104 protein-coding genes and 1 pseudogene (1 of these 105 cut by a window edge) are annotated in these 114432 nt (G+C 60.3%); 55 read left to right on the top strand and 50 right to left on the bottom strand.

The window, feature by feature from the left end; translation table 11 throughout:
- Positions 1-860: the 3' portion of a catalase gene (locus tag A7J50_RS26105; RefSeq protein ID WP_064454354.1), read on the top strand. Its footprint begins 589 nt before the window's first position; only the last 860 of its 1449 coding nucleotides appear in the window; its start codon lies beyond the left edge, outside the window; the stop codon is at positions 858-860.
- 155 nt (positions 861-1015) lie between these two features.
- Positions 1016-1480, top strand: coding sequence for a bacterioferritin (bfr, locus tag A7J50_RS26100; protein WP_015886133.1), 465 nt, complete (start codon positions 1016-1018; stop codon positions 1478-1480).
- Between the two features lie 65 nt (positions 1481-1545).
- Here the strand turns inward: bfr and uvrA are convergent, their stop codons facing one another.
- The gene (gene uvrA, locus A7J50_RS26095) at positions 1546-4380 is read right to left on the bottom strand and encodes an excinuclease ABC subunit UvrA (RefSeq protein WP_064454353.1); all 2835 of its coding nucleotides are present in this window, start codon (positions 4378-4380) and stop codon (positions 1546-1548) included.
- A 178-nt stretch (positions 4381-4558) separates the two neighbouring features.
- On the opposite strand from uvrA, the gene A7J50_RS26090 reads away from it, so the two are divergent.
- Both A7J50_RS26090 and A7J50_RS26085 read left to right on the top strand, forming a co-directional pair.
- On the top strand, positions 4559-5953 hold the full coding sequence (locus A7J50_RS26090; RefSeq protein WP_064454352.1) for an MFS transporter: 1395 nt from the start codon (positions 4559-4561) through the stop codon (positions 5951-5953).
- A 9-nt stretch (positions 5954-5962) separates the two neighbouring features.
- Positions 5963-6490, top strand: coding sequence for a single-stranded DNA-binding protein (locus A7J50_RS26085; protein WP_049711300.1), 528 nt, complete (start codon positions 5963-5965; stop codon positions 6488-6490).
- Positions 6491-6556: 66 nt separating this feature from the next.
- Here the strand turns inward: A7J50_RS26085 and A7J50_RS26080 are convergent, their stop codons facing one another.
- A complete protein-coding gene (locus A7J50_RS26080; protein ID WP_064454351.1) occupies positions 6557-7465 on the bottom strand; it encodes a LysR family transcriptional regulator in 909 nt (302 codons plus the stop codon).
- Positions 7466-7566: 101 nt separating this feature from the next.
- On the opposite strand from A7J50_RS26080, the gene tam reads away from it, so the two are divergent.
- A complete protein-coding gene (gene tam, locus A7J50_RS26075) occupies positions 7567-8328 on the top strand; it encodes a trans-aconitate 2-methyltransferase (RefSeq protein WP_064454350.1) in 762 nt (253 codons plus the stop codon).
- A gap of 21 nt (positions 8329-8349) precedes the next feature.
- Here tam and A7J50_RS26070 read toward each other — a convergent pair whose 3' ends face one another.
- Positions 8350-8913 carry a cysteine hydrolase family protein gene (locus tag A7J50_RS26070; protein ID WP_064454349.1) on the bottom strand — a complete coding sequence of 188 codons (564 nt, stop codon included), beginning with the start codon at positions 8911-8913 and terminating at the stop codon, positions 8350-8352.
- Between the two features lie 238 nt (positions 8914-9151).
- On the opposite strand from A7J50_RS26070, the gene A7J50_RS26065 reads away from it, so the two are divergent.
- Together A7J50_RS26065 and A7J50_RS26060 are read left to right on the top strand one after the other, a co-directional pair.
- Positions 9152-10261, top strand: a complete 1110-nt coding sequence (locus tag A7J50_RS26065; RefSeq protein ID WP_064454348.1) for a DUF3182 family protein — start codon at positions 9152-9154, stop codon at positions 10259-10261.
- A complete protein-coding gene (locus A7J50_RS26060; RefSeq protein WP_064454347.1) occupies positions 10251-11006 on the top strand; it encodes an alpha/beta hydrolase family protein in 756 nt (251 codons plus the stop codon). The genes A7J50_RS26065 and A7J50_RS26060 overlap by 11 nt, the downstream gene beginning before the upstream one ends.
- A gap of 123 nt (positions 11007-11129) precedes the next feature.
- Here the strand turns inward: A7J50_RS26060 and A7J50_RS26055 are convergent, their stop codons facing one another.
- From A7J50_RS26055 to A7J50_RS26040, 4 genes are all read right to left on the bottom strand, one after another.
- Positions 11130-12086, bottom strand: a complete 957-nt coding sequence (locus A7J50_RS26055; RefSeq protein WP_064454346.1) for a lysylphosphatidylglycerol synthase domain-containing protein — start codon at positions 12084-12086, stop codon at positions 11130-11132.
- Positions 12076-13338 carry a cardiolipin synthase ClsB gene (gene clsB, locus A7J50_RS26050; protein WP_064454345.1) on the bottom strand — a complete coding sequence of 421 codons (1263 nt, stop codon included), beginning with the start codon at positions 13336-13338 and terminating at the stop codon, positions 12076-12078. The genes A7J50_RS26055 and clsB overlap by 11 nt, the downstream gene beginning before the upstream one ends.
- On the bottom strand, positions 13335-14114 hold the full coding sequence (locus A7J50_RS26045; RefSeq protein ID WP_064454344.1) for an endonuclease/exonuclease/phosphatase family protein: 780 nt from the start codon (positions 14112-14114) through the stop codon (positions 13335-13337). Before A7J50_RS26045 ends, clsB begins: the two co-directional genes overlap by 4 nt.
- Positions 14115-14222: 108 nt before the next feature.
- Positions 14223-15425, bottom strand: a complete 1203-nt coding sequence (locus A7J50_RS26040) for an MFS transporter (RefSeq protein WP_064454343.1) — start codon at positions 15423-15425, stop codon at positions 14223-14225.
- A 176-nt stretch (positions 15426-15601) separates the two neighbouring features.
- Between A7J50_RS26040 and A7J50_RS26035 the strand changes: the two genes are divergently transcribed.
- Positions 15602-17722, top strand: a complete 2121-nt coding sequence (locus A7J50_RS26035; protein ID WP_064454342.1) for a mechanosensitive ion channel family protein — start codon at positions 15602-15604, stop codon at positions 17720-17722.
- Between the two features lie 130 nt (positions 17723-17852).
- Here A7J50_RS26035 and A7J50_RS26030 read toward each other — a convergent pair whose 3' ends face one another.
- A complete protein-coding gene (locus A7J50_RS26030) occupies positions 17853-22106 on the bottom strand; it encodes a DEAD/DEAH box helicase (RefSeq protein ID WP_064454341.1) in 4254 nt (1417 codons plus the stop codon).
- Between the two features lie 166 nt (positions 22107-22272).
- On the opposite strand from A7J50_RS26030, the gene A7J50_RS26025 reads away from it, so the two are divergent.
- Positions 22273-23157, top strand: a complete 885-nt coding sequence (locus A7J50_RS26025; protein WP_064455017.1) for a sugar nucleotide-binding protein — start codon at positions 22273-22275, stop codon at positions 23155-23157.
- Positions 23158-23323: 166 nt separating this feature from the next.
- Here A7J50_RS26025 and A7J50_RS26020 read toward each other — a convergent pair whose 3' ends face one another.
- The 5 genes from A7J50_RS26020 to A7J50_RS26000 form a co-directional block, all read right to left on the bottom strand.
- Entirely contained in the window at positions 23324-24022 is a 699-nt protein-coding gene (locus tag A7J50_RS26020; RefSeq protein ID WP_064454340.1) for an OmpW/AlkL family protein, read from the bottom strand.
- 133 nt (positions 24023-24155) lie between these two features.
- Positions 24156-24677: a DUF3299 domain-containing protein gene (locus A7J50_RS26015; protein WP_064454339.1), complete on the bottom strand. Its 522-nt coding sequence runs from the start codon at positions 24675-24677 to the stop codon at positions 24156-24158.
- A gap of 11 nt (positions 24678-24688) precedes the next feature.
- Positions 24689-25954 carry an ABC transporter permease gene (locus A7J50_RS26010; RefSeq protein ID WP_064454338.1) on the bottom strand — a complete coding sequence of 422 codons (1266 nt, stop codon included), beginning with the start codon at positions 25952-25954 and terminating at the stop codon, positions 24689-24691.
- Between the two features lies 1 nt (position 25955).
- Positions 25956-26666, bottom strand: a complete 711-nt coding sequence (locus tag A7J50_RS26005) for an ABC transporter ATP-binding protein (protein WP_064454337.1) — start codon at positions 26664-26666, stop codon at positions 25956-25958.
- An 88-nt stretch (positions 26667-26754) separates the two neighbouring features.
- Positions 26755-27366: a DUF2796 domain-containing protein gene (locus A7J50_RS26000; RefSeq protein WP_064454336.1), complete on the bottom strand. Its 612-nt coding sequence runs from the start codon at positions 27364-27366 to the stop codon at positions 26755-26757.
- Positions 27367-27497: 131 nt separating this feature from the next.
- Between A7J50_RS26000 and A7J50_RS25995 the strand changes: the two genes are divergently transcribed.
- Entirely contained in the window at positions 27498-27839 is a 342-nt protein-coding gene (locus A7J50_RS25995) for a hypothetical protein (protein ID WP_064454335.1), read from the top strand.
- Here the strand turns inward: A7J50_RS25995 and trxA are convergent.
- The 3 genes from trxA to A7J50_RS25980 form a co-directional block, all read right to left on the bottom strand.
- The gene (gene trxA, locus A7J50_RS25990) at positions 27836-28708 is read right to left on the bottom strand and encodes a thioredoxin (RefSeq protein WP_064454334.1); all 873 of its coding nucleotides are present in this window, start codon (positions 28706-28708) and stop codon (positions 27836-27838) included. The genes A7J50_RS25995 and trxA overlap by 4 nt on opposite strands.
- 127 nt (positions 28709-28835) lie before the next feature.
- A complete protein-coding gene (locus tag A7J50_RS25985; RefSeq protein WP_064454333.1) occupies positions 28836-29492 on the bottom strand; it encodes a class I SAM-dependent methyltransferase in 657 nt (218 codons plus the stop codon).
- Positions 29489-29944: a YbaY family lipoprotein gene (locus A7J50_RS25980; protein ID WP_064454332.1), complete on the bottom strand. Its 456-nt coding sequence runs from the start codon at positions 29942-29944 to the stop codon at positions 29489-29491. The genes A7J50_RS25985 and A7J50_RS25980 overlap by 4 nt, the downstream gene beginning before the upstream one ends.
- A 139-nt stretch (positions 29945-30083) precedes the next feature.
- Here A7J50_RS25980 and nrdR point away from each other — a divergent pair, with 139 nt between their 5' ends.
- The 11 genes from nrdR (at position 30084) to A7J50_RS25925 (ending at position 38361) form a co-directional block, all read left to right on the top strand.
- Positions 30084-30554 carry a transcriptional regulator NrdR gene (gene nrdR / locus A7J50_RS25975; protein ID WP_064455016.1) on the top strand — a complete coding sequence of 157 codons (471 nt, stop codon included), beginning with the start codon at positions 30084-30086 and terminating at the stop codon, positions 30552-30554.
- Positions 30551-31687, top strand: a complete 1137-nt coding sequence (gene ribD, locus A7J50_RS25970) for a bifunctional diaminohydroxyphosphoribosylaminopyrimidine deaminase/5-amino-6-(5-phosphoribosylamino)uracil reductase RibD (protein WP_064454331.1) — start codon at positions 30551-30553, stop codon at positions 31685-31687. Before nrdR ends, ribD begins: the two co-directional genes overlap by 4 nt.
- A 47-nt stretch (positions 31688-31734) precedes the next feature.
- A complete protein-coding gene (locus A7J50_RS25965; RefSeq protein WP_064454330.1) occupies positions 31735-32412 on the top strand; it encodes a riboflavin synthase in 678 nt (225 codons plus the stop codon).
- Between the two features lie 15 nt (positions 32413-32427).
- Complete coding sequence (ribBA, locus tag A7J50_RS25960) at positions 32428-33519, top strand: bifunctional 3,4-dihydroxy-2-butanone-4-phosphate synthase/GTP cyclohydrolase II (protein ID WP_064454329.1); 1092 nt, start codon at positions 32428-32430, stop codon at positions 33517-33519.
- Positions 33520-33607: 88 nt separating this feature from the next.
- On the top strand, positions 33608-34084 hold the full coding sequence (gene ribE, locus A7J50_RS25955; protein ID WP_003194576.1) for a 6,7-dimethyl-8-ribityllumazine synthase: 477 nt from the start codon (positions 33608-33610) through the stop codon (positions 34082-34084).
- Positions 34081-34581 (top strand): transcription antitermination factor NusB, encoded by a 501-nt coding sequence (gene nusB, locus A7J50_RS25950; RefSeq protein WP_064454328.1) that lies wholly within the window; start codon positions 34081-34083, stop codon positions 34579-34581. The genes ribE and nusB overlap by 4 nt, the downstream gene beginning before the upstream one ends.
- An 18-nt stretch (positions 34582-34599) precedes the next feature.
- Complete coding sequence (gene thiL, locus A7J50_RS25945; protein WP_064454327.1) at positions 34600-35565, top strand: thiamine-phosphate kinase; 966 nt, start codon at positions 34600-34602, stop codon at positions 35563-35565.
- Between the two features lie 56 nt (positions 35566-35621).
- Positions 35622-36344: a substrate-binding periplasmic protein gene (locus A7J50_RS25940; RefSeq protein ID WP_064454326.1), complete on the top strand. Its 723-nt coding sequence runs from the start codon at positions 35622-35624 to the stop codon at positions 36342-36344.
- 129 nt (positions 36345-36473) lie between these two features.
- Complete coding sequence (gene ribA / locus A7J50_RS25935; RefSeq protein WP_064454325.1) at positions 36474-37091, top strand: GTP cyclohydrolase II; 618 nt, start codon at positions 36474-36476, stop codon at positions 37089-37091.
- Entirely contained in the window at positions 37088-37507 is a 420-nt protein-coding gene (locus A7J50_RS25930; protein ID WP_064454324.1) for a nuclear FMR1 interacting 1 family protein, read from the top strand. Before ribA ends, A7J50_RS25930 begins: the two co-directional genes overlap by 4 nt.
- Positions 37504-38361, top strand: coding sequence for a cobalamin-binding protein (locus tag A7J50_RS25925; protein WP_082895955.1), 858 nt, complete (start codon positions 37504-37506; stop codon positions 38359-38361). Before A7J50_RS25930 ends, A7J50_RS25925 begins: the two co-directional genes overlap by 4 nt.
- Here the strand turns inward: A7J50_RS25925 and A7J50_RS25920 are convergent.
- The 8 genes from A7J50_RS25920 to A7J50_RS25885 all read right to left on the bottom strand — a co-directional run bounded on the left by A7J50_RS25920 (position 38304) and on the right by A7J50_RS25885 (position 49284).
- The gene (locus A7J50_RS25920) at positions 38304-40199 is read right to left on the bottom strand and encodes a TonB-dependent receptor domain-containing protein (protein ID WP_064454323.1); all 1896 of its coding nucleotides are present in this window, start codon (positions 40197-40199) and stop codon (positions 38304-38306) included. The two genes, A7J50_RS25925 and A7J50_RS25920, sit on opposite strands and share 58 nt — an antisense overlap.
- Before the next feature lie 156 nt (positions 40200-40355).
- Positions 40356-42254 carry a 1-deoxy-D-xylulose-5-phosphate synthase gene (dxs, locus tag A7J50_RS25915; protein WP_064454322.1) on the bottom strand — a complete coding sequence of 633 codons (1899 nt, stop codon included), beginning with the start codon at positions 42252-42254 and terminating at the stop codon, positions 40356-40358.
- Positions 42255-42364: 110 nt separating this feature from the next.
- Positions 42365-43252, bottom strand: a complete 888-nt coding sequence (locus A7J50_RS25910; RefSeq protein WP_064454321.1) for a farnesyl diphosphate synthase — start codon at positions 43250-43252, stop codon at positions 42365-42367.
- Positions 43249-43491 (bottom strand): exodeoxyribonuclease VII small subunit, encoded by a 243-nt coding sequence (locus tag A7J50_RS25905; RefSeq protein ID WP_003176346.1) that lies wholly within the window; start codon positions 43489-43491, stop codon positions 43249-43251. Before A7J50_RS25905 ends, A7J50_RS25910 begins: the two co-directional genes overlap by 4 nt.
- A gap of 76 nt (positions 43492-43567) precedes the next feature.
- Complete coding sequence (locus A7J50_RS25900; RefSeq protein WP_064454320.1) at positions 43568-44707, bottom strand: Fic family protein; 1140 nt, start codon at positions 44705-44707, stop codon at positions 43568-43570.
- A gap of 126 nt (positions 44708-44833) precedes the next feature.
- The gene (locus A7J50_RS25895; protein WP_064454319.1) at positions 44834-45211 is read right to left on the bottom strand and encodes a MerR family transcriptional regulator; all 378 of its coding nucleotides are present in this window, start codon (positions 45209-45211) and stop codon (positions 44834-44836) included.
- On the bottom strand, positions 45150-45794 hold the full coding sequence (locus A7J50_RS25890; protein ID WP_064454318.1) for an NAD(P)H-dependent oxidoreductase: 645 nt from the start codon (positions 45792-45794) through the stop codon (positions 45150-45152). The genes A7J50_RS25895 and A7J50_RS25890 overlap by 62 nt, the downstream gene beginning before the upstream one ends.
- 322 nt (positions 45795-46116) lie before the next feature.
- Positions 46117-49284 (bottom strand): hypothetical protein, encoded by a 3168-nt coding sequence (locus tag A7J50_RS25885; RefSeq protein WP_064454317.1) that lies wholly within the window; start codon positions 49282-49284, stop codon positions 46117-46119.
- 606 nt (positions 49285-49890) lie between these two features.
- Here A7J50_RS25885 and A7J50_RS25880 point away from each other — a divergent pair.
- The 8 genes from A7J50_RS25880 (at position 49891) to A7J50_RS25845 (ending at position 56113) form a co-directional block, all read left to right on the top strand.
- A complete protein-coding gene (locus tag A7J50_RS25880) occupies positions 49891-50472 on the top strand; it encodes a YjfI family protein (RefSeq protein WP_094470401.1) in 582 nt (193 codons plus the stop codon).
- Between the two features lie 17 nt (positions 50473-50489).
- A complete protein-coding gene (locus A7J50_RS25875) occupies positions 50490-51188 on the top strand; it encodes a PspA/IM30 family protein (protein WP_064454315.1) in 699 nt (232 codons plus the stop codon).
- Positions 51189-51438: 250 nt separating this feature from the next.
- Positions 51439-51999 carry a rhomboid family intramembrane serine protease gene (locus A7J50_RS25870; RefSeq protein WP_064454314.1) on the top strand — a complete coding sequence of 187 codons (561 nt, stop codon included), beginning with the start codon at positions 51439-51441 and terminating at the stop codon, positions 51997-51999.
- Between the two features lie 72 nt (positions 52000-52071).
- On the top strand, positions 52072-53106 hold the full coding sequence (locus tag A7J50_RS25865) for an ion channel (RefSeq protein ID WP_064454313.1): 1035 nt from the start codon (positions 52072-52074) through the stop codon (positions 53104-53106).
- Positions 53093-53767 carry a DUF2491 family protein gene (locus A7J50_RS25860; protein ID WP_064454312.1) on the top strand — a complete coding sequence of 225 codons (675 nt, stop codon included), beginning with the start codon at positions 53093-53095 and terminating at the stop codon, positions 53765-53767. The genes A7J50_RS25865 and A7J50_RS25860 overlap by 14 nt, the downstream gene beginning before the upstream one ends.
- A 15-nt stretch (positions 53768-53782) precedes the next feature.
- Complete coding sequence (locus A7J50_RS25855; protein ID WP_064454311.1) at positions 53783-54211, top strand: DUF350 domain-containing protein; 429 nt, start codon at positions 53783-53785, stop codon at positions 54209-54211.
- An 18-nt stretch (positions 54212-54229) separates the two neighbouring features.
- Positions 54230-54943: a DUF1190 domain-containing protein gene (locus tag A7J50_RS25850; RefSeq protein WP_064454310.1), complete on the top strand. Its 714-nt coding sequence runs from the start codon at positions 54230-54232 to the stop codon at positions 54941-54943.
- Between the two features lie 12 nt (positions 54944-54955).
- Entirely contained in the window at positions 54956-56113 is a 1158-nt protein-coding gene (locus tag A7J50_RS25845; protein ID WP_064454309.1) for a glutathionylspermidine synthase family protein, read from the top strand.
- A 185-nt stretch (positions 56114-56298) separates the two neighbouring features.
- On the opposite strand, the gene ycaC is transcribed toward A7J50_RS25845, so the two are convergent.
- Positions 56299-56931 carry an isochorismate family cysteine hydrolase YcaC gene (gene ycaC / locus A7J50_RS25840; protein WP_064454308.1) on the bottom strand — a complete coding sequence of 211 codons (633 nt, stop codon included), beginning with the start codon at positions 56929-56931 and terminating at the stop codon, positions 56299-56301.
- 451 nt (positions 56932-57382) lie between these two features.
- Between ycaC and A7J50_RS25835 the strand changes: the two genes are divergently transcribed.
- Entirely contained in the window at positions 57383-57619 is a 237-nt protein-coding gene (locus A7J50_RS25835; protein ID WP_064454307.1) for a DUF6124 family protein, read from the top strand.
- 304 nt (positions 57620-57923) lie between these two features.
- On the opposite strand, the gene A7J50_RS25830 is transcribed toward A7J50_RS25835, so the two are convergent.
- The 9 genes from A7J50_RS25830 to A7J50_RS25790 form a co-directional block, all read right to left on the bottom strand.
- Entirely contained in the window at positions 57924-58694 is a 771-nt protein-coding gene (locus A7J50_RS25830) for a LexA family transcriptional regulator (protein WP_064454306.1), read from the bottom strand.
- A gap of 214 nt (positions 58695-58908) precedes the next feature.
- A complete protein-coding gene (gene ppa / locus A7J50_RS25825; RefSeq protein ID WP_003176323.1) occupies positions 58909-59436 on the bottom strand; it encodes an inorganic diphosphatase in 528 nt (175 codons plus the stop codon).
- A 93-nt stretch (positions 59437-59529) separates the two neighbouring features.
- On the bottom strand, positions 59530-60360 hold the full coding sequence (locus tag A7J50_RS25820) for a zinc-dependent peptidase (RefSeq protein WP_064454305.1): 831 nt from the start codon (positions 60358-60360) through the stop codon (positions 59530-59532).
- Positions 60361-60366: 6 nt separating this feature from the next.
- Positions 60367-61023: a DedA family protein gene (locus A7J50_RS25815; protein WP_064454304.1), complete on the bottom strand. Its 657-nt coding sequence runs from the start codon at positions 61021-61023 to the stop codon at positions 60367-60369.
- Between the two features lie 313 nt (positions 61024-61336).
- A complete protein-coding gene (locus A7J50_RS25810) occupies positions 61337-61795 on the bottom strand; it encodes a GNAT family N-acetyltransferase (RefSeq protein WP_053258200.1) in 459 nt (152 codons plus the stop codon).
- Between the two features lie 88 nt (positions 61796-61883).
- A complete protein-coding gene (gene eutC, locus A7J50_RS25805) occupies positions 61884-62720 on the bottom strand; it encodes an ethanolamine ammonia-lyase subunit EutC (RefSeq protein ID WP_064454303.1) in 837 nt (278 codons plus the stop codon).
- A complete protein-coding gene (locus A7J50_RS25800; RefSeq protein ID WP_064454302.1) occupies positions 62717-64111 on the bottom strand; it encodes an ethanolamine ammonia-lyase subunit EutB in 1395 nt (464 codons plus the stop codon). The genes eutC and A7J50_RS25800 overlap by 4 nt, the downstream gene beginning before the upstream one ends.
- A 64-nt stretch (positions 64112-64175) precedes the next feature.
- Positions 64176-65609 carry an ethanolamine permease gene (eat, locus tag A7J50_RS25795; protein ID WP_064454301.1) on the bottom strand — a complete coding sequence of 478 codons (1434 nt, stop codon included), beginning with the start codon at positions 65607-65609 and terminating at the stop codon, positions 64176-64178.
- A gap of 233 nt (positions 65610-65842) precedes the next feature.
- Complete coding sequence (locus tag A7J50_RS25790) at positions 65843-67363, bottom strand: aldehyde dehydrogenase family protein (RefSeq protein ID WP_064454300.1); 1521 nt, start codon at positions 67361-67363, stop codon at positions 65843-65845.
- 272 nt (positions 67364-67635) lie between these two features.
- Here A7J50_RS25790 and A7J50_RS25785 point away from each other — a divergent pair, with 272 nt between their 5' ends.
- From A7J50_RS25785 to A7J50_RS25775, 3 genes are all read left to right on the top strand, one after another.
- Entirely contained in the window at positions 67636-69543 is a 1908-nt protein-coding gene (locus tag A7J50_RS25785) for a sigma-54-dependent Fis family transcriptional regulator (protein WP_064454299.1), read from the top strand.
- A gap of 176 nt (positions 69544-69719) precedes the next feature.
- Positions 69720-72932: a hypothetical protein gene (locus tag A7J50_RS25780; protein ID WP_156526309.1), complete on the top strand. Its 3213-nt coding sequence runs from the start codon at positions 69720-69722 to the stop codon at positions 72930-72932.
- A 279-nt stretch (positions 72933-73211) separates the two neighbouring features.
- On the top strand, positions 73212-74162 hold the full coding sequence (locus A7J50_RS25775) for a hypothetical protein (RefSeq protein WP_064454297.1): 951 nt from the start codon (positions 73212-73214) through the stop codon (positions 74160-74162).
- Positions 74163-74544: 382 nt separating this feature from the next.
- Here A7J50_RS25775 and A7J50_RS31045 read toward each other — a convergent pair.
- A pseudogene (locus tag A7J50_RS31045) lies at positions 74545-75056 on the bottom strand (transposase); the annotation flags it as partial.
- 607 nt (positions 75057-75663) lie between these two features.
- Here A7J50_RS31045 and A7J50_RS25765 point away from each other — a divergent pair.
- The 4 genes from A7J50_RS25765 (at position 75664) to A7J50_RS25750 (ending at position 81151) form a co-directional block, all read left to right on the top strand.
- Complete coding sequence (locus A7J50_RS25765) at positions 75664-78669, top strand: hypothetical protein (RefSeq protein ID WP_156526308.1); 3006 nt, start codon at positions 75664-75666, stop codon at positions 78667-78669.
- 229 nt (positions 78670-78898) lie between these two features.
- A complete protein-coding gene (mpl, locus tag A7J50_RS25760; protein WP_064454295.1) occupies positions 78899-80248 on the top strand; it encodes a UDP-N-acetylmuramate:L-alanyl-gamma-D-glutamyl-meso-diaminopimelate ligase in 1350 nt (449 codons plus the stop codon).
- Positions 80245-80874: a flavin prenyltransferase UbiX gene (gene ubiX / locus A7J50_RS25755; RefSeq protein WP_003219402.1), complete on the top strand. Its 630-nt coding sequence runs from the start codon at positions 80245-80247 to the stop codon at positions 80872-80874. Before mpl ends, ubiX begins: the two co-directional genes overlap by 4 nt.
- Entirely contained in the window at positions 80867-81151 is a 285-nt protein-coding gene (locus tag A7J50_RS25750; RefSeq protein ID WP_064454294.1) for a YceK/YidQ family lipoprotein, read from the top strand. The genes ubiX and A7J50_RS25750 overlap by 8 nt, the downstream gene beginning before the upstream one ends.
- A 113-nt stretch (positions 81152-81264) precedes the next feature.
- Here the strand turns inward: A7J50_RS25750 and A7J50_RS25745 are convergent, their stop codons facing one another.
- The 3 genes from A7J50_RS25745 to A7J50_RS25735 form a co-directional block, all read right to left on the bottom strand.
- Positions 81265-81906: an oxidoreductase gene (locus A7J50_RS25745; RefSeq protein WP_064454293.1), complete on the bottom strand. Its 642-nt coding sequence runs from the start codon at positions 81904-81906 to the stop codon at positions 81265-81267.
- A 29-nt stretch (positions 81907-81935) separates the two neighbouring features.
- Entirely contained in the window at positions 81936-83654 is a 1719-nt protein-coding gene (locus A7J50_RS25740) for a C13 family peptidase (protein WP_064454292.1), read from the bottom strand.
- A 105-nt stretch (positions 83655-83759) separates the two neighbouring features.
- A complete protein-coding gene (locus A7J50_RS25735; RefSeq protein WP_064454291.1) occupies positions 83760-84215 on the bottom strand; it encodes a MaoC family dehydratase in 456 nt (151 codons plus the stop codon).
- A gap of 159 nt (positions 84216-84374) precedes the next feature.
- Here A7J50_RS25735 and A7J50_RS25730 point away from each other — a divergent pair, with 159 nt between their 5' ends.
- From A7J50_RS25730 to A7J50_RS25720, 3 genes are read left to right on the top strand one after another with little or no spacing between them, the layout of a single operon-like run.
- Positions 84375-84728, top strand: coding sequence for a CidA/LrgA family protein (locus tag A7J50_RS25730; RefSeq protein ID WP_064454290.1), 354 nt, complete (start codon positions 84375-84377; stop codon positions 84726-84728).
- Positions 84725-85441: an LrgB family protein gene (locus A7J50_RS25725; RefSeq protein WP_064454289.1), complete on the top strand. Its 717-nt coding sequence runs from the start codon at positions 84725-84727 to the stop codon at positions 85439-85441. Before A7J50_RS25730 ends, A7J50_RS25725 begins: the two co-directional genes overlap by 4 nt.
- Before the next feature lie 21 nt (positions 85442-85462).
- Positions 85463-86056 (top strand): LON peptidase substrate-binding domain-containing protein, encoded by a 594-nt coding sequence (locus tag A7J50_RS25720; protein WP_064454288.1) that lies wholly within the window; start codon positions 85463-85465, stop codon positions 86054-86056.
- Here A7J50_RS25720 and A7J50_RS25715 read toward each other — a convergent pair.
- Together A7J50_RS25715 and A7J50_RS25710 are read right to left on the bottom strand one after the other, a co-directional pair.
- Positions 86050-87366: a bifunctional DedA family/phosphatase PAP2 family protein gene (locus A7J50_RS25715; protein WP_064454287.1), complete on the bottom strand. Its 1317-nt coding sequence runs from the start codon at positions 87364-87366 to the stop codon at positions 86050-86052. The genes A7J50_RS25720 and A7J50_RS25715 overlap by 7 nt on opposite strands.
- Before the next feature lie 113 nt (positions 87367-87479).
- Complete coding sequence (locus A7J50_RS25710) at positions 87480-88163, bottom strand: DNA-3-methyladenine glycosylase (protein WP_064454286.1); 684 nt, start codon at positions 88161-88163, stop codon at positions 87480-87482.
- 175 nt (positions 88164-88338) lie between these two features.
- On the opposite strand from A7J50_RS25710, the gene A7J50_RS25705 reads away from it, so the two are divergent.
- From A7J50_RS25705 to A7J50_RS25645, 13 genes are all read left to right on the top strand, one after another.
- Positions 88339-89604 (top strand): glutamate-5-semialdehyde dehydrogenase, encoded by a 1266-nt coding sequence (locus tag A7J50_RS25705; protein ID WP_064454285.1) that lies wholly within the window; start codon positions 88339-88341, stop codon positions 89602-89604.
- On the top strand, positions 89604-90248 hold the full coding sequence (nadD, locus tag A7J50_RS25700) for a nicotinate-nucleotide adenylyltransferase (RefSeq protein ID WP_048724668.1): 645 nt from the start codon (positions 89604-89606) through the stop codon (positions 90246-90248). Before A7J50_RS25705 ends, nadD begins: the two co-directional genes overlap by 1 nt.
- A gap of 69 nt (positions 90249-90317) precedes the next feature.
- Positions 90318-90812, top strand: coding sequence for a ribosome silencing factor (gene rsfS, locus A7J50_RS25695; RefSeq protein ID WP_003215432.1), 495 nt, complete (start codon positions 90318-90320; stop codon positions 90810-90812).
- Between the two features lie 9 nt (positions 90813-90821).
- Positions 90822-91289 carry a 23S rRNA (pseudouridine(1915)-N(3))-methyltransferase RlmH gene (gene rlmH / locus A7J50_RS25690; protein WP_064454284.1) on the top strand — a complete coding sequence of 156 codons (468 nt, stop codon included), beginning with the start codon at positions 90822-90824 and terminating at the stop codon, positions 91287-91289.
- A gap of 15 nt (positions 91290-91304) precedes the next feature.
- On the top strand, positions 91305-93203 hold the full coding sequence (gene mrdA, locus A7J50_RS25685) for a penicillin-binding protein 2 (RefSeq protein ID WP_064454283.1): 1899 nt from the start codon (positions 91305-91307) through the stop codon (positions 93201-93203).
- A 31-nt stretch (positions 93204-93234) separates the two neighbouring features.
- On the top strand, positions 93235-94338 hold the full coding sequence (gene rodA, locus A7J50_RS25680) for a rod shape-determining protein RodA (RefSeq protein WP_057703348.1): 1104 nt from the start codon (positions 93235-93237) through the stop codon (positions 94336-94338).
- A gap of 17 nt (positions 94339-94355) precedes the next feature.
- Positions 94356-95366: a lytic murein transglycosylase B gene (mltB, locus tag A7J50_RS25675; protein WP_064454282.1), complete on the top strand. Its 1011-nt coding sequence runs from the start codon at positions 94356-94358 to the stop codon at positions 95364-95366.
- On the top strand, positions 95366-96367 hold the full coding sequence (locus tag A7J50_RS25670) for a septal ring lytic transglycosylase RlpA family protein (protein WP_064454281.1): 1002 nt from the start codon (positions 95366-95368) through the stop codon (positions 96365-96367). The genes mltB and A7J50_RS25670 overlap by 1 nt, the downstream gene beginning before the upstream one ends.
- 178 nt (positions 96368-96545) lie before the next feature.
- Positions 96546-97703, top strand: coding sequence for a D-alanyl-D-alanine carboxypeptidase family protein (locus A7J50_RS25665; RefSeq protein ID WP_064454280.1), 1158 nt, complete (start codon positions 96546-96548; stop codon positions 97701-97703).
- Positions 97704-97788: 85 nt separating this feature from the next.
- Entirely contained in the window at positions 97789-98064 is a 276-nt protein-coding gene (locus A7J50_RS25660) for a DUF493 domain-containing protein (protein WP_064454279.1), read from the top strand.
- Positions 98064-98711, top strand: a complete 648-nt coding sequence (gene lipB / locus A7J50_RS25655) for a lipoyl(octanoyl) transferase LipB (RefSeq protein ID WP_064454278.1) — start codon at positions 98064-98066, stop codon at positions 98709-98711. Before A7J50_RS25660 ends, lipB begins: the two co-directional genes overlap by 1 nt.
- A gap of 26 nt (positions 98712-98737) precedes the next feature.
- The gene (lipA, locus tag A7J50_RS25650; protein WP_167353740.1) at positions 98738-99739 is read left to right on the top strand and encodes a lipoyl synthase; all 1002 of its coding nucleotides are present in this window, start codon (positions 98738-98740) and stop codon (positions 99737-99739) included.
- 183 nt (positions 99740-99922) lie between these two features.
- On the top strand, positions 99923-100855 hold the full coding sequence (locus A7J50_RS25645; RefSeq protein WP_064454276.1) for a S66 peptidase family protein: 933 nt from the start codon (positions 99923-99925) through the stop codon (positions 100853-100855).
- Positions 100856-101233: 378 nt separating this feature from the next.
- On the opposite strand, the gene A7J50_RS25640 is transcribed toward A7J50_RS25645, so the two are convergent.
- The 5 genes from A7J50_RS25640 to leuS all read right to left on the bottom strand — a co-directional run bounded on the left by A7J50_RS25640 (position 101234) and on the right by leuS (position 107403).
- Positions 101234-102559 (bottom strand): lytic murein transglycosylase, encoded by a 1326-nt coding sequence (locus tag A7J50_RS25640; protein WP_064454275.1) that lies wholly within the window; start codon positions 102557-102559, stop codon positions 101234-101236.
- Between the two features lie 61 nt (positions 102560-102620).
- Positions 102621-102785 (bottom strand): alternative ribosome rescue factor ArfA, encoded by a 165-nt coding sequence (arfA, locus tag A7J50_RS25635; protein WP_003176285.1) that lies wholly within the window; start codon positions 102783-102785, stop codon positions 102621-102623.
- Between the two features lie 240 nt (positions 102786-103025).
- Positions 103026-104063 (bottom strand): DNA polymerase III subunit delta, encoded by a 1038-nt coding sequence (gene holA, locus A7J50_RS25630; RefSeq protein WP_064454274.1) that lies wholly within the window; start codon positions 104061-104063, stop codon positions 103026-103028.
- 39 nt (positions 104064-104102) lie between these two features.
- On the bottom strand, positions 104103-104708 hold the full coding sequence (gene lptE, locus A7J50_RS25625; protein ID WP_064454273.1) for an LPS assembly lipoprotein LptE: 606 nt from the start codon (positions 104706-104708) through the stop codon (positions 104103-104105).
- A gap of 88 nt (positions 104709-104796) precedes the next feature.
- Positions 104797-107403, bottom strand: a complete 2607-nt coding sequence (leuS, locus tag A7J50_RS25620; protein ID WP_064454272.1) for a leucine--tRNA ligase — start codon at positions 107401-107403, stop codon at positions 104797-104799.
- 262 nt (positions 107404-107665) lie between these two features.
- Between leuS and A7J50_RS25615 the strand changes: the two genes are divergently transcribed.
- The gene (locus A7J50_RS25615; protein ID WP_064454271.1) at positions 107666-107983 is read left to right on the top strand and encodes a hypothetical protein; all 318 of its coding nucleotides are present in this window, start codon (positions 107666-107668) and stop codon (positions 107981-107983) included.
- Between the two features lie 97 nt (positions 107984-108080).
- Positions 108081-108842 (top strand): YdcF family protein, encoded by a 762-nt coding sequence (locus A7J50_RS25610; RefSeq protein WP_064454270.1) that lies wholly within the window; start codon positions 108081-108083, stop codon positions 108840-108842.
- A gap of 132 nt (positions 108843-108974) precedes the next feature.
- Here A7J50_RS25610 and lnt read toward each other — a convergent pair whose 3' ends face one another.
- The 5 genes from lnt to miaB all read right to left on the bottom strand — a co-directional run bounded on the left by lnt (position 108975) and on the right by miaB (position 114397).
- Positions 108975-110498, bottom strand: coding sequence for an apolipoprotein N-acyltransferase (gene lnt, locus A7J50_RS25605; RefSeq protein ID WP_064454269.1), 1524 nt, complete (start codon positions 110496-110498; stop codon positions 108975-108977).
- Between the two features lie 8 nt (positions 110499-110506).
- The gene (locus A7J50_RS25600; RefSeq protein WP_015373027.1) at positions 110507-111346 is read right to left on the bottom strand and encodes an HlyC/CorC family transporter; all 840 of its coding nucleotides are present in this window, start codon (positions 111344-111346) and stop codon (positions 110507-110509) included.
- A 43-nt stretch (positions 111347-111389) separates the two neighbouring features.
- Positions 111390-111848, bottom strand: coding sequence for an rRNA maturation RNase YbeY (gene ybeY, locus A7J50_RS25595; RefSeq protein WP_064454268.1), 459 nt, complete (start codon positions 111846-111848; stop codon positions 111390-111392).
- Positions 111841-112842, bottom strand: coding sequence for a PhoH family protein (locus A7J50_RS25590; RefSeq protein ID WP_064454267.1), 1002 nt, complete (start codon positions 112840-112842; stop codon positions 111841-111843). The genes ybeY and A7J50_RS25590 overlap by 8 nt, the downstream gene beginning before the upstream one ends.
- 226 nt (positions 112843-113068) lie before the next feature.
- A complete protein-coding gene (miaB, locus tag A7J50_RS25585; protein ID WP_053258162.1) occupies positions 113069-114397 on the bottom strand; it encodes a tRNA (N6-isopentenyl adenosine(37)-C2)-methylthiotransferase MiaB in 1329 nt (442 codons plus the stop codon).
- Between the last annotated feature and the right edge of the window lie 35 nt (positions 114398-114432).

Genomic DNA, 114432 nt, shown 5'->3' with positions numbered 1-114432 from the left:
GTCACACGTACAGCCTGATCAACGCCCGTGGCGAACGTCATTGGGTTAAGTGGCATTACAAGACCAAGCAAGGGATCAAGAACCTGGCGCCTGCTGAAGCTGCACGCCTGGCTGGTACAGACCCTGATTACGCGCAGCGTGACTTGTTTGGTGCGATCGAGCGTGGCGACTTCCCGAAATGGAGTGTCAACATCCAGGTCATGACCGAAGCGCAAGCCAACGCTCATTACGAGAACCCTTTTGACGTGACCAAAACATGGTCGCAGAAAGAATTCCCGTTGATCGAAGTCGGCGAGCTGGAACTCAACCGTAACCCGCAGAATTACTTCGCTGAAGTTGAGCAAGCCGCCTTTGGCCCAAGCAACATGGTTCCGGGTGTGGGGCTGTCGCCGGACCGCATGCTGCAAGGCCGCGTATTCGCTTACGCAGATGCGCACCGCTACCGTGTTGGCACCAACCACCAGCAATTGCCGGTGAATGCCCCGCGCAGCCCGGTGAACAGCTATCAACGTGATGGTTCGATGGCCTTTGGCAGTAACGGCGGCGCAACGCCTAACTATGAGCCAAACAGCTACACTGATGCGCCCAAGCAAGCGCCACAATACGCAGAGCCTGCTCTGGCGTTGACCGGTGCAGCTGATCGCTACGATCATCGCGAAGATACCGACTACTACAGCCACGCGGGTGCGCTGTTCCGCTTGATGGATGCCGGGCAGAAAGCCCTGCTGATCAGCAACATTGCCGGCGCTATGGCCGGGGTCAGCAGCGATGTGGTTCAGCGCCAGCTGCAGCACTTCTTCAAAGCTGACCCTGATTACGGGCAAGGCATTGCAACTGCGCTGGGTGTATCGCTTAACTGACTCTAAACGATAAGCAGAACCGCCCTCATTTGGGCGGTTTTTGCGTTATTTCAGCTACTTTTCTGCGGAAATCATCACTTTTCTGCCGTTAGTCCCGTGACCTCCGGGTCATCATGGTTCAAACTACAGACTTTCAAGCAGGGAGATGTAGGGCGATGCAAGGTCACCCCGACGTAATCGATTACCTCAACACGTTGCTGACGGGCGAACTGGCAGCTCGTGACCAATATTTCATCCATTCGCGCATGTACGAAGACTGGGGCTTTACCGAGCTCTACGAGCGTATCAACCACGAAATGGAAGAAGAGGCGCAGCACGCCGACGCACTGATGCGCCGCATCCTCATGCTCGAAGGCACGCCGCGTATGCGTCCAGACGACCTGGATGTGGGCACCACGGTGCCTGACATGCTCGCCGCTGACCTTCGCCTCGAATACAAGGTGCGTGCCGCGCTCTGCAAGGGCATCGAACTCTGCGAGCAGCACAACGACTATGTCACCCGCGAGATTCTGCGGGTGCAGTTGAATGACACCGAAGAAGATCACACCTACTGGCTGGAAAAGCAGTTGGGCCTGATCAAGCTGGTCGGCCTGGAAAATTACCTGCAATCGCAGTTCTGATTCCCGGCTACAAAAAAGCCCCTGTCACCGCAACGTGACAGGGGCTTTTTCATGCGCCCGATAAATCAGGCTTTGTCGCGCGCCAATAACGGCTTCAAGTAGTAACCGGTATGTGACTGCGGCATCTCCGAGACCTGTTCCGGCGTACCCACCGCGATGATCTGGCCACCCTTGGAGCCGCCTTCCGGCCCCAGGTCCACCAGCCAGTCGGCGGTCTTGATCACATCAAGGTTGTGCTCGATCACCACCACTGTGTTGCCGTGGTCACGCAAGCGGTGCAGAACATCCAGCAATTGCTGAATATCGGCAAAGTGCAGGCCCGTAGTCGGCTCATCGAGGATGTACAGCGTCTTGCCCGTATCGCGCTTGGACAGCTCGCGAGACAGCTTCACCCGCTGCGCCTCGCCGCCGGACAACGTGGTCGCCGACTGCCCCAGCTTGATGTACGACAGGCCCACATCCATCAAGGTCTGCAGCTTGCGTGCCAACGCAGGCACCGCGTCGAAGAACACCCGCGCTTCCTCGATGGTCATCTCCAGGGTTTCGTGGATGTTTTTACCCTTGTATTTGATCTCCAGGGTTTCGCGGTTGTAGCGCTTGCTCTTGCACACATCGCACGGCACGTAGATGTCCGGCAGGAAGTGCATCTCAACCTTGATCAGGCCATCGCCCTGGCACGCCTCGCAGCGCCCGCCCTTGACGTTGAACGAGAACCGGCCCGGCCCGTAACCGCGTGAGCGAGACTCCGGCACGCCCGCAAACAGTTCACGTATCGGCGTGAACAACCCGGTATAGGTCGCCGGGTTGGAACGCGGTGTGCGGCCAATCGGGCTTTGGTCGATATCGACCACCTTGTCCAAGTGCTCCAAACCTTTGATGCTGTCGTGTGCCGCGGCCTCCAGCGTGGTGGCGCCGTTCAGGGCGGTGGCACTCAGCGGGAACAGCGTGTTGTTGATGAGCGTCGACTTGCCGGAGCCGGAAACGCCGGTCACACAGGTCAGCAGGCCGAGAGGTATTTCCAGGTCCACATTGCGCAGGTTGTTGCCGCGCGCGCCCTTGAGGTGCAACGCCATCTTTTTGTTGCGCGGCGTGCGCTTGGCGGGCACTTCGATCTTCACTCGACCGGACAGGTATTTGCCCGTCAGCGAATCCGGGTGAGCCATGACTTCGGCAGGTGTGCCTTCGGCGACGATGTGCCCACCGTGCACGCCCGCACCCGGGCCAATGTCGACCACATAATCCGCCAGGCGAATCGCGTCTTCATCGTGCTCGACCACGATCACGGTGTTACCGATATCCCGCAGGTGTTTAAGCGTTCCCAGGAGGCGGTCATTGTCCCGCTGATGCAAGCCAATCGACGGTTCATCAAGGATGTACAACACGCCAACAAGGCCGGCACCAATCTGGCTGGCCAAACGAATCCGCTGGGCTTCACCGCCAGACAGCGTGTCTGCGCTGCGATCCAGCGACAGATAATCCAGGCCGACGTTAACCAGGAACTGCAAGCGCTCGCGGATTTCCTTGAGGATCTTGTCAGCAATTTCCCCGCGCCGGCCGGTCAGCTTGAGCACGCCGAAATATTCACAGGCATCGCCAATTGGCAGGTTGGTCACCGCTGGCAACGTCTTCTCACCCACCCACACATGGCGCGCCTCGCGGCGCAGGCGAGTGCCCCGGCAGTCCGGGCACGGTTGGGTGCTGAGGAATTTCGCCAGCTCTTCGCGCACGCTCGCCGATTCGGTCTCACGGTAACGCCGCTCCAGGTTCGGCACGATGCCCTCGAACGGGTGCGAGCGTTTGACGATATCGCCACGGTCGTTCAGGTACTTGAAGTCGACGTTCTGCGAACCACTGCCGTGCAGGATAACTTTCTGCTGCTCTGCCGGCAGTTGGTTGAACGGCATTTCCAGGCTGAATTTATAGTGGGATGCCAACGACCCGAGCATCTGGAAGTAGTAGACGTTACGCCTGTCCCAGCCGCGTATCGCGCCCTCCGCCAACGTCAGGTCACCATTGACCAGGCGCTTGATGTCGAAGAACTGCTTTACCCCAAGGCCATCACACGTCGGGCAGGCGCCTGCCGGGTTGTTGAAGGAAAACAGCTTGGGTTCCAGCTCGCTGATGGCATGCCCGCAGATCGGACAGGCAAAACGTGCGGAGAAGATGATTTCTTCACCCGGCTCGTCATCCATCGGCGCAACCAGCGCAATGCCATCCGCCAGCTTCAGCGCGGTTTCGAACGATTCCGCCAAACGCTGCTGCAAGTCGGCACGCACCTTGAAGCGGTCGACCACGACATCAATGGAATGCTTCTTCTGCTTGTCGAGCTTTGGCGCTTCATCCAGCTCATAGAGCTTGCCGTTGATGCGCGCGCGCACGAAACCCTGGGCGCGCAGCTCTTCAAAGACCGAAAGGTGTTCGCCCTTGCGCTCACGAATGACCGGCGCCAGCAGCATCAGCTTGGCGCCCTCAGGCTGGGCCAGCACCAGGTCGACCATTTGGCTGACGGTCTGGGCTTCCAGGGGAATATCGTGGTCCGGGCAGCGCGGAATACCCACGCGCGCGTACAGCAGGCGCAGGTAGTCGTAGATTTCGGTAATGGTGCCCACGGTGGAGCGCGGGTTATGGGAGGTCGACTTTTGCTCGATGGAAATCGCCGGCGACAAACCTTCAATGGTGTCGACGTCAGGCTTTTCCATCATCGACAGGAATTGCCGGGCATAGGCTGACAGCGACTCTACATAGCGACGCTGACCTTCGGCATACAGCGTGTCGAACGCCAGGGACGATTTGCCGGACCCGGACAAGCCGGTGATGACGATCAGTTTGTCCCGGGGCAGGGTCAGGTCGATGTTCTTCAGGTTGTGGGTTCTAGCCCCACGAATCAGGATCTTGTCCAAGATGGCCTCGCACGGCGGGCGTAAATAATGCAGGAGTATACGGCTAAAGACTGGATGAATATACACTGTCAAAGTGCCGGGTGCAGCCTTACATGAAAGCTGCGCGGCAAAGCGCCGCATATACCCTCTCTATCGATGGGACTGGTAGAATCGCCGCCGGTTCACACGAGGTTTTTCCATGCACGATCCCCACAGCGAACGCATGAGTAGCGGCGAGACCCGAGCAGCAAGCGGTCTGGCCCTGGTGTTCGCCTTCCGTATGCTAGGCATGTTTATGGTGTTGCCGGTGCTGGCGACCTATGGAATGGATCTCGCAGGCGCGACCCCCGCCCTGATCGGCCTGGCCATTGGCGCCTATGGCCTGACCCAGGCACTTTTTCAGATTCCGTTCGGGATCATTTCCGATCGTATCGGCCGGCGGCCGGTGATTTACCTGGGGCTGATCGTGTTCGCCCTCGGCAGTGTGCTCGCGGCTCAGTCAGACTCGATCTGGGGCGTGATTGCCGGGCGCGTCCTGCAAGGCGCCGGCGCGATTTCCGCCGCCGTCATGGCCCTGCTCTCGGACCTGACCCGCGAACAACACCGTACCAAGGCCATGGCCATGATCGGCATGACCATCGGCCTGTCGTTCGCAGTGGCCATGGTCGTCGGCCCGTTGCTGACACGTGCCTTTGGTTTGCACGGGCTGTTCCTTGCCACCGGCGGTATGGCGCTGTTCGGGATCGTGATCGTAGCGTTTATGGTGCCGCGCTCCACCGGCACGCTGCAGCACCGCGAATCCGGCGTCGCACGCAAGGCGTTACTGCCGACGCTCAAGCACCCGGACCTGCTGCGCCTGGATTTAGGTATCTTCGTATTGCACGCGATGCTGATGTGCAGCTTCGTCGCGCTGCCCCTGGCACTGGTCGAAAAAGCCGGCCTGCCCAAGGAACAGCACTGGTGGGTCTACCTGACCGCGCTGTTGATCTCGTTCTTCGCCATGATCCCGTTCATCATCTACGGCGAGAAGAAACGCAAAATGAAACGAGTTCTCCTGGGTGCCGTCGCGACATTGATGCTCACTGAGCTATTCTTCTGGGAGTACGGCGACAGCCTGCGGGCGCTGGTAATCGGTACGGTGGTGTTCTTCACCGCGTTCAACCTGCTCGAGGCTTCGTTGCCTTCGCTGATCAGTAAAGTTTCACCGGCCGGTGGCAAGGGCACGGCGATGGGGGTGTATTCCACCAGCCAGTTCCTCGGTTCGGCGCTGGGCGGCATCATGGGTGGCTGGATGTTCCAGCATGGCGGTTTGTCGGTTGTGTTCCTCGGATGCGCCGGGCTGGCTGCACTTTGGCTGGCCTTTGCTGTTACCATGCGCGAACCTCCGTACGTCACAAGCCTGCGCCTGCCGCTGTCGCCCGAAGCAATTCGTGAAGCTGGCCTGGTAGAGCGCCTGAAGGCCGTCGTCGGGGTAACAGATGCAGTGGTGGTCGCTGAAGAGGCGGCCATTTACATCAAATTGGACACCGAATTATTGGATCGCGCGACGCTCGAGCAACTGGTCAACCCAGTGCCGACAGCGCGCCCAGCTTAGGAGAACGTTATGGCCCGTGGGGTTAACAAAGTCATATTGGTCGGTACATGCGGCCAGGATCCCGAAGTTCGCTACTTGCCTAACGGTAATGCCGTGACCAACCTGAGTCTGGCGACCAGCGAACAGTGGACCGACAAGCAGACCGGCCAGAAGGTCGAGAAGACCGAATGGCACCGCGTGTCGATGTTCGGCAAGGTGGCAGAGATCGCCGGTGAATACCTGCGCAAAGGTTCGCAGGTCTACATCGAAGGCAAACTGCAAACCCGCGAGTGGGAAAAAGACGGCATCAAGCGTTACACCACCGAAATCGTGGTCGACATGCAAGGCACCATGCAACTGCTGGGCGGCCGTCCACAGCAGGGCGAGCAACAAGGCGGGGGCAATAACTACCAGCAGTCCGCTCCGGCCCCACGCCAGCAGGCTCCGCGCCCGCAGCAGTCGGCACCGCAACAATCGCGTCAGGCGCCGCCTCCACAACAGGCCGCTCCACAGCCTGCTCCGGATTTCGACAGCTTTGATGACGATATCCCGTTCTAAGGTCTCAGACCCGGAACGCGCAAAACCCCCGATGGCCACGCCTCGGGGGTTTTTTATTACCCATGATCAAGCCTCCCTCGCAGCCGCTGTCACCACCATCTCCTTGAACCGCTGCAAAACCGCCGAGCCGTCACCGATGCGCGTCGCCAAATGCAACGGCGCTACCAGGCTCTGGCACTCCGTGAGCTCGCGATAAACAATGCCGTCGCCGCGCAACCGTTGCATCGACGCCGGTACGATGGACACGCCAAGGCCCGCCGCCACCAGGCTCAGCGTCGCGGTCATGCGCGGTGCCTCCTGGACCACCTGCGGGCTGAACCCGGCTTCACGGCAGGCCACCAGAATCGCGTCATACAAACCCAGCCCTACGCGGCGGCGGTAAAGCACAAACGCTTCGGTCGCCAGGGCGGCCAAGGGCAGGGGTGATTGAGCGTCGAGTGCCAGCGGATGATCAGTCGGCAGCGCCAGCAACATGGGTTCCACCAGAATCGGTTCGTCCTGCAGCGACTGGGTGCCACTGAGCGGTGAGCGGATGAACGCAGCATCGAGCTTTTCATGTACCAGCGCGTCCAACAACTCACCGGTGCCCGCTTCTTCCAGCACCACCGAGACGCCGACAAAGGTTTCGCGAAACAGCCGCAACACACTGGGGACAAACGGGTGCAATGCCGCCGAGCTGGTAAACCCAATAGCCAGCCGGCCCCGTTCACCCCGAGCGGCGCGACGAACCACATCGGCTACACCGTCGGCACGCGCCAGGAGTGCTCGCGCTTCATCCAGCAACGCCAATCCGGCCGTGGTAGGGCGCACACCTCTGGGCAAACGCTCCATCAATACAACGCCGAGTTCGGCTTCCAGGCTTTGCAGCATGCGCGTCAGCGGGGGTTGTTGCATCCCCAGACGTTCCGCGGCGCGGGTGATATAGCCTTCCTCGGCAATCGCCACGAAGGCTTTAAGCTGGCGAAGTTCCAACATAGGGATACTTTCAAGGTATGGGAAGTCGCCAATCCTGGCATTTGTTCTCATGGCTCACAAGATTTAGGCTGTCGCCAACCTCAAAAAGAAGGAATGCCGCGATGACCTGGTCAGCCAAGCAGTACACGATGTTTGAACAACAACGTACCCGTCCGGTCCGTGACCTGGTCGCGGCTATTCCCACTGCCGACGTGCGCACCGCCGTCGACCTGGGCTGCGGCCCTGGCAATTCCACCGAAGTATTGGCCGAGCGCTTTCCAAAGGCACACGTCACCGGCATGGACAGTTCCGACGATATGCTGGTTGATGCCCGCAAACGGCTGCCGGCACTGAACTTCGAATTGGCAGATATCGGCGCCTGGAACCCGGGGCAGACATTCGACGTGATTCTGGCCAACGCTTCCCTGCAATGGCTGCCGAACCACGCCACGCTCTATCCACACCTGGTCAACCAACTGACGCTTGGCGGCACGCTGGCCGTGCAGACCCCGGATAACCTCGACGAGCCCGCCCACCGACTTGCTCGAGAAGTGGCGGCCGAGGGGCCATGGTCTGCAAAGATCGGCGCGGTTAAACACAATGAGCGGCACACCGCGAGCTACTACTACGAGCTGCTGAGCAAACATTGCAGCACTGTCGACGTGTGGCGCACCACTTACCAGCACCCGCTGGCGGATCACGCGGCCGTGGTGGAGTGGTTCAAGGCTTCGGCATTACGGCCTTTTCTTGCGCCATTGGCCGAGAGCGAAAAAACCGCGTTCCTGCAGGACTACCAGGCGCGGATTACCCAGGCCTACCCAGCCCTGGCCGATGGCACCGTGTTACTGCCATTCCCGCGCCTGTTCATCATCGCGACTCGCTGAAACCCGGCAAACAAGCGGTGGTCACACAGCCGCCGCTTGGCTCTCCAGATACTCATCCGTCGAGAGCACGCTCGCGTAGGCAAAGCCCAGCGACGCCATAAAAGCCCCGTGCACTTGCGCTGCCGGAATTACCTGCCCGTTGAATTCCTGATCCCGCGTAGCGCACGCGTCGTGAATCAACGTGACCTTGTAGCCCAGGTCCGCCGCTGCGCGCACTACGCCGTCGATGCACATATGGCTCATGCTCCCGACCACCACCACTTCGGTGATGGCGCGTTGTTCCAGCACGGCCTGTAGATCAGTCCCGCGAAACGCATTCACGAAGTGTTTAAGCACCACAGGCTCGTTACCCTCATTCAGCACCTTGGCATGCAGGTGCGCGCCTTCGGAACCCGGCGTGAAGAAAGGTGCGTCCTCGGAAGTGAACTCATGGCGTACATGAATCACTGCATTCCCCGCCTGACGAAACGCCTGCAGCACCTGCGCAGCCTTGTCCGCCGCGGCTTCTACGCCGTCGAGCGGCCACTTGCCCTGGGGGAAGTAGTCGTTTTGTATGTCGATGAGGATGAGCGCTTGCTTGGCCATAAGGGGTTCTCGTGATGGGTGGACAGGCCCAGTATCTTAGCTGGCGCCGGGAAAGAGGAGCGGCTGAGTCGTGCAGAACGCCGCATGTTTAGCGCGACGTCGTGCAGAATCAGGCAGGCCTACTGCCATTACTTTTTCAGTAACTGATTGATTTAACAACCATCCTGTTCTGCCTTGCCTTGGCTTGATCCCTGCAACCCTCTCTGCACACACATGGCAGGATGGCCAAGGAGGACGCATGACCCCGACTCAACGGAAAAAAACGGTGGTCGCTCACTCCACGAGAGCAGGTGCGCCGCAGCATGAAGTCGACACCAACCGCGCCCTGGCGCGTTGGCTGGCGCAGATACTCGGCCTTAAATTCGGCGGCAGCTATGACCCACACCTCCATGGCGGCCGTGACCTGTATCTGTTGCCCACGCAAACCCTGATCGGCTCGGCCCAAGCGCTCCAGCTCAACGTTAAAGGGTCGCAAGACCTGTGGGGCGGCTATGTCGATCACGATTTCATCTGCACCAAAGCCATTACTCATGGCCTGTTAAGCCCGGATGCCACGGCGCCCGAGGGTTGGTCGCCATTGTTCGGCGAGCGCGTGCGCAACGTCGTGCTTGATGGCTTCAGCGTTTTTGCGCTGCCCGATGCGCTGCCCGCTGCCAGGCGCTTGCTCAGCAGTGGGCCGATCCGCCTGAAGCCCGTGCATGCCTGCGCCGGGCGCGGCCAGGAAGTTATCCACAGTCTCGACGCATTCGAGGCCCTGCTGGCGCGGCCCGAATCGGCGCAACTGTTCTGTGAGGGCGTGGTGCTGGAGCAAGACCTGCACGACGTGGTCACTCATAGCGTGGGCCAAAGTTTTATCGGCGATCACGTGTTCAGCTACTGCGGCGAGCAATACCTCACTCAGGACGGGCAGGGCGAAGACGTCTACGGCGGCTCCGACTTACTGGTGGTTCCCGGTGCTTACGACGACTTGCTAAAGCTCGACCTGCCCGACGGCGTGCGCGAGGCCATCGAACAGGCCCGGATTTTCGACAGCGCCGCCGACGAGGCCTACCCTGGTTTCTACGCGTCGCGACGCAACTACGACATTGCCCAAGGCCTGGACAGTGAAGGCCAACGCTGCAGCGGCGTGCTTGAACAATCCTGGCGCATGGGCGGGGCCAGCAGCGCGGAGGTCGCGGCGCTGCAAAGCTTCATCAATAACCCCGGCCTGCGGGCGATTCGTGTTTCATCGGTGGAAACCTACGTGGACCAAGCGTTGCCAGCGGATGCCATTGAGGTGTACCGCGGCCCGGCCGAAAACAGCGACTTTCTTCTCAAGTATGTGACGGTTAAATCTTATGACGGCTAGAAGCGAAAGCATTGCGATCGATATCGACGACGAACAGATGAGCGGCACATTCCTGACCCCAAAATCGAAGGTGCCAGGCGTGCTGTTTGTGCACGGCTGGGGCGGCAGCCAGGAGCGCGATCTTGCGCGGGCCAAAGGCATCGCCGGTTTGGGGTGTGTGTGTCTCACGTTCGACCTGCGCGGCCATGCGGGCACCGGTATTCCGTTGTCCCGCGTCACTCGCGAAGACAACCTGCGCGACCTGTTGGCTGCGTACGACCGGTTGCTGTCACACCCGGCCATCGACACCTCGGCTGTGGCGGTGGTGGGCACCAGTTATGGTGGCTATCTGGCGGCGATTCTTACCTCATTGCGCCCGGTGCGTTGGCTGGCGCTGCGGGTGCCGGCGCTTTACCGTGACCAGGAATGGCTCAAGCCCAAGCGCGAATTGGATAAAGCCGACCTGATGGACTACCGCAGCACACGGGTGCAGGCCGAAACCAACCGCGCCCTGCATGCCTGTGCGCAATTCACCGGCGATGTGCTGATTGTCGAATCGCAAACCGATGACCATGTGCCTCACGCCACCATCATGAGCTATCGCGCGGCATGCCAGCAGACCCACTCCTTGACCCACCGTATCATCGACGGCGCAGACCATTCACTCAGCGATCCGGTGTCGCAGCAGGCCTACACCTCGATCCTGGTCGACTGGATTACCGAGATGGTCGTGGGCGAGCGGTTGAGCATCATCCAATCCCAATAACGGCGGCGCTTTGGGGTAATGCCAGTCAGTTAAGCGTCGCTCCCACATTGGATCTTCGCTGCTTTGAGCATTTCGTTCGCTTAACTGACTGGCATTAGGCGCTTTGGGGCGCCTTCAACACCTTCAAGCAGGTGCTTTCTTCACCCGCAACGCTTTGGCTTTGGCTTCGACCGCGAGGTACATCACCAGCGCAATCAGCAGCGGCAAAATAAAGTAGATCGCCCGGTAGGCAATCAACCCCGCAAGCAAACTGCCGCGCGACGCTTCATGCTGCATCAGCGCGATAAACACGGCCTCCAGCACTCCAAGCCCGGCCGGGATATGGGTGATGACACCGGCAATCGCGCTGATCAGCAGTACCCCCAACACCAGCGGATAATCCAACTTGGCCGGCAACAAGGTAAAGATCACCGCCGCCATCAATGACCAATTCAACGCGCCCAACGCCAACTGCAAACATGCCATGCGCAGCGAGGGCAAATTGATCTCGATGCCTTTGATCGACCACGCACGTTTTTTCGAAAATCGGCAGGCTGCCAGATACCCGAGACTGGCCAGCACCAGCAACACACCAATGCCCTGCAAAGCGCTGGTGCTGACTTTCCAGCCCGGCGGCATCGTCACCCAGCCGCTGCTGAACACCACGCCGGCCAATGCCATGTAACCAAACCAATTGGTCGCCAGGCTCAGCCCAAGAATCTTCGCGATATTACCGGTGCTCACCCCGAGCCGTGAGTACAGCCGATAACGCATGGCGATCCCGCCGACCCACGCGCTCAGGTTGAGGTTGAACGCATAGCTGATGATCCCCACCGGCAAGATCTGCTTCCAGCGCAATGGCTGGCGAATGTAGGTGCGACCGATCAGGTCGAAGCTGGCGTAGACGAGGAAACTGCACAAGGTCAGCCCACCGGCCATCAACAACGTGTGCAGCTTGAAGTCGCCCAGCGTCTGCATCACTTCGCTCCAGTCGATGCGCCGCGCCAGCAGGGTGAACAGCACGATCAGCAGCAGGAAGAAAGCGATGGTCAGCGGCTTCTTCCAGCGTTTGAATCGCGAGCTGCCGGTGTCAGCGTTCACGGGCCTGACTCTGGAAGGGTTTCAAGCGGGGTTTATGCGCCGGTAGCCAGCCCGTCAGTACAGGGAAATGGCGCATCACATGAAATACCAGGAAGCCTACGGTCAATCGCCACAGCCACAGCCGTGGCTTGCGGTTTTCCGGCATGGTCCGGCAATGGTCTTTGGCGAGTATTTCCAAACGTTCATACAGCTGCTGGTTGAAGGCGCGGTCGCGAATCAGCACGTTGGCTTCCAGGTTCAGCGACAGGCTCAACGGGTCCAGGTTGCTTGAGCCCACGGTGCTCCAATGGTCATCCACCAGCGCGACTTTGCCATGCAGCGGCCGTTGGCAATACTCGTGAATCACCACGCCATCCTTGAGCAGATAGTCGTAGAGCATGCGCGCCGCCAGCTTGGCCAGCAGCACATCAGGTTGGCCCTGCATGATCAGTTGCACCTGCACACCACGGCGCGCGGCGTTGCGAATTTCGCGCAGCAGCCGGTAGCCGGGAAAGAAGTAGGCGTTGGCGATCACCACGCGTTGTCGGGCCTTGCTCAGCGCGTGGATATACGCCTCTTCGATGTCGTCGCGGTGCTGCACGTTGTCGCGGTAGATCAGGCGCACCAGGCCGTCGTCGTTAGCGGTTGTCCACAGCGCGGGCCGTTGCTGGCGCCGGCGCCAGCCTCGCCGCGTGCGCACCTGGCGACCACTTTGTGCAAGGGCGAAATGGTGCAGGTCGGCCACCGCAGGGCCGGTCAATTGCAGCGCATAATCCTGCTTGGCCTCGGGGCCAAAATCCCCGAGGTGGTCGGCAGAAAAGTTGATCCCGCCGATAAACGCCACGGCGGCGTCCACCACCACAATCTTGCGATGCAGGCGGCGAAACCAGTTGGTGCGAAGCCCCAACCTCTTCGGCGCCGGGTCGAACATCTGCACCTCCACACCCGCCTCAGCCAGCTCGCCGAGAAATGCCGGGCTCAGTTCGCCGCAGCCAAAACCATCGAGGCTGGCCACCACCTTCACGCCACGTTGCGCGGCCTCTATCAGAATGCCTTGCAACTCATGGCCGACCTTGTCTTCAAACAGAATAAAGGTCTCCAGCAGAATCTCCCGTTGTGCCTTGCGCATGGCGTCGAAGACTGTCGGAAAGTACGCCTCGCCGTTCTCCAGCAGCTCGACCCGGTTGTCGCTCTGCCAGCCGTAATCGAGATCACGCGCTTTCGCTTCATCCGGCGGCTGGTCGGTGGCGATGTGTTCTACCGCGACGTTCATAACTCGATCTCCACTGACAACGGCACATGGTCTGACAGATGGGACCACGGCCGGGTCGTCAGCACCTTGGGGTTATGGATGTTCACATTGCGCACATAGATGCGATCCAGCGGCAGCAACGGCAGGCGTGCCGGGAAGGTTCGGGCGAGCTTGCCGTGGGCTTCGACGAACACTTCCTTGAGGCCGCTCTGGCTCAGGTCAACCTTCTGGCGCCAGTCGTTGAAATCACCGGCCACGACCAGCGGCGTATCGGCGGGGATCTCGCGGATGCGCTGTTCCAGCAGGCGCAACTGTTGCTGGCGATGCACCTCGCGCAGGCCCAGGTGCATGCAGATCGCATGCACTTCCTGGCCGGTGCCGGGCAAGCGCAGCACACAATGCAGCAGGCCACGGTTTTCGTGGCCGCTTTGCGAAATGTCGAGGTTGTCGTAGCGGATGATCTGGAATTTCGACAGCAGCGCATTGCCATGGTCGCCATGCGGGTAGATCGCGTTGCGACCGTAGGCGAATTGCGGCCAGATGCTGTCGGCGAGGAATTCGTACTGCGGCATGTTCGGCCAGTCACTGTAGTGCTGAGGATGGCGTTCGTGAGTGCCGTGGATTTCCTGCAGGAACACGATATCGGCGCCCACGCTGCGCACGGCTTCACGCAGCTCGGGCAGGATGAAGCGTCGATTCAATGCGGTGAAGCCCTTGTGGATATTGACCGTCAGCACCGTGAAGCGCGTGATGGCGACGCTGGGGGTAATGGGCACCCAGTCGGGAATCGCAGCCATGATTGCTCCTGTGAAAGAGTGGGGGCCTGGTCCCCGTTTAAGGCTGACTGCGATGTTCCGATGAAAGTTTCCACCTTCCTACGGACGGCACGCTCGAGACACGGCGGATCAGTGGCCAGTCATTACGCGGGTCGAGGGCTCGGCATACACCGGTCCCCGTCGGTCAAGGCGACCGCTCCAGGCGGTCAGCGCCAGGGCGACCAACACCACCAGGCCGCCGATCCATGCGGTATGGATCAACCCCATATGCGCCACAATCAGGCCTCCGGCCCACGCGCCCCCGGCGATTCCCAGGTTAAACGCGGCGATGTTCAAGCCCGAGGCCACATCCACCGCCTGCGGCGTGTGATGTTCGGCCTGGCGCACCACGTACACCTGCAGGCCCGGCACATTGCCGAATGCAACCGCGCCCCACACCAATACGGTGGCCAGCGCCAGCCATGGGTTGCTGGCGGTCAGGGTCAGGATGAGCAACACCGCCGCGAGCAGCGCAAAGATGATTTTCAACGCGCTGATGGGGCCGCGTTTATCCGCCAGTTTGCCGCCCCAGATATTCCCGGCAGCCACCGAGATGCCATACACCAGCAATACCAGGCTCACGGTGCCGGCGCTGAAGCCTGCGATGTCCTGGAGGATGGGGGCCAGGAAGGTAAACGCGATAAACGAACCGCCGTAGCCGATGGCGGTCATGGCATACACCAGCAGTAAGCGCGGCTGCTTGAGCACTTGCAGTTGTTGCAGCAGGGACGCGGGTTTGCTGTGGGCGATGGTGTTTGGCACGTAGATCAGGCTGCCGATAAACGCGATCACACCCAGCGCCGAGACGGCGAGGAAGGTTTCACGCCAGCCGAAGTGCTGGCCGATAAACGTGCCCAGCGGCACGCCGGTGACCAGCGCGACGGTCAAGCCGGTAAACATGATCGCGATCGCACTGGCGGCTTTTTCCTTCGGCACCAGGCTGGTGGCGATGGTCGAGCCGATCGAGAAAAACACCCCGTGTGCCAGGCCGGTGACGATCCGCGCCAGTACCAGCGATTCATAGCTGGGTGCCTGCCAGGCCAGCAGGTTGCCGAGGGTGAACAGCACCATCAACGACAGCAGCAGTAACTTACGTGGCACCTTGCCGGTGAGGGCGGTGAGCACCGGCGCGCCGATGGCCACGCCCAAGGCATAGAGGCTGACCAACAGGCCGGCGGACGGCAGGTCAACGCCGAGGTCGGCGCCGATTGTGGGTAACAGGCCAACGATGACGAACTCGGTCGTCCCGATGGCAAAAGCGCTGAGGGTCAGCGCGAGCAACGCAATAGGCATGGCTGCAACTCCGGTGGGTGTAAATCAGGAGCGCAGTGTCTGGGTTTGGCTTAGGCGGAAAAAGACAGCGATCGGCATTTGATATTTGCCCTGGGCGCAAAGGTGCCGAACGGGGGGAACGATCAAGGCTCAAACCCGTCAGTTCCTTACAGACCCTGCAGATGGAGCCCGGTGTTTTGCTGAATCTAAAAACTGCATTACTGTTTGGCGCGCTGCTGTTCCTGGGCAATGGCGCGTTGCAAGCCGCAACACCGGCGCCTGCCGCCGCACCGGCCAGCGCCGCAGCCCCGGCCAAGCCCGAGCTGTTGGTGGAAGGCGGCCTGCTGGGGGCCATCAGCACCAGCATTGACGACGTGCAGGACAAACTCGACCTCAATCAGAACCTCATTGACGCCTGGCGCTTGCGCGCCGACCGTGCGGCGGATGAAGTGGGGCGCCTGGTCGACCAGACCGCCGAACGTTCGCCGTGGAGCGTGGCAGGGGATTTCCTGTTGCTGTCCGGCGTGTGGGTGGGGGCCTTTGCGGTGTTGACGCTGCTGGGGCGCTTCATCGTGCTGCGCTTGAGTCGGCGGCGTTTCGTCGAGCGGCGCGCGCGTCTGCAAGCGGTGCTTGGGTATGTGCTGCCGTATACGATCCCGGCGCTGATCTGCCTGCCGCTGACCCTCTACGTCAGTCACTTCTTACCCACGTCAGTGGGGCGCGCGCTGGCGCTGTGTTTCGCCTACGCCACCAGCAGCGGCATCTTTTCCACCTCGATGCTGTTGTGCGTCATCGTCATGTTCAACCTCGGCCACAAGCGGCCTGCGGTGCAGATCATTCGCGACTACTGTCCCAAACCCCTGTTCCTGATCGGCTTTCTCGCCGCCCTCAGCGACGCGTTGATCAGCCCGCAAATCGCCCGCCAGCTCGGCGGCAATGTCACCAGCAGTATCGCGGTCTTTACCGGCCTGTTTGCAACGGTGATTTTCGGCGTGCTGGTGGTGCGTCTGCGTCGCCCGGTCGCGCATTTGATCCGCAACCGGCCGTTGGCCCAGCGCCTCAAACACCCGGCGTTGCAGCAATCGCTGCGGGTGTTTTCCGGGCTGTGGTACTGGCCGATTCTGTTGATGGTGCTGGTCTCGGCAATCAACCTGATCGGCGCTGGCGACGACAACCAAAAGGCCCTGCGTTGCGCGCTGTTCACCACGATTCTGCTGATCGGCACGGTGTTCCTCAGTACGGTTTTACAGCACCTGTTCAAGTCCCGCAGCCAGGTGGCGATCCAGCGCAGCAGTGCCTACAAGGAGCGCTTTCTCAGCCTGTTACACGCGATCCTGCGTATTGCGATGGCCATCGCCTTTATCGAACTACTCGGGCGCATCTGGGGCGTGTCGCTGTTCGAATTTGCCCAGCGCAACGCGGTGGGTCGGGCGATCAGCGATTCGCTCAGCAGTATCGGCCTGATCCTGCTGATGACGTGGCTGTTCTGGGTGGTACTCGACACCGCCATCCAGGAGGCGCTCAAGCCACCGGTGAACAAACGCTCCAGCCGCCAGCCGAGCACACGGGTCAAAACCATCCTGCCGCTGCTGCGTAATGCAGTGAAAATTGTGCTGGTGGTGATTTGCGCGATCACCACGATGGCCAACCTCGGCATCAACGTTGCGCCGCTGCTGGCCGGTGCCGGCGTGGTCGGCCTGGCCATCGGCTTCGGCTCCCAGCAACTGGTGCAGGACGTCATCACCGGCCTGTTCATCATCATCGAAGATACGTTGTCCATCGGCGACTGGGTGGTGCTCGACTCCGGCCACGCCGGCACCGTCGAAGGCCTGACCATCCGCACCCTGCGCCTGCGCGACGGCAAGGGGTTCGTGCATTCGGTGCCGTTCGGGCAGATCAAGGCCGTCACCAACCAGTCGCGGCAATTTGCCTATGCGTTCTTCTCGGTGCAGTTCACCTATGACACCGATGTGGACAAAGCCGTGGAACTGATCCGCGAGACCGGGCAATCGATTAGCGATGACGTGTTCCTCAAGTACAACCTGCAAGGGCCGCTGGAAGTCTTTGGCGTGGACAAGATGGACCTCAATGGCGTGGTGCTCACGGCGCAATTCCGAACCGTGTCGGGCGGGCAATATGCCGTGAGTCGCGCGTTTAACCAGCGCCTGAAAAAGCGTGTGGATAACTGCGACGAGGTGCACTTCGCGCAAACTTATCCACAGCAGGTGCTGTTGCCCAAGCGCACGGCGCGGGTGGATGAACCGGATGAAGAGGTGCCGGCGTCGCTGGTGTTGACGGAGCAGCCGCGTACCCAGTAGTTCTGGGGCGCTTGATCGGGCCTCATCGCGGGCAAGCCCGGCTCCCACACTCGACCGAGTACAGGGTTGGAATACGGTCAAAATGTGGGAGCGGGCTTGCTCGCGAAGAGGCCCTCAAAGCCAACCCACTTCAATGCCTGATCAACTTCTCCTGAATCGCCCGCAGATCCTGCTCCAGCAGAATCTGCTGCTTGCCGCCCACCATCACCGCCGCCGGCACTCCGTCACGGTACACAATCCGATTGCCGCTCACCGCCGGCACCTTGCTCCCTGGCAGCAGCGTGCCCACCAGGTTCAGCGGATCAGCCCCGCACACGGCAATCAAACTGCCGTCATGCGGCCTGCGCCGTACTTCGCGCAACAACGGGATCGCTTCCGGCAGCGCAAACTGCTCGCCCGCCAACCCGCTGACAAACCGCCCGCCACGAATCTCGCCGCGTGCCTCCAGCCGATGGAAGGTGCGCAGTAGTTCGCGCCAGCTCGGCAGCCAATCCGCCTCGCGCTCCAGCAGCCGCCAGAACACCACGCCATAGCGGCGCAGCAAGGTCATCGCCACGTGCTCCAGCGTCTCAGTCGAGTGCGGCCCGGCGGCGCTGGGCGAGCGGCGCACCAAGGCCCAGCGCCCGGCGTCGTCCATGCCGCCGACAAACGCCCCGCGCCCGCGCCGACTGCTGCGCGCCAGGCGCTTGCTGGCGGGGGTGGTCAGGGCGCGCAGGCCGGCGAAGCTGTCGGCATTCACCAGCCCCGCGCCCACCAGTTCTTGTAGTGCGATCTCCAGTTCGCTGCGCAGCAGGTGGGCCTCGTGCACCAGCTCATCGAAAAACAGCGCGCCGTGCTCGCGCAGGGCCAAGTGGACTTTCTGCGCCTTGGGCGACAACGTGGTGCTGTCGGTGAGTTCGGTCAGCCCGCTCCACAGCGGCACTTGGCTGCGGGGCAGCAGCACCACGGGCGTACTGCGCAGCGCAATCGCGCTGGTCTTGTTGCTCAAGCGCGTCCACACCAGCTTGCCGCTGCGGCACAGCTCGTCGAGCCAGGTGGGGGTGTAATGCTTGAGTCGTGCGCTGAGCAAGTCACTGTCCCAGGCCGACGTGGCAGCGGCGTAGCCTTCGAACTGGCCGACAATCTGCGGCAGCATCGCGCTGCCCTGGCCGCGCGTGCCCTCTGACAAATGCTGCCAATCGAACAGAAAACGCATGAAGTCCTGCAATGCCACCGGCTCGATTTCCCGGCGCAGGCGCTTGACCGTGTAGCGATGAATACGTGCGAGCAGATGCCGCTCACACCATTGCTCATCACGGGCGCCCGGGCTGAAGCGGCCGCGCAGCACGTAGCCTTCCTGTTCCAGGCGCGCCAGTGCCTGCGTGACGTCTGCCACCGGCAGGGCCAGCGGCGCTGCAATCTCGATCAGGCTCAGCGGGCCAAACCCGCCAAGGCGTGCACGCAGCACTTCCGCCAGCGCATCCTCAACGGTCCAGGGTTCATCGAAGCCCGGCAGCAACGGCAAGTTGTTGGGATAAATCGCCTGCACACAACTCAAGCGCTCCACGGCTACCCAGAGGCCATTATTCAGTTGATAGGCGCGCCCGCCCTTGGCCAAGGCGTGCAGCCACTCGGCCCACTGCGGCGTGATCTCATCAATGGCGATGCACGCCAGGCTCATCAACGCCTCATGCATTTCGTCCAGCCCATTGGGTGCCGGCCACGCCTCCTCGCGCACGCCGGCGATGGCCTCGGCATCCAGCGCGCCGAGGTCGTCGGTGCTTTGCGGGTCGCTCCAGCGCCGGTTGAGCACCGCCTGGGTGCGGCGTTCTTCCAGCGGTGCGTCGTCGAGAAAGGTGTAGGGACGCGCGCTGAGGATTTCGGCGGCCATGGGCGAGGGCGCGGGCAGGTCGCGGCTGATCAGGCGCACTTCGCCGCGCTCCATGCGCCGCAACAGGGTCAGCCAACCTTCGCTGTCCATGGCTTCGTGCAGGCAGTCGTCGAGGGTTTGTTCCACCAGAGGGTGTTCGGGTATCTCACGCTCGCCGGCGAGGTTTTCCAGGCAGGCGATCTGGTCGGGAAACACGCTGGCAATCAGGTCTTCGCTCTTCATGCGCTGGATCTGCGGCGCGACCTTGCGCCCGCCGGTATAGCGCGGCAATGCCAGGGCCACACTGGCATTCCAGCGCCAGCGCACACCGAACAGCGGCGCATCCAGCACCGCCTGGGTCAGGATGTGCTCGGCGCTGTTGCTGTTCAGATAGCGCCACACCTCATCCAGCTCGAAACTGTGGCTGGTGGACAGCGACAGCACGATCGCATTCTCACTGGCCGCCGCCTGCAATTCGAAATTGAAGGTGCGGCAAAAACGCTTGCGCAGGGCCAGGCCCCAGGCGCGGTTGAGGCGGCTGCCGAAGGGCGTATGGATGATCAATTGGGTGCCGCCGGAGGCGTCGAAAAAACGCTCCATGATCAACGTGTCCTGGGACGGCAGGGCGCCAAGGGCCAGGCGCGCGCGTGCCAGGTAATCGAGGATTTGTTCGGCGCTGGCGCGGTTCAGGTCGAGGCTGCCAGTGAGCCAGTCGTGGGCGGGTTGCAGGTTGCCGGGTGTGGCGCTGAGCAGCGCGTCCAACTGCCCCTGAAAACGCGCCACGGCCGCCGACAATTCATTGCTGCGACCCGGTGCTTCGCCGAGCCAGAACGGGATAGTCGGCGGTTGGCCATGGGCATCCTCGACGCGTACCTTGCCGGCCTCGACCCGCAAGATCCGGTAGGACGTATTGCCGAGCTGGAAGATATCCCCGGCGATGCTTTCCACCGCGAAGTCTTCGTTGACGCTGCCGATATTCAGGCTCTGAGGTTCAAGCAACACGCTGTAGTCAGCGTTGTCCGGGATGGTGCCGCCGCTGGTCACGGCGGTCAGCCTGGCACCACGGCGGCCGCGCAGGGTGTGGGTCACGGCGTCGCGGTGCAGGTAGGCGCTGCGGATGCCCTGGCGGCCGTTATAGCCGTCGGCAAGCATCTGCAACAGCGCCTGGTAGTGGCGCGGGTCGAGTGTGGCGTAAGGCGCGGCGCGCTGGATCAGCGCCAGTAGCGCCTGCTCCGTCCATTCACGGGCGCTGACTTCGGCGATGATCTGTTGGGCGAGTACGTCCAACGGCGCGACCGGGATGTGCAAGGTATCCAGCTCGCCCCGGCGCACGCAGTCGAGCAGGGCGGCGCATTCGATCAGGTCATCGCGGGTGGTGGCGAACAGGCGCCCTTTGGGCGTGCCGCCGACCTGGTGGCCGGAGCGGCCGACGCGTTGCAAAAAACCGTTGATCGAGCCGGGCGAGCCGATCTGGCAGACGAGGTCGACGTCGCCAATATCAATCCCCAGTTCCAGCGACGCCGTGGCGATCAGCACTTGCAGCTCGCCGGCCTTGAGCCGTTGCTCGGCGTCCAGGCGCATTTCCTTGGCCAGGCTGCCATGGTGGGCGGCGACGGAGGTCTTGCCCAGGCGCTCGCTCAAGTGCCGGGCCAGGCGTTCGGCCAGGCGCCGGGTGTTGACGAAGACCAGCGTGGTGCGGTGTTCGCGGGCCAACGCGGCGAGGCGATCGTAGACCAATTCCCACACGTCATTGGCCATCACCGCCGACAGCGGCACCGGCGGCACTTCAATATCCAGGTCGCGGGGGCGGGCGTGGCCGATATCGACGACGGCGCATTCACGGCCAGTGCCGACCAAAAAGCGCGACACCGCCTCGATAGGCTTTTGCGTGGCCGACAGGCCTACACGGGTCAGCGGCTCGGCGCACAAGCCTTGCAGGCGTTCCAGGCTCAGGGCCAGGGCCAGGTGGCTGCCGCGTTTGCCGGCGGCGATGGCGTGGATTTCGTCGATGATTACCGTGCGTGTGCTGGCCAGCATCTGCCGGCCGGAGTCCGAGCCGAGCAGCACATAGAGCGATTCCGGGGTGGTGACCAGGATATGCGGCGGCCGTTTGCGCATCAGCGCGCGGTCTTTTTGCGGGGTGTCGCCGGTGCGCACGGCGGTGCGGATCGCAAGCGGCGGCAAGCCCATGGCCTGCAACTGCTCGGTGATACCGGTTAGCGGGTTTTGCAGGTTGATCTGGATATCGTTGGACAGCGCCTTGAGCGGCGATACATACACCACCAACGTCTCATCCGGCAGTTGCCCGCCGTTGGCCAGGCCTTGATGGACCAGGTCATCCAGCACAGCCAGGAACGCCGTCAGGGTTTTACCGGAGCCGGTGGGCGCGGCGATCAGTGTCGAGCGGCGCTGGCGGATCAGCGGCCAAGCCTGGGCCTGGGCGCGGGTCACCGAGGGGAACGTGCTGCGGAACCAGGCGCTGACGGCGGGGTGGAAACCGTCCAAGACCGTGTCCGTTGATTCGGGAAGGCTCATTCACAATTTATGCGGCCGGCCGGTGCAACTTGCAACCCCGCACTTTATAAGTGACGGTTGCGCTACAAACCCGCAAAATGCAACGATTCTGGCAAACACCCACGGTATGGCTCACAAGGCCGCCGACAATAACCATCGTTCCAAACAGACCGGGCCTGCACACTCTATGCGAATGCGCCTTATGTTACTGGGCGGCGGGAATGCCCTCGGGCAGGCGCTGATTCGCCTCGGTGCAGAGGAAGACATCGGTTTCCTCGCACCCAAACCGCCCCAAGACGGCTGGGATGCCGCGAGCCTCACCCAATTGCTCGACGACACCCGTCCCGATGCGTTGATTAACCTCGCCTACTATTTCGACTGGTTCCAGGCCGAAGCGGTCAGCGAAACCCGCTTGGCTGCCCAGGAGTTCGCGATCGAGCGCCTGGCTGAACTGTGCCAGCACCACAACATCACCTTGCTGCAACCGTCCAGCTACCGCGTGTTCGATGGCTCGCGTGCCACCGCCTACAGCGAAAAGGACGAGCCGGTGCCCTTGGGCCTGCGCGGCCAGGCGTTGTGGCGCATTGAGCAAAGCGTGCGCGCCACCTGCCCGCAACACGTGATGCTGCGTTTTGGCTGGCTGCTGGATGACAGCGTCGACGGCACCCTGGGGCGCTTCCTGGCCCGTGCCGAGAAACCGGATGAATTGCTGATGGCCGACGACCGACGCGGCAACCCGACGCCGGTGGATGATGCCGCACGGGTGATCATCTCAGTGCTCAAGCAACTCGATTGCGCGGCGCCGCTGTGGGGCACGTATCACTACGCCGGCCATGAGGCGACCACGCCGTTGGCGCTGGGCCAGGCGATTCTCACCGAAGCGCGCAACTACCATCCGCTGGCGATCGAATCCCCTACCGCCCAGGCCCACGCGGCACGGCCGGATGCGGCCGATGAACCGCAACACGCGGTGCTGGCCTGCAAGAAAATCCTCCACACCTTTGGCATCAAGCCACGGGCGTGGCGGGCCGGGTTGCCGGCATTGCTGGACCGGTTCTACCGGCGTAGCTGACACCGCACAAAACCAAATGTGGGAGCGGGCTTGTGTGGGAGCTGGCTTGCCTGCGATAGCATCGCCTCGGTGTGACTGATAGACCGAAGCGTCTGCATCGCGGGCAAGCCCGACTCCCACACAAGCCCGCTCCCACAGGGGTTATGCAGCGTTAGTTAAACCGGGATTAGAACTTGTAGCCGATACCCACCATGTAAACCATTGGGTCAACGTCCACATTGACCTTGGCGCGCGTGCCTTGGCCAAGCGCGTTGTTGTCCACGGTGGCCTTGGTGCTGATGTCGATGTAGCGCGCCTGGGCGTTGATCATCCACTTGTCGTTGATCATGTAGTCGGCGCCGATCTGCGCGGCCCAGCCCCAGGAGTTTTCCGCCTTGAAGTTGCTGAAACCGGCTTGCTGGGCGTCACTGCTGACGTGCTCGTCGTAGATCCAGGTGTAGTTGATGCCGGCGCCCACGTACGGTTGGAATGCCGACTTGCTGTCCAGCGGGTAGTACACGACGCTCAGGGTCGGCGGCAGGTGTTTCAGGGTGCCGAGCTTGCCGTTGGCGGCGCCGAGCGCGGTGTTCTTGAGCTTCACGTCATGCTCGAACGGTGTGGCTGCCAGCAGTTCGATACCCCAGTGGCTGGTGAACATGTAGGCGAAGTTCAAGCCCAGTTGAGTGTCGCTGCTCATGGTCGCCTTGCCGCCCAGGTTGGTGCCCGCCAATGGGCCCTGGTCAACCTTCACGCTGCTGCTGTCTGCTTTCGGGTTAACGGTGATTGCACCGGCGCGAATCAGAATATCGCCCGCTTCGTGAGCGTGGACGGCAGGGGCGGCGAGGGCGAGCGCGAAGAGGGACGCGCCGAGCAGGGACTTGTTCATGGGAGCTCCAAAAGGACGTTAAAAGTTGTACGTCCAATGGTAAAGATCGTTCCATTCGATCCTTTGACTCAGCTCAATGAAAGGGTAACCACGGCTCAAAAACCGTGGGATCTGTGCTGTTCTTGAGCAAGGCTCATTCCTGCAGCTCGTAGACGTAAATCTTCTCGGCATCCATTTGGTAGCCGGCATCCGCCAACTCACTGGATGACGGTTTGACCTGCATCGAGCCCTCGATCCAATACGGCTGGTACAGCTCGTCAAGCTTCACCCCGACTTCGCTTTTCACATGCACGATCTGGTTCGACGGCGGCGGCGGTACGTGGATGCACGCGCCGAAATACGGCACCAGCAAGAACTCGGTGGTGCGGCCTTCTTCGCTGACTTCCAGCGGCACGATATAACCCGGCAAGCGAATGTGCTGGCCGTCGAGGCTCTGCACCACCGGCGCGTTGGGCAGGTCCTGCTTGGCCGCAGGCGCCGCCTCGACCGACAATGCGTCGGCCATGTTCGACAGGTCGTGCAGCGGTTTCATATTGGGGATTTCCGGCGGCGCGTCCGGCGGGATCATCTCCTGCCAGGACAGGTCCTTGGGCTGGTCGGTCGCCCACGCGGGCACGGCCACCAGCAGCAACAGGGCAAACAGGGCACGGCGCATCGAAGCCTTCCTCATAAACGTATGGACAGGCCATCGGCCAGGGATTGTCGATAGGCGCGCCACGCGGGCACGCTGCCCATCAACAGCGCTGCCGCCAGGATACCGGCGAGCAACGTCCATTCATATTCGCTGGGCCACGCCATCGGCAGGTCCAGGCCGTAGTTGGCCTGCAAATACCCGCGCGATGCGGCGATGCACACGTACAGCAGGCCTGTGCCTGCAACCACGCCGGACAGTGCCAGCGCGAAGGCTTCGAAGATCAGCAGTGTTGCGATGTGCCAGGGGCGTGCGCCGACCGAGCGCAGGATCGCCATCTCGCGGCGGCGCTCGTTGAGGCTGGTGAGGATCGCCGTGAGCATGCCGATCAGGCCGGTCAGCACCACGAACAGCGAGATCACGAACAACGCTTTTTCGGCGGTGCCCATCATGCTCCACAACTCTTGCAGCGCCACGCCGGGCAGGATCGCCAGCATCGGCTCACCGCGGAATTCATTGATCTCGCGTTGCAGGGCGAAGGTGGAAATCTTGTTGTTCAAACCGAGCATGAACGCGGTGATCGCCTGCGGGGTCAGGTCCATATTGCGCGCCTGATCGGCGCTGATGCGGCCTTTGCCCTGGGCGGGTACGCCGTTGTGCCAGTCGATATGAATCGCTTCCATACCGCCGAGGCTGATGTGCAGCGTGCGGTCTACCGGCGTGCCGGTGCGCTTGAGAATGCCGACCACGGTGAACGGTTTGTCATCGTGTTTGACCAGGCTGACCACTGCCACGCCGTGGGCCAGTACCAGCTTATCGCCGAGCTTGTAATGCAGGGCGTCGGCGACTTCAGCACCCAACACCACTTCGAACGGGTCGGTGGCGAAGGCGCGGCCGCTGGCCAGTTCGAGGTTCTGCTTGCGGCCGTACTGGTAGTGCTCGAAGTAGGATTCGTTGGTGCCCATCACCCGGTAGCCACGGTGCGAGTCGCCAAGGGAAATCGGGATTGCCCATTTCACTTGCGGGTTGGCGGCGAAGTGCTCGTAGCTGTCCCAACGGATGTTGTTGGTGGCGTTGCCGATGCGGAACACCGAGTACAGCAGCAGGTTGACCGAGCCGGAGCGGGCGCCGACGATCAGGTCGGTGCCGCTGATGGTGCTGGCGAAGCTGTTGCGCGCCTCAACGCGCACGCGCTCCACCGCCAGCAACAGACACACCGACAGGGCGATGGCGAAAGCGGTGAGGATCGCGGTAAAGCGGCGGTTAGCCAGGCTGGCCATGGCTAGACGAAACAAATACATCTCAAACCTCTGCGGGCGTGGCGGCGCGATTGAGTTCGGCCAGCGACAGGTTGCGGTCGAACAACGGCGCCAGGCTCTGGTCATGGCTGACAAACAACAGGCTGGCGCCCGCGTCGCGGCATTCGGCGAACAGCAGCCGGATGAATGCTTCGCGAGCGTCATAGTCCAGGGCCGAGGTGGGCTCGTCGGCAATCACCAGTTCCGGTTGGCCGATCAACGCACGGGCAGCGGCCACCCGTTGTTGCTGGCCGATGGACAGCGAGTCGGCGCGGCGCTCCAGCAGGCTTTTGTCGTTCAAACCCAGATGCGCGAGCAACGTGGCTGCGGCCTGATCGACGCTGCCGTGGCGCTGAATCGCCCGTTGCGCGCGCAGCTTGGAAAAGTGGCAAGGCAACTCGACGTTCTCGCGCACCGACAGGAACGGCAGCAGGTTGAACTGCTGGAAAATGTAGCCGGTGTGGTCGACGCGGAAGCGGTCGCGTGCGCCCGCCGACAGCTCGGTCAATTCCTGGCCGAGCAGGCGGATGCTGCCCTGGCTGGGTTTCTGCACGCCGCCCAGCAGGCCGAGCAGGGTGGTTTTGCCACTGCCGCTCGGGCCCTTGAGAAACAGAGTTTCCCCCGCTTCCAGGCGGAACGTGGGGATGTCCAGCAACTGTGGGTGGCCGGGCCAGTTGAAGCCCAGGTCAGACAGTTCGATTAACGCTTGGGTCATGGGAAATCAGGGTCGCCTGGTGGTAGGAAGTGGCGCCGATCCACTGTAGGAGCCGGCTTGCCAGCTCCCACAGTTGTGGGTTTTCAGATCAGAATTTCAGCGTAGCTGCCTGTGCCGTTGCTTCCACACCTTGCTGGCCGCTTGGGCCAATCAACTGCACGTTGATTTTCTGGGTGGCGGGGAAGGTCTTGAACACTTGGCTCAGGTCGAGATTGCTCAGCGCAGTCGGCGTGGCGCAGGTGAACTGGTAGTGGGCGTGGATTTCGCTGTGATCATGATGATGTTCGTCGGCGGCTGCGCCTTTGCCGTCGGTGGCGTGGTCATCATCGTCGTCGTCATGATCGGCTTCAGGTTTGTCACCGAACAACGGGCTGTTGAGTTCCAGGGTACTGATCACGCAACCGGCGGCTTTTGGCAGATTGAACAGGGCCAACGGGCTTTCCAGCTGTTTGCGGGTGGCGGCGACCTTGGCTTTATCGGCCGGGGAGGTGGCCTGGTGTTCAAAACCCACGAGGTTCATGGCTGGGCTGTCAAATTCCAGTTCAAGCGCCTGGCCGTCGAGTACCGCATTGAGGCGACCGACACCGTGCTCGTGGGCGCCGAGGCTGCCGTGCTCGTGATCATGGTCGTGCTCGTCAGCCGCGTGAGCAATGGCGAGTGGCAACAGGGCAAACGGCAAAGCGAGCAGCAGACGGCGCATGAGAAGGCTCCAGAACATGAAAGTTTTGTTATGTAATCTTATAACGATAATCCGGGAGTTTGAACGCCCGCTTGGCGTTGCGCAAGTCGCGTGGGAGCATGCGGGTCGGAAAAGTGCGGGGAGTAAGGACGATGTTACGAATTCGTGGAACCGTCGGCGACTTGCCGGTGGACTTGACCGTGGAGCTCGACGACGACGATTGGGCACGACTGGGCGCGCAGTTGCAGGCGACCCCGGTACCCAGCGCGCCGGCAGATGCACCGGTCAAACACAGCGATGATCTGTGGCAGAGTGCCCAGGACCTGTTGCGCAAGGCCGGGCAACTCAATGGGCTGGAGTTACTCGACCAATTGGAAGGCTTGTCGGGTGATGCGGCGTCAGGCAAACGCCTGTTGGTGCGCCTGCGCCACAGTGCCAGCGTGAAAGTAGCCAGCGGCGGAGATACGCCGCTGTACAGCTGGATCGGCGATTAATACAGCGCGGCGAACAACTTGCGGCGGTACACGGTGACCAGCGGGTGGTCATTGCCGAGCAATTCGAATACTTGCAGCAAGGTCTTGTGCGGCAAGCCTTCGCTGTAGCTGCGATTGCGGATAAACAGCTTGAGAAGGCCTTCCAGCGCTGCGTCGTATTGCTGGCGAGCGAGTTGCTGAATGGCCAACTGATAGGCCGCTTCATCGTCCTGCGGGTTTTGCGCCAGGCGGCTTTTCAAGTCGGCGGCGTCTGGCAAATCGGCCGCCTGGCGCAGGAAGGTTATTTGCGCCTTGGCCCCGGCGAGGGCGGCTTTGTGGTCGTCGCTTTTCACGGCGTCGAGCACGGTTTGGGCTTCGCCCAACTCACCGCGTTCGGCCAGGCAGCGTGCATACAGGATCAGCGCGGCAGCGTTGGTGTTGTCTTCGCCCAGCAGCGCGACCAGTACCGCTTCGGCGTCGCTGATACGGCCTTCGGCAAACAGCGCCTGGGCCTGTTCCAGTGGGTCAGCGGCCGCCGGCGGTGGCATCTGCACATGCGGCTCCAGCATCGCCCTTACCGCCGACTCCGGCTGCGCCCCGGCAAACCCGTCCACTGGCTGGCCGTCCTTGAACAGCACCACGGTGGGCAGGCTTTGAATGCCAAAACGCGCGACGATATCCTGCTCGGCCTCGCAATCGATCTTGGCCAGCAGCAGCTCGCCCTGATAACTCTCGGCAATTTTCGCCAGCATGGGCATCAACGCCTTGCACGGCGCGCACCACTCGGCCCAGAAATCCACGAGTACGGGTTTTTCGAAGGAGTTCTGAATCACGGCCTGGTCGAAGTTAGCGGTGGTGACGTCGAAGATGTACGGCGTGGGCTCACTCATGGTGCGTCTCGAATAAAGCGGGAATGGGGCAACTATAAGGTGATGGAGTCCAGATCGCTATCGCGGGCAAGCCCACTCCCGCACTTGACCGCATTCCCTTGTGGGAGCGGGCTTGCCCGCGATGGTCTCAAGAACGCCGCGAATGGTACAGGCTCACCTTGCGAAACTCCCAAGGCTCGGCCAGATCGGGCAGGGTCAGCGCATCAAGTATTTCCAGGCGTTGATACGCCGGGTGCTGAAAGTCGCGTACCCGCGAATCTGCCACCAGTGCCTCGCGGCCACGGGTGAGGAACTGGTCGAGCAGCGGCAGGTTGGCGCGGTCGTAGAGCACGTCGGCGACCAGGATCAGGTCGAAGCGGTCGGCTTCGGCGAAAAAGTCTGCTGAATAACTCAGTTCCACTTTGTTGAGTTCGGCGTTCGCCCGGCAAGCGGCCAGCGCCAGCGGGTCTAAATCACACGCGACCACTTCCAGCGCACCCGCCTTGACGGCGGCGATCCCGGCCACGCCGGAACCGGCGCCAAAATCCAGCACACGCTTGCCGGCGACCCACTCAGGGTTGGCCGCCAGGTAGCGCGCCAGTGCCAGGCCGCTGGCCCAGCAAAAACTCCAGTAGGGCGGTTCATGCAGGATGCGCCGGGTTTCTTCGGGGCTGAAGGCGCGGTCCATATTGTCCGCGTCGAGCAGCCACAACGAGAGCTCGGTGCCCGGCAGCGGGCAGGGCACCAATTGCGCGTCGCCGATCAGTTCGCTCAGCGCCCGTTGCAGGCCCAGCGGTGGCGTCATGGTGCCTTGACGAGTTGCAGGGGGCCGGTGGTCTGGGTGATGGCTTGGGTGATGCGCACGGCGGGCAGGTGCAGGATCAACTGGCCGGACTGGCTGGCACGACCGCGCAATTCAACCCGCGCACCGGCCGGAAAGGCGTCCGGGCTGAAGCGCAGGCGGAAGGCCACGGGCTTGCCGTTGCCGGTCAACACACTGCTGGCGAGCAGTTGTTGCGGGCGGTTGCGCTCGTCAATCACCAGCAGCGCCAGTTCGACTTCGGCGTTGGCCGGCACGCCATTGAGGGTGCCGTTGATTTCACGCTGATAAGCCGGCAGCGGGCCCAAGTCTTCAATGCCGGGGACTTTTTTCTCTTGGGCAGGCGTCGGTTGCGGTACCGACGGTTTCGGGGCTTCGCTGCTGCAGGCGACCAGGAAACTGAACAGGGTGAGTAAAACAAGTGGTCGTAACTGCATGTACGGCTCCAGAAAGGGCAAAATCCGTGGCTTAAAAAATATGAAACATAATAGTCAGCCTATATACCGTAAAGGCTATGGCTTGTCTTGCCATGGGGATGCGCTACCATGGCCCTCCCTTTTTTTGTTGCCTGCCACCATGCACTGTCCCTTCTGCGGTGCCAACGACACCAAGGTCATTGACTCACGTCTGGTCGCCGAGGGCGATCAAGTACGTCGCCGGCGCGAATGCCTGGCCTCTGGCTGCGGTGAACGTTTCACCACCTTCGAAACCGCCGAACTGGTGTTGCCACGTCTGATCAAGTCCGACGGCAGCCGCCAGCCTTTCGACGAAGACAAACTGCGCGCCGGTATGCAGCGCGCCCTGGAAAAACGCCCGGTGAGTGTCGAGCGGCTGGAGGCGGCGCTGGCGCATATCAAGCACAAGCTGCGTGCGACCGGTGAGCGCGAGGTCAAGAGCCTGGTGGTTGGAGAGCTGGTGATGGGCGAGCTGCAAAAGCTCGACGAAGTCGCCTATATCCGTTTCGCTTCGGTGTATCGACGCTTCCAGGACCTCAATGAGTTCCGCGAAGAGATCGACCGCCTGGCCCGTGAGCCGGTAAAGAAATGACCGCACCTTCTGCAGAACAGGCCATCCTCGACGCCCATTACATGGCTCGCGCCCTCGAATTGGCGCGCAAGGGCGTGTACACCACCCATCCCAACCCGCGTGTGGGCTGTGTGATTGTGCGGGATGGGCAGATTGTCGGCGAAGGCTGGCATGAGCGCACCGGCGAACCCCATGCCGAGCCGAATGCGTTGCGCGCCGCCGGTGACAAGGCGCGTGGCGCCACGGTGTACGTGACCCTTGAGCCATGCAGCCACCACGGGCGGACACCGCCTTGCGCCGACGCGCTGGTGACTGCCGGTGTCGCGAGAGTGGTCGCCGGGATGCAGGACCCCAACCCGGAAGTGGCTGGCCGTGGCCTGCAGCGTTTGGCCCAGGCCGGTATCGAAACCCACAGCGGCGTGCTGGAAAGTGAAGCGCGCGCGCTCAACCCGGGCTTCCTCAAGCGCATGGAACACGGCCTGCCGTTCGTGCGGGTCAAGCTGGCGATGAGTTTGGACGGCCGCACCGCGATGGCCAGTGGCGAAAGCCAATGGATCACCGGCCCTGCCGCCCGCGCCGCCGTACAGCGCCTGCGCGCCGAGGCCAGCGTGGTGTTGACCGGTGCCGATACGGTGCTGGCCGACGGCGCCCGCCTGACCGTACGTGCCGCCGAACTGGGCCTGGACGAAGCGACCACTGCACTGGCCATGTCCCGCCCGCCATTGCGCGTGTTGATCGACGGCCGCCTGCGCGTGCCGCTCAACGCGCCGTTCTTCAAGGCCGGCCCGGCGCTGGTCATCACCTGCGTTACGCCAGAGAACCAGTTCCCCCGTGGGCCCGAATGCCTGGTAGTGCCAGGCGTTGACGGTCAGGTGGACCTGCGCTCGGCGCTGGTCGCACTGGCGGCCAGAGGTGTCAACGAAGTGTTGGTAGAGGCCGGTCCAAGCCTGGCGGGTGCGTTTGCCCAGCAGGGGTTGGTCGACGAGTACGTGATATTCGTCGCCGGCAAGTTTCTTGGCTCCGCCGCCCGGCCTTTGCTGGACTGGCCGCTTGATAAACTCGCCGACGCCCCCCAACTCAAGATCACTGAAATGCGCGCTGTAGGCGATGACTGGCGAGTCACTGCCATCCCTCTTCCAGCAGCGAGCGTATAATTCTGACCGGGCGCTCAAGCGCCCGTCCCGTTTTCCAGGAGAAGGCCATGTTCACCGGCATTATCGAATCCATCGGCAGCATCCGCGCAATGACCCCCAAAGGCGGTGATGTGCGCTTGCTGGTTGAAACCGGCAAGCTCGACTTGGGCGACGTCAAGCTGGGCGACAGTATCGCCGTCAGCGGCGTGTGCCTGACCGTCATTGAGCTGCCGGGCAATGGCTTTGCCGCCGACGTCAGCCGGGAAACCCTGGACTGCACCGCGATGAACGACCTCAAAGCCGGCAGCCCGGTCAACCTGGAAAAAGCCCTGACCCCGACCACCCGCCTGGGTGGCCACCTGGTCAGCGGTCACGTCGACGGCGTCGGCGAAGTGGTGGCGCGCAGCGAAAACGCACGTGCCGTCGAATTCCGCATTCGTGCGCCGAAAGAGCTGGCCAAGTACATCGCCCACAAAGGCTCGATCACCGTCGACGGCACCAGCCTGACCGTGAACGCCGTCAATGGCGCCGAATTTGAGCTGACCATCATTCCCCACACCCTGAGCGAAACCATCATGGCGTCGTACCAGCCAGGTCGCCGGGTGAACCTGGAAGTTGACTTGCTTGCCCGTTACCTGGAGCGCCTGCTGATGGGCGATAAGGCCGCAGAGTCTGTCTCTCTACAAGGGCCGTCCGGGAACATCACTGAAAGTTTTCTGGCCGCTAATGGCTACCTGAAATCCTGACCAAGGGGGTGCCGCGTGGCGCTCAATAGCATCGAAGAACTGGTTGAAGACATCCGCCAAGGCAAGATGGTCATCCTGATGGATGACGAAGATCGCGAAAACGAAGGCGACATCATCATGGCCGCCGAGGCCTGCAAGGCTGAGCACATCAACTTCATGGCCAAGCACGCCCGTGGGCTGATCTGCATGCCCATGAGCCGCGAGCGCTGCGAGTTGCTCAAGCTGCCATTGATGGCGCCGCGCAACGGGTCGGGTTTCGGCACCAAGTTCACCGTGTCCATTGAAGCGACCACCGGCGTTACCACCGGTATTTCTGCCGCCGACCGTGCACGCACGGTGCAAGCCGCCGCCGCGAAAGACGCCAAGGCCGAAGACATCGTCAGCCCGGGCCACATCTTCCCGCTGATGGCCCAGCCGGGCGGCACCCTCGCTCGCGCCGGCCACACCGAAGCCGCCTGCGATTTGGCGCGCATGGCCGGTTTCGAGCCGAGCGGCGTGATCTGCGAAGTGATGAACGACGACGGCACCATGGCCCGTCGCACTGAACTCGAAGCCTTTGCCGCCGAACACAACCTCAAGATCGGCACCATTGCCGACCTGATTCACTACCGCATGATCCACGAACGTACCGTTCAGCGGATTGCCGAGCAGCCGCTGGACAGCGAACTGGGCCAATTCAATTTGGTGACCTACCGTGATTCAGTGGAAGGCGACGTGCACATGGCCCTGACCCTGGGCACCATTTGCGCCGACGAACCGACCCTGGTGCGCGTGCACAATATGGACCCGCTGCGCGACCTGCTAATGGTCAAGCAGCCCGGCCGCTGGAGCCTGCGCGCTGCCATGGCCGCGGTTTCCGCAGCAGGCAGCGGTGTGGTGTTGCTGTTGGGCAACCCGGTGGATGGCGACGTGTTGCTCGCGCATATTCGCGAAACCGCCGAGAACACTCAGGTCAAAACGCCGACCACCTACAGCATCGTCGGTGCCGGTTCGCAGATCCTGCGCGACCTGGGTGTACGCAAAATGCGCTTGATGAGTGCACCGATGAAATTTAATGCGATATCCGGTTTCGACCTGGAAGTTGTAGAATACGTGCCCTCCGAATAACGGCTGGCTATTTTTGCCCCGTGTTCGCGGTTAAATCATCACTGAGGGACGCACTTTTCGCGTCCCGGCTCTTTAAGAGATTTGTCGAATGACCCTGAAGACCATCGAAGGTACCTTCATCGCCCCCAAAGGCCGCTATGCCCTGGTGGTTGGCCGCTTCAACAGCTTCGTGGTTGAAAGCCTGGTAAGCGGTGCCGTTGACGCCCTGGTTCGCCACGGTGTGAGCGAGAGCGATATCACCCTCATCCGCGCCCCTGGCGCCTTCGAAATTCCTCTGGTTGCGCAAAAAGTTGCACAGCAGGGTGAATACGCGGCGATCATCGCCCTGGGCGCGGTCATTCGTGGCGGTACCCCGCATTTCGAATACGTGGCTGGCGAATGCACCAAGGGCCTGGCCCAGGTGTCCATGGAGTTCGGAGTGCCAGTCGCTTTCGGCGTACTGACCGTAGATTCCATCGAGCAAGCCATCGAGCGTTCCGGCACCAAGGCCGGTAACAAAGGCGCTGAAGCAGCCCTGTCCGCGCTGGAAATGGTCAGCCTGCTGTCGCAGTTGGAGGCCAAGTGATTTCTGACGAGAGCGATCGTTTCAACCCGCGCGACGAGCGTCCTGCCGACGCTGGCAAGCCATCGAAAAGCGAAAAGCGCCGTGCTGCTCGTCAGCTTGCTACCCAGGCGCTGTACCAGCGCCACATGGCTGGCACCTCGCTAAACGAGATCGAAGCGCAATTTCGCGTCGATAACGACTTTACCTTCGCCGACCAGAGCTACTTCCACGACATCCTGCACGGTGTTCCGGCTAACCTCGACGAGATCGACAAGGCCTTGGCGCCTTGCCTGGACCTGACCCTCGAAGAGCTGGACCCGGTTGAACTCGCCGTACTGCGCCTGTCCACCTGGGAACTGCTCAAGCGCGTCGACGTGCCATACCGCGTGGTGATCAACGAAGGTATCGAACTGGCGAAAGTCTACGGTTCGACCGACGGCCACAAGTTCGTCAACGGCGTGCTCGACAAGCTGGCCCCGCGCCTGCGCGAAGCCGAAGTGAAGGAACACAAGCGCTAAGTCGCGCTGACGTTCCCCATGGGTGAGTTCGAGCTGATCCGCAACTACTTCGCCGCCGCGCCGTGTGCGCAAGGCGGCGAAGGCATTGCCCTGGGGATCGGCGACGACTGCGCCTTGCTGGCGCTCCCCGCCGGGGAGCAGTTGGCAATCTCCACCGATACCTTAGTGGCCGGCGTGCACTTTGCCGACCCGTGTGACCCGTTCCTGCTCGGCCAGCGCTCGCTGGCCGTGGCAGTGAGCGACCTGGCCGCCATGGGCGCCCATCCCCTCGCGTTTACCCTTGCCCTTACCACCCCGACGGTTGATGCCGATTGGCTGCAACGCTATGCCCAGGGTTTGAATGCCATGGCGCAAAGCTGCGGTGTGGGCCTGGTGGGCGGCGATACCACGCGCGGGCCGCTGAGCCTGACCCTGACGGTGTTTGGCCGAGTACCGGCCGGGCAGGCATTGACGCGCAGCGGTGCACAGCCGGGTGACCTGCTGTGTGTGGGCGGTGAACTTGGCAATGCCGCCGGCGCATTGCCGTTGGTGTTGGGGCAACGCACGGCTGACGCCGCCATCGCTGAGCCCTTGCTCGCCCATTACTGGTCGCCGCAACCGCAGTTGGCGCTGGGCCTGGCGCTACGGGGCAAGGCGACATCGGCCATGGATATTTCCGACGGGTTGTTGGCCGATTGCGGGCATATCGCCAAGGCTTCGGCTGTCAGCCTGCTGGTTGAGCGTCAGAAGTTGCCGCTGTCCAAGGCGTTGTTGGCGTTTGTCGGTGATGATGAAGCCCGTGTCGCCGCGTTGAGCGGGGGCGACGACTATGTGTTGGCCTTCACCTTGCCGCGCGCCGAGTTGGCGCCCTTGTTGGCGAACGGGTGGCCGATCCATGTGATCGGCCGGGTCGAGGCAGGGCAGGGCGTAACGCTGCTCGACGCCACCGGGCAAGACATCACTCCGGCCGTGCGCGGTTATCAACATTTTCACGAGACGCTGTAAGCCTGCGAGCATGCGCTACCCTCTATACGGTTATCACGGTGTAGGAGGTTGTCACCATGGTTGTGCGCCGTTGGCTGCTGATCATGATGTGTGCCGCGTCGCTGGTGCTGGCAGATGAAGCGCCCGTCCCTGGCAAGGTCATGCTGGCCAGTGAGGAATGGAACAACTACACCAACAAAGATGGCAGTGGTCTGGCCTGGGATGTATTGCGTCAGGTCTTCGAACCGGCAGGCATTACCCTGCAAACCCGCACCGTGCCCTATACCCGCTCGGTCGGGCTGGCCCAGCGCGGTGAGGTGGACGGCTGGGTCGGCGCCTATCGCGATGAAGCCCGCGGCGTGCTGTACCCGCACTGGCACTTCGACGCCGACCACCTCTACGCACTCGGGCTGGCAACTGCGCCGACGCCGAGCCTCGCCACCCTGGGCAACTACCGCTTGGCGTGGGTGCGCGGCTATCGGTATGAGGCGTACTTGCCGAACCTGCACCACTTCAACCAGATCGAGCGCCGTGACGGCATCCTGCCGATGCTGCAACACGCTCGCGTCGACTTCTACATCGATTCCCTTACCGAAGCCAAACACGTGCTGAGTCAGTCGGATGAACCGTCGCAATTCAAACTCACTCATATCGCCGAGCTGCCGCTCTATGTAGGCTTTGCCGACACTGAGCGCGGGCGGGCCTTGATGGCCGTCTATGACCGGCGCATGGCGGCCCTGGTCAAAAATGGCGAGCTGAAGCCGATTTTCGAGCGCTGGAAACAGCCGTATCCATTCTGACCTGCATAGAACCTAGACGAAGGCCAATCGAACCTATTGATCTTTATCAGCGATAATTCAGCTTAAGCGTCTGTAGGAACCTGCTGTTACAATGGCGCCCTCTGTGAAATCTGAAATCAGGAGCACACGGTGCCCGTCGTTTTCGTCGCTGCTTCCAAGCTGCCTACCCCTTTTGCCACGTTCACCATGAATGGCTTTCTCGAAGAGGCCAACGGGCGCGAGCACGTTGTGCTCAGCCTGGGTGACATCGCCGACGGCGCGCCGGTGCTTGGCCGCGTGCACTCCGAGTGCCTGACCGGCGACGCGCTGTTCAGCCAGCGCTGCGACTGCGGATCGCAACTGGAAGCGGCCATGCGGGCCATTGCCCGTGAAGGCCGTGGCGTATTGCTGTACTTGCGTCAGGAAGGCCGTGGCATTGGCCTGATGAACAAGATCCGGGCTTACGAGCTGCAGGACGGCGGTGCCGATACTGTCGAAGCCAACGAGCGCCTGGGCTTCGCCGCCGACCAGCGTGACTACGGCATCTGCCTGCCGATGCTGGAACATCTGGGGGTGAAATCCCTGCGCCTGATGACCAACAACCCGCGCAAGGTCAACGCCTTGACCGAGATGGGCATCACCGTGGCCGAGCGTGTGCCGCTGCACACTGGGCAAAACCCGCATAACAAACTCTACCTGGCCACCAAAGCCAGCAAGCTCGACCACATGATGGGCAACGAGCATCAAGGCGAGGTCGACCGCGCGTGACCCGTGGCCAGGTAAAACGCCGACTGTCCTTCAACTGGTGGCAGTACCTGGCCCTGGCATTGCTCCCGTTGTTCGTCATCAATCTGGTATTTGGTCAGGCCGAATCCCTGCTTCCCGTGCTGGCCATGCCGTTCTTCATTGCCGGCGTGGCCTCGATGTTTTTGAGCCTGCGCTATTTTCATGGCTATAAACACGCGCTGATTGCCACTTCCAAAGCCCTCGACACACCCGAAGAACCGGCTGCCTGGATCACTCTCGCGGCACGTCGGCGCACGGCGTTGCTGGTGGCTGCCCTGCCAGCCTGGATCGGTGCGTTGGCGGTGTTTGTCGGCCTGGAAGCAGTGCCGCTGTGCTTGCTGGCGCTGTCGACGCTGGTGCTGTTTTACCTCTATCGCATTCCGCGTCAGCTGGGATGAGGCGTCACTGGCTGGCGGTCCTGCTGCTGGTCTTCAGTGCCCAGGCATTGGCAGTCGAACGCGTTGTCAGCCTGGCGCCGTCGCTCTCTGAAATTGTGCTTGAACTGGGCGCTGCCGACTTGCTGGTTGGCGTGCTCGACGGCGGCGAGCGGCCGGCGGCGTTGGCGAACGTGCCGTCGGTGGGGCATTACGGGCAACTGAACATGGAGCGCCTGCTCAGCCTAAAGCCCGACCTGATCCTGCTCTGGCCCGGCAGTGTCGGCCCGGCTCAGCGTGAGCAATTGCAGCGCCTGAAGATCCCGGTGTATGTCGCCGAACCCCATAGCCTTGAACAACTGACGTCTCAAATCCAAGCCATCGCTCAACAAGTGGGCCGCGAGGAGGCGGGTCGACAACTGGCTGCGCAGTTACGCCAGCGCCTGACCGAACTGCGCCAACGCTATCACCGGGCCGAACCCTTGCGGGTGTTTTACCAAGTGTGGAACCAGCCGCTGTACACCGTGGGCGGTGGGCAAATCATCAGCGATGCGCTGAGTGTGTGCGGCGCGCGTAATGTATTCGATGACCTGAAGCTGCCCGCGCCGCAGGTCAGTATTGAGTCTGTGTTGCAGCGTAATCCCGAGGTAATTGTGGCCGGGGATCAGCCGCAACTGGACGCCTGGAAAGCCTGGCCGCAGATTGACGCCGTGGGGCAGGGGCGATTGCTGTTGGTGCCGGACAAAGGCCTGGAGCGGCCCAGCGGGCAAATGTTGGAGGCGGTGGCCAGGCTCTGCCAGGTGATCGCAGCCAGTGCCGATCAGATGTCCGGCGCCCAGCTCACCCCGACCATCAACGCCCGACCTTCTTCCCGATAGCCATACTGTTGGCCTTGATACTGATACAGCTCCCGGTTGTAGCCTTTGTCCAGCACGTTATCGACCTTCATGCTCAGCGTGATTTCACGGTTCACGGCCCAACTGGCGCGTAGCCCGAGCACCCCATAACCACCCAAACGATGCTGGTTCTTCGGATCGTCGTAGCTGCTGCTTACCGCTTGCCAGCTGGCGCCGACGCCGAACTGATCGAATTGGCGATCCACGTCCAGGCTCAGGGTGCGCCTGGCACGACGCGCCAATGTGCGGCCGGAATCTCGGTCGCGCGGGTCTATCATTGCCAGCCCGAGGCTACCTTGCCAGCCGAACAACTCTTGCTTGAGCGCGGCTTCAACGCCATTGATGCGTGCCGAACTGACGTTTTGCGGGCCGCCACTGGCGAACACAATCGCATCTTGGATATCCGTGCGGTATAGCGAGGCTTCCAGACGGCTGGTGTCGCTGAGCTGGCTACGCCACTGCACTTCGTAGCTTTTGGAGGTTTCGGGTTTCAAATTCGGGTTGCTGTTTTTAAAGCCAAACTCGTCCGGGTAGTACAGGTCATTGAACGTCGGAGCCCGGAAGCCCTCGCTGTAACTCAGTAACAGATCGTTATCCGGGTTTACCGGCAGGGTTAAGGTGCCGCTCCAACTGTTGTGACCGCCGAACTGTTGGTTCTGGTCGCGACGCAGGCCCAGTTCCGTGGAGAAGTACTGGGTTTGAAAGCGGTGCTGGATAAACGCAGCACGGTTCCAGCGGCTGTCTTCGGCCAGCGCGGTGCTGCTGTTGACCCGGTCTTCGTACCAGTCGGCGCCCAGGATCAGACTGTTCTGTTCATTGAGGGTTAAGTCGTTCTGCCAGTTCAGCGAGTCGCGGTAGGTGTTGAACACACTGCGTTCGTCGCTAAGTTTATCCTGGGTCTCTTCACGATTTTCGCTGTGGCCCAGTTCTACGCGAGACTTCCAAATGTCGTTGATACGCGCATCGACATAGCTGCTGACGCTACTTACGGTGAAGTGGGTGTAGGGCTGCTGTTGGAAAGCTTGATAGGTGACCGAGTCAAAGCGACCGTAAGGGTTATCGAATTCGCTCTTGCCATGGTTGTCCAGCACGTTTATGCCGGCGTCGAGATCATCGGTGAAGGCATGGCTCAGACTGAAACTGATGGCTTGGTTGCGGTAGGCGTCATCGTCGCCATCGCTGGGGTAGGAGGTCCGTGTGCGATTGAACCCGGCGGTGTCTTCCAAGCTGGCGCTGAGGTCGAATCGGGTTTGTGGGTCGCCCCCGGACAATCCCACGCTGCGCTCCCACGTCTGGTTGCTGCCAAAGCCCACATGCATGCGCGGTTGCAGGCCGGGCTCGGTGTAACGCCGAGTGAAGATCTGGATCACTCCACCAATGGCATCGCTGCCGTAGATCACCGAACGTGAACCTCGTAACACTTCTACTCGCTCGATTTGATCGATGTTGAGGTATTGCAAGTTGCTGGTGCCGGTGGTGGAACTGCTGATGCGCTGGCCATCTACCAGAACCAGGCTTTGGGCGGTGGACGTGCCGCGAATATAAATATTGGTCGCGCTGCCACGGCCACCGCTCTGTGCCAACTGCACGCCGGGTACGCGGTTCAGCAAGTCGCTTAGGGTGGTGGGTTGCAGGCGGTCGATGTCATCGCGGGTGAACACGGTGTTGGCGGCGCTGCTGTCGTTGCGTGCCTGGACCTGGCGGTTGGCGCTGATCACTACGTTGGGGAGTTTCAGGGCGTCGTCGCGCTCAAAGGGTTCGGCGAGCAGGTCAGTGGCCGGGAGCAGCAGCAAGGGCAGGGCAAAGCGAAGGCGGGTCATGGGCTGTCCCTAGCGTTCATCAGCAATACAAAACCAATGTGGGAGCTGGCTTGCCTGCGATGACGGCGGCACATTCAACTTCAATGTGTCCGATAGACCGCTATCGCAGGCAAGCCCGCTCCCACATGTTGACCCGGTTTCTACCGGGAGGTCGGTTTACAGGCCGAGCAGTGCCATGCGCTCGCGCACCGACGCTTCAATACCGGCTTCGTCCAGCCCGCATTCGGCGAGCATCTGCGCCGGCTTGGCATGTTCGACATACACGTCCGGCAAGCCCAGGTGCAGCACCGACTTGAGGATATTTTCCCGCGCCAGGAACTCACTGACCGCTGCACCAGCGCCGCCCATGATGGCGTTTTCTTCGACCGTCACCAGCAGCTCATGGCCCGCGGCGATTTCGCGGACGAGGGCTTCATCCAGCGGTTTGACGAAGCGCATGTCGACCACGGTGGCGTCGATCTTCTCGGCGACTTTGAGGGCTTCGGCCAGTTGCACGCCAAACACCAGGAACGCGGCTTTGCTGCCCTGGCGGCGAACAATGCCTTTACCGATTTCAATCGGCTCAAGGTCTTTTTCGATCATGGCATTCGGGCCATTGCCGCGTGGGTAACGCACGGCGGCCGGCCCGTTGTACAGGTGGCCGGTGCTGAGCATCTTGCGCAGTTCGTTCTCGTTGCTCGGCGTCATCACCAGCATGCCGGGAATGCAGCGCAAGTAGGACAAGTCAAAACTGCCGGCGTGGGTGGGGCCGTCTTCGCCGACTAAACCTGCGCGGTCGATGGCGAACAGCACGTCGAGGTTCTGCACCGCCACGTCATGAACCAGCTGGTCATACCCGCGTTGCAGGAACGTGGAGTAGATCGCCACCACCGGTTTCGCGCCTTCACAGGCCATACCGGCCGCGAAAGTAACGGCGTGCTGCTCGGCAATCGCCACGTCGAAATAGCGCAGCGGGAAACGCTCGCTGAACGCCACCAGGTCGGAGCCTTCCTTCATCGCCGGGGTAATGCCCACCAGGCGCGGGTCGGCAGCGGCCATGTCGCACAGCCATTCGCCAAATACGCCGGAATACTTCGGCCCGCTGGCCTTTTTCGGCGCGGCGGCGGGAGCGTCCAGAGGTTCGAGCTTGGTGATGGCGTGGTAACCAATTGGGTCGACTTCCGCCGGGGCGAAGCCTTTGCCTTTTTTGGTGACGATGTGCAGGAACTGCGGGCCCTTGAGGTCACGCATGTTGCGCAGTGTGGCGATCAGGGTCGGCAGGTCATGACCGTCGATCGGGCCAATGTAGTTCCAGCCCAACTCTTCGAACAGGGTGCCAGGCACCAGCATGCCCTTGGCATATTCTTCGGTACGCCGGGCAATTTCCCACGCGCCGGGCAGGCGCGAGAGCACCTTCTTGCTGCCTTCGCGCATGCTGGCGTAGGTGCGGCTGGAGAGGATTTTTGCCAGGTAGTTGGACAGGCCACCGACGTTGCGCGAGATCGACATGTCGTTGTCGTTAAGGATCACCAGCATGTTGGCGTTCACTTCCGGCGCATGGTTCAGCGCTTCGAAGGCCATGCCGGCGGTCAGCGCGCCATCACCAATCACGGCAATCGCCTTGCGGTCGCTGCCTTGCAGGCGGGCGGCAATCGCCATGCCCAGCGCTGCACTGATGGAGGTGCTGGAGTGGCCGACGCCAAAGGTGTCGTACTCGCTTTCGGCGCGGCGCGGGAAGGCGGCCAGGCCGTCCTTCTGGCGCAGGGTGCCCATGCGCTCGCGACGGCCAGTGAGGATTTTATGCGGATACGCCTGATGGCCCACGTCCCACACCAGCCTGTCGTCCGGGGTGTCGAACACGTAATGCAAGGCGATGGTCAGCTCGATAACGCCCAGCCCTGCACCGAAATGCCCACCGGTCTGACCGACCGTGTAGAGCAATTCCAGGCGCAACTCATCGGCCAGGGTTTCCAGCTCGGCTTCACCCAGTCGACGCAGGCCGTCCGGCGTGGCAGCACGGTCGAGCAGGGGCGTGGACGGGCGCTTGCGGGGAATCTCTTGGAACGTCGTGGGCATCAGGCGAATCGTTATAGGTATAGAAGAGGCGGCAGTTTACCTCAAGCCGTGCAAACTGCCCACGCAGAGCGCCGAACTTGGCTGATATGCGGCGCTAATAGCCCGCGTTATCAGTGGCGGCGTTCGACGATATACCGCGCCAGGTCGCGCAGCGGCTCGGCCGCCGCGTCGAAAGGTCGCAGGGCTTCGAGGGCCTGGTCACGCAGTTCCAGGGCATATGCCTTGGCTGCTTCGAGGCCGAGCAGGGCCGGATACGTCGGTTTATCGCGTGCGGCATCCGCACCCTGGCGCTTGCCGAGGGTCGCGGTGTCACTTTCAACGTCGAGAATGTCGTCCTGCACCTGGAATGCCAGGCCGATGGCCCGCGAATAGGTCTGCAGGGCGGCCAGTTGCGCAGCGTCTGCACGGCCACTGGCCAAGGCGCCGAGGTGCACGGCAGCTTCGATCAGCGCGCCGGTCTTGTGGCGGTGCATGTGTTCAAGGGCTTTCTGGTCCAGCTTGAGGCTGACCGAACCCATGTCGATCGCTTGCCCGCCGACCATGCCGGCCGGGCCTGCGGCCACCGCAAGTGCCGTGACCATGCGCAGGCTGATCTCGGCATTCACGCTGTTGAGGCGCGGGTCCAGCAATGCGCTGAACGCCAGGCTCTGCAAGCCGTCACCGGCCAGGATCGCATAGGCTTCGTCAAAGGCTTTGTGAGTGGTCGGCTGGCCGCGACGCAAATCATCGTCGTCCATTGCCGGCAAATCGTCATGCACCAGGGAGTAGGCGTGAATCAGCTCGACTGCACACGCCGCGCCATTGGCCTGCTCGGCAGGCGCGCCGAGGGCTTCACACGCGGCGTACGCCAGCAACGGGCGCACACGCTTGCCGCCATTCATCACGCTGTAGCGCATGGCAGCATAGAGGCGGTTCATTTCCGGGCTAGGCGCAACAAACAAGGGCTCGAGCGCCGCATTCACCCGGGCTTGGCTACTGGCCTGATACGCGTCGATCATTCCGGCTGTTCCGCATCGAAAGGTTCTTCGGCCAACTCCCCGTCACGTTCCAGCAGCACCTGGACCTTCTGCTCCGCCTGCGCCAAGGCGCTCTGGCAGTCGCGGGTCAGGCCGATACCTTGCTCAAACGCCGTCAGCGAGTCCTCCAGCGACAACTCGCCGTTCTCCAGACGCTCGACCAGGGTTTGCAGGTCGGCGAGGGATTGTTCGAAATCGAGTGCAACTTTTTTGCGGGCCATGGCGGCTATTCCGGTAGACGGTAAACCGGCGCGACACTAGCAGACATGGGGATTCTGGGCAAATGAGCAGGGCGCTTCAGTCGTCTCGGCCATTGATTTGATAACGCGTACTACGGCCTCCGCCGGGCAAGCGGACCAGGCAATTTTTTTCCAGCAGATCAGCCAGATGGCGGGTTGCAGTAGCCTTGGACACCTTCGCCACGGCCTGGTACTGCGCGGCGCTGATGCCGTGTTCGAAGCCCTTTTCACCGCCGTCGAGCAGGCGGTTGAGTACCTTGATCTGTTCGGTGGACAACGAGAGGTCGCGGTGCTGCTGCCAGAACCGGGTCTTGCCCAGGACGCGTTCTATTCGCGCCATCGCCTGCTGCAGGCTGCGCAACAGGGTTTTCAAAAACCACGCCAGCCAATCAGTGATATCCAGTGTGGCCTTCTGGCTGGATTCCAGCGCGCGGTAATAACCGGCGCGGTCCTCGAGAATGCTGGCTGACATGGCATAAAAACGGATGGCCTGATGGTCGCCCTGGGCCAATGCCAAATCAGTGATTGCGCGGGTCAGGCGACCATTGCCGTCATCGAACGGATGCAGCGTGACAAACCAGAAGTGCGCGACGCCAGCGCGGATTAGCGGGTCCAGCTCTGGCTGGTTGCGGCTGGTTTCGAACCATTCGAGAAAATCACCCAGCCCTTGCTCCAGGCCTCGGCGCGGTGGCGCCTCGAAATGGACCGTTGGCCGATCAAGTCGCCCCGACACCACCTGCATGGGCTCATCTCCGCTCAGTGCGCCGACATTGAGCGCGCGTGGGGCAACGCCAGCTTCCGGGGTGGGGAACACCCAGTGATGCCAATTCAATAAGCGCGTAAGAGTGAACGGCTGCGCGAATTGCTCGGTGGCGTCCATCATCAGTTCGGCGAGGCCTTCACTGCGTCGACTCACTTGGCCGTCCTGCATCGCCTCCAGGCCCAAGCGTCGCGCCAGAGAGGAACGCACGGAGCCGACATTCAGCTGCTCGCCCTCGATTGCCGAGGAGGTCAGAATATTTTGCAGCAACGCATCCAGCTCATTCTGCGCACTGACTGTCTGGCTGACGGAGCCAAGCATGCCCAGCAGCTTGCCTTGGGCTTGCCCGCACTCGCGCAGCAAGACCGCCAGCTGTCCGGGCTGCCAATGAAAGTGGGGCCAATCGGTGTGTTGCCAGATCCAGTACGGATGATCCATGGGGCATGCCTGGGTGCGTGAGCCGAATAAAAACGTTATTCGGCTCATTTTGTGAGCCGATTGCGCATCCTATTCGGCTCATCGTCCACCAGACACCGAGCCAGAAGGCGTCGTCGTCCGGGAAAGTCAGTCACTGTCAGCGGTTAAATAACACTGCCCCTGCGCGTCCTTAAGCTGTGCTTCAAATGCGGTCAACCCCGCCTGCATCTGCTGTAACCCGGCAATCTGCGCGGCCAGTTCGTGCTTCTTGCTGGTGATGGCCTGGTCTGCGCGCTCCCAAGGCAACGCATCAGCCTCGTGCCCGTGCAAAATCTCCTGCAACTCCTTGAGCTTGAAACCCAACTGCTGGGCGCACTTGATCAACGCCAACAGCTCGACACTTTGCGCTGAATAGACCCGATAACGTCCCTCCCGCTGCGGTGCTGGCAACAGGCCAATCGCCTCATAGTGACGAATCGCCTTGATGGTCGTGCCCGACAGTTGCGCGGCTTTGCCGATGTACATGAAAACTCCCTTTTCCCATCAATCCGCCAGCCTGTGTCAGCCACTTTGCCCGTTGCGCTGGCGTAGATCCCAGCACCGGCCCGAACAGCAACGTCTTGATCGGCTGGATGCCGCAAAACGCCAGGGTTGCGCTGCGCAGCTGATGAATGCCCGGCATGCGGTAGAACCAGCGGTAATACCACGGCGGCGTGTCCAGGGTCACCAACAAGTGCGCGGTTCGGCCGAGCAGCAGCTTGTCAGGAAACAACTTGCCTTCGCGGTATTTAAAGGCAAAGCCGGGTAGAAAAATACGGTCGATAAACCCCTTCAACAACGCCGGAGTACCGCCCCACCAAATCGGGAAAACGAAAGCCAGATGGGTGGCCCAGAGGATGTCGGACTGGGCGCTGATCAAATCGGGCTCCAACGCCTGGATCTGCGTGTAGCCGTGGTGAAGAACGGGGTCGAAAGTGAGATCGCCCAGGGATAGGACGCGTACTGGGTGGCCAGCGACTTTTGCGCTGTGGATGTAGGCTTCGGCCAAGGCTGAGCAGAGGCTCGTGGTGGAAGGGTGGCCGAGGATGACCAGGATGCGTTGGTGCATGGGGTGAGGTCCTGAACGTCGAGGTGTTCAGGGTAGGGTGTGCCGTATAGGGGAGAGTCAAGGGCCGGGCTAGTGCTGCGGAGTATTTGTGCAGCAGGCTGCTGCACAAACATCCACCGGCTTGCCTCAATGCCGGTCAGTTAAGCGAACGCAATACTCAAAGCAGCAAAGATCAAATGTGGGAGCGGGCTTGCTCGCGCAGACGTCGGCCCAGCCAACATTGAGGTTGACTGAACCACCGCTTTCGCGAGCAAGCCCACTCCCGCAGGGATCTGCGCTTAACAGAAGAGCAGGGGCTTGCTTGAAAAATGCCTACGCAACATCAGGCCGTGTTCTTGCTCCCCGTGTCCATGTCCGTGCTGCCCCAAGGCCGCCAGTCATCGGTGTGCCGCTCACTGCCATGCGGCCCGCTGGAACTGGTCCCGCCCGCCAGGAATTTTTCCCACAGGTTCTTGCTGTCGGGGTCGCTGTCTTTGTGCAGATAGGGCGCCAACCGCGCCAGCGAGCTGCCTTTTTTGTCTTGGGTTTCCTTGAAGTGTTTCCACTCGTCCGACTGGTACTCGAACATCGATTTGTCGTCCGGCGTGTCCCGGCCCCCATACATATAGGTGGCATAACGCGCGTATTCGAGCTTGTCGCCCCAGTCGTCCTTGGTCACGCCGGCGGCGGCGAGGTCTTTGAAGAACTTGCCTTGGGAATCGGTGAGCTTTTGCATTTTGGCATGCTCGACCGCCTCCGCGATCAGGGTGCCTGCCACCCCGAAGATCACACCGGCCACGGCGAAAATCGGGCCCGCCACACGGGCACCGATGGCGAGGCCGCGTATAACCGTGGCGGCAACATCACCGGCCAGTTTGCCTGCCAGGTGCGCGCCTTTGGGGGCGAACATCGCGATGGTATTGGCGATCGCCATGCCGGTGCCGGACGCACCACCGCCCAGCGTGAAGGCCGCGTCGGTTTTTTCCAGTGCGGTCTTGGCAGTTTTCAGTTTGCGCGCGCCGGAAACGATGTCCATCACGCCGCCGGTCAAATCCAGGCCAGCGCCGCCCATAAAGCGCAGGAACGAGCGCCCGGAGGCGATCGCAATGTCGGATTTTGAAGCTGGCGTGCCTTTGCCGGGAATGTCCTTGACGCCCATGTGTTCGCCAAGGGATTTGGCGGCGTTGTCGTACTCCTTGACCTCATCGGCCGACAGGTTGCCCACGTCGAGCTTCTTGAGGGTTTCGGACGACTCTTTGACGCGGGTGCTGATGGATGCGGCCAGTGCGTCAGATTTTTCAGTGGCTTTCTTGCCCCAGATATCCGGCAGGTTCTCATCGATCAGGCCGAGCCATTCGGTGGCTTTGATTTTGGGCGGGCCTTTACCGTCTTTGTCCACCGCAGGGTCATAGGTTTTAGAGCCACCCAGGGTTTCCACAATGTTCGAACCGAACTTGAGGAAGTCGTTGGTAAAGCTCAAGCCGGCGACCAGGTCTTTCGCGGCGGCGATTTTCTGGTCGTCGGTCATGTTGCCGCCGCCATTGGCGAGCTGCAGGGCGCCGCTGACCAGGTTCATGGTGCCCGCCATGGCACTGAGCCCGCCCGTGGAACTGGCGGTGTGCAGCACCGTCTTCAAGGAACCGGCGGCCGCCTCGCGATTGGCGCCCAGGCCCTTTAATTGGGTGTCGACCACTTTGTCGATGGCTTTCGGGTCGCCGCTGGCGGCAGCGAGACGAATCGCCGCTGCGATCTGTTTGTTTTCCGCCGGGGTCAGCCCTTTGATATGGCCGTCGAGGATGTCGATCTCATCCTTCATTTTTTTGTACATGTCGTAGGCTTTGTCGCCCTTGTCCAGCCCACCCAAGGCGGCGTTGATGCCGCCCTTGATCATGGTGAACGAGGCCTTCAGCCCACTTTCGGCATTTTCCGGCGACACCTTGTCGGGGTTTTCCATGTAGGTGTTGAGCTGGTGCGTCATCATGTTCTGGTCGAAGGTCTGACGGCGCGCGGTGTAGCTGTCCGGTTCGAGAATACGCAGCGACTCGAAATAGCGGTCCACGTCCAACTCGGCCATTTCCGATTTTTTTGGATCGCCCGAGTCATTCATGGCGATTACATATTCTTCGAAGTTCAAGTTGGCATCACGGGTGCCATCTTTGAACAGGGCCGGGAACACTTGTTCGCGCACTTCATTCAAGCGATCTTCCGACAAACTACCGACACTTTTCTTTAGTTCTGCGTCGTAACGATCCTTAATCCCTTCCTTGCCCATCAACGTGGAAATTTCTTTGGCAAGTTTGTCCTCGTCGACCATCTCCTTCACGTCTTTGCCGTTCAACTTGGTCGGGGTCTTATCCGTTTCCCGGTAAGTGCCGCTGCCCAGGTTGATGCTTTCGGCATAGCCGTACAGGTCGTAGCCACTGTCCAGTGCGGCCTGGGCGTCCATCAGTTTGACGATCTTGGCTTCATCCGAGTCTTCGCTCAGCTTGCCGCTCTTGATGTCATCGCGGATGCCCTGCACAAAGTTCTCGGCCGTCTGGCCGCCCACGGTCTTGTCGTTGGGCAACTCCATGTCCATCAACCCTTCGGCGCCGAAGGTCGGGATGTTGTACTTGTCGCGCAGGGCCTGCACGTCCTGCGGCTCATCGGGCGGCGCGGCCTTGTCGGTATGCGTCGCGTCTTTGACGTGCATCAGGTCGCCCTTGAGGCTTGAGTAGCCGTACTTGCCGAAATCCTGCAAGCGGCCGGCCTCGGTGCCGTGGCGGGCCTCTTTGTCTTTGGTGAAGCCATCAATGCTGTCGTTGTCTTTATTCCTGGCGTCGATGCCGGTCAGCAACTTGCCGTTTTCATCGAGGCTGACAACATGCTCCAGCACCTGGGTGGCGCGGTACGCGGCGTCGGCATCGTTCTCGAAATCTCCCACCTGTTTCTTGAGGTTTTCCTTCACATCGCTCTGGTTACCCAGGTTTTTCAACAGCGGCGTGGCGTCGATAATCTCCTTGGCCGAGCGCGTGTCACCCTCAGGGCGCTTCTGCTGGTCGCCCAAGTCCGACTTCACCACCTCGCCGCGCAGGCTCGAATAGCCATACTTGCCGAAATCCTGCAGGCGGCCTGCCTCGGTGCCGTGCCGAGCCTCGCCGTCCTTGGTGAACCCGTCGATGCTGGTGTTGCCGACATTCTTGCCATCGGTCAGCTTGCCGTCTTCATCAATGTATTCAACATGCTCCAGCACCTTGGAGGCGCGATAGGCCGCGTCCGCATCTTTCTCAAAATCGCCGACCTGCTTTTTAAGGTTGTCCTTGACCCCACTTTGGTTGCCGAGCTGGACGAGCAGCGGCGTGTCATCAATGATTTGCTGGGCCGAGCGGGTATCACCTTCGGGGCGTTTCTGGCCTTTGCCCAACTCATCCTTCGGTGCAGAAGCTTTTTTGACGGATTTTTCCCAGGCAGCGACGGAGCTTTCAGGGGTGACCGCGGCGTCCTTTGGGGTCGTTTCTACCTTCGCTACCATGGTTCTTCTCCTGATGTAATTATTGCGCCGGCGTCTTTTAAGACGCGCAGGGGCGCCCAACTTCCTGGATAACTACCCGAGGCTGTTTATTGAATAACAAGAGGGCGGACTTAGTGGGTCGGCCGCTGTGCGTAAGTGCTGCAAATGACAACGTCACGCAACTTAGCATGACGAATTGGCCCACTTGCCCGGCCTTCACAACAATTCACAACGCCAAGGCTAATTTTGAACATTCAGAGAGTAGGGGCCGGCACCTGCAAAAAAGCTCGTCGTTAAAGGCAGGCTTATCCTAGAGCGCGGCAAGCGGAGTGTTGATGCGCTGTCAGTGCCGAATAACCGTTCATCAGATTGCGATGCAGTCGTGCCACCCTTGGGCAAGGAGTGCGTTTGGATCGAGCGGAAACGCCGGGAAAAAATCTCACGCGTGAGCTATTGAGCAAGCCGAGATTTACCTGTAGATTTTCTCACGCGTGAGTTTTTCACAACGAGGTCAGTACCATGAAAAGCAGCTCTCCATCGAGCCCGCCAGCAGGGCCCGATACCGATTCAGCAAGCCGCAAGGGAGAGCGCTTGAAGTCGCCCGCGAAAAAGCCGTCGAGCTTTTACATGAAGCAGATGCGCGCGGGCCTGGCAGCCGCCGGTTATGTGAAACACGAGACTTGGGTGCTTCCCGAAAACCGAAGCCTGCTCAAGCAGATGGAGAAACAGCTTCGCCAGCCGATTCTGGCTGGCTCATTCATGTCGGAGAATTTCATGAGCGCAGGTACTAACTGGAATATCGATCGCCTCTTCACGGCTTTTCAGGCCTTGGACGAAGTGGTGTCCAACGACATTACGCTTTCTCTGGTTCAAGGCTCCGAGTCCAGCATCAAGCTGGAAATGAACGACTTCGGGGGCTTGCCGATTTACATCGCGGTAGTGGGCGAGCAGATCATCGTGGACACCGTGCTGGTCGACGTCGAGTCCATCAACGACGTAACCGCATTCAATGACGCGGTGCTGCGCAGCCGGGAAATGTTCCCGTTGTCTTCGATCGGTATCGAGTCCATGCCTAACGGGCAAGTTGTTTACAACATGTTCGGCGCACTGAGTTCCGACTCCAGCCTGACCAACATCGTGACCGAGGTGAAAACCCTGGTTGATAACGTGCAGCGCGCCAGCGAAGCCTTCGAACGTTTCTTCAATTAATTATTCGGGAGTATCCAATGACTCAGTCCATCTGGAGCAAATTGTTCACCGCGCTGCGTGGCGGTGCCAGCGAAGTCGGCGAATCGATCGTTGACCAACAAGCCCTGCGCATCCTCGACCAGGAAATTCGCGACGCCGACACGGCGCTGGCCAACGCCAAGCGTGAGCTGGTCAGCATCATGGCCAAGCACAAGCTGGCGGCTGATCGCGTGGGCGAGTACGACGCCAAGATCAAGGACCTGGAGTCCAAGGCGATGGCAGCTATCCAGGCCAATCGCGAAGACCTGGCCATGGAAGTCGCCGAAGCCATTTCGAGCCTGACCAACGAACGTGACGTCGAGCAAAAGCAGACCACCGAGTTCGGCGGGTATGCAGAGAGCATGCGCAAAGACATCACCAAAGCCGAAAGCCGGATCAAAAGCCTGCGCCAGCAAGTGGACATGGCCAAGGCGCGCGAAAGCGTACAAAAGGCCCAGGTCAGTGCGTCCATCGCCAGTGGCGGCGCCAACGGCAAGCTGGAAACCGCCGTCGGTACGCTGAACCGCTTGCAAGCCAAGCAGCAGCAACGCGCCGCTGAACTGCAAGCCCAGGATGAGCTGGCTGAGGCATCCACGGGCACCGACCTGGAGCGCAAGCTGCGCGAAGCCGGCATCACGCCGGACACAGGCAGCGCCAATGCGATTCTGGAACGCCTGAAGCAAAAGTCGGCTCAGTAAATAACGCCGCAGCAGGAAGGGCAGGTCAGTTAAGTGGACGAAATGCTCAAAGCAGTGAAGATCAAATGTGGGAGCGGCGGTGCGACGATTCGACTTGCTCGCGAATGCGTCGGCCCGGCAAGCATTGATGTTGACTGACCCACCGCTTTCGCGAGCCGGTCGAGTCGTCGCACCGCTGCTCCCACAAGGGGCTTGCACTTAACTGACCGGCATTAAGGTCTGCCCTTCCTTTTTTTACGTCGAGGTCAGGATGGATACCCTGAAGGGTTTCAAGACAATCGCAGGCCTGGCCGTCTTTATGGTCGCGCTGCAACTGCTCAATGTAGCCACCGGTTACAGCCTCATGGCATTCGGCCTGGTCCCGAGAACGGTGCAGGGGCTGTTCGGCATCCTCGCCTCACCTTTTTTACACGCGTCCTTCGCGCACCTGAGCGCCAACCTGATTGCCTTTTTGGTACTGGGCACCCTGGTCATTGTCGAAGGGCTCAACCGGTTCATCGCCGTCAGCGCGATCATTATTCTGCTGGGCGGCTCGCTGGTCTGGCTGTTCGGTTTTACCGGCGTACACGTCGGTGCCAGCGGCTGGGTATTCGGGCTATGGGCCTACCTGCTGTCTCGCGCCTGGTTCCACCGGAGCTGGAGCAACCTGATCACCGCCGCTGTCGTGGCGCTGCTGTATGGCGGGCTGATCCTTGGCTTTATGCCGCGCCAGGGGATTTCCTTCGAAGGCCATCTGTTTGGTGCACTCGCCGGGTTTATTGCGGCCAAGGTACTTCTCTCTGCGCCGCGCAGCAGGTTTAATGCCGGGTGAACGCACTTGAGCATCCAGACGCCGGGGCGCTGACGTCATCAGGAATCAAGTACCCAGGGAATCAGGGACGACATGTCGATTTTTCTTTTGTTGCGCCTTTACGCCGCCTCCCTCTTTCACCGCTTCGGCTGGGCAGGGCTGGTCATTGCCTTGGGCGTACACCTGAGCACGGCGTATCTGGGCCTGGTGTTTCTGGGCGAACACCACCTCACCGCGCCCGCCACGTTTATTTACTTCTATCTCACCACCACGCTCACTGTCGGCTATGGCGACCTCGCACCGCAGACCTCGGCGGGGCGAGTTTTTGTCGCCACCTGGGTCATGCTTGGGGGCATTGCGCTGCTGACCGCAGCCATCGGAAAAACCACCAGCAGTGTTATTGATGCATGGAGAAAAGGCATGAAGGGCAAAGGCGATTTCACTGGCAAGGTTGGCCACACCGTGCTCATCGGCTGGGAAGGCGCGACCAGCGAACGGGTCATTGAGTTGTTGCTTCAAGACGAAACCTCGAACGACAACCTGATCGTCATTTGCGATTGCACGCTGGACGAAAACCCGATGCCGGGCAAAGCGGCGTTCGTCAGAGGCGAAAGTCTGTCCTCTACCGCGTTACTGCGGCGCGCAGGTGTTCCCGGTGCCGAGCGGGTGCTGGTGCGAACCCCCTCTGATGACCTGACGCTGGCCACCGTGCTGGCGGTGAATCAATTGAGCCCTGTGGGGCATGTGGTCGCCCACTTCAATGAAAGTGAAATTGCCGCACTCGCCAGCTCCTACGCCCCCAGCCTGGAATGCACCTCAAGCATGGCCATCGAAATGTTGGTGCGCGCCTCTCAGGATCCGGGCTCGTCAGTGGTCATTAATGAGCTGCTGTGCGTGGGGCAAGGCGCCACCCAATACCTGATGAAATTGCCCGAGGCCTTTGAGGCAACGTTCGGCGACCTGTACACCCGGATGAAAGAACAGCACAACGCCACCCTCATCGGCTATCGCGCCAAAGGTGCTCAACAACCGTCAATCAACCCGCCTGGCGCCACGCGCGTTGAAGGCGGCGAACTCTTCTACATCGCCTCCACCCGCCTCAAGGAAATCTCCAATGGGATGGTTTAAACAGTTGATGGGGCTTGAGGCCCCGCAAGCGAATACAGAATCGAAATGGACCGCAGGCCAAACCCTGCCGGTTACGGGCCCGTTGGGCCTGGCGCCGGGCAAAGGCGTGATGTTCGACACCAGCCTGAAACTGCTGCTCGATGAGAAAACCACGGTGGTGATCCCCGGCTCCCAGGAGATCTGGGCCAACGGCACCGTTGACCTCGGGCAATCGACCTGGCTGTCGCGCTACTACATGAACGACGAAGATTACTGGCTGCAGGTGCACACCACCGGCGAGATCGCCGGGCAGGTCGAGTCGGTGATCCTGTTCAACTACCTGAGCGTCGTCACCCTCAGCAGTGAAGCGGAACTGCGCCGGCTGGCCGGGCCACAAAGCCTGATCGGGCTGCCGACCTACACCCACGACGGCGTCGAGTACGCCCGTGTGTGGGGCAGCGAGGCCGGCCAGACAGAACTGGTGGCGATGACCGAACAGGTGAGCAACCCCGAGACCGCCTACACCGTCGAGCACCGTTCGATGCTGTACGCCCGCGACACAGGCCTGACCGATCGTCGAGAGTTTTTGCTGTTTTCCGTCGAAGAAGACGCGGAAGGCACCATCAGCCTGAGCACCTCGCTGGGCATTTCGCTGTACACAACCGACCTGAATGCGCTCTAAAAAAGGAAGAAATCCATGCTAGAAGCTCTCTCCATCTCCCTGAACAAAGCGGCCGTGTTCGGGTTTGTCACGTACATCCTGGGGGCTGCCGTCATCTTCGCGCTGTTCCAGTTCATCTACACCCGCGTCACACCGCACAAGGAGTTCGAACTGATCCGTGCGGGCAACGTGTCGGCGGCGGTCGCCCTGGGCGGTGCCATCATCGGTTTCGCCATTCCGGCCAGCAACGTGATTGCCTACTCGATCAGCATCCTCGACTTCGTCGTCTGGGCGGTGATCGCTGCCGGCGTCCAACTGTTGGCCTTTCTGCTGACCAGCCTGGTGCTCAAAGGCACGTCCGAGCGCATCAAGAATGGCGAACTCGCGGCCGGTATCTACGTGGCCGCCGTGGCCATCAGCGTCGGCATGTTGAATGCCGCGTGCATGACGCCTACCCAGAACTGATCGCGCACGGAGCTCCCGATGAAACGAAGCAAGTACGTCCAGCTGTCGCTGGCAGCGTCGGTCGCCATGGCGATATCCGGCTGTGGGCCGACGGAAAAAACCTACGATTTGCAGAAGAAGTACAACTTCCAGTCTGTTCAGCAATGCGCCGATGAAAAGCTGCCGGTGGATGTGTGCTCGGACGCCTACATGACGGCCATGGCCGAGCACCGGCGCATTGCCCCGGTGTACGACAGCCAGGCCGATTGCGATGCCGACTTTGTCGCCAACTGGTGCCAGCAGGATTCCACCGGCAAGTTCATCCCCAAGCTGGGCGGTTTCGAACTGACCGCCGCCGGCCAGGTGACCCAATCCCAGGTCGATGCGGCCAATGCGCAAGCCGGCGGTTCTCAAGCGAACAGTGGCGGCTCAGGCTTCTCCACCAGCAGCCTGCTGACCGGCCTGCTGATCGGCAACATGCTCAGCAACAATCGCAACAGCTACCGCTCCGAGCCGGTGTATCGCTATCGCGATGATCGCGGCAATTACGGCAACTCGACGCTTAACCAGCGGGTCTCGAATGGGGCGACATTCGGCCGTTCCAACCAGGCCAGGTACGGCAGCAGCAATTACACCAACACGCTGCGCTCCTCCAGCAAGCCGGTGTCCGTGGCGTCCTCTACCTCCCGTGGCGGCTTCGGCAGCAAAGCCAGCGCCCGCAGCGGCTGGGGCGGCGGCGGGTCGAGCAGCTAAGGAAACCGGGCCATGAAAAAAATCCAATGCGCAGAACGTCATGACTGGAAACAGACTGCCGACAGCCTCGGCTTTCTGTTCCACACCATTGACGGCGAACCCTACTGGGACGAGCGCGCGTACTACCAATTCACGCTTCAGCAAATCGAGCGCGACCTCGAAGACCCGACCACCGAGATCCATGACATGTGCATGGACCTCGTGGCCCGCGTGGTTCAGAGCGAAGAGTTGCTGGAACGCCTGAGCATTCCCGCGCCGTTCTTCGACATGATTCGAACCTCATGGCTCGAAGGCCACCCGCACCTGTACGGGCGCATGGACTTCTCCTACAACGGCAGCGGGCCCGCCAAGCTGCTCGAACTCAACTACGACACGCCGACCAGCCTCTATGAGGCCGCGGCGTTTCAATGGGGCTGGCTGGAACAATGCATCGAACGCGGCCTGCTGCCCAAGCATGCCGACCAGTTCAACAGCATCGACACCAAACTGCACCAGGCCTTCGCCCAATTGCAGGTCAACCAGCCGTTCTACTTCGCCTCGATGAAAGACTCGGTCGAAGACAAAGGCACCACCGACTACCTGCGCCTCGTCGCGGAAAAGGTCGGCATCGAATCACGCCACATCGACATCGAAGACATCGGCCTGACCAGCGACGGCCGTTTCGTCGACCTCGAAGATCGCTGGATTCCCCACCTGTTCAAACTGCACGCCTGGGAATTCATCTTCCACGAGCCCTTCGGCACCGCGATTGCCCAGTGCGATACGCAGTTTTTCGAGCCCGCCTGGAAAGCCATCCTCTCCAACAAAGGCATCCTGCCGCTGCTGTGGGAATTCAACCAAGGCCACCCCAACCTGCTCGCGTCCCACCTGGATACCGACCCCGGCAAAGCCGTGCCAAAAGGCTGGGTGCGCAAGCCGTTCTTCTCCCGCGAAGGCGCCAATATCGAACTGCAAACCGCCGACGGCCTGATCGTAAAAGAAGACGGCCCCTACACGGATGCGCCGTTTATCCTCCAAGAGTTTGCACCGCTGCCGCGCTTTGGCGACAGCTACACGCTGATTGGGTCGTGGGTGATTGGCGATCAGGCCGCCGGCATTGGCGTGCGCGAAGACAATAGCTTGATCACCAAGGACTCAAGCCGGTTCTTGCCGCACCTGATCCTCGACTGAGTGAGTTAGCGGTAAACACCAACGCAATGCTCAAAGCAGCCAAGATCAAATGTGGGAGCGGCGGTGCGACGATTCGACTTGCCCGCGAAGACGGTGTGTCAGTCACCGAATAGATTGACTGACCCACCGCCATCGCGGGCAAGCCCACTCCGACAGTTTTTTGCCGGCCACACAGCCCCTCAACCTCAGCCCTGACGCGCCGTCACCGCCGCATACCCATTCATCAAATTCCGATAGTTAGGAATCCGCTGAGACAACAAATTCCCCAACCCTTCCATGTCATTGCGCCAGTCACCCTGCAACTCACACGCCACCGAAAACCAATTCATCAACTGCGCCCCCGCCTGCGTCATCCGGCTCCACGCCGCCTGCTGCACCGTGGTATTAAACGTGCCCGACGCATCCGTCACCACAAACACCTCAAACCCCTCCGCCAGCGCCGACAACGTCGGGAACGCCACACACACATCCGTCACCACACCCGCAATGATGATCTGCTTACGCCCAGTCGCCTTGACCGCCTTAACGAAATCCTCGTTATCCCACGCATTAATTTGACCAGGACGAGCGATATACGGCGCCTCCGGAAACATCTCCTTCAACTCCGGCACCAACGGTCCATTAGGGCCCTGCTCGAAACTGGTGGTGAGGATGGTCGGCAGGTTGAAGAACTTCGCCAGGTCCGCCAGAGCCAGCACGTTGTTCTTGAACTCGTTGGGGGAGAAGTCCTGCACCAGCGAGATCAGACCGGTTTGGTGGTCGACCAGCAGGACTACGGCGTCGTCTTTGTTCAAGCGGCTGAGAGTTGGAGTGCTCATGATTGAAATCCTTTTTTGTTTAGGTCGGTTTGGCGTTGCGTTCAACATGGGCACAGATTAATGGGTGGGGCGTGGGGGATAAATCGGGTGGGAAAGGTAAGACTGTCAACGCATAGGTGACAATGGTTGGAGGGCCAGCAGTACCGGTCCCTTTCATTTGCAGGACGTTTCCTAGAGAATCCCAGCGGCTTGCGCCAGCAAAATCCCGCGACTAGGCTGCGGACCGTCACTGCACATTCAGTGATCGGGTTTAGTCGCCCGGACTTCGCTAGGCGCACGCGCCATCCCAAAGCCAGGTGTCTTCTCAGCTGCACTTTATGGTGGCTGTGCGCAGGGCACCTTCGGGTGCGCCGGTGCCTAGCGGCCGGTCGACTAACCTGCGTACAGCCGCCACCTCTGCTCGTTTAGTCGCGAAAGGACGGTGGTAATCACTTACCGCTAGAGGTTTTCTATGGATAACGTTGTTTCGGATTTGCCGTCATCGGCTGCGACTAAGCCATTTACTGTTAACGAAGAGCTGAGCTTCGAGGATGCCTGGGTGCGAGTGGCCGAGTTGCTGCAGTGTGCGGTGGCTACGTCGCAAGTGCTTGGTGAACCGCTGGGGGCGCCGCATAGGGCGGTGATGCATTTGGTGGAGATGGCGAAGATGGTGGCGGATCGGGCTGTGGAGTGTTTGCAGCCGAGGTAGTGTGCCTTGAGAGATGGGTATCTCGATAGCTGACCCGCTTTTGCTTATTCCAATTGTCCAATAGCTGTTTGGACAATTGGTTTGTAATTCTCACGGGCATTAAAAAGCCGGCTTGTGGCCGGCTTCTCGGGGACTGCCTCAGCTTGTTTTTGACAAACCTCACCAGCCTTCAAATCGCTCAGCCCACATCACGTCTGGCTGAATAGTAGGGGCATCAGCGGGAACTCCTCCGCATCGCCGAGCAGGATAGATAGCGCAAAGCCATCCCCTGCCAAATGTGCGGCGCATGATACCCACATTCATTTCAAATGCCTACCTCCGGGTCCGATTTAGAGCCTTCCCAGCCCAGCAGGTGTTCGTCCAGTGGCACCGGTCGGCGGTTGTTGAGGGTGGACCACCAGAACACCCAGCCCACGATCTCGAAGTTCTGTTCGAAGCGTTGCTCGTGGGTGAGGTATTCGTCGGGGTGTTCGCTGGCGTTGTGGCTGCGCATGCGCAGGCCGCCGCCGGGGCGGTTGTAGAGGTATTTGATGCGTAGCATGCCGTCGTGTTCGACGGCGTAGATTTCGCCGTCGGTGATTTGGCTGCGGCCGCGGTCGATGGCGAGGGTGGCGCCTTGTTGGATGATGTCGATCATGCTGTTGTCGACCATGTAGGCGCCTACGGCGCGGTCGGGGTTTACGTTGAGGGTTTCGAGGGTGTGCAGGGAGACGCGGATGCGTTCGGTGGAGGTGAAGGTGGGGTGGAGGGCGATCTCCACGTCGATTTTTTCCGGGAGGCAGGCGGGGCCTGTGAGGTATTTGCCGCTGTCTTCGCGGGTGCGCAATCCTTTGGCTGTGTCCGGGCCTTCCAGCAGGAAGTTGGCCGGTGGGTGTTTGAGGCCTTCGCCGGTGCGTAGCCAACGGCTGGAGACGCAGAGCAGTTCTGCGATCTCGTTGAGTCGGCCCATGGGCACGCCGCGTTTGAACCAGTTGTTCACGTGTTGAGGCGTGACACCGCGGTTCTTGGCGAAGTCGGAGGCGGAAAGATGAACTTCCCGTAATAACGCTTTTAGTCGATCACCTGATGTATTCATAAACGCAGAGTTTACTGGCCGGAAAAATACATCAAATAAACCATGTGTTGAATTGCGCGTGTAGGGATTTGCTTAGTTGTAGTCCGATATTTCAGTCATCTAACTTTTTTAAACGCTGCGCATTAAACATTGAACTTGGAGTTTAATTTTTCCCACAAAAAAAGCCCCGAATAGTCGGGGCTTTTTTGATTGCCAGGGCAATGAGGAGCGGGTATCAGCCTTTGTAGGCAGCGACCGACTTCATGATCTCGGCGCGGGCGGCGTCTGCGTTGCCCCAACCGTCGATCTTCACCCATTTGCCTTTTTCGAGGTCTTTGTAGTTCTCGAAGAAGTGCTTGATCTGTTCCAGCAGCAGTGGCGGCAGGTCAGTGTATTCCTTCACGTCCACGTACAGCTGGGACAGCTTGTCGTGGGGTACCGCGATAACTTTGGCATCGCCGCCGCCGTCGTCGGTCATGTTCAGGATGCCGACTGGGCGCGCGCGAATCACCGAGCCTGGGGTAACCGGGTAAGGGGTTACTACCAGCACGTCGAGGGGATCACCGTCGTCAGCCAGGGTGTTCGGGATGAAACCGTAGTTGGCCGGGTAGAACATCGGGGTGGCCATGAAACGGTCAACGAACAGGCAGTCGCTGTCTTTGTCGATTTCGTATTTGATCGGCGCGTGGTTGGCCGGAATTTCGATGGCGACGTAGATGTCGTTCGGCAGGTCTTTGCCAGCCGGAATCTTGCTGTAGCTCATTGGGCGTTGCCCCCGTAGTTGGCCATGGAACATGGCCGGATTGGCCTAAAAGTGGCGGCGATTATAGGCATATTCTGACGCCGACGCTATGCGTCAGACGTCGTGTGGCGCGTGGCGTTCAGTCTGGTAGAGGGCGTCGCTGGCTTGCAGTTGGGTCAGGCGGGCCAACGGGTCCTGCCGATAAAAGCGGCTCAGTTGCGCGTACACCTGGGGATACGTGCTGACCAGTAAATCCGGAGCGCTGAAAAAATATTCGCTGGTGACGGCAAAGAACTCCGCCGGGTTTTCGGCGGCGTAGGGGTCGATTTCGGTGTCGGCGTGCGGGTTGGCGTCCAGCTGACGGTTGAGGTCGTCAAAGGCGCTTTGCATCACGCGGGCCCATTCCTGCACGCGCATGTCGTGGTGCAGCGGTGGCAGGCCGTTGGCGTCGCCGTTGAGCATATCGAGCTTGTGCGCCAGCTCGTGGATCACCAGGTTGTAGCCTTCCCACTGGCCGCTGGCCAACACGCCGGGCCAGGCGAGGATCACCGGGCCCTGTTGCCAGGCTTCGCCGCTGTGTTCGCCATCCCATTCGTGCTCGACGCCGCTGGCATCGCGATGGCGCTGCGGGCTGAGGAAGTCGTCGGGGTACAGCACGATTTCGTGGAAACCCTGGTACCAATCGAGGTCGCCGAGGTTCATCAGCGGCAATTGCGCCTGGGCGGCGAGCAGCAGGCGTTGTTCCTGGTGCAGGTCGACGCCGGGCAGGGCGGTGAGGTGTTTTTCGCTGAGAAACACCACGCAGGCTTCACGCAGCCACTGGTCTTGCTCGGCGCTGATGCCGTCGAGGAAGGTCAGGTGGTGGCGCACCCGTTGCCAGGTGTCATCGGCAATCGGGTGCTTGGCCAGCAGGCGCCGGCGACGCCAGGCGCTGAGGGACCACATCGCGGGTTACTGCGGCTTGGCTTCGGAAGAGTTGCGGCCAAAGCGGCTGCGGAATACGCCGATGATCATCGGTACCAGCGACAGCAGGATGATGAACACCACCAGCAGCGAGAGGTTTTTCTTGATAAACGGCACGTTGCCGAAGAAGTAACCCAGGGTTACCAGGCCGCCGACCCACAGGATGGTGCCGAACACGCTGAAGCCGAAGAAGCGCGGGTAGGGCATTTTGGCGATACCGGCGACGAACGGCGCAAAGGTGCGCAGGATCGGCAGGAAGCGCGCCAGGGTCACGGTTTTGCCGCCGTGCTTGTCGTAGAAGTCGTGGGTTTTTTGCAGGTAGTCGCGGCGGAAGATTTTCGAGTTCGGGTTGCTGAACAAGCGTTCCCCGGCCGTTCGACCAATGACGTAGTTGGTGCTGTCGCCGAGAATCGCCGCCAGCATCAGCAAGCCGCCCAGCAATATCGGGTCCATGCCGCCGCCTGCTGCGACAGCGCCGGCGATGAACAGCAAGGAATCACCCGGCAGGAAGGGCATGACCACCAGCCCGGTTTCGCAAAAAATGACCAGGAACAGAATGGCGTAGATCCACACTCCGTAGTTTCTCACCAGCATGTCGAGGTACACGTCGAGATGCAGGATCAGGTCGAGCGGGTTGAAATCCATGGATGGCACCTGTGTGAATGGCCCGGCTCAGCAGGCCAGTGCGGGGGCTACGGGTAAGTAAGGCTACAAGTGTATGCCGTATTTCTTACGACCTTGAAGGGTCGGCATTATACGTATTGAGAGGTGAAAAGCGTGTTGGTTTTGTAGCGGGGGATGTCGTGGGTATTCCGGGCATGCTCGCTCTTAAAGATGACTCAGGTCTAAATGTGGGAGCTGGCTTGCCTGCGATAGCAGAGTGTCAGTCAACACAGTGCTGGCTGGCCCACCGCTATCGCAGGCAAGCCAGCTCCCACAAGGGATCAGCGGCGTTCTCTCAGTCCTCGCTGATCGGCAACACGTAGTTCTTGAACTCCGTATCTTCACGAAACCCGATCGACTCGTAAGTCTTCTGCGCCACGTCATTGTTACTGCTGGTCGACACCCGCAGCCGCACCGCATGGGTTTCCTTGGCCATTTTTTTCGCCGTGCGCATCAAGTTATCCGCCACCAACTGCCGGCGGGCGTCTTCAGCCACGTAGATGTCGTTGAGGATCCATACCCGTTTCAGCGACAGCGACGAAAAGCTCGGGTACAGCTGGCAAAACCCAAGCAGTCGCTTGTCGTCGTCATCGGCCAGGGCCAGGTAGATCACCGACTCCTTTCGGCGCAGGCGCTTTTCCAGAAAGGCCCGCGACGAGTCCGGGAAGGGCAAAGCCCCGTAGAACTCGCGGTATTTGACGAACAGTGGCGTCAACAGGTCCAGGTGTTCCAGGGTCGCTTGAGTAATCCGCATGCCAGGCCTCAACTTCCAAAGGGGTATGACCACACAAGCGGCCGTGACTGGATGCTGCCTAATGGTGAAAAAAAGTGCAATCGCGCTGCTATTGGTCATCCGGTGGGCTGAGTAGGAAATTGCCTTTCATCAGGTCGGGATCATCGGATTCGAGGGTCATAACCTGCGCCTCGTCCTTGAGATTGACCCCCGACAGCTGCCGACGACACGCCTCTTTCATCAAGTACAGCAGGCGATGCGCGGCCATGCCGTAGCTCAACCCCTCAAGGCGCACATTGGAGATGCAGTTGCGATAGGCGTCGGTCAGGCCGACCTTGGGGTTATAGGTGAAATACAGGCCCAGGCTGTCCGGCGAACTGAGCCCTGGTCGTTCGCCGATCAAAATCACCACCATCTTGGCGCCGAGTAACTGGGCGACTTCATCGGCGACCGCCACACGGCCTTGTTCCACCAGAATCACCGGCGACAAGGACCAGCCTTCGGCGTGGGTCTGTTCCTCCATGCGTGTAAGAAACGGCAACGTATGTTTATGCACCGCCAGTGCCGACAGGCCATCGGCCACCACGATAGCCAGGTCTACGCCGCCAGGGTTGGCGGCTGCATAGTCGCGCAGGCGTTGCGCCGACTCATCGCTCAAGCGGCGCCCCAGGTCCGGGCGTTGCAGGTACATATGGCGGTCAACCGCAGCGCTGTGCAGCAACAGGCTCTCACGCCCGCGTTCGGCCATTTGGCCGCTCAGGCCCGCAGCGTCGAAGGGCAGGTGCACCGCGTCGCGCGCCTGGGCGTGGGCGAACTGGAAATCCAGCTGCGCGCTGGTGGGGATGCTGGTGCCGGTGCGGCCCAGGGCAATGCGCGCCGGGGTCAGGCGGCGCAGTTCCAGCCACGGATTATCAGGCAGTTCTACTTGCACGGGCGGCTCCTTCATCCCAATTGCTTCAAGGCGTGGCGAAACGCCGGTGGCAGGCTGTTGCCGAAGTGCACTTTGCCGTCGGCTTGCGTGAAGATGCCCATTTTCGCCAGCCACTGTTCAAATTCCGGCGCCGGCTTTAAACCCAATGTTTGGCGGGCGTACAGGGCGTCGTGGAACGAGGTGGTCTGGTAGTTGAGCATGATGTCGTCGGAGCCGGGGATGCCCATGATGAAGTTGATCCCGGCCACACCCAGCAGGGTCAGCAGGGTGTCCATGTCGTCCTGGTCGGCTTCGGCGTGGTTGGTGTAGCAAATGTCGCACCCCATCGGCACGCCGAGCAGCTTGCCGCAGAAGTGGTCTTCGAGGCCGGCGCGGATAATCTGCTTGCCGTTGTACAGGTACTCGGGGCCGATAAACCCTACGACGGTGTTCACCAGGAACGGTTTGAAATGCCGCGCCACGGCGTAGGCACGGGTTTCGCAGGTTTGCTGGTCAACGCCAAAGTGCGCGTTGGCCGACAAGGCGCTGCCCTGGCCGGTTTCGAAATACATCAGGTTCTGGCCCAAGGTGCCGCGATTCAGGCTCAAGCCCGCCTCGTAACCTTCCTGCAGCACGCTCAGGCTGATGCCGAAACTGGCGTTGGCGGCCTCGGTGCCGGCAATCGACTGAAACACCAGGTCCAGCGGCACGCCACGGTTAATGGCCTCGATGGAGGTGGTGACGTGGGTCAGCACGCAGGCCTGGGTCGGGATTTCGTAGCGCTGGATGATCGCGTCGAGCATCTCCAGCATGGCGCAGATCGAGGCGATGCTGTCGGTGGCCGGGTTGATGCCGATCATGGCGTCGCCGTTGCCGTAGAGCAGGCCGTCGAGAATGCTCGCGGCGATGCCCGCCGGTTCGTCCGTAGGATGGTTGGGCTGCAGGCGGGTCGACAGGCGCCCGCGCAGGCCCATGGTGCCGCGAAACTGAGTGACCACGCGGATCTTCTGCGCGACCAATACCAGGTCCTGCACGCGCATGATCTTGGAGACGGCGGCGGCCATTTCCGGTGTCAGCCCGGGCGCCAGGGCGCGTAGGCTTTGTTCGTCGGCCGCGTCACTGAGCAGCCAGTCACGCAGGCCGCCGACGGTCAGGTGGCTGACCACGCTAAACGCCTGTTTATCGTGGGTGTCGATGATCAGCCGCGTGACTTCGTCGCTTTCGTAGGGGATCAGCGCTTCTTCCAGGAAGTGTTTCAACGCAATGTTCGCCAGCGCCATCTGCGCGGCCACCCGCTCGCCGTCGTTCTGCGCGGCCACACCGGCCAGGAAGTCTCCGGAACGTGCGGGGCTGGCCTTGGCCATCACGTCCTTGAGGCTGTCAAAGCGGTAGGTTTGAGCACCCACCGCGTGGGAAAAGCTTGCCATACAGTGTCTCCTTGGCGACGCGGGCAGGCTGTGAGTAAAGCGCCCGCGTCGAGGTTTACGGCAGTTAGTGCAAGGCGGCCTCTGCGGCCTGGATCGCCGCGAATTCCTCTTCCGGCGTGCCTGCTACCAAGTGATGCCGGCTGTAGAAAGCAAAGTAAGCAATTAATACTCCATAGATGATCGCAGCGCCAATCACCACCCGTGGATCCACCAGAAAGCCCGCCACCACGGCCACGCACGCCAGCACCAGCGCCACGCCGGAAGTGAAAATGCCGCCCGGTGTGCGGTACGGACGGTCCATTTTGGGGCGACGGATGCGCAACGTGATGTGCGCGGCCATCATCAGCACGTAGGAAATGGTTGCGCCAAACACCGCCACCAGGATCAGCAAGTCACCCTGGCCGGTCAGCGACAAGCCAAAACCGATGATGCCGGGGATCACCAACGCGAGCACTGGCGCTTTGCTTTTGTTGGTTTGGGACAGTTTGCGCGGCAGGTAACCGGCACGGGACAACGCGAAGATCTGCCGCGAATAGGCGTAGATAATCGAGAAAAAGCTCGCGATCAATCCCGCCAGGCCAACCAGGTTGACGAAGCCGCCCATCCAGGTTGAACCGCCGTAGGAGAGTGCCAGTGCTTCAACCAGCGGGTTGCCCGATTTGATCAGCGCGTAAGTCCCCGCGCCACCCGGTGCAATCACCAGAATCAGCAGGGCAAAACTGGTCAGCACCACAATGGCGCCGATCAGGCCGCGTGGCAGGTCGCGTTTAGGGTTTTTGGTTTCTTCAGCGGCAAATGGCACGCCTTCGACTGCAAGGAAAAACCAGATTGCATAGGGAATCGCCGCCCACACACCGACGTAGCCGAACGGCAGGAACGTGCTGGCGCCCTTGGCCTCGGTCACCGGAATATCCAGCAAGTTGGCGACGTTGAAGTGCGGCACCATCGACACCAGGAACACGCCCAGGGCAATCGCGGCGACGGCGGTAATCACAAACATCAACTTCAAGGCTTCGCCCACGCCGAAGATGTGGATGCCGATAAAGATGATGTAAAACGCCAGGTAAATCATCCAGCCGCCAATGCCGAACAGCGACTCGCAATAAGCGCCGATGAACACCGCGATGGCGGCGGGGGCGATGGCGTATTCGATCAGGATGGCGGTGCCCGTGAGGAACCCGCCCCAAGGGCCAAAAGCGCTGCGGGCAAAACCGTAGCCGCCGCCGGCGGTGGGGATCATCGAAGACAGTTCAGCCAGGGAAAAGCACATGCACAGGTACATGGTGGCCATGAGCAAGGTGGCGAGGAACATGCCGCCCCAGCCACCCTGGGCCAGGCCGAAGTTCCAGCCGGCGTAGTCGCCGGAGATAACATAGGCAACGCCAAGGCCGACTAACAGCACCCAGCCGGCGGCGCCTTTTTTAAGTTCGCGTTGTTGGAAGTAGTCGCTGCCGACTTTTTCGAAGTCGACGGAAGAGCCAGTGGGTTCGCTAGGCATAGGGAAGTACCTTCCATTGTTATTGTTCTAATTCGGCATCTTTGTGCCGAATGCGAGTTGCAAGGACATGTGGAGATTCAATAGGGGAGCAGGCTTGTGTGGGAGCTGGCTTGCCTGCGACAGCATCACCTCGCTGTGCCTGACACACCGAGGTGCCTGCATCGCAGGCAAGCCAGCTCTCACACTTGAATTGCATTTCAAGTTGAGAACTGGGCGCCTGTTACAGGGTTTAGTTAGAAGAAGCCCAACGGATTAATGTCGTAGCTCACCAGCAAGTTTTTGGTCTGCTGGTAGTGGTCCAACATCATCTTGTGCGTCTCACGGCCCACGCCGGACTTCTTGTAACCGCCAAACGCGGCATGCGCCGGGTACAGGTGGTAGCAGTTAGTCCATACGCGGCCCGCCTTGATCGCACGGCCCATGCGGTAGGCGCGGTTGATGTCGCGGGTCCACACGCCGGCGCCCAGGCCGAACTCGGTGTCGTTGGCGATCGCCAGGGCTTCGGCTTCGTCCTTGAACGTGGTGATGCTCACCACCGGGCCAAAGATTTCTTCCTGGAACACGCGCATTTCGTTGGTGCCCTTGAGCAGGGTCGGCTGGATGTAATAACCACCGGCCATGTCGCCGCTGAGCTTCTCGACCTTGCCGCCGGTCAGCAGTTGCGCGCCTTCGCCCTTGGCGATTTCCAGGTAGGAGAGGATCTTGTCGAATTGCTGCTCGGACGCCTGGGCACCGACCATGGTGTCGGTGTCCAGCGGGTCGCCGCGTTTGATCTGCTCGACCTTTTTCATCACCACTTTCATGAAGTCGTCGTAGATCGACTCTTCCACCAGTGCGCGCGATGGGCAGGTGCACACTTCGCCCTGGTTGAAGAACGCCAGCACCAGGCCTTCGGCAGCCTTTTCGATGAACGAAGGTTCGGCTTTCATGATGTCGGCGAAGAAGATGTTCGGCGACTTGCCGCCCAGCTCGACGGTGGACGGAATAATGTTCTCGGCCGCCGCGTGCATGATGTGCGAGCCCACCGGGGTCGAGCCGGTGAAGGCGATTTTGGCGATGCGTTTGCTGGTGGCCAGGGCTTCGCCGGCTTCTTTGCCGTAACCGTGCACCACGTTCAGCACGCCTGGCGGCAGCAGGTCGCCGATCAGCTCCATCAACACGTTGATGCCCAGCGGGGTTTGCTCGGCCGGCTTGAGCACCACGCAGTTACCGGCGGCCAGGGCCGGCGCCAGTTTCCATGCGGCCATCAGCAGTGGGAAGTTCCACGGGATGATCTGGCCGACCACGCCCAGCGGTTCGTGGAAGTGATAGGAGGCGGTGAGTTCGTTGATCTCGGCGCTGGTGCCTTCCTGGGCGCGGATGCAACCGGCGAAGTAGCGGAAGTGGTCGGCGGCCAGCGGGATGTCGGCGTTGAGGGTTTCACGCACGGCCTTGCCGTTGTCCCAGGTTTCGGTGATGGCCAGCAGTTCGAGGTTCTGTTCGATGCGGTCGGCAATTTTCAGCAGCACCAGCGAACGGTCCTGGGCCGAGGTCTTGCCCCAGGCATCCGCGGCGGCATGGGCGGCGTCGAGGGCTTTATCGATGTCTTTGGCAGTGGAACGCGGGAATTCGGCGATGGGCTTGCCGTTGACCGGCGAGGTGTTGGTGAAGTAGTTGCCATCCACCGGCGCAACGAATTCGCCGCCGATGTAGTTACCGTACTTGGCCTTGAACGAAACGATCGCGCCTTCAGTACCGGGATGTGCATAACGCATGGTGGGTATCTCCTGACTTTTATGTTTATTGGAGTACAGCGGTGTTGCGCTTGATAAAGCGTAGAGCAAAGGTTGGGCCACTGCTTTGCAGGCCAGGTAAATCAAGGGGTTGGGGTTTGTCGCAAGGCGTTGCTGTGACAGTTGTGGTACAGGCGGGGTGACAGTTTGTGCCATAAACGGTACAGCCTGTGACCGGTGGGTCTGCCCGGGATTGCAATGGTCGGATGGCTGGGGGATGCTGGCTGTTCTCACGCAGAGAGAATAATAAGAACATGCACAACGATCATTTCAGTCGCCATGCCCAGCAAGTCCTGACCGTCACACGCGGGCAAGACCTTGCTCAAGGCCCCGGCAGCGACCCGTCCATCGCCCGCTCCTGGCTGCGTTGCCTGGAGGATTATCACCTCGACCCCGCATTGAGCATCGCCCCCACCGTGCTTGAGCACGGCCGCCTGCTGGAAAGCCGCGAACGCCTGCAACAAGTGCTGAGCATCGCCGGCAGCGAGATGAACAGCCTGCATCAACAGCTTTCCGGCGCTGGCCATGCGGTGCTGCTCACCGATGCGCGCGGGGTGATCCTCAACTGCGTCACCGCGCCGTCCGAGCGCAAGATTTTCGAGCGCGCCGGGCTGTGGCTGGGTGCGGACTGGAGCGAGGCGTGCGAAGGCACCAACGGCATCGGCACCTGCCTGGTCGAGCGCCAGTCCCTGACGATTCACCGCGATGAGCACTTTCGTGGCCGCCATACGGGGCTGACCTGTTCGGCAAGCCCGGTGTTCGACCCCCAGGGTGAGTTGCTGGCGGTGCTGGACGTGTCGTCGGCGCGTGAGGCGGTGTCGCGCCAGAGCCAGTTCCACACCATGGCGCTGGTGAACCTGTCGGCGAAGATGATCGAGAGTTGTTACTTCCTGCGTCATTTTGAGAACCACTGGCTGCTGCGTTTTCACCTGCAGGCAGAATCTGTGGGGCTGTTCAGCGAAGGGTTGCTGGCATTTGATGGGGAAGGCCGGATCTGTGCGGTCAACCAGAGCGCGCTGAACCTGTTGGGGCAGGTTCGCGGCGGCTTGTTGGGGCAGCCGGTCGAGGCGTTTTTCGAGTGTTCGCTGGACCAACTGCTCGGCCGCGCCAGCGCCAATGCCACGGCCAGCTGGCCGTTGCGTACGCGGGATGGCCGGCAGTTATTCGCCGCGCTGCGCGGGCAGGCGCGGAGTTTTTCCGCGCCGCTGCCCAAGCCCGAGGCGCCACGCCTGCCGGGTATCTGCCTGGGTGACCCTGCGTTGCAGAGTGATTTTAACAAGGCGCTGAGGGTGTTCGAACGCGACGTGCCGCTGCTGATCAACGGCGAAACCGGCTGCGGTAAAGAGGCGTTCGCCAAGGCCGTGCATCAGGCCAGCTCGCGTGCCGACAACGCCTTCGTCGCTCTCAACTGTGCCGCCATCCCGGAAAACCTGATTGAAAGTGAGTTGTTCGGTTACCGCGGCGGCAGCTTTACCGGCGCGCTGAAAGAAGGTATGCGCGGCAAATTACAGCAAGCCGACGGCGGCACGCTGTTTCTCGATGAGATTGGCGACATGCCTTTCGCGTTGCAAACCCGTCTTTTAAGGGTGCTGGAAGATCGCGTGGTGGTGCCCATCGGCGGTGCGCCGCAGGCGGTAGACGTCAGAATCATCAGCGCCACCCATCGTGACCTGTTAGCACGTGTTGCCAATGGTAGCTTCCGCGAAGATCTTTACTATCGTCTCAACGGTCTTGAAATTGCCGTGCCGCCCTTGCGTGAGCGTAGCGACAAAGCGCAATTACTGGCGTTTTTGCTGGCGGAAGAAGCAGCAGGGCAGGTTGTGTTGCTTGAAGAGAAGGCGCACCACGCGTTGCTCGACTACGCCTGGCCGGGCAACGTCCGGCAATTGCGCAACGTACTTCGCACCTTGGCGGCCTTGTGCGAGAACGGGCGAATCAGGTTAGACGATTTGCCGCCCCTCATTCGCCAGGCGCGAGCGGCGATGGTTGTCGAGCCCCGGCAGGGGGGCGCTCTGGACGATGCAGAGCGCGTAGTGTTGCTCAACGCACTGAAGCAGCAACATTGGCACATGTCCCACACAGCAGAGAGTTTGGGAGTGAGCCGGAATACGCTTTACCGGAAGTTACGCAAGCATGGAATCGAACGGTGTCCACAAGCGTGATCTGCTCGTTGTTACCGCAGCACGTATGAAACCTGACTATTAGTCACTGATGAGGGCAGTGTTTATAGCTGAAATATCTGGATAAATTTCCCCGAATTTTTTTTGTATGATTTGTAAGGCATTGCACCACTCAGCGTACGAACAGTTATTCATTTGAATCGTGCGCGAGTGTGGAAATGACAAATTTTGAAGGCGTTAGAGTCACGCCTACCTTATCAGGCAACACGGTAGGCGAACCTCCTGCGACTGCCGCCAGGGTGAGCATCAATAATGCAGTCGTTCACAGCAACACACACGCGCCAACGCCAGACACCCCCGAAGCGCGTTCAATGGCTGACGCTCAGTTGGCGAAGCCCTACGCGATCGCATTAGCGACGCGCTCCTATCACACCTCAATAGCGCCGCCTGACGTTCAAGTTACCCCTGAGTCCACACTCGGGCGTTGGCGGAACCCATTGGACAGTGCTTTCAAAAGCCCTGGATTTTTATCGTGGGCGAAAGAACAGGGGCTTGATACCAGAAGCCTCAAACTGGATCCCTTCTTCGGGGAGTTGACCGGCATTGTAAATGGCAAGATGCAAACGTTTTCCCTAAAAGATGATTCGGGCTGGTCAGATGTTTCTCGCGTGCTGTTGTCGATTGCCAGAGGGATCGCTCCAATGCCCGGGCAGGCGTTCAATTACCCCTGGCCGGACGGTAAGGTGCCGTTGTACACGGTGGGGCGATTTTACGGAGAGCCTATCGATCTCTCCCCTTCGCAAGCTGCCTCGCACCGTAAGAAATTAAAAGAAGGCGCCGCGTTTGAGTTTGCACCTGTGGGGTATGCGTCGCAGCGATCGGTAGAAGCATTAGCGGAGCAGGGCAAGGCGCAGGGTGATGACGCTAACCGTCATGCACTTATCGCTGCACTGAGGTCCCCGGTAGACGATGCCGAAGGGAAGATCGACCTGAATAACGTTAGGGTCCCGATTGACCGACGTTCAAGTTTATTTCTTACCGATCAGCGCCGGGAGATAAGTGCTGCACAACTGCTCGAAAGGCAAGGGCATAAACTACCCGTCAACAGCACGGAGGCACATGGCCTGGCTAACGCACTGACCTTTGACCTTGCGCACAGGGTGCCTGGGGCTGACGCTGGGGGCGTCAGGCATATTGGTGCGCTGCTGAACACAACTGAATTACGCAAGATGAAAGCGGTGGTGGACCAGTGGAAGTTGAAGCATGCAAGTCAGGCTCCTGATCCGCAGGCAGGGGTTGGGGCAGGCAGTTTGTTACGCGGCCTGATCAGCACACTTGCGACGTCTACAAAGAAGGTGATTGCGGACAACCCTTCATTAGCATTGGACCAACTCATTCGGTCGCCCGAGGCGCAGGCGTTGGGCAAAACTATACAAGCTAGAATCAAATCAGCAGCGTCGCCGACCGGTGCAACTGAGGCCTTGACTGCGGCGCTTTTGCAAGAGCTTGACCCTAACCCAGGAAAATCACCTTTCAACTTGGCGGGCTATAACCTCTATAAAAGCGACAATGTGGGTGCCTCTGCTGCTGAAATCGTCAAACGTTTTACCGCTTACCTTGAAACTAAGGTGGGTGTTGAAGCGGCGCCTCTTGCTGCGCAACTATTACTGTCAGCCGTCGCCCCTGAACTCTTGGTAAAAAGCATTCCTGCTGCACTTGTTTATGGGTCTCATACTTGGGCGGATTTTTCTATAGCGGTTGCCCTGGTAGAGCAAGAAGCGCCCGGCGCCTCAGGGAACATGACGCTCAGTCAAGTCATGAACTATGCGGATGCGCAGCTTAGTATTCTTGACGGTGGGGACGAGTTAGCTGCCGCGTCAGCCGATTCGCTTATTGCGTGGGGCCTCGCTAATCAGGTGATTAAAAACAACCCCCAGGGTCAATATACGTTCGAAGACGTTGAGCAATCATTAACGGTGTTAAAAAAGCAGAAAAAGGAATTGGCGTGGGCACGCGCTGAGCTGATGAAGCCAGCGCCCACTCGGGAGGCGTTGGCGCTGGCTGAATTCAAGCGGGTGTTCCCGGGTGTTGACCCGACGAAGAAAACATTAAGAAGTACTCGGGATGACACGTATCGTGTATCGCCCCTTGATGTCTACATGACGACGCCCATTAATCTGGAATGGTGGGCGCCGTTAAATGAAAAGGAGTTACCTTGGGCAACGATTAAATCTCGCTTTTCCGAGCTTGATCCAGACATCAATAAAACATTTTCTGAAACGTTTGAAGACTATACAAAGACTCAAGCAGCGGCCTGGGCTATCCAGTTCAAGTACCAGGTTTCTCTGCTGCCTAGAGTCGAACAAGAGCGTATAAACCAAGCGGATGTCACGTTCATGAGCGTGTCTCGCCCTTTTTTGGGTACAGAAGAAACGAACAGCAGCCAACTGTACCCCGGGCGCCGACCACGAACGCCGACCCCTCATGAACTCAAAGAGTTGGAAGGGGGGCAAGGTGTACTGATGAAAGTGGAGGGAGCTGATAGTAAGGTCGAGTACTATAGTTACTTCCCAGGCCTAGGAAAAATCGTTAAGGAAAAGGGGGGGGCTGAAGAACAGTCACATTTTGACGACAGCAAGTATTTTTCCCCGGATTCCAAAGTTCGCGTACCCGGCACGTATAATGTTTTTACGAAATTTGATGTCGCCCACCAGGACCGTGATTTGCCGGAGGTCACCGGTGAAGGACGAGTTCCTTATTTTTCTCGACGCAACGGTTCGCTGGCTACCGTGGTGGGTAAGTTTTTCACTAAAGATTATGGGTATTTGAAAGCCAAGGCTGTCGGTGAAACGAGGATTGAAAAAAATACAGCAGGTATTCATGCCGTCAATGATTTTCTCCTTTCGCTTATTCCTTTCTACGACGGTATTAAGGATGCGATATCGGGGAATGTTGCGGGCGCAGTTTTTAATATCGGGTTCGATATTTTGGGGTTCTTTCTTCCCGGGGCAAGTGCCGCGAACAAGGCGATGAAACTGGGCAAGTCAGCAGGCAAAGTACTCAAACGCTCTTTTTTTGCGGGTCTCGGCGCTTCGGTGGGCGTTACCGATGTTATTAACCTTCCGAGAAATATTAAGCGGGGGGTGCTGGCTGTAAGTAAAGATATAAAGAGGGTGTACAAGCATGCAGATGAGGTGCTTCCTCGACTCAAAGGCAACTATAGGTCTTATGAAGTGACAAGGACTTATAAGGACGGTGATGTCGTCAAGGGCTTCTATCAGGTGGAATCAGAGGGTGTGCGTAGGCCAATAGTCGCTGTCTTAAAAAAGGGGGCTTGGTATGCGTACAGTTCCCTCATGAATACACCATTTGGTCCTCAGTTAGCGCAATTTGGTGTGCTGAGCGCACTGGCACCGTCGAATAAAACGTGATGATGTTCAGTCGGGTGGATTGGCGAGCGCTCCCCGCATCAGTGTGAGTGCTTTATAAGCGATGCGCATCTTTGAGCAATTTAGCAGGCTGATTAGTGTCAGGCTGGCTGGTAAAGTGTGCCTGCGCGCCTGGAAAGTATTCTCCAGGATTATTGCGTATTGGTCATAGGGCTGAACTATTTGTTTTGTAGCTTGGAACTGCTTGCGGCCTATCTGTTACACAGTAAGTGGAAGAAATGGATGGCTTTCTAATGCACATCAATCATTAGGTAGATCATTATGATGTTTTCAAATGCAGCGGCAAGGCCGGTAGTATTCTCAAAGATTGGGGAGTTTTTCAGTGGTGGATTCACCAGGACCGAAACGCCTGGTTCTATAAGGACAGGTGAAGCACCTAAGGTAGAAGTCCCGGGAGGGTCCAAGCCGGCAGACGGTAGCAATAACAATTTTGATCAGGGTTTTGTTGATAAAAAAGTGGGTTTCGACGGGCCGGGGCAAGCCACGGGTCATCGCCAGACTGGGGATGCCCCTGATACAGAGGCCCCAGTTACTCCGGAAGTGGCTCAACACAGAGAAGCTAACAGGAAGAAGTGGCAAGCTCAAAAAGATGCTGACGCCCGGGATAAGCTATTTGATCAGCCGACGGCAGGTCGAGTAGACGGAAAGGAGGTGGAGCCTTTTTCGCAGAGTAACCTGGAAGAAAGCGCCGAGGCGGTGGTGAAGGCTAAAGCTGCGAAGGCGGATCGAGCACTTCCGCTTGAAATGCGAAATATTGCCAAGGTCGCCGGAATTACGGCAGCGATCACAGTACCCTTAACAGTTACCGGGACACTCGCCGCCAACGTCGCTATTGAATTTCTTAAACCCATAATCAATCCACCGAAAACTCCGGCCACAGAGCAACATGTTATGGAGTCGCGGCTGGTCGATGATGCTCAGAAGGGCGTATTCCTATTAGCCAATACGTTGGGTGGCCTTCGCTCAGAGGAGGCTGTCAAACCAAGCGTGGAATGGTTGGCCAAGACAAATGAAGAGCGGATGGACTATCTTGATGAGATGCTTGACTTCCTTGAAGTAGAATTTGCTAAAGAAGCGAAAGCGCTGAATGTTAAAGTTGAGGACCCGACACCCGGTGCGCAAGAAGATGATATCAAGAGCCGGGCTATTGGCATGGAATCCAGAATGGCATATATCACCGGGCTGATGAACGCTATCAAAGCCAAGCTATAGATAATGCCAGCGTTGTACCCGTTGTAGTGGGTTGTTCCGACAGATCCACTGCGTAAGCAGTTGCTCGCGTAATAGGGGCAACTGCTTACCGTGTTTTCATACAGCAACCCTCGCGCGGGTGAATACTTTGATTATTCTGACGTTGCCTGTTTCTGTCTTTCCTCATTACTTGTGCTCGCCGAAGAGTCCACCGCCCAACCTGAGTCATAGGGGGCTGAGGCGGTTGATCAGCCTTTAGGAAAGTTCTGAAGTAACCACCGATTTTTCATGCCCTCGCTACTTGAGGCTTAAAAATCAAAGGTCCGGCGAACAACAGAACGTTCTTGCCCTTAATTCATAATTCTTTCCTCTGGTCGCGCTGTTTCAAGGCGATCAGCCCGCATTACAGACGCACCTCGCCTGTACCCATCAACCGTTTTGGCACCCTCCACAGATTCGACAAAGCGAACAAGGTTGTCTGTTGAGCGATGTTTTTCGACAAGCCACGAAAGCGCACTTTCGTATAGCCAAACCGGCGCTTGATCATGCGAAACGGATGTTCAACCTTGGCCCGTACCTGCGCATCCCCGCACACATAAGTTTCCTCGCCGTGCAGTAACTGATCGTCGCATCGACCGGCGTGTCGTGACGCAGCAGCAAACCACGATCACCCAGATAGCCATTGATGGCCTGCAAACTCCCGCTCGCCAACACATGTTTCTCCAGTGGGCGCGGGACGTTGAGGGGCGTGGTTTCATCGGGAATCCGATCCAGATGCAGCCCCGAAAGCTGGCGCAGGATCGTGGTCTCGTAAGGTGCTTCTTCCAACGCCGGATCGCTGTAACCGAACCCGCTCTGCATCCGATGAGCCTGCAACATGGCCAGCAATGGATACGCCGGACGACCGCCTTCACCCGTTGAACTATTCTCAAAGAGCAGTTTTCCGTTAATAGGTAGGCTGTATGGGGTTGTTAGTTATATTCAATCGATATAACTGTCTCATGGTTTAGTTGTTCTGGAACTTATTGGGTGGTGTGGGCCACTTAATGTTCGAGTGCCGGGGAAGCCGCTCTTCAATGTCAAGCACTGTCTGGTTGGTTTTCTGGTCAGTGGGTCTGCGCTCAGGGTATAGGGAATTAAAATGGCTCGCCAGTTTGGGCTGTTCGAATGATTGACTTTGAAGGTTAGCGCTTATTAAGTAAGCCTTAAACGTGGCTGGCCTTATAAAAGTTTTCGCGATGCGCGCTGTTGATTCAGGTGCGTTTGCGAGCCGTTCATCGAAAGCCTGAAAGAGAGATGAAATATGACTGTGCCTACTATAAATGTTGCGCCCTTTGGCTTGCCAATGAGTGGTTTTCCTCAACGGAACCCTAACGCGGGCAGTGCACCGTCGACGATGAGTGAGCACACTTCGTCGGGTGGCCCTGAGGCGGCCCGAACAGCGGCCGATGCGCGTGTCGAGCAAGATTCTTTGAAGCAGTCTTCAGCCGGATCGCGCGTAACGGTTCCACCCGAGTCGACCTTGGGCCGTTGGGTTGAAGCACTGAAGTGTGCGACCCATTCTTCTGCGTTCAAGCAACTGGAGGACATGTTTGGTGGGTATGGTGCATTCACTCATATTGAATCCAACAAAGGTGAGATCTGGTTTGACGGCGGAAGTAATAAAATAAACAGTGACTCCCCTGAGCTCAATGATATTCCGGGCGGTAAAGCGTTGTTTGATAACTTGATGGTCATCGCTAAAAAATTGGCGCCTTATGGCACCTTGAGCCGCCGTGACGTTTATCAACGTGACTGGCCAGGACACACTCCGAACACGGTCGACTCAAACGTTGTTCGTCAATTTATTTATGGCCAACGTCCGAAAGCGTTGCCCGACCATCATGTGCCTGCCGAAATTTTAAATAAAACGGGTGAAGCCGAAACGCAGCACAACCTGCTCGCCGCTTTGAAAGAACAGATTGAGGCGCCCGGCGCGAAGCCGGATCTGGAATCCATCGTCGTAGAGATCGCACCGCACTCTGTCTTTTGGCGCGAAGACCAGCCGCAGCCTGTCACGATGAACCTCAAGCAATTGGTGGCCGCTTACGGTTTGCACGTGCCAACCACACTGGAAGCACTTGCCAATTTGGAGCGCGTATTGTTTGCACCGCCATTAAGTGCGCCACGTGAAGGTAATTGTGGCGGGTTGCTGACTAAAAGTGTGCCACTGGGCGAGGATGCTCAGGAAAAGATAGTCGAAACCGTCAGTGCCTGGAAGGCGCTTCAAACTCAGGTTCCGCTGGACGCAGAGGGTAAGGCCCCCAGTCTTTTCGAGTATTTGAAACGTGCAGTTCCAGAGTCTGTGAGGGCGCTGGCCGCTACCCATCCAGAAGCGTTTCTCAACGCCTTGATCGACACCCATCAAGCCCGTGCATTGGGTAAGCAGCTGCAGGAAGCGATTGGCGCATTGCCCACCGCTACCAGTGGCCATGAAGCACTGCTCACGGCGTTAGGGCTGGAAGCCAACCGGTCATCAGCGGGGGTGGAGCGCGATCATTTAGCCGGGTATAACTTGCGGCAACAAGACAACGTGGGGCGTACGCCAGCTGAGATCGTCAAGCGTTTTGAAACCCATATGGAAAGTATCGTCGGCCCCGAGATGGCGAAAGTAGCTGCCTACCAATTGCTGGCTATGTCGGCTCCGGAGTTTTTGGTCAAGGATGTGCCGCCATCAGTGGTTTTTGGCTCCCTGCAATGGGTAATGTTCAGCGCTGAAGTATTTCGCCGCGAGCAGAGCACCCCGGGATCGTCGGCGGGCAAGCGCTATGATCAGATCAGGGAGCATGGGGCTCTGGAGCCCGTTGCACTGGAGCAAGAGTATCAGTCGAAAGCGGCTACCGTGCAGGCAGTGGTCGACTGGGGTATAGCTAAAGGCATTATCAAGCAAAACAGTGAGGGCTATTCCGCTGAAACCATCGCGAGCGTAACGGCTGCCATGGAAGCAGAGGCCAATCGCCTGGCGGCGACTCTGAAAGGTATTACGGCTTCACTGCCGACTCGCCGGGAGTTGGCGCTGGCGGAATTAACGCGGGTATACGGCGAAGAACACGCGCACCTGTTTGAAAAACAAATACTCACCCGCCAATCGGGGATAAGTAGACTCACAGACTCTCTGTTGAATCTTTATATGTCTGGAACACTTGACTCCGGCTGGAATTCTACTATTTCAACCTTTCCTAATGAGATTTTACATCCAGGCATGAAAGCGCTGCCTGATATCAAGAAAGATTTCTTTGAGAAGTTTGATGCGTACACCGACAGCTTCAGCAAGACGGCAGGTGAGATGTTCCAGTATCACGTATCGCAGTTGCGGGATGAAGATCGGAAGCGATTTGAGTTCGGGGGTGTAGAAACGAGGTATTTGAGCCAGGTGGAAGCGTCTGATTTTCCTAAAGACAGTGAGAGTAATGCGTTATTTCAGATGTTCGGAAGTGGTGCGTTTCTCATCACCACTGCATTGAAAGGTGAAACGGTTAAGTATATTTACTCGCCACAGTCAGGCGGGATCATCAAGGAGGGCGATCCTCTGCCTGGCGTCCCTGAGGGGTGGAGTGTAAAGTCCAGTCGCCGTGCACCTTTTTTCAGTGTGAGTGTTGGGGCGGAGCGTTACGGCTTAACAACTATCTGGAGTACGGGCGGTGCTAACGAACTGGAAGAGCCCCATACGCTTAAGCCGAGGAATACTTCATCGGAGAGGTCCGGCATGTTTGCCAGGCAGATAAGTCATCTTTATAAACATGCTGTCGGTCAGCTTAAAGACGCGGCCAATGGCATGAGCGACTCCGAAAAAAGCAGCGCTCGAGCAAAAATTTTCAATAACTTCATCCTGAGCCTTCTTCCCTTTCACGACCTGGTGAAAAATATAATCGAAGGCAATAAACATGATGCCGCTGTTAGCGGGGTTTTTGACTTTATCGGTTTGTTTAATCCTGCAGCTAAAGGCGGCTTCAAAGCGGCTAGCGTCGGTGCCAAAGGGGTAAGTTCAGCCTTGACGTTTCTCAAAGGGGCTGCCAAGTCAGGGCTTAAGGCTGCAAACCCGTTAGGGGCTGTTTATGATGTGGGGAGTGGTTTATTCAAATTGGGCAAGACTGCTTTGAATGCGGGGGTCCCTGTCACCTTGTCCTCGTTTGCGAATAAACTTCGCATCTCTGGGCGTGGTTGGAGCATCCCTCACGGTGGTTCCAAACAGAGCATCGCCGAAGGCACTTATCGGCGGGCAGGTGAAAGGAGTAGCAACACGCCCGTCGTTGCGGGGAAACAAGGCAACAACTGGTACGCCTTAGATCTCCAGACACTGAAGCCCTATGGCCCTGTGTTGAAAGACTTCACGCCCATTACGGTGAAAGAGTTGCGTAATCTTCGTTATGACATGGGTACTTCTATAAAGGATGGTTCTGGACCTGTTGAGACGGTCGGAGAGTTTCAGGAGAACGAATCGGGTCCGACACCGCCCGAGCAGCCTTCTCAGTTGCAGGCAGCCCGATAGGCGCTGGTAAGACAACCCGTACTGCCTGAGGGTTCTTTTCCAGGTTTGGCAGCAAGCCTGCTGCTGTCAGGCCACTCGCAACCCTGTCCACGCCAGATATTCATAGCCATCGCCTGACGTGAACGACCAAACGAAGTGCAGGGATGCGCCTCGCTGCCGGCAGGCCCTATAAATAGTGCGATTTGCCCCTCCCTGCGCTAACCTGCCTCGATGTTTTACGAGGTCAACCATGCATATTCATATTCTCGGTATCTGCGGCACATTCATGGGCTCGATGGCGGTTCTGGCCAAAGAATTGGGCCATCACGTCACCGGCTCCGATGCCAACGTTTACCCGCCCATGAGCACGCAACTACAAGCCCAGGGTATTGAGTTGACCCAAGGCTACGATCCTTCGCAATTCGACCCGGTCCCGGACCTGGTGGTGATCGGCAACGCCATGGTGCGTGGCAACCCGGCGGTCGAGTACGTACTGAATAAAGGGTTGCCTTATGTCTCCGGCCCCCAGTGGCTGGCGGACCATGTACTGCAAGGCCGTTGGGTGCTCGCGGTGGCCGGTACTCACGGCAAGACCACCACCAGCAGCATGCTGGCCTGGGTGCTGGAACACGCCGGCATGAGCCCGGGCTTTCTGATTGGCGGTGTGCCGCAAAACTTCTCGGTGTCGGCGCGTTTGGGCGATACACCGTTTTTCGTGATTGAGGCGGATGAATACGACAGCGCTTTCTTCGACAAGCGCTCCAAGTTCGTCCATTACCGCCCGCGCACCGCGATCCTGAACAACCTCGAGTTCGATCACGCTGATATCTTCCCCGATTTGTCGGCCATCGAGCGTCAGTTCCACCACTTGGTGCGCACCATCCCGAGTGAAGGCCTGGTCATCCATCCGACCACCGAGCCTGCCTTGCAGCGGGTGATCGAGATGGGCTGCTGGACCCCCGTGCAAACGACCGGTGCGGGCGGGCAGTGGCAGGTCAAGTTGCTCAGCGAAGACGGCTCCAGGTTTGAAGTGCTGTTCGAAGGCGAAGCACAGGGCATTGTCGAGTGGGACATGACCGGCCAGCACAACGTCGCGAATGCCTTGGTGACCCTGGCAGCCGCGCGGCACGTGGGCGTGGTGCCTGCCATGGGCATCGCCGCGTTGAGCGCGTTCAAGAGCGTGAAGCGGCGTATGGAAAAAGTCGCCGACGTGAATGGGATTACCATCTACGACGACTTTGCCCACCACCCGACGGCGATTGCCACCACGCTGGATGGCCTGCGCAAGCGTGTCGGGGAGGCCAACATCATCGCGATTGTCGAGCCGCGTTCCAATTCCATGAAGCTTGGCGCACACCGTGATGGCCTGCCGGAAAGCGTCAATGACGCCGACCAGGTGGTCTGGTACGCACCGGCCAACCTCGGCTGGGACCTGCCGGCCATCGCCGCGCTTTGCACGGTGCCATCAACCGTCTGCGATTCCATCGAGGGCATCATTGAACACGTCAAGCATCAGGCCAGGCCCGGCACCCATGTGGTGGTCATGAGCAACGGCGGTTTCGGCGGCCTGCACGGCAAGCTGGCCGAGGCGTTGAAATGAGTGGCCCGGAACGCGTCACCCTGGCGATGACCGGTGCCTCCGGCGCGCCCTACGGCCTGCGCTTGCTCGATTGCCTGGTGCGCGAAGACCGCGAGGTGCATTTTCTGATCTCCAAGGCCGCGCAACTGGTGCTGGCCACCGAGACCGATGTTGCGCTGCCGCCCAAGGTGCAGATGATGCAGGCGTTCCTCACCGAATACACCGGTGCGGCGGCGGGTCAGATCAAGGTTTATGGTAAAGAGGACTGGATGTCGCCAGTGGCCTCCGGCTCGGGCGCACCGGCGGCGATGGTGGTGGTGCCATGTTCCACCGGCACCTTGTCGGCGATTGCCACCGGTGCCTGCAACAACCTGATCGAGCGTGCGGCGGACGTGACCTTGAAGGAGCGTCGCCAGTTGATCCTGGTACCGCGCGAGGCGCCGTATTCGAGTATCCACCTGGAGCACATGCTCAAGTTGTCGAACATGGGCGTGACCATTTTGCCGGCATCGCCCGGGTTCTATCATCAGCCGCAGACCATCGATGACTTGGTGGACTTCGTCGTGGCGCGGATTCTCAACCTGCTGAATATTCCTCAGGACATGCTGCCGCGTTGGGGCGAGCACCATTTGAGCAGTGATGAATAAGGTGCTGCTGGTGGTGTTGGCGTTGCAGCTGACGGGCTGCGCCACGGCGCGCACGCTGGATGCCGCGCAGCCTGGCGCACCGGTGGTGTATGCCGGTACGCGCCTGGATTTGTATGCTATTAACGGCGGCTGCTGCGCCAAAGATCGCTTTGGCGCTGAGGCACCGAGCTATCCACATGTCGATCTGCCGGCCAGTGCGGTGCTCGACACCTTGCTGTTGCCGCTCTCGGCGTTGACGGTGTTGGGTGTGGGGTTTAACGCAACGGGCGGTCTGTAGCCGAGGGCGCTCGTGCTGGCCCCATCGCGGGCAAGCCCGGCTCCCACCGGACAACGCATTGTAAATGCGCGAGCTGGCTTGCCTGCGATGACGCCGGCACGCGCAGCGCGCGGTTATTTACCGAGCTTACGCAACTCATCCGACTCCACCACCCGCACGCCGTCCTGCTCTTCCAGCGCCAGGCGCCACATGGCACGGGCCAGTTCGCAGACTTCAATGCCGTGATACTTGCCCGGAATCAAGCGCGACAATGTCCCGACCACCTGCTCGGCCAAGCGCGGTTCCAGTCGTTCGCCCAGCAGTAATGAAGGTCGCACGATGGTCAGTTGTGGCCAGTCCTGCGCCCTCAACGCCTGTTCCATCTCGCCTTTGACTCGGTTGTAGAAGATTGAGGATTTCGGGTCGGCGCCAATGGCGCTGATGACGATCAGGTGCCGTGCGCCCATTTCCCGTGCGCGCTTGGCGAAGGCCACCACCATGTCCAGGTCGACAGCGCTGAAGGCGGCTTCGGAACCCGCCTGCTTGATGGTCGTGCCCAGGCAGCAGAAGGCGATGTCCACCTGGCCGCTCAGTTGCGGCAGGAACACCGCCGGGTCACCCACGGGGTTTTCCAGGCGTGGGTGTTCGGCCAGTGGTTTGCGGCTCGGCGCGAGTACGCGGGTCACCGTGGGCTCATTGAGCAGGCGGTCCAGCAGGTGCTCGCCCGTCAGCCCGGAGGCCCCGGCAAGCAAAATATGCTGAGGTGTCAGGTACATGGTGTTTCCCCCTTGTTACACGTTACAGCTTAGTTGCCTTTGGCTTCCTTGCTATTCATTGAGACGCTTTCGAGCGCCTTTCGTGCCTGCTGTTTACGTAATAGTTGCCAATGGGCGATCACCCCTTTGGGGGCCCAGATCTGCGGTTCGGAGGCTTCGAAGTTGTCCGCCTGTTCGCGTTCGGCTACATGCAGTTGGGCCAGTTTGAAGGCTTGCTGCAAGTCATCGGTCTGGTTGAAGGCTTGCGCGAAAAGGGCATCGCCAAAGTAGGTGAAGTCCGCCTCTTCCGAGCAACCGAACGACACGCGGTCGGCACGGGAGGCCGTCATGATCAGCGTGCGCTCATCCTTCAGTGCCGGGATAAACCCGCCCGAGTAGCAGGCGGAAATCACGATGATTTTGTCGCGGTTCTTCAGCGGCGCGAGCACGGCTGCCAGTTCATCGGCGGGCAGGTCGGCGAGTTCCATGCGCGGTTGGTCCAGCACCAGTTCGTGCTCGTGGGTGCCGTGGCTGGTCATGTAGATAAACACCAGGTCTTGCGGCCCGGTGCGCTCGGCCAGGGTTTGCACCGCACGGCGCAGGCTTTCGCGGGTGGCCAGGGGGCGGTCTGCGATGTGGTCGCGGTGGTTGACCAGGCGAATCTGCCCGCGCGCACCGAAGCGGGTGGCGAGCATGTTGCTGACGTAATCGGCCTCACGCAGGAACACGCTTTGCTTGCCATCACCGGCCAGCGCCAGGGTGTACAACTCGACGGCGCCCGTTGAGGGCGGCACGGCGGCGAGGGCGGCATCGAGCAAGCGGCCTTGGGCCAGTACGCCGATTTCCAGCGGGTCGGGCAGCAGCTTGCCGTCGGCATCGCGCACGCGCATGCCGTTGACCCAGGTGCCGGCCTGTACCGTGCCGTCGCTGAGTACGAGGGTGCCGATGCCTTGATAGCTGTCGCTGTCGAAGCCGCCGATATAGAAGCTGCCATCGGTGAGGTTCAGACGGCCTTGGCCAGAGAAGCGCCATTCACTGAACTGGCCGACATAGTGGCTGCCATCGACGCCAATCAGCTCGCCTTTGCCACTGAGTGCGCCTTCCTTGAACTGGCCGATCCACACGTCGCCGTCGGCGTTTTCATAACGGCCTTTGCCATTGAGTTGGTTCTGTTTGAACTGGCCGACATAGATATCGCCGTCGGCGCTGTTGAAGGTGCCGTTGCCTTCGAGCTGGCCGTCGACAAAGTGGCCGCTGAACTGGTTGCCACTGTCGTCGTTGCGCTGGCCTTCGCCATTCGGTTTGCCGTGGGCGAACTGGCCCTGGTATTGGCTGCCGTCGGCCAATTCCAGGCGGCCGAGGCCGGAGTACTGGTCGTCTTTGAATTCGCCGCGATAGGTCATTTGCCCCTCTTTGAGGGTACCTTCGCCATTGCGTCGACCGTTCTTGAAACCGCCGACGTAGCTGCTGCCCGCCGTGGTCAGGCTGCCCTGGCCGTCGAACAGGCCTTGCTGGAACTGGCCTTTATAAACCTCGCCGTTGCTGCCATGCCATTCGCCCTGGCCGTGCCACTGGCCTTTGTCGAACTGGCCGGCGTACCAACTGCCGTTGGGGTAGTCCACGCGGCCCTGGCCTTGCAGCAAACCATTGACCACATCGCCACGGTAGCGGCCGCCGTCGGGCAGGCGCGCATCGGGCGGCAACAGCGATTCGCCGTCTCCGCAAGCGGTGAGCAACAGGGCAAGGGCAAGGGGAGCGAGTGGGCGCATAGCGGGATCCGGATAATTAAGCGCCGAGTATGCCGCAGCTGCGAGTTTCATACATAAATTTACATACACTGTGGCAAGGTTTCTCACCTCGCCACAGGCATAGCCTTATACGAAGTAGAGTGACAACGACTCGGCGACGTAAGCAGGCTTTTCCTGGCCTTCGATTTCCAGGGTGGCGGTGGCCTTCAGCAGCCATTGGCCCGGTTTTTTCTCGGTAACGTCGTTGAGGGTCACGTTTAGCCGGACCTTGGAGTCAACCTTCACCGGCTGGATGAAACGCACGCTGTCCAGCCCGTAGTTGACGGCCATCTTCAGGCCTTCGGGCATGATCAGGATGTCTTCCATGAGCTTGGGCATCAGCGACAGCGACAGGAAACCGTGGGCGATGGTGCTGCCGAATGGCGTCTTGGCGGCCTTGACCGGGTCGACGTGGATGAACTGATGATCGCCGGTGGCCTCTGCGAACAGGTTGATACGCGCCTGGTCGATGGTGAGCCATTCGGAACGTCCCAGGTCCTTGCCGACATAATCTTTGAGTTGCGCTACAGGTACATAGGGCATTGCGACTCTCCTTGGTTCATCGTTTTTTATAGGTGTGCGAAATCCATCTTAGATCATCATGGGCAACCAGCCCGGTCAACCCACCATGCTTTTGGCGAATGCCGGAGCATAGGGCCGGCGTGCTTATAATGCGGGCGAGCGTCGAGGGGGAGAGAACGCATGCTGTTACGTGGCCTGACATGGCTGGTGCTGTTTCAATTGATTGGCACCGCCATCAATCATTTGCTGTTGCCGGTGCTGCCGGGGCCGATCATCGGCTTGCTGCTGATGCTCGGTTTTCTGATCTGGCGCGGTGAAGTCGGCGAGCCCTTGAGCCTGGCCGCCAGCAGCCTGTTGCGTTATTTGCCGTTGCTGCTGGTGCCGCCGGCGGTGGGCGTGATGGTGTATGCCAAGGACATCGCCGCGGACTTCTGGGCCATTGTCGGCGCACTGGTGTTGTCGCTGGTGATTGCCATGGGCTTTGTCGGCGTACTCATGCAGTCCATGGTCAAGCGCAAGGAGAAGGATCAATGACCGTCGACTGGCAGGGCGCGTGGACGGCAGTGATTCATCACCCGCTGTTCGGCATCGGTATCACCCTTGGAGCCTATCAACTGGTGCTGGCGGCGTTCGAGAAAACCCGCTGGATCTTCCTGCAACCGGTACTGGTGTCGATGCTGCTGGTCATCGGCGTGTTGCTCTCCTGCGGCCTGACTTACGCCGAGTACCGCAAGAGCACCGAGATCATGGGCATCCTGCTCGGCCCCGCGACCGTGGCCCTGGCGGTGCCGCTCTTTTTGAACCTGCGGCGGATTCGCCAATTGTTCTGGCCGATTTTTACTACGCTGGTGATAGGCGGTGTGGTGGCTACCGGCTTGTGCGTCTTGCTGGGCTGGTGGTTTGGCGCCGAACACAGGATGCTGATGACCATGGCGCCCAAGTCGGTTACCTCACCGATTGCCATGCTGGTGGCCGAGCAGATCGGCGGCGTGGCCGCGTTGGCGGCGGTGTTTGTGCTGATTACCGGAGTGATCGGTGCGATGATCGGCCCGGCTTACTTGTCACGATTGGGTGTGCACAGCCCCGAGGCGCGCGGCATGGCCCTGGGCATGACCGCCCACGCCGTCGGCACTTCGGTGGCTTTGCAGGAAAGCGAAGAGTGCGGCGCCTTTGCGGCGCTGGCCATGAGTCTGATGGGCGTGGCCACGGCGGTTTTTCTGCCGCTTGCCGTGTCCGTGATCGTTTAAACCGGGTTTAAGGAAACCTTTATGAGTCTGGCGCTGTTCCCGCTCAATACCGTGCTGTTCCCTGGCTGCACCCTCGATTTGCAACTGTTCGAGGCGCGCTACCTGGACATGATCAGCCGCTGCATGAAAAAGGGCGAAAGCTTTGGCGTGGTGTGCATCCTCGACGGCAGGGAAGTGGGCGTGGCCCCGGACGGCTACGCATTGGTCGGCTGTGAAGCGCTGATTCGCGATTTCAAACAGCAGGATAACGGCCTGCTGGGGATTCGCGTCGAAGGCGGGCGCCGGTTTCGCGTGCGTGACGCCGGGGTGCAGAAGGACCAGTTGCTGGTGGCCGAGGTGCAATGGCTCGAAGAAGTGCCGGACCAGCCTCTGGAAGAAGAGGACGCTGACCTGCTGGCGTTGCTGCAGGCCCTGGCCGAGCACCCGATGGTCGCCTCGCTGGACATGGGCACCCACGCCGATGGCCAGCAAGCCCTGGGCAATCAGCTGGCTTATCTGTTGCCGTTCACCGAGGCCGACAAGATCGACCTGCTGCAACTCGACGATCCGCAGCAACGCCTGGATGCAATCCAGATGTTGCTCGACGAATTGCAGGGCGAACTGTTCCCTCAGTAGGCGTAGCGCAACAGGGCGTGAGGTGTGCCGGTGAGGGCGATAACGCTGAGCACCGCGACCAGCACCGGGAGCAGCAGCCACCAGGTTTTTTGCGGCATGGCCGGCAGCGGGCTTCGATACTGGATGACGGTCAAACTGAATGCGCACACCGTCATTGCCAGCAGCGTGCCGGCGAGGATGTCCGTGGGCCAATGCGCCCCCAGGTAAACCCGTGACAGCGCAATAAAGGCGGCCGGAATACAGCCCAGCAACATCCAGGTCAGGCGCAAGCGCGTGGGTTGCCCACGACCGGCCAGCACGGCCAGAGCCAGGAAAAACGCGAAGGCGCCGGAGGCGTGACCGCTGGGCATGCTGAAACTCGTCAGTGGGTCTGTGAGGATTTCCGGTCGACCACGGGCAAAAAACAGTTTGGTGCCGGTGTTGATCACCGCCGCCCCGGCCAAGGTGGCGCCGACAAACACGGCGTGCCGCCATTGGCGTGCCAGCAGTAACACGCCAGTAAACACCGCGCTGGCGACAAACATCTTCTTGAACTCACCCAATTGGGTAATCCGCACCATCACCTCGTCCAGCCATGGGCTGCGGTGTTCCTGCACCAGTGCGCTAAGGCCCTGATCGAAGTTATGAAGGTGCGGGTAGCCGATAAACAGCGCGATCAACAACGTCAGGCTGGCGCAGCCAATCCACAACGTGGCACGACGATGGCCGCGCAGGCTGCTGTTCAAACTCAGCCCCAGCAACACCGCCAGGCAGGCAGTGACTATTCCGGCCTCCGGCCAGAAACCTTCCGGCAGCGGCAGGCGGAACGCGGCACCGGTCGCCCAGCCCGGCAGCAGATAAGCCACCGACCAACCGGCTGCGGCCACAATGCTCACGGCGGCAAAGCGCGGGAAGGGCATGTCGCACATCCCGGCCACCATCGGCAGCATCGGACGCAACGGGCCGATAAAGCGCCCTACAAGTAGGCTGGCGATACCGTACTTATGGAAGTAGGTTTCTGCGCCATTCATCCACTCAGGGTGGTGGCGCAAACCCGGAAGCCGCCGAATGTTCTGATGAAAGTGTCGGCCCAGGAAGTAGGAAACCCCGTCACCGAGCAAACCGCCGAGGAAACCCAACAACAAGGTTTCACTCAGGGATAACGCACCGCTGCCCGCCAGTGCGGCAATGGCAAACAGCAATACCGTGCCCGGCACGATCAGCCCGGCAATGGCCAGGCATTCCACGCACGCGACGACAAACACCGCCACGGCCAGCCATTCGGGGTTCAGGGTTAGCCAGCCGGTAATGCTATCGAGCCATTGGCCCATACAATCAACTCCCTTTATTCAATACATAACCTGAGACGCTGAAGATCAATTGTGGGAGCGGGCAAGCCCGCTCCCACATTCGATCCGCTGCGCGGCCGGTCTCAATGTTCAATTCAAATCAAAAAATAATCACGACCTTCGACCTGGCCCCGGCGCAGCGGGTTCCGAGTGCAATAGGGCGCGTAGCCAGCATCGACGAAGCGGTACATCAGGTGTTCATCACGGCCGCTGGGAATGCCCAGGCGGGTGGTCTGGATAATGTGCGTCGGGGCCTGGCCCACGTCTTCGACATAAAGCAACGCGGGGTCAAAGCGCTTGGCATCCCACATCGGCACTTTCAGGCCCAGGGCTTTGCACAACAGGGTCTGGCCGGCGCAGAGTTTCTGCGATGGGCGAGGGTGGCCGCTGGCGTCCGGGTTGTTCAACAGCATCTGCGCCAAGCTGGCCGGGCCAGACACGGCATCGACCCAGGGATAGGCCGATTTGATCAGCACGGCATTGCCGGGGCCTTGGGCGCTGAAGTTCAGCGAGTCACCACCACGGGCGTAATACATGTAGATGTGGCCGCCATCCAGAAACAAAGCTTTACGCTTTTCTGTGTAGCCAAGCGACGCATGGCTGCCTTTTTCGGCCACGTAATAGGCTTCGGTTTCAATAATTCGCGCGCAAAGCCACAAATCGCCGACGCGATGGCGTATGACTTTTCCGAGTAGTTCTCGCGCAAGAACTTGCGCGTCACGGTCGAAGAAGCTGTCGGGCAGGGCGCTGGCGGGGGGCTGCGGAGCAAAACTGGGCATGGCTGTCTGGGGTTAATACGGCTAAATGTGACGGAATAATAACAACTCCCGCCTTAATTACGGCTGAACCCCAGGTTTTTACAGTTCATTTCGACCATCCGCCCCACACCGCTGTCAGTCGGGCGGCGTCACAGCTATAATCTGCCGCTTTCCTCTTTGCCAAGACTCCCTGACCATGACTGAGTCCGTTCTTGACTACATGACCCGCCTGGGTCGCGCTGCCCGGCAGGCCTCGCGGTTGATCGCCCGTGCGAGCACTGCGCAGAAGAACCGCGCCCTGTTGGCCGCCGCCGATGCTCTGGATGCTTCGCGCTCCGAGCTGGCTGTCGCCAACGAACTGGACCTGGCCAACGGCCGCGCCAATGGCCTCGAGCCAGCCCTGCTGGACCGCCTGGCGCTGACGCCCGCGCGTATCGACGACATGATCGAAGGCCTGCGTCAGGTGGCCAAGCTGCCTGACCCCATCGGTGAAATCCGCGATATGCGCTACCTGCCGTCCGGCATTCAGGTCGGCAAGATGCGCGTGCCCCTGGGCGTCATCGGCATCATTTATGAGTCGCGCCCGAACGTGACCATCGACGCCGCGAGCCTGTGCCTCAAGTCGGGCAACGCGACCATCCTGCGTGGCGGTTCCGAGGCGATCAATTCCAACCGCGCCATTGCCGCCTGCATTCAGCAGGGCCTGGCGGTGGCCGAGTTGCCTGCCGAAGTGGTGCAAGTGGTGGAAACCACCGACCGCGCCGCCGTAGGCGCGCTGATCACCATGCCGGAATTTGTCGATGTGATCGTGCCGCGCGGTGGCAAGGGCTTGATTGAGCGCGTCAGCCGTGATGCCAAAGTGCCGGTGATCAAGCACCTGGACGGCGTGTGCCACGTGTTCATCGACGTCGCCGCCGATATCGACAAGGCGATCCGCATCGCCGACAACGCCAAGACCCACCGCTACGCCCCGTGCAACACCATGGAAACCCTGCTGGTGCACGTCGGCATTGCCGATCGCGTGCTGCCGCCGCTGGCTGCCATCTACCGGGACAAGGGTGTGGAATTGCGTGGTTGCGAGCGTACCCGTGCGCTGCTGGGCGCGGACGTGATCGAGGCGACTGAACAAGACTGGTACACCGAGTACACGGCGCCGATCCTGTCGATCCGCATCGTCGATGACCTGGACCAGGCCATCGAACACATCAACAAGTACGGCTCCAAGCACACCGACGCCATTGTTTCCGAGCATTTCAGCGATGCCCGGCGTTTCCTCAACGAAGTGGATTCCGCTTCGGTGATGGTCAACGCCTCGACGCGTTTTGCCGACGGCTTCGAGTATGGCCTGGGGGCGGAGATCGGCATCTCCACCGATAAGCTCCACGCACGCGGCCCGGTTGGCCTGGAAGGCCTGACCAGCGAGAAGTACGTGGTGTTCGGCGACGGTCATGTGCGCACTTGATGGCTAAACGCATCGGGCTGCTCGGCGGTACTTTCGACCCCGTGCACATCGGCCATTTGCGCAGTGCACTGGAAGTCGCGGATGCCCTCGCGCTGGATGAGTTGCGCCTGGCACCCAATGCCCGGCCGCCGCATCGCGATACGCCGCAGGTGTCAGCGCAGCAGCGCCTGGAAATGGTGCGCCTTGCCGTAGACGGCATACCGCCGCTGGTGGTGGACGACCGCGAGCTCAAGCGCGATAAACCGTCCTACACTGTCGATACCCTGGAGCTGATGCGTGCCGAGCTGGCCGCAGATGACCAGTTGTTTCTGCTTTTGGGCTGGGACGCATTTTGCGGCCTGCCCTCTTGGCATCGCTGGGAGGAACTCCTCCAGCATTGCCACATCCTGGTTTTGCAACGCCCGGATGCCGACAGCGAACCGCCGGATGCCTTGCGCAACCTGCTGGCCGCGCGGTCGGTAAGTGACCCCTTGGCCCTGACCGGGCCGAACGGGAATATTGCATTCGTCTGGCAGACCCCGCTTGCGGTGTCTGCCACCCAGATCCGTCAACTGCTGGCCAGCGGGAAGTCGGTACGTTTCCTGGTGCCTGACGCGGTCCTGGCCTACATCGATGCGCACGGGCTTTACCGTGCGTCGAACTGAAAAGGCGCGCTTGAACGCACGAACAATCGTGCAGCGAGCGCCCGAACATACGAGCAAAACGAGTTTTATATGACGAACAAAGACGTAAGCAAAGTTAAGCGTAAAGGCACTTTCAAAAGCGCCCCGCTGCCAGTTGAAGCGCACACCGGCCCTGAGCTGGCTGGCGAAGAGCTGGTAAAAGTCGCCGTAGCTGCCCTGGAAGATGTTAAGGCCCAGGACATCCAGGTTCTGGACGTACGCGACAAGCAGAGCATCACCGACTTCATGATCATCGCCACCGGTACCTCCAACCGCCAGATCGGCGCGATGCTGGACAAGGTTCGCGAAGCCGTCAAAGCCCAAGGCGTGAAGCCGCTGGGTGAAGAAGGCAAGGGCGACAGCGACTGGGTGCTGCTGGACATGGACGACGTGATCGTTCACATGATGACTTCCAACGCCCGTCAGTTCTACGACCTGGAGCGTCTGTGGAAAGGCGCCGAGCAGAGCCGTGCGGCAGATGGCAAGCACCACAGCCCGGAAGTGGGCCACGCGCACTTCGACAAGCTCAACAAAGACCAGGAATAAGGAACGGCTGTGCGCCTGCGTCTGATCGCTGTCGGTTCACGCATGCCCAAGTGGGTGGAAGAAGGCTGGCACGAGTATGCCAAGCGTCTGCCCGCTGAGCTGTCGCTGGAGCTGGTGGAAATACCGCTCAACACCCGGGGCAAGAATGCCGACGTGGCGCGCTTTATCCGTCAGGAAGGCGAAGCCATGTTGGCCAAGGTCGGCCCCAACGAGCGTATCGTCACCCTTGAAGTGCACGGCAAGTCCTGGAGCACCGAGCAGTTGGCGGTGGAACTGGACCGCTGGCGCCTGGATTCGCGCACCGTCAACTTCATGGTCGGCGGCCCCGAAGGGCTGGCGCCGGAAGTGTGTGCGCGGGCGGACCAGCGATGGTCGCTGTCGGCACTCACGTTGCCGCACCCGTTGGTAAGGATTCTGATCGGTGAACAGCTGTATCGCGCCTGGACAGTTCTGTCCGGGCACCCTTACCACAAATAATCTGCGCCCCTCCCGATGACCCAGCCGATCCGCATCAAGGACCACGAGAAAGACGCACGTCTGGTGCGCTCGCGGGTCGTTTTCGGCGCGTTTTTGGTGGTGGGTCTGATTGCGGTGCTGATTGCGCGCCTGTATTTCCTGCAGGTGATCCAGTACGACTATCACTCCACGCTGTCGGAGAACAATCGGGTGCATGTGCAGCCTATTCCGCCGACCCGTGGGCTGATTTTCGACCGCAATGGCGTGGTGGTCGCGGATAACCGGCCCAGCTTCAGCCTGAGCATGACCCGTGAGCGTTCCGGCGACTGGCAGCAGATCCTCGATGTCATCGTCGAAGTGCTGCAACTGACGCCGGAAGACCGGGTGATCTTCGAAAAACGCATGAAGCAGGGGCGCCGGCCCTTCGAGCCGGTGCCGATCCTGTTTGAACTGACTGAAGAGCAGATCGCGCGGATCGCGGTGAACCAGTTCCGCCTGCCCGGTGTGGAAGTCGTGGCGCAGTTGGTGCGGCACTACCCGCAAGGGGCGCATTTTGCGCATTCGGTCGGCTACATGGGCCGAATCAACGAGAAAGAGCTGAAAAGCCTCGATCCGGTGAATTACAGCGGCACCCACCACATCGGCAAAACCGGCATCGAGCGTTTCTACGAGCCCGAGCTGCATGGCCAGGTGGGTTACGAGGAAGTCGAGACCAACGCCCGAGGCCGCGTGCTGCGGGTGCTCAAGCGCACCGACCCGGTGCCGGGCAAGGACATTGTGCTGAGCCTGGACATCAAGCTGCAGGAAGCGGCCGAGATGGCGCTCGGCGGTCGGCGTGGCGCCGTGGTGGCACTGGACCCCAAGACCGGCGAAGTGCTGGCGATGGTCAGCCAACCGAGTTTCGACCCTAACCTGTTTGTGACCGGGATCAGCTTCAAGGCCTACGCCGAGCTGCGTGATTCGGTTGACCGGCCGCTGTTCAACCGCGTGCTGCGCGGGCTGTATCCGCCAGGCTCGACCATCAAGCCGGCGGTGGCGATTGCCGGCCTGGATTCGGGCGTCGTGACCGCATCGAGCCGTGTGTTCGACCCGGGCTACTACATGCTGCCCAACTACGATCACAAATACCGTAACTGGAACCGCACCGGTGACGGCTATGTCGACCTGGATACCGCGATCATGCGCTCCAACGACACCTATTTTTATGACCTGGCCCACAAGCTGGGGATCGACCGGCTATCTGCCTATATGGGCAAGTTCGGCCTTGGTCAGAAAGTCTCCCTGGACATGTTCGAAGAGTCCCCCGGCTTGATGCCGTCGCGGGAGTGGAAGCGCGCGACCCGTCGCCAGGCGTGGTTCCCGGGTGAAACCCTGATTCTCGGGATCGGCCAGGGCTACATGCAGGCGACGCCGCTGCAACTGGCCCAGGCCACGGCGCTGGTGGCCAACAAAGGCATCTGGAACCGCCCGCACCTGGCCAAGACCATTGAGGGCGAGAAGCCTTTGGATGAGAACCCGATTCCCGACATTGTGCTGCGCGACCCGTCCGACTGGACCAAGGTCAACCACGGCATGCAGCAGGTGATGCACGGCGCCCGTGGTACCGCGCGCAAGGCCGCGGTCGGCGCGCAGTATCGCATTGCCGGCAAGAGCGGTACCGCCCAGGTGGTCGCGATCAAGCAGGGCGAGAAATATGACCGTTCCAAGGTTCAAGAGCGCCACCGTGACCACGCCTTGTTTGTCGGCTTCGCTCCGGCCGACGACCCGAAAATCGTGGTGGCGGTGATGGTTGAAAACGGCGAGTCCGGCTCCGGCGTCGCAGCGCCCGTGGTGCGCCAAGTGATGGACGCCTGGCTGTTGGCCGACGACGGCAAGCTCAAGCCCGAATATGGCGGCCCCCCTTCAAGCACCGAGGTTACGGCCCGTGAAGAGTAATTTTGACCGCATCCTCTCCAGCGAAGATGTGATGCGTCGGCGTGCGACGTTGCTGCAGCGCATGCACATTGATGGCCCGTTGCTGATCCTGCTGCTGACCCTTGCAGCCGGCAGCCTGTTCGTTCTTTATTCGGCCAGCGGCAAGAACTGGGACCTGTTGATCAAGCAGGCCTCGTCGTTCGGCCTGGGTCTGTTGTCGATGGTGGTGATTGCCCAGTTGGAGCCACGTTTCATGGCGCGCTGGGTGCCACTCGGTTATGTCGCCGGCGTATTGCTGTTGGTGGTGGTGGACGTGATGGGCCACAACGCCATGGGGGCGACGCGCTGGATCAACATTCCGGGGGTGATTCGCTTCCAGCCGTCGGAATTCATGAAGATCCTGATGCCGGCGACCATCGCCTGGTACCTGTCCAAGCGCACCTTGCCGCCACAGCTCAAGCACGTGGGGATCAGCCTGATATTGATCGGCGTGCCATTCATTCTGATCGTGCGCCAACCGGACCTCGGCACCTCGCTGCTGATCCTCGCGGGCGGTGCGTTCGTGCTGTTTATGGGCGGCTTGCGCTGGCGCTGGATCCTCAGCGTGCTGGCTGCGGCGATCCCGGTGGCCGTGGCCATGTGGTTCTTCTTTATGCACGACTACCAGAAGCAGCGGATCTTGACGTTCCTCGACCCGGAGAGCGACCCGTTGGGCACCGGCTGGAACATCATCCAGTCCAAAGCCGCCATCGGCTCTGGCGGTGTATTTGGTAAGGGCTGGTTACTGGGCACTCAGTCGCACCTCGACTTTTTGCCCGAGAGCCACACGGACTTCATCATTGCGGTAATGGGCGAAGAGTTCGGCCTGGTGGGCATTTGCGCGCTGTTGCTGATTTATTTGCTGTTGATTGGTCGCGGGTTGGTGATTACCGCGCAAGCGCAGACGCTGTTCGGCAAATTGCTTGCCGGCAGCCTGACCATGACTTTTTTTGTTTACGTTTTCGTCAACATCGGTATGGTCAGTGGCCTGTTGCCGGTGGTTGGGGTGCCGTTGCCGTTCATTAGCTACGGCGGAACTTCGCTGGTGACATTGCTGTCAGCGTTTGGGGTTTTGATGTCGATTCATACGCATCGCAAGTGGATCGCGCAGGTTTGAATAAGGTGAAGATGTCAATGCAAGTAATGCGCGGCTGGGCGACTCGGCACGCGTCCTGGATGGGCCTGATTGGGCTGCTGGGCGCGACGCAAGAGGTGCAGGCCGGTGACTACGATGGCTCACCCCAGGTCGCCGAATTCGTCGGTGAAATGACCCGCGACTACGGTTTCGCCGGTGAGCAGTTGATGGGCATATTCCGTGAAGCCCAGCGCAAGCAGGCGATCCTCGACGCGATCTCGCGTCCCGCCGAGCGCGTAAAACAGTGGAAAGACTATCGCCCGATGTTCCTCACCGACGCCCGTGTGGCCCGCGGTGTGGATTTCTGGCGCCAGCACGAAGCCGTGTTGGCCCGTGCCGAGCAGGAGTACGGCGTGCCGGCTCAGGTGATCGTCGCGATCATCGGCATTGAAACCTTTTACGGGCGCAATACCGGCAGCTACCGGGTGATCGACGCCTTGTCGACCCTGGGCTTCGATTACCCGCCGCGCGCCGAGTTCTTCCGCAAGGAGCTGCGCGAATTCCTGTTGCTGGCCCGCGAAGAGCAGGTCGACCCGCTGACCCTCAAAGGCTCCTACGCCGGCGCGATGGGCTTGCCGCAGTTCATGCCGAGCAGCTTTCGCGCTTATGCAGTGGATTTCGACGGCGACGGCCACATCAATATCTGGAGCAACCCCGACGACGCCATTGGCAGCGTGGCCAGCTACTTCAAGCGCCACGGCTGGGTGGCTGGCGAGCCCGTGGTGATCCGTGCCGATGTCACCGGTGATCGCGCCGATGAGGGCCTGACCCAGGGAATCGAGCCGGTCAAGACCGTTGGGGAGTTGCGAGCGCTGGGCTGGTCGAGTCAGAATGCGCCACGCGACGATATGCCGGTGACGGCGTTCCGCCTTGAAGGCGAAAACGGCCCGGAATACTGGATGGGCCTGAAGAATTTTTACGCAATCACGCGTTATAACCGCAGTGTGATGTACGCCATGGCCGTACATCAGCTGTCAGACATGCTGGTCCAAGCACGGGGCAACAAGTAATGCGGGTACCGCCGTTCAATAAACCGCTCAAGCTGGTGGCGTTTGCCGCGTTGTCCTTGCTGGTCGTCAGTTGCTCATCCACCACCAGCCGCGCGCCAGTGCAAAAGGGCGGCGCTATCGTCCGTGCCAAGCCTGGGCTGGACATCAACCGCGCGCACAAAGATGGCGCGCCGTGGTGGGATGTCGACGTTTCGAAAATCCCGGATGCCACGCCAACCCTGCACACCGGGCCGTACAAGGCCAACCCCTATACCGTGCTGGGCAAAAACTACTTTCCGCTGCAGGATTCCAAGACCTATGTCCAGTCGGGTACGGCGTCCTGGTACGGCACCAAGTTCCATGGCCAGAACACCGCCAACGGCGAAGTCTATGACCTGTACGGCATGAGCGCGGCCCACAAGACGTTGCCGCTGCCCAGCTACGTACGCGTCACCAACCTGGACAACAACCGCTCGGTGATCCTGCGGGTCAACGACCGTGGCCCGTTCTATTCGGACCGGATCATCGACTTGTCCTACGCCGCGGCCAAGAAACTCGGTTATGCCGAAATCGGCACTGCGCGGGTGAAAGTAGAAGGCATCGACCCGGCGCAGTATTGGGCCCAGCGTGGCAAACCGGCACCGTTGATGCTCAACGAGCCGCAAACCCCGCAACCGCAAGTGACTGCATCCGCCGGCAAGATCGAACAGTGGACGCCACCTCCGGCGCAGCACGCGCCGGACACCGTTGTCGTGCCTCGCGCGGCTCCGGGGGCTTCTACCGTGGGCGGTCAGTACCTGCAAGTGGGTGCTTTCGCCAACCCGGATGCGGCAGAACTGTTAAGGTCCAAGCTCAGCGGCATGGTCAACGCGCCGGTTTTCATCAGCTCCATCGTGCGTAACCAGCAGACCTTGCACCGTGTGCGCATGGGGCCGATCGGGTCGCCAAGCGAAGTGGCGCAGGTTCAGAACAGCGTGCGTCTGGCCAATCTGGGGCAACCCAGCGTGGTCACCGCCGAATAACAAAGATTGATGGCTCAGGCGCGTACGCGGGCCTGGGCCCTGGTTGTTGGCTCGTTGAACAATAAAAACCCAGGGGCAAGGGGTGAGCGGGCAACCGAACACGTGACAGTCTGGCAGCGGGCTGTCTGAATAGTTTTGCCCGCGAGGGCAAGTTTCCATAAGCAATTTCGAGAGACGGATGAACATCACCACCTTAGCCAAACGCACGTGCCTGCTTCTTTCGCTGATCATCACTCCGGCCGCCTGGGCGGTTGAAATGGTGCCGGCTTCCCCGCAACTGGCCGCCAAGGCCTGGGTTCTCATGGATGCCGCCAGCGGCAACGTGCTGGTCGAGAACAACGGTGACCAGCGCCTGCCACCGGCCAGCCTGACCAAGCTGATGACGGCTTACATCGCGACCCTGGAAATCCGTCGCGGGCAGATCGGCGAAAACGACCCGGTCACCGTCAGCGAAAATGCCTGGCGCACCGGCGGTTCGCGGATGTTCATCAAGGTGGGTTCGCAAGTCACCGTGAGCGACCTGCTGCACGGCATCATCATCCAGTCCGGTAACGACGCCAGCGTGGCCCTGTCCGAGCACATCGCCGGCAGCGAAGATGCGTTCGCCGACATGATGAACAAAACCGCTGGCGACCTGGGCATGACCAACAGCCACTTCATGAACCCGACTGGTCTGCCGAACCCGGAACACTATTCGTCGGCTCACGACATGGCGCTGCTGGCTCGCGCGATTATTCGTGTTGACCCGGTGCACTACGCGATCTACTCCCAGAAGGAATTCTTCTGGAACAACATCAAGCAGCCTAACCGCAACCTGCTGCTGTGGCGCGACAAGACCGTCGACGGCCTGAAAACCGGCCACACCGACGAAGCCGGCTACTGCATGGTGTCGTCCGCCGTACGTGATGGCCAGCGCCTGATCGCCGTCGTATTCGGTACCAACAGCGAGCAGGCCCGTGCGGCCGAAACGCAAAAACTGCTGACCTACGGCTTCCGCTTCTTCGAAACCCAGACCTTCTACCAGAAGGGCACTGAACTGGCGCAGGCGCCGGTATGGAAAGGCGCAACCCATCAAGTCAAAGCCGGCCTGGCTGAAGACCTGACCCTGACCATGCCTAAAGGCCAGCTGAAAAAGCTCGCTGCCAGCATGACCATGAACCCGCAATTGGTAGCGCCAATCGCCAAGGGTGACGTTATCGGTAAAGTCGAAGTGAAACTGGACGACAAGGTGGTGCACAGCGCCGACCTGATCGCGCTGGACGCCGTCGACGAAGGTGGTATCTTCCGCCGCGTGTGGGATAGCATCCGTCTATTCTTCTACAGCTTGTTCAACTGATAAGTGTGCACCTGCAAAGCCCCGTGTTGATCCGACACGGGGCTTTGCCCGTCGCCACGGCTTACGCTTACGAGGCCGTTACGCCATGACCGATAAAGAAGTAAAGGCGCCAAAGATCGAATTCCCGAACGTGGACTATCCCGTCAAGGTGATCAGCGATACCGGTGTGGGCAACAAAGACAAGATTCTCGAGATTGTGCGTAAACACGCGACGATCAACGACAACCGGGTGGACGAGCGTTTGAGCTCCAACGGTAAATACACCACGATCCAGTTGCACATCGTTGCGACCGGTCAAGACCAGCTCTACGACATCAACAGCGAACTGCGGGCCACCGGCTTCGTGCACATGGTGCTGTGATGTCACAGGTCCTGGGCTTTCGCGAGCTCGGCCAGATGGCCTACGAGCCCGTCTGGCACGCCATGCAGCGCTTCACCAATGAGCGCGGCAGTTCGGCACCGGATGAGATCTGGCTGGTGGAGCACCCGCCGGTGTTCACCCAGGGCCAGGCTGGCAAGGCCGAGCACCTGCTGCTGCCGGGGGATATCCCGGTGGTGCAGGTCGACCGAGGCGGTCAAGTGACTTACCATGGGCCGGGTCAGCTTGTAGCGTATCTATTGCTGGACGTGCGCAAGCTTGGGTTTGGCGTACGTGACCTTGTAAGCCGCATGGAGGCTTGCCTGATCGAGCTGTTGGCCAGTTACGGCGTGAGCGCTGCGGCCAAGCCCGATGCACCCGGTGTGTACGTGGACGGCGCGAAAATCGCCTCACTCGGTTTGCGGATTCGCCACGGTTGTTCCTTTCATGGCCTGGCCCTGAATGTGGACATGGACCTGGCGCCGTTTCGGCGGATCAACCCGTGCGGTTACGCCGGGCTGGCGATGACCCAACTGAGCGACCACGCCACACCGATTAAATTTGCCGAGGTAAGTGCCCGGCTGCGTGCGCAGCTCGTCAAACACCTCGACTATGCTGAGCAGACGACCCTCACGGGCGGAATCGACTGATTATGACTACTGATGCAGTGCAAACCATGATCCCGACGCTGGATGTTACCGAACGTCCGGCCCCGGCCCCGCGTGCCAAGGTGGAAGCCGGCGTCAAGCTGCGCGGCGCCGAGAAGGTTGCACGCATCCCGGTCAAGATCATCCCGACCACCGAACTGCCGAAAAAACCGGACTGGATTCGCGTGCGCATCCCGGTCTCGCCGGAAGTCGACCGTATCAAGGCCCTGCTGCGCAAACACAAGCTGCACAGCGTGTGCGAAGAAGCGTCCTGCCCGAACCTGGGTGAGTGCTTCTCCGGCGGCACCGCCACCTTCATGATCATGGGTGACATCTGCACCCGTCGTTGCCCGTTCTGCGACGTTGGCCATGGCCGGCCGAAGCCACTGGACGTCAACGAGCCGGAAAGCCTGGCCATCGCCATTGCCGACCTGAAACTCAAGTACGTGGTAATCACCTCGGTAGACCGCGACGACCTGCGTGACGGCGGTGCCCAGCACTTTGCCGACTGCATCCGCGAAATCCGCAAGCTGTCGCCGAACGTGATGCTCGAAACCCTGGTTCCTGACTATCGCGGTCGCATGGACGTCGCGCTGGAAATCACCGCGGCCGAGCCACCGGATGTGTTCAACCACAACCTGGAAACCGTGCCACGCCTGTACAAGGCGGCGCGCCCGGGTTCGGACTACCAGTGGTCGCTGACCCTGCTGCAGAAATTCAAGCAGATGATGCCGCACATCCCGACCAAATCCGGCCTGATGCTGGGCCTGGGCGAAACCGACGAAGAAGTGATCGAAGTCATGAAGCGCATGCGCGAACACGACATCGACATGCTGACCCTGGGCCAGTACCTGCAACCGTCCCGCAGCCACTTGCCGGTGCAGCGTTTCGTGCACCCGGACATCTTCGCCTGGTTTGCCGAGGAAGGTTACAAGATGGGCTTCAAGAACGTGGCGTCAGGCCCGCTGGTACGTTCCTCGTACCACGCTGATGAGCAGGCCAAGCTGGTCAAGGCAAGCCTGGTTTCCTGATAGGGGTTTGCGTAACGCCGCTTATCCAATGTGGGAGCGGGCTTGTGTGGGAGCTGGCTTGCCTGCGATACAGACACCTCGATCTATCCGTTTATCGAGGTGATGCATTCGCAGGCAAGCCAGCTCCCACAAGGTCCCGCTCCCACATTTCGTTCTGCGTTGTTATATAGAGGGAGAGCATGGATGAAGACTCAACTCGCGGCCGCTGTGCCTGCTTTACGTGCCGAAGGTGTGATTGGCCTGATCGCCCCTGCCGGTCCTGCCGCACTGGATGTTGAAAAAGCCGGGCAATGGATGCGCGCCCGTGGCCACGAACTGCGGATATTTTCGGGTGTGTATGAGCGCGACGGCTACCTGGCCGGCAGTGATGACGTGCGCCTGCGTGACTTGCATGCTGCTTTCTCCGATCCTGAAATCGATGCCATCTTCTGTCTGCGTGGCGGCTACGGCACACCGCGCTTGCTTGACCGGCTGGATTTCGAGCTGATTCGCGCCAATCCCAAACCGTTCGTGGGTTATAGCGATATCACGGCTCTGCACCTTGCCATCAACCGTTATGCGGGTTTCGTGACCTTTCATGGGCCGATGCTTAACGCCGACCTGCTCGGTGACAAGCAGCAGCCTACCGAGTCGTCCTTGTTCAGCATGCTACGTGGCCAACTCCGCGCCGGTAGCGTGCTCGCGCACCCGGTGGCTTATCCGCTGACGACGATTGAGCCCGGTATCGCGTGTGGGCGTTTGCTCGGGGGGAACCTGTCGATGATCGCGGCGGTGATGGGCACAGCCTACGAAATCGACGCTGAAGGCATCATCCTGTTTATCGAAGACGTCAACGAGCCGATTTATCGGATTGACCGCCTGCTGACCCATTTGCGCCTGGCGGGCAAGCTGGCCCAGGTGGCGGGTGTGTTGGTGGGGGATGTGTCGGGTGTGGATAACGCTGCGCTTTCGCGACTGCTGAAGCAGACCTTCGAACCGTTGTGCATACCGGTGTTGTCCGGCTGGCGCAGTGGCCACTGCGATCCGAACCTGACGTTGCCAATGGGCGCGTTGGTGCGGTTGGATGCCGGGGAGCAGCGGGTGGTGTTGGAACAGGATGTCGTGTCCAGCTGCTGATTTTTGTCGCTGGTCAGGCCGCTATCGCAGGCAAGCCAGCTCCCACATTCAACCGTGTCCATACGTTGGAGTGCAGTCTAATGTGGGAGCAGCGGGTGGGGCTGGAACAGGATGTTGTTCTGAAGTAATTTTCGCCTGTCATGCCGTCTTCGCAGGCAAGCCAGCTCCCACATTCAACCGTGTCCATACGTTGGAGTGCGGTCTAATGTGGGAGCAGCGGGTGGTGTTGGAACAGGATGTTGTTCTGAAGTAATTTTCGCCTGTCATGCCGTCTTCGCGAGCAAGCCCGCTCCCACATTCAACCGTGTCCATACGTTGGAGTGCGGTCTAATGTGGGAGCGGGCTTGCTCGCGAAAGCGGCAGTCGCCGTAAGCCGATTTACCGGCTCTGCAACGACTCCAGCAGCTTCACCGTCGGATACCCATCCGCCGGCCAACCCAACGACTGCTGTGCTGCCCGGATCGCCTTACGCGTATTCGCGCCGATAATGCCGTCCGGGTTACCAGCGTCATACCCATTGGCGCTGAGCGCCGTCTGCAAATCAATGCGCTGGGAACGACTCAGCGGCAGTTCATCTTTTGGCCAATCGCCACGAATCACACCCGCGCCACCAAACCGCTCTGACAACAGGCCTACCGCCAGCGCGTAGGACGACGAGTTGTTGTACTTGAGGATTGCGCGGAAGTTATCCAGCACCAGGAACGCCGGGCCACGGTAGCCTGCCGGCAGCAGCAGGGCGGCGGACAAGGAGTCGACGTTTGGCGGCATGCTCGCACCCGGCGGCAGTTGGATGCCAAGCTTCATCCACTCGCCAACGCTTTTGCGTATACCGCCATCGGCGAGGGCGTAATCGAAGTTCGCCGGCAGTTGTTTCACCTCAAAGCCCCACGGCTGGCCTTTCTGCCAGCCGGAGCTTTGCAGGTAGTGCGCGGTGGAGGCGAGGGCGTCGGCAGGGCTGTTCCAGATATCGCGACGACCGTCGCCATCGAAGTCGACGGCGTGGGTGTTGTAGGTGGTCGGGATGAACTGGGTCTGGCCCATGGCACCGGCCCAGGAGCCTTTCATCTGGTCGGCCTGGATGTCGCCATGCTGGATGATTTGCAGCGCCGCCAGCAGTTGTGCCTGGGCGAACGCCGGGCGACGGCCTTCATAAGCCAGGGTCGCCAGGGAGCGAATCACCGAATTATTGCCCTGGAACTGGCCAAAGTTGCTTTCCATACCCCACACCGACACCAACGCCTGGCGGTCGACGCCATAACGTTGCTCGATACTTTGCAGGATATCGGCGTACTTGATCAGCAAGGCCTGGCCGTTACGCACGCGCACTGGCGACAGGGCACCGTCGAGGTATTCCCATACTGGCCGGGAAAATTCCGGTTGGCTGCGGTCTGCGCGAATCACCGCCATATCGGGTGTGACGTTAGCGAAGGCGTTATCAAAAACGGCAGCGGTGATACCCGCTTTGAGGGCTTCCACTCGAAAGCCAGCCTGCCATTCGGCAAAGGTCTGGGTCGGTTGGATATCAAGGTTGTCCACAGCCAAGGGCGCAACCACAGCAGGCGCAACGGCCGGCACGGTCTGGAGTCTTGGCAGGGGTTGAGCGTCCGCGGCGGTAGGTTTTTCCGCGCAGGCGACAAGCAGAATGAGGCTGGAGGCAGCAATCAATTGGCGAAGGTGCCAACGACGGGAAAGACTAGAGGGCATGCACAGGTCCAGGGATTACAAATCAGGTACAGACCTTATCATGCCGGAGGGGCGCTTGCCTTCAGGCAGCCAGAAAGTAAGAAGCCTCCCAGCTATTAGACTGGAAGGCTTCGCGGCGGTAGCTGCCTTTGCCCTTGCCGGCGCGTTCCTGACGGCTGCGGAACAGTGGCTGGGCGATGATGGATTTGGCCTTGTTGGGGCCATGCTTGGATGGCTTTTTGCTCATGTCGGTGCTCTCTTTATGTGGGCTTGAGATGGGATGAAGCGGTGCAAATCATCTGCCGAAGTGGCGCCGCTGTAAAGCCCGGCGCTGTGTAGGAAATATAGAAGATCTGAACGTGTGCACCGTTAAAAGGTGGGGCTTGCTCGCGAATAGGGTGTGTCAGTCACTATACAGGTTGACTGAACCACCGTATTCGCGAGCAAGCCCGCTCCCACATAGGTTCTGTGCTGTCAGGTGAAACAGCTATTCAGCAGGCAATGTCAGGCGCTGGCCAGACATCAACAGTGACAAACGACTCAGGCTCATCCACGGCGAGCCCGCCGCCTGGCCTTTGATCTGCGCATCGATGCGCTGGGCTTCCAGCAACAGTTGCGCCCAGCGTTGCGCCGAGTACCGTTGCAGGGCTTTGCTCATCAGCGGTTTCCGTTTGTCCCACACAGGAGGTTTGGCCTGGCTGAAGCATTTGTCCAACGGTGTGCCCTGACTGAATTGCAGGGAAATATTAGCCAGTACCCGCAGTTCCCGGGCCAGGGCCCACAGAATCACCGGTGGCTCCACGCCTTCGCCACGCAGCCCTTCAAGCATGCGCAACGCGTGGGCGGGTTCGCCGTTAAGGATCGCATCCACTAGCCCGAACACGTCAAAGCGAGCGCTATCGGCCACTGCGCCTTGGACGGTTTCGACCGTTATCTGCCCTTCGTCAGCCATCAGCTTGAGCTTTTCGATTTCCTGGGCGGCGGCAAGCAAGTTGCCTTCGACCCGGGCGGCAATCAGCTCTACGGCGTCTTGTGTCGCCGACAGCCCCGATTGGGACAGGCGCTGACGAATCCATTGCGGCAACTGGTTGCTGTCCACTGGCCAGATCTGGATGAACTGAGTTTGCGGGCCTTCTACCAGCGCCTTGCCCCACTTGGTTTTCTGCGCGCTGCCATCCAGCTTGGGCAGGCTGATCAGCAACACCGTGTCTTCAGCGGGGCGCGAGCAGTATTCCATCAAGGCCGCCGCACCCTTGTCCCCGGGCTTGCCTGAAGGCAGGCGCAGTTCCAACAGGCGTTTTTCGGCGAACAGCGACATGCTCGCACCCGCTTGCAGCAGCGTCCCCCAGTCGAAACTGGCATCGGCGCTGAACACCTGGCGTTCGTCGAAGCCTTGCTGGCGTGCGGCGGTGCGAATGGCGTCTGCGGCTTCCTGGCACAACAGCGGGTCATCACCGCTGACGATATAGACAGGCGCAAGGCCACCTTGCAGGTGTTTGGCGAGTTGGGCGGGTGCGAGTTTCATAGGCGGGGCGAACGGGGCGCCAAAGGCGCCCCGTCTGGCTTACTCGACAGGGACTTCAACAGGCGATTGTTTCGGCGTGTTGTCTTCATACTCTTTCGCGGCTTTCAGGGCATCGGCGTCAGCCTTGGCCTTGTTGTCGGCAGTTTGCTGCAAGGCTGCGAGTTTGTCCGGGGTCAGCTGCTGCAAGCGGACCATCAGACGCTGCACCAGCTCACGACGCATTTCCTTGCGAACCTGGATGATCTCCGAGTCAGAACCCACCAGGTTGTTACCGTCGTGGCTCACGACCTTCTGCACTTCAACCTTGTCACCCATCAATGGCAGGTGGTCGCGGCCTTGCAGTTCGTAGATCACCAGGCTGTTCAGCTCAATGTCCGACGCACGGCCGGCACTGGCGTAGCTGAGGTTACGCTGGGTTTCTTTCTCGTCCACCAGGACCAGTTTGTAGGTCGCGCCGGCAGCGACACGCACACCGCTGCTTTCCAGGGTCTGGCGCAGTTGCGTCACGGTATCGCCATAGGCGTTACGGGCGCTGACGTCCAGTTCCTTGATGCTCAGTTCGTTGGTGCCGGTGCCACGCAGCTGAAAGCCGCAAGCGCTCAGCAGCACAGCGAGGCCCATCACCAGCAAATTGCGTTTGATCATTTTGTTGCTCCCCTTGAAACCATGTGGGCCTTATCGAGGCCTTAAAGGTTTAGTTCGGCGCAGGGCTCAAGCCCTGCGCCCGATCCGATTAGCTGGCGACGATATTGACCAGTTTGCCAGGCACTACGATCACTTTGCGGATCGTCAGGCCTTCGGTAAAGCGCAGCACGTTCTCGTTGATACGCGCAGCCGCTTCCACGTCTTCACGGCTGGCGCTGGCCGGCATGTCGATCTGGCCACGCAGTTTACCGTTGACCTGAATCACCAGTTGCAACGTGTCCTGTACCAGGGCGCTGTCATCCTGAACCGGCCATTCGGCGTCGATCACCGCGCCGTCGTGGCCCAAACGGTTCCACAGTTCGTGGCTGATGTGCGGCGTGATTGGCGCCAGCAGCAGCACGACCGTTTCCAGGCCTTCCTGCACCAGCGCGCGGTCCTGTTCGGTGGCTTGCGGTGCTTTTTCCAGCACGTTCATCAGCGTCATCACCTGAGCGATGGCGGTGTTGAATTTGTGGTTCTGCCCGACGTCCTGGCTCGCTTGGCGAATGGCCAGGTGCGTGCTGCGACGAATGGCTTTCTGTTCATCGTTCAAGGACGCCACGTCCAGCTTGCCCGGAAGGCCCTGGCTGACATGGGCGTGCGCCAGGCGCCAGACGCGCTTGAGGAAGCGGTGCGAACCCTCGACGCCGGAGTCGGACCATTCGGCGCTCATGTCAGGCGGCGAGGCGAACATCATGAACAGGCGGCAGGTGTCGGCGCCAAACTGATCGATCATCGACTGAGGGTCGACGCCGTTGTTCTTCGACTTGGCCATCTTCTCGGTGCCGCCGATTTCCACCGGCAGGCCATCGGCGATCAGCTTGGCGCTGATGACCTTGGCTTTGCTGTCACGCTCGAGTTCGACGTCGGCCGGGTTGAACCAGGTGTAGGCGCCATTGGCTTCGCGGCGATAGTAAGTATCGGCGATCACCATGCCCTGGGTCAGCAGGTTCTTGAACGGCTCATCGGAGCTCACCAGGCCTTCGTCGCGCATCAGCTTGTGGAAGAAGCGCGCGTAGAGCAGGTGGAGAATGGCGTGCTCGATGCCACCGATGTACTGGTCCACCGGCAACCAATGGTCGGCTGCGGATTTTTCCACCAGGCCGCCTTCATAGTGCGGCGAGGCGTAGCGAGCGTAGTACCAGGAGGACTCGACGAAGGTGTCCATGGTGTCGGTTTCACGCTTGGCCGGTGCGCCGCATTTCGGGCAGCTGCATTCGTAGAACTCGGGCATGCGCGCCAATGGCGAACCCGCGCCATCCGGCACCACGTCGTCCGGCAGTACCACCGGCAACTGGTCTTCCGGCACCGGCACATCACCGCAGGTTTCGCAGTGGATGATCGGGATCGGGCAGCCCCAGTAGCGCTGGCGGCTGATGCCCCAGTCGCGCAGGCGGAACTGGGTGCGCGAGGCACCGAGGTTTTTCTTGATCAGTGCGACTTCGATGGCGTCGAAGGCGCCTGCGAAGTCCAGGCCGTCGAATTCGCCGGAGTTGATCAGTTCGCCGTGCTCGCCGTAGGCATCTTGCCACGGGGCCGGGTTGGTATCACCCGAGCTGGTGCGCACGACCGATTTGATCGGCAGGTTGTACTTGGTGGCGAATTCGAAATCGCGCTCGTCGTGGGCCGGCACAGCCATTACCGCGCCATCGCCGTAGTGCATCAGCACGTAGTTGGCGACCCATACCGGCAGCTTCTCGCCGGTCAGTGGGTGCTCGACGAAGAGCCCGGTTGGCAGGCCTTTTTTCTCCTGGGTGGCGACGTCGGCTTCGGCCACGCTGCCGCCTTTGCATTCGGCGATGAACGCCTGCAGCTCAGGGTTGTTCTGTGCGGCCTGGGTGGCCAGCGGGTGTTCGGCGGCCACAGCGACATAGGTCGCGCCCATCAGGGTGTCCGCACGGGTGGTGAAGACTTTGAGTGCGCCCGCTTCGCCGATCGAATCGACGTTGTACGGGAATTGCACTTCCATGCCCTTGGATTTGCCGATCCAGTTGCGCTGCATGGTCTTGACCTGTTCAGGCCAGCCCGGCAGATCGTCGAGGCTCGACAAGAGTTCATCCGCATAGGCGGTGATCTTGAAGTAGTACATCGGGATTTCGCGCTTTTCGATCAGCGCGCCGGAACGCCAGCCGCGACCGTCGATGACCTGTTCGTTGGCCAGTACGGTCTGGTCGACCGGGTCCCAGTTCACGGTGCCGCTCTTTTTGTAGATCACCCCTTTTTGGAACAGGCGAGTGAACAGCCATTGTTCCCAACGGTAGTAATCCGGCTTGCAGGTGGTCACTTCGCGGGACCAGTCCACCGCCAGGCCCAGGCTGCGCAGCTGGGTCTTCATGTAGGCAATGTTTTCGTAGGTCCACTTGGCGGGCGCCACGTTGTTTTTCATCGCGGCGTTTTCCGCCGGCATGCCGAAGGCGTCCCAACCCATGGGTTGCAGGACGTTCTTGCCGAGCATGCGCTGGTAGCGCGAGATGACGTCGCCGATGGTGTAGTTACGCACGTGCCCCATGTGTAGCTTGCCGCTGGGGTAAGGGAACATCGATAGGCAGTAGTAAGTCTCCTTGCCTGGCTGTTCACTGACTTCAAAGGACTTTTGCTCGTCCCAGAAGGTTTGGGCGGCATTTTCTATTTCACGGGGCTGATATTGTTCGTGCATGGCTACTTTTGAACTGAATAGGGGTGGCCTAATCCTCTTCGGTGCAATGTTCAGGTTGATCGACACCAAAAAGCGGCGCGTCCGTGCCCAAACCCTGCGGGAAGTGGAGTTACAGGAAGCGCCGTAGCATACATGACCCCACTCTATCGAGGGAAACCCTGATTGCGCAGGCAGGGCCGTCTGTCGCGGCGCCAGGCAGGTGCAGCGATGGAGACTACGCTGTTTATTGGGGGAGTGAGTCTTATCTTCAATGAGGTGAGGGATGGTTGAATCGCAGCGAACTTTAACGAAACCGCAGTTGTACGAAGGACTGATCGACCGTTTGGGTCGGGCATTGGATGCTGCAAGAACCGCAGGCCGATTACGTGATGAACGGCCTCTGGAACTGGAGTTGCGAGGCTTGAGCCAGGCCGAGCTTGAATTGATCAAGGTCTACCTGGAATTGAATCACCACCGTGCCTCTCAGGAGCAGGCTTCCCCGCCTGTTCAAGGGCCCTCGCGTTCGGCCAAGGTGATCTGGCTGAAAGATGTGGCTGCCGGTCGCGGCCCCGAAAAACACCGGGCCGTACGGTGCAAGTGAAGCACAGCGTTACCCGTTAGCCTTCTCGAAATAGGCTGGTAAAGATTGTCGCTAAACCCCGTTGCATCTAGGCTTCGGGCATCTGTGGAGATGCCCGATGCCTTTTCGTTATTTCATTAAACAATTGCTCTTGCCGCCCGGTATTTTTTTGCTGTTGCTGGCGTTTGCCTGGTGGTTTCGTAAAAGCCGCCCGCGCCTGGCGGGCTTCTGCTTTGCGGTGGGGTTGGGCGGGATGTGGCTGATCAGCTTGCCGGTGGCGGTGCAATGGGGCGCACATGCCCTGGAGACCGAACCGCCCCTGGCCCGTGAAGAGTGGGCAACGCTGGCCCAGCGCGCCGATGCGATTGTGGTGCTGGGCTCCGGGCGTGAACGGGGTGACCCCGCATGGGGCACCGACCAACCCACCGGGATCGGGCTTGAACGCCAGCGTTATGCCGCGCGGCTGGCCAAGGCGTCCGGCTTGCCGGTGCTGACCAGCGGCGGCTTGCACTACGGCACGCCGCCGAGTGAGGCCGAGCTTATGGCGGTGTCGATGCAGGATGATTTCGGCGTTACGGTACGCTGGAAGGAAGAGCGCAGCCGTACCACCTGGGAAAACGCGCAGATGAGCGCCGGGATTCTATTGCCGCAAGGCATCAAGCGTGTGGTGGTGGTGACCCAAGCCTGGCATATGCCGCGCGCAGTCTGGAGCTTTGAGAAAGCCGGTTTCACTGTGGTGCCGGGGCCGGTGGGCTTTTTGGGCGTGGACAATGCCCGACCGTTGGGCGGCTGGATGCCTGAGTTTGTGTCGGTGTGGCGCAGCGGGCAGTTGATCAATGAGGCGGTGGGGCAGGTGGGGTATCGGTTGTTTTATCGATAGTCCAAACACTGCCGATCCAATGTGGGAGCTGGGCTTGCCCGCGATGCAGGCACCTCGGTAGGTCAGTGACACCGCGGTGACGCTATCGCAGGCAAGCCAGCTCCCACATTGGTTTTGTAGTGTCTGTCAGAGTCAGACCGTTTTGGACATCCGGCCCGCCAGCAGCGCCCAGCCAAACAAGCCCAGGCACACGATGATCAGCGGCCACGAGCGCCATTGCAGGTACGGCGTCAGGTTATGCATCGGCACCACTTCACCGTAGAGAATCCCCCGCTCGAACTGCGGGATCTGCTCGGTGATCTGCCCAAACGGGTTGATCAGCCCGGTGACGCCGTTGTTGGTCGCGCGAATCATCCAGCGTCCCGCCTCCAGTGCGCGCATCTGCGCCATTTGCAGGTGTTGCAGCGGACCGATGGAGCGGCCGAACCAGGTGTCGTTGCTGATCGTCAGCAACAGATCGCTCTGGGCCGACAGGCCGGCGGCAAATTCCGGGTACACCACTTCATAACAAATGAACGGCGCAATCTGATAGCCCTTGGCTTGCAGCATCGCCTGATCGGCAGGGCCGCGGGCGAAGTCCGACATCGGCAAGTCGAAGAAGGCAATCACGCCACGCAGCATGTCTTGCAGCGGCACGTATTCGCCAAAGGGCACCAGCTTCTGCTTCAAGTAAGTGCCTTCGCCTTCGCCGACCACCGTGATGCCGTTGTAGTAGCGCTTCTGGTGGTGCACTTCCTGGCGGATCGGCACGCCGGTGATCAGCGCGGTGTGCCGGTCGGCAGCGAACTTGCCCATCATGCCCAGGTAGCCTTCGACGGATTCCTTGAGCACCGGCACGGCAGTTTCCGGCCACACCAACAGGTCGACTCGCTTGGAGCTGAAACTCATGTCGCGGTACAGCGCCAGCTGCGCATTGAGCTGCTCGGGGTCCCACTTCATGCTTTGTTCGACATTGCCCTGCACGGCGGCCACGCTCAGGGGTGCGCCAGAAGGCGTCGTCCAGGCGTGATGCTTGAGCGCCAAACCGATGGCCCACGGCGCAACCAGCAGCACCAGGCCCGCACCGATAAAGCCGTTGCGCTTGCTCGCCAGCAGGCGCGGCAGGTTGCACAGCACGGCAGCGGTCAGTGCCAGGGCGAAGGAAATCAGCCACATCCCGCCCAGCGGCGCGAGGCCGGTGAGTGGCCCGTCCAGCTGGCTGTAGCCGGAGTACAGCCATGGGAAACCGGTCAGGAACCAGCCACGAAATGCTTCCTGGCCAACCCACAACGCAGCAAACGTCAGCGCATCGGCCAGCGGCGCTTCATTACGACGCAACCAGCGTGCCCATAACCAGGCGGGCAGGGCGAAGAACCAGGCAATGGCAGCGGTAAACAGCAGCATCAAAAAGCCAGCGAGCAACACCGAAGCGCCGCCGAAGTGGTGGATGCTGTAGTAGATCCAGCTGGTGCCGGCGCCAAACAGGCCGAAACCGAAACACCAGCCACGGCCCAGGGCCTGACGCGGTGTCAGTTCGCGCAGGCCGATATAGAACAATCCGACTGCCACCAGTGCAAACGGCCACAAGTCGAACGGCGCCAGCGCCAGGGTAGTGATGGCGCCGGCCACCACAGCCAGCAAATTACCGGGCCAGCCGGGTGCGATCATACGGCGCATGTCAGTCCTTAGCGGGCAATAGGTGTCAGGCGAATCAGATGGATGCGGCGGCTGTCGGCATTCAGGATGCGAAAGCGATACGCGCCGATCTCCGTGGTTTCGTTACGCTTGGGCAGGTGCCCGAACGCACTCATCACCAGGCCACCCACGGTGTCGAACTCATCGTCGGAGAATTCGCTGTCGAAGAACTCGTTGAAGTTCTCGATCGGCGTCAGAGCCTTGACCAGGAAGTCACCGCTGGGCAGTGGCTTGATGTAGCTGTCTTCTTCGACGTCGTGCTCGTCTTCGATGTCGCCGACGATCTGTTCCAGCACGTCTTCGATGGTCACCAGGCCCGCTACGCCGCCGTATTCGTCGATCACAATGGCCATGTGATTGTGGTTGGCGCGGAATTCGCGCAGCAGCACATTCAGGCGCTTGGATTCAGGCACGAAGGTGGCCGGACGCAGCAGGTCCTTGATGTTGAAGTTGTCGCCGTTCTCCTTGAGGATCAACGGCAGCAGGTCCTTGGCCAGCAGGACACCCATGACGTCGTCATGGCTTTCACCGATAACCGGGTAGCGCGAGTGCGCCGAATCGATCACGGCCGGGAGGAATTCCCGCGGGGTCTGGGTCGCCTTGATGCTGATCATCTGCGAACGCGGGACCATGATGTCCCGAACTTGCAGGTCAGCCACCTGGATGGCGCCTTCGACGATGGCCAGCGCTTCGCTGTCCAGCAACTTGTTCTGATGGGCCTCGCGCAGCAGCTCCAGCAGCTCCTGGCGGTTTTTCGGCTCGTGGGCAAAAGCCTGGGTCAGTTTACCCAGCCATGACTTCTGCCCGTTGCTCGATCGGTCTTCGCTCATAGCGATTACTCTAAATCCTTTGTTGTGTCAGTAAGGTGTCGTTTCAGTTTTCGTCGTCAGCGTAAGGGTCACGGTGACCCAATTCTGCAAGCAACGTTTGTTCCAGTGTTTCCATTTCCAAGGCTTCGTCATCGTCTATATGGTCGTAACCCAAGAGATGCAAGCAGCCGTGGATGACTAGATGGGCCCAATGGGCCTCAAGTTCCTTGCCTTGTTCCTTTGCTTCGCGTTCCACCACCTCGACGCAGATCACCAGATCGCCCAGCAACGGGATATCCAGTAACTCGTCCGGTACGTCGGCGGGGAAGGACAGCACGTTGGTCGCGTAATCCTTTTGGCGCCAGGTGTGATTCAGTTCACGGCCTTCGGGCTCGTCCACCAGGCGGATGGTCAGTTCCGAATCCGCGGTGCGCTGGCGCAGGGCCAGTGCGCACCAGTGGCGGAACTGGGCTTCGCTGGGGGCGGGCGCTTCGGTGGCGAGCTGCAGGTCAAGCTCAAGCATCGCGGCGAATGTCCTTGGCGGGGGCGTCATCTTTGTGCTCGAAACGCTCGTAAGCCTCGACAATGCGCTGCACCAACGGGTGACGCACCACGTCTTTAGGCATGAAATGCGTGAAGCTGATGCCCGGCACGTCCTTGAGTACATCGATCACCTGCGCCAGCCCCGACTTGGTGCCCTTGGGCAGGTCGACCTGGGTCACGTCACCGGTGATAACGGCCGTGGAACCGAAACCGATACGGGTGAGGAACATCTTCATCTGTTCGACGGTGGTGTTCTGGCTTTCGTCGAGAATGATGAAGCTGTTGTTCAAGGTACGGCCACGCATGTAAGCCAGCGGGGCGATCTCGATAACCTGGCGCTCGATCAGCTTGGCCACGTATTCAAAGCCGAGCATCTCGTAGAGCGCGTCATAGAGCGGGCGCAGGTACGGGTCGATCTTCTGGGCCAGGTCGCCGGGCAGGAAGCCGAGCTTCTCGCCAGCCTCGACCGCCGGGCGCACCAGCAGGATGCGGCGCACTTGCTCGCGCTCCAGGGCATCCACCGCACAGGCCACGGCCAGGTAGGTCTTGCCGGTACCGGCGGGGCCGATGCCGAAGTTGATGTCGTTGCCGAGGATTTCCTTGACGTAGCGCTGCTGATTCAAGCCGCGTGGGCGAATCATGCCTTTTTTGGTGCGCAGGGCCACGCTGGCTTCGGCCACCGGGTTGTTGGTCAGGTCTTCCACGGCAGATTCCTGCAGGTACAGGTGCACGGTCTCCGGCGACAGCTCACTGCCCTTGGTTTCGCGGTAGAGGCGGCGGAGCAGGTGTTCTGCAGACGTGGTGTGCTGGGGTTCACCAATAAGCTCGAACTGATTGCCGCGGTTGCGGATCTCGATACTCAGGCGTTGTTCGATCAGGCGCAGGTGCTCGTCGAACTGTCCGCACAGGTTGGCGAAACGGCGAGCCTCAAAAGGCTCGAGGAGAAAACGATGGGGTTCTATGGGTGCGTTCAAGGTCGCTTTTAGCCGCCCTTTGGCTGTTGAGATGAAAGAGAGGATAACGCCAGTGGCGCGGGTACGAAAGCACTTATCTAGCCCAAGTGCAGCACGGTTCCCATGTGGGAGCGGGCTTGCTCGCGAAGGCGGTGGGTCAGCTAATACATGTATCAACTGATCCACCGCCTTCGCGAGCAAGCCCGCTCCCACATTTTGATCTCAATCAGTCAGAAATATGGGTGGGTTACTGCACCAGCGAGCCGCGCAACGAGTGCGGTTGCGCCGCATCAATGTGCACATCGGCGAACTGGCCGATCAGGGTTGGGTTGTCGCAACGGAAGTTGACGATTCGGTTGTTTTCGGTACGGCCTTGCAACTCGCCGGGGTCTTTTTTCGAATAATCGGTGACCAGGATGCGCTGGATCGAACCGACCATTTGTCGGCTGATCTCGAAACCTTGCTGGTTCAGGCGGTGCTGCAGCGCATTCAAACGCTCTTTTTTCAGCGCTTCCGGCGTCTCATCCAACAGGTCGGCGGCCGGGGTGCCCGGGCGCTGGCTGTAGACGAACGAGTATGAGAAGTCGAAGCCGACGTCTTCGATCAGCTTCATGGTTTGCTGGAAGTCCTTCTCGGTCTCACCAGGGAAACCGACGATAAAGTCCGAGCTGATGCAGATACCCGGCACCGCCGCACGCAATTTGCGCAGTTTGGATTTGTACTCCAGCGCGGTGTGGTTGCGCTTCATCGCAGACAGGATGCGGTCCGAGCCTGACTGCACCGGCAAGTGCAGGTGTTTGACCAGCTCCGGCACCTCGGCGTGGGCCTGGATCAGGCTGTCGGAAAACTCCAGCGGGTGCGAGGTGGTGTAGCGAATACGCTCAATACCATCGACGGCGGCGACCACGCGGATCAACTCCGCCAAGTCTGCCAGGCGCCCGTCGTGGGTCTGGCCGCGATAGCCGTTGACGTTCTGGCCCAGCAGGGTGACTTCGCGCACGCCGTTTTCGGCCAGGTGGATGATTTCCGACATCACGTCGTCAAACGGCCGGCTGACTTCTTCGCCACGGGTGTAGGGCACCACGCAGAAGGTGCAGTACTTGCTGCAGCCTTCCATTACCGACACGTAAGCACTCGGCCCGTCGATGCGCGGCTCGGGCAGGTGGTCGAATTTTTCGATTTCCGGGAACGACACGTCCACCTGCGGCAGCTTGGTGATGCGTGCTGCGTCGATCATTTCCGGCAGGCGGTGCAGGGTTTGCGGGCCGAATACCACATCGACATACGGCGCGCGGTCGCGGATCGCAGCGCCTTCCTGGCTGGCTACGCAACCACCGACGGCGATCACCATCTCCGGGTTGGCCAGTTTCAATTCGCGCCAGCGGCCCAGCTGCGAGTACACACGGTCCTGGGCCCGCTCACGAATCGAGCAGGTGTTGAGCAGGATGACGTCGGCATCTTCGGCGCGGGCAGTGACTTCCAGGGCCTGGTGTTCGCCCAGCAGATCGACCATGCGCGAGCTGTCGTACTCGTTCATCTGGCAACCGTGGGTTTCGATGTAAAGCTTCTTGGCCATGGGAATCGTCAACTGGTGGTAAAGAACCGCGCATT

It is taken from the genome of Pseudomonas antarctica (assembly GCF_001647715.1).
In the GTDB taxonomy this organism is placed as follows: domain Bacteria; phylum Pseudomonadota; class Gammaproteobacteria; order Pseudomonadales; family Pseudomonadaceae; genus Aquipseudomonas; species Aquipseudomonas antarctica_A.
This window is presented reverse-complemented; position numbering and strand designations above follow the sequence as displayed.

Excerpts from the sequence above, each read along its gene's own strand:
- bfr (WP_015886133.1), top strand. The coding sequence starts at position 1,016 with ATGCAAGGTCACCCCGACGTAATCGATTACCTCAACACGTTGCTGACG.
- A7J50_RS26090 (WP_064454352.1), top strand. The coding sequence starts at position 4,559 with ATGCACGATCCCCACAGCGAACGCATGAGTAGCGGCGAGACCCGAGCA.
- A7J50_RS26085 (WP_049711300.1), top strand. The coding sequence starts at position 5,963 with ATGGCCCGTGGGGTTAACAAAGTCATATTGGTCGGTACATGCGGCCAG.
- A7J50_RS26080 (WP_064454351.1), bottom strand. The coding sequence starts at position 7,465 with ATGTTGGAACTTCGCCAGCTTAAAGCCTTCGTGGCGATTGCCGAGGAA.
- tam (WP_064454350.1), top strand. The coding sequence starts at position 7,567 with ATGACCTGGTCAGCCAAGCAGTACACGATGTTTGAACAACAACGTACC.
- A7J50_RS26070 (WP_064454349.1), bottom strand. The coding sequence starts at position 8,913 with ATGGCCAAGCAAGCGCTCATCCTCATCGACATACAAAACGACTACTTC.
- A7J50_RS26065 (WP_064454348.1), top strand. The coding sequence starts at position 9,152 with ATGACCCCGACTCAACGGAAAAAAACGGTGGTCGCTCACTCCACGAGA.
- A7J50_RS26060 (WP_064454347.1), top strand. The coding sequence starts at position 10,251 with ATGACGGCTAGAAGCGAAAGCATTGCGATCGATATCGACGACGAACAG.
- clsB (WP_064454345.1), bottom strand. The coding sequence starts at position 13,338 with ATGAACGTCGCGGTAGAACACATCGCCACCGACCAGCCGCCGGATGAA.
- A7J50_RS26045 (WP_064454344.1), bottom strand. The coding sequence starts at position 14,114 with ATGGCTGCGATTCCCGACTGGGTGCCCATTACCCCCAGCGTCGCCATC.
- A7J50_RS26040 (WP_064454343.1), bottom strand. The coding sequence starts at position 15,425 with ATGCCTATTGCGTTGCTCGCGCTGACCCTCAGCGCTTTTGCCATCGGG.
- A7J50_RS26030 (WP_064454341.1), bottom strand. The coding sequence starts at position 22,106 with ATGAGCCTTCCCGAATCAACGGACACGGTCTTGGACGGTTTCCACCCC.
- A7J50_RS26025 (WP_064455017.1), top strand. The coding sequence starts at position 22,273 with ATGCGAATGCGCCTTATGTTACTGGGCGGCGGGAATGCCCTCGGGCAG.
- A7J50_RS26020 (WP_064454340.1), bottom strand. The coding sequence starts at position 24,022 with ATGAACAAGTCCCTGCTCGGCGCGTCCCTCTTCGCGCTCGCCCTCGCC.
- A7J50_RS26015 (WP_064454339.1), bottom strand. The coding sequence starts at position 24,677 with ATGCGCCGTGCCCTGTTTGCCCTGTTGCTGCTGGTGGCCGTGCCCGCG.
- A7J50_RS26010 (WP_064454338.1), bottom strand. The coding sequence starts at position 25,954 with ATGTATTTGTTTCGTCTAGCCATGGCCAGCCTGGCTAACCGCCGCTTT.
- A7J50_RS26005 (WP_064454337.1), bottom strand. The coding sequence starts at position 26,666 with ATGACCCAAGCGTTAATCGAACTGTCTGACCTGGGCTTCAACTGGCCC.
- A7J50_RS26000 (WP_064454336.1), bottom strand. The coding sequence starts at position 27,366 with ATGCGCCGTCTGCTGCTCGCTTTGCCGTTTGCCCTGTTGCCACTCGCC.
- A7J50_RS25995 (WP_064454335.1), top strand. The coding sequence starts at position 27,498 with ATGTTACGAATTCGTGGAACCGTCGGCGACTTGCCGGTGGACTTGACC.
- trxA (WP_064454334.1), bottom strand. The coding sequence starts at position 28,708 with ATGAGTGAGCCCACGCCGTACATCTTCGACGTCACCACCGCTAACTTC.
- A7J50_RS25985 (WP_064454333.1), bottom strand. The coding sequence starts at position 29,492 with ATGACGCCACCGCTGGGCCTGCAACGGGCGCTGAGCGAACTGATCGGC.
- A7J50_RS25980 (WP_064454332.1), bottom strand. The coding sequence starts at position 29,944 with ATGCAGTTACGACCACTTGTTTTACTCACCCTGTTCAGTTTCCTGGTC.
- nrdR (WP_064455016.1), top strand. The coding sequence starts at position 30,084 with ATGCACTGTCCCTTCTGCGGTGCCAACGACACCAAGGTCATTGACTCA.
- ribD (WP_064454331.1), top strand. The coding sequence starts at position 30,551 with ATGACCGCACCTTCTGCAGAACAGGCCATCCTCGACGCCCATTACATG.
- A7J50_RS25965 (WP_064454330.1), top strand. The coding sequence starts at position 31,735 with ATGTTCACCGGCATTATCGAATCCATCGGCAGCATCCGCGCAATGACC.
- ribE (WP_003194576.1), top strand. The coding sequence starts at position 33,608 with ATGACCCTGAAGACCATCGAAGGTACCTTCATCGCCCCCAAAGGCCGC.
- thiL (WP_064454327.1), top strand. The coding sequence starts at position 34,600 with ATGGGTGAGTTCGAGCTGATCCGCAACTACTTCGCCGCCGCGCCGTGT.
- A7J50_RS25940 (WP_064454326.1), top strand. The coding sequence starts at position 35,622 with ATGGTTGTGCGCCGTTGGCTGCTGATCATGATGTGTGCCGCGTCGCTG.
- A7J50_RS25925 (WP_082895955.1), top strand. The coding sequence starts at position 37,504 with ATGAGGCGTCACTGGCTGGCGGTCCTGCTGCTGGTCTTCAGTGCCCAG.
- A7J50_RS25920 (WP_064454323.1), bottom strand. The coding sequence starts at position 40,199 with ATGACCCGCCTTCGCTTTGCCCTGCCCTTGCTGCTGCTCCCGGCCACT.
- dxs (WP_064454322.1), bottom strand. The coding sequence starts at position 42,254 with ATGCCCACGACGTTCCAAGAGATTCCCCGCAAGCGCCCGTCCACGCCC.
- A7J50_RS25910 (WP_064454321.1), bottom strand. The coding sequence starts at position 43,252 with ATGATCGACGCGTATCAGGCCAGTAGCCAAGCCCGGGTGAATGCGGCG.
- A7J50_RS25905 (WP_003176346.1), bottom strand. The coding sequence starts at position 43,491 with ATGGCCCGCAAAAAAGTTGCACTCGATTTCGAACAATCCCTCGCCGAC.
- A7J50_RS25900 (WP_064454320.1), bottom strand. The coding sequence starts at position 44,707 with ATGGATCATCCGTACTGGATCTGGCAACACACCGATTGGCCCCACTTT.
- A7J50_RS25895 (WP_064454319.1), bottom strand. The coding sequence starts at position 45,211 with ATGTACATCGGCAAAGCCGCGCAACTGTCGGGCACGACCATCAAGGCG.
- A7J50_RS25890 (WP_064454318.1), bottom strand. The coding sequence starts at position 45,794 with ATGCACCAACGCATCCTGGTCATCCTCGGCCACCCTTCCACCACGAGC.
- A7J50_RS25885 (WP_064454317.1), bottom strand. The coding sequence starts at position 49,284 with ATGGTAGCGAAGGTAGAAACGACCCCAAAGGACGCCGCGGTCACCCCT.
- A7J50_RS25880 (WP_094470401.1), top strand. The coding sequence starts at position 49,891 with ATGAAGCAGATGCGCGCGGGCCTGGCAGCCGCCGGTTATGTGAAACAC.
- A7J50_RS25875 (WP_064454315.1), top strand. The coding sequence starts at position 50,490 with ATGACTCAGTCCATCTGGAGCAAATTGTTCACCGCGCTGCGTGGCGGT.
- A7J50_RS25870 (WP_064454314.1), top strand. The coding sequence starts at position 51,439 with ATGGATACCCTGAAGGGTTTCAAGACAATCGCAGGCCTGGCCGTCTTT.
- A7J50_RS25865 (WP_064454313.1), top strand. The coding sequence starts at position 52,072 with ATGTCGATTTTTCTTTTGTTGCGCCTTTACGCCGCCTCCCTCTTTCAC.
- A7J50_RS25860 (WP_064454312.1), top strand. The coding sequence starts at position 53,093 with ATGGGATGGTTTAAACAGTTGATGGGGCTTGAGGCCCCGCAAGCGAAT.
- A7J50_RS25855 (WP_064454311.1), top strand. The coding sequence starts at position 53,783 with ATGCTAGAAGCTCTCTCCATCTCCCTGAACAAAGCGGCCGTGTTCGGG.
- A7J50_RS25850 (WP_064454310.1), top strand. The coding sequence starts at position 54,230 with ATGAAACGAAGCAAGTACGTCCAGCTGTCGCTGGCAGCGTCGGTCGCC.
- A7J50_RS25845 (WP_064454309.1), top strand. The coding sequence starts at position 54,956 with ATGAAAAAAATCCAATGCGCAGAACGTCATGACTGGAAACAGACTGCC.
- ycaC (WP_064454308.1), bottom strand. The coding sequence starts at position 56,931 with ATGAGCACTCCAACTCTCAGCCGCTTGAACAAAGACGACGCCGTAGTC.
- A7J50_RS25835 (WP_064454307.1), top strand. The coding sequence starts at position 57,383 with ATGGATAACGTTGTTTCGGATTTGCCGTCATCGGCTGCGACTAAGCCA.
- A7J50_RS25830 (WP_064454306.1), bottom strand. The coding sequence starts at position 58,694 with ATGAATACATCAGGTGATCGACTAAAAGCGTTATTACGGGAAGTTCAT.
- ppa (WP_003176323.1), bottom strand. The coding sequence starts at position 59,436 with ATGAGCTACAGCAAGATTCCGGCTGGCAAAGACCTGCCGAACGACATC.
- A7J50_RS25820 (WP_064454305.1), bottom strand. The coding sequence starts at position 60,360 with ATGTGGTCCCTCAGCGCCTGGCGTCGCCGGCGCCTGCTGGCCAAGCAC.
- A7J50_RS25815 (WP_064454304.1), bottom strand. The coding sequence starts at position 61,023 with ATGGATTTCAACCCGCTCGACCTGATCCTGCATCTCGACGTGTACCTC.
- A7J50_RS25810 (WP_053258200.1), bottom strand. The coding sequence starts at position 61,795 with ATGCGGATTACTCAAGCGACCCTGGAACACCTGGACCTGTTGACGCCA.
- eutC (WP_064454303.1), bottom strand. The coding sequence starts at position 62,720 with ATGAAGGAGCCGCCCGTGCAAGTAGAACTGCCTGATAATCCGTGGCTG.
- A7J50_RS25800 (WP_064454302.1), bottom strand. The coding sequence starts at position 64,111 with ATGGCAAGCTTTTCCCACGCGGTGGGTGCTCAAACCTACCGCTTTGAC.
- eat (WP_064454301.1), bottom strand. The coding sequence starts at position 65,609 with ATGCCTAGCGAACCCACTGGCTCTTCCGTCGACTTCGAAAAAGTCGGC.
- A7J50_RS25790 (WP_064454300.1), bottom strand. The coding sequence starts at position 67,363 with ATGCGTTATGCACATCCCGGTACTGAAGGCGCGATCGTTTCGTTCAAG.
- A7J50_RS25785 (WP_064454299.1), top strand. The coding sequence starts at position 67,636 with ATGCACAACGATCATTTCAGTCGCCATGCCCAGCAAGTCCTGACCGTC.
- A7J50_RS25780 (WP_156526309.1), top strand. The coding sequence starts at position 69,720 with ATGACAAATTTTGAAGGCGTTAGAGTCACGCCTACCTTATCAGGCAAC.
- A7J50_RS25775 (WP_064454297.1), top strand. The coding sequence starts at position 73,212 with ATGATGTTTTCAAATGCAGCGGCAAGGCCGGTAGTATTCTCAAAGATT.
- mpl (WP_064454295.1), top strand. The coding sequence starts at position 78,899 with ATGCATATTCATATTCTCGGTATCTGCGGCACATTCATGGGCTCGATG.
- ubiX (WP_003219402.1), top strand. The coding sequence starts at position 80,245 with ATGAGTGGCCCGGAACGCGTCACCCTGGCGATGACCGGTGCCTCCGGC.
- A7J50_RS25750 (WP_064454294.1), top strand. The coding sequence starts at position 80,867 with ATGAATAAGGTGCTGCTGGTGGTGTTGGCGTTGCAGCTGACGGGCTGC.
- A7J50_RS25745 (WP_064454293.1), bottom strand. The coding sequence starts at position 81,906 with ATGTACCTGACACCTCAGCATATTTTGCTTGCCGGGGCCTCCGGGCTG.
- A7J50_RS25740 (WP_064454292.1), bottom strand. The coding sequence starts at position 83,654 with ATGCGCCCACTCGCTCCCCTTGCCCTTGCCCTGTTGCTCACCGCTTGC.
- A7J50_RS25735 (WP_064454291.1), bottom strand. The coding sequence starts at position 84,215 with ATGCCCTATGTACCTGTAGCGCAACTCAAAGATTATGTCGGCAAGGAC.
- A7J50_RS25730 (WP_064454290.1), top strand. The coding sequence starts at position 84,375 with ATGCTGTTACGTGGCCTGACATGGCTGGTGCTGTTTCAATTGATTGGC.
- A7J50_RS25725 (WP_064454289.1), top strand. The coding sequence starts at position 84,725 with ATGACCGTCGACTGGCAGGGCGCGTGGACGGCAGTGATTCATCACCCG.
- A7J50_RS25720 (WP_064454288.1), top strand. The coding sequence starts at position 85,463 with ATGAGTCTGGCGCTGTTCCCGCTCAATACCGTGCTGTTCCCTGGCTGC.
- A7J50_RS25715 (WP_064454287.1), bottom strand. The coding sequence starts at position 87,366 with ATGGGCCAATGGCTCGATAGCATTACCGGCTGGCTAACCCTGAACCCC.
- A7J50_RS25710 (WP_064454286.1), bottom strand. The coding sequence starts at position 88,163 with ATGCCCAGTTTTGCTCCGCAGCCCCCCGCCAGCGCCCTGCCCGACAGC.
- A7J50_RS25705 (WP_064454285.1), top strand. The coding sequence starts at position 88,339 with ATGACTGAGTCCGTTCTTGACTACATGACCCGCCTGGGTCGCGCTGCC.
- nadD (WP_048724668.1), top strand. The coding sequence starts at position 89,604 with ATGGCTAAACGCATCGGGCTGCTCGGCGGTACTTTCGACCCCGTGCAC.
- rsfS (WP_003215432.1), top strand. The coding sequence starts at position 90,318 with ATGACGAACAAAGACGTAAGCAAAGTTAAGCGTAAAGGCACTTTCAAA.
- mrdA (WP_064454283.1), top strand. The coding sequence starts at position 91,305 with ATGACCCAGCCGATCCGCATCAAGGACCACGAGAAAGACGCACGTCTG.
- rodA (WP_057703348.1), top strand. The coding sequence starts at position 93,235 with ATGCGTCGGCGTGCGACGTTGCTGCAGCGCATGCACATTGATGGCCCG.
- mltB (WP_064454282.1), top strand. The coding sequence starts at position 94,356 with ATGCAAGTAATGCGCGGCTGGGCGACTCGGCACGCGTCCTGGATGGGC.
- A7J50_RS25670 (WP_064454281.1), top strand. The coding sequence starts at position 95,366 with ATGCGGGTACCGCCGTTCAATAAACCGCTCAAGCTGGTGGCGTTTGCC.
- A7J50_RS25665 (WP_064454280.1), top strand. The coding sequence starts at position 96,546 with ATGAACATCACCACCTTAGCCAAACGCACGTGCCTGCTTCTTTCGCTG.
- A7J50_RS25660 (WP_064454279.1), top strand. The coding sequence starts at position 97,789 with ATGACCGATAAAGAAGTAAAGGCGCCAAAGATCGAATTCCCGAACGTG.
- lipB (WP_064454278.1), top strand. The coding sequence starts at position 98,064 with ATGTCACAGGTCCTGGGCTTTCGCGAGCTCGGCCAGATGGCCTACGAG.
- lipA (WP_167353740.1), top strand. The coding sequence starts at position 98,738 with ATGATCCCGACGCTGGATGTTACCGAACGTCCGGCCCCGGCCCCGCGT.
- A7J50_RS25645 (WP_064454276.1), top strand. The coding sequence starts at position 99,923 with ATGAAGACTCAACTCGCGGCCGCTGTGCCTGCTTTACGTGCCGAAGGT.
- A7J50_RS25640 (WP_064454275.1), bottom strand. The coding sequence starts at position 102,559 with ATGCCCTCTAGTCTTTCCCGTCGTTGGCACCTTCGCCAATTGATTGCT.
- arfA (WP_003176285.1), bottom strand. The coding sequence starts at position 102,785 with ATGAGCAAAAAGCCATCCAAGCATGGCCCCAACAAGGCCAAATCCATC.
- holA (WP_064454274.1), bottom strand. The coding sequence starts at position 104,063 with ATGAAACTCGCACCCGCCCAACTCGCCAAACACCTGCAAGGTGGCCTT.
- lptE (WP_064454273.1), bottom strand. The coding sequence starts at position 104,708 with ATGATCAAACGCAATTTGCTGGTGATGGGCCTCGCTGTGCTGCTGAGC.
- leuS (WP_064454272.1), bottom strand. The coding sequence starts at position 107,403 with ATGCACGAACAATATCAGCCCCGTGAAATAGAAAATGCCGCCCAAACC.
- A7J50_RS25615 (WP_064454271.1), top strand. The coding sequence starts at position 107,666 with ATGGTTGAATCGCAGCGAACTTTAACGAAACCGCAGTTGTACGAAGGA.
- A7J50_RS25610 (WP_064454270.1), top strand. The coding sequence starts at position 108,081 with ATGCCTTTTCGTTATTTCATTAAACAATTGCTCTTGCCGCCCGGTATT.
- lnt (WP_064454269.1), bottom strand. The coding sequence starts at position 110,498 with ATGCGCCGTATGATCGCACCCGGCTGGCCCGGTAATTTGCTGGCTGTG.
- A7J50_RS25600 (WP_015373027.1), bottom strand. The coding sequence starts at position 111,346 with ATGAGCGAAGACCGATCGAGCAACGGGCAGAAGTCATGGCTGGGTAAA.
- ybeY (WP_064454268.1), bottom strand. The coding sequence starts at position 111,848 with ATGCTTGAGCTTGACCTGCAGCTCGCCACCGAAGCGCCCGCCCCCAGC.
- miaB (WP_053258162.1), bottom strand. The coding sequence starts at position 114,397 with ATGGCCAAGAAGCTTTACATCGAAACCCACGGTTGCCAGATGAACGAG.